Here is a 115,343-nt window from a genome sequence, read left to right as displayed (position 1 = left end):
CTATCAAATGCGTGCTCCGCATCGATAAAAGCGGCAATTCCGCCTGCTTTTTGAGCTTCTGCAATGGCGTGAAGTGTCAAAGTAGTTTTTCCAGAAGATTCTGGACCATATATTTCGATAATTCTTCCTTTAGGATATCCATTAACTCCAAGAGCTAAATCTACACCTAATGAGCCAGATGAAATCGTTTCTACTTCTACAATGGCTCTATCGCCCATTTTCATTACGGTTCCTTTTCCGTAGGTTTTGTCAAGTTTATCAAGCGTTAATTGCAGCGCTTTTAATTTGGCTTCTTTGTCTGAACTCATTTTTTCTAAAATATCTTAATTATTAGTTTTGTCTTTTCGGATAAAATTAAGAAAATTCTCTCTTAATTTTAGTTTTTACTTTTACAGTTTGTAAAATTACTTCTTTTTTAGAAGTTTGATTGTTCCAATTTGTATCAAAATGGGACTATAAAAATAAAGCTTTTAATTCTGTAGCATCTGATGGTTTTATTTTACCAGCAAGTAGTAAACTTAATTGTTTACGACGAAGTGCCGCATCAAATCGCTGGATTTCAAGTTCGGTTTCTGGTACAATTGCAGGAACTTCAACTGGTCTTCCGGTGTCGTCTACAGCGACAAAAGTATAAATGGCTTCATTAGCTTTGGTTCTGTTGCCAGATTCGCGGTCTTCTACCCAGACATCTATAAAAACTTCCATCGAACTTTTGAATGATCTTGAAACTTTTGCTTCTACGGTTACAACGCTTCCAAGCGAAATGGCTCTATTAAAAGCCACGTGATTTACAGAGGCCGTTACCACAATTCGGCGTGAATGTCTGCGGGCGGCAATACTTGCTGCACGATCCATTCTGGCTAATAACTCACCGCCAAAAAGATTGTTTAAAGGATTTGTTTCGCTAGGTAAAACTAAATCAGTTAAAATAGTTAAGGATTCTGAAGGATGTTTTGGATTCATTTTTTTGAATAATAAATTTTAATTTCTGCCACAGATTTCAAAGATTTACACGGATTTTTTAATCCTTTTAATCTGTGAAATCTGTGGCTTATTTTTTATAATTGAGGCTGATTAATTCAACCAATAAACAGCCATTACAGCTGGTATAAAATAGATGACTATGGTTCTCGCACCATCGTAATCTTTTGCAAGTCTTTGTCCGAAAAGCATCATTAATAAACTGATGCATGAAAAGATTGCTCCGTAAAAACCAAATTCTCTGCCGTTGTTTGTGAATAATTGAATTGCTCCAACAACACATAAAATCCCAGAAATTAATTCTAAAATTAATAAATGCAATAGCGCTAACGGAACTTGATTTTTTAAGGGAGTTTTGGCAAAATGTTCTTTAAGCCAAGCTACATTATCTTTCCAGTAAAAAATTTTTTCGTAACCTGATTGCAAAAAAGTTAAAGCTAGAAAAGCTAAAAGTAAAATTGAGGCAACATTGTTCATTGATGAATTATTTTTTATGAATTAAACGAGTCAATTTGATCGATAAATCGGTAAGGATTATTTTTGCATTTCCGTTTCTTTCAATATGATACATAGCATCTGAAAGTTCTTTGAATATTTCGTGAATATTATTTCCGTTAACAAACGGAGCAAAATTTTCCAGTTTAAATTTATCCACTTTCGGTTCAATATAAACCAAACTTTGAGCGTGGTAATTTAGCATTAGCGCTTGTCGGAACATTTCGATGCAATATTGAATAAATTTTTTCTGGCTTTCTCGACCCAGCGTAGCGATCTGTTCGCTCCACGAGATTAAATCCTGAATAGCGGCGGCGTTTCCTTTTGCTCTAAAAGCGGCGCGAACCCAATTGACAAACCATTGTTCAAAAGGAAGATCGTCATCGTCTTCTTTTAGTAAATGCAAGGCTTTATTAAAATTTCCTTGAGCTTGATGTGCAAGTTTCTTAGCTAAATTCGAATCTACATTTTCCTGAGCGACCAAAGCTTCGGCGATCACTTTTTCCGGAAGTCCGTTAAAATGGATTACTTGGCATCGGGAACGGATGGTCTGGATAATATCTTCTTCATTTTCAGAAATCAGAATAAATATGGTTTTGTCTGATGGTTCTTCTAAAAGTTTTAGGAGTTTGTTGGAGGCTGCAATATTCATTTTATCGGCCATCCAAATGATCATGATTTTGTAACCGCCTTCGTAAGATTTTAGCGAAAGCGATTTTAAAACTTCTTGCGCATCTTCAACACGAATTTCTCCTTGTTTGTTCTGAACGCCAAGAATTTTATACCAATCGAATAATCCGCCATACGGCATTTCTTGAATGAAACTGCGCCAATCCTGAATAAAATCTAAACTTTTAGGTTTTGTTTTTACGTCTTCTGTAGTTACAGTGGGATAAATAAAATGCAAATCGGGATGTGATATGTTATCAAACTTTAGATTGCAGGAATCGTTTCCGTTTGAATTTTCATCTCCAGTATTGCTGCACAAAATGTATTGGGCATAGGCAATGGCAGTTATTAAAGTACCGCTTCCTTCTGGACCAACGAATAATTGTGCGTGAGGAATTCTACCAGAAGCAGCACTTTTTATCAAGTGGCTTTTGATGTAATCTTGACCTAAAATTTGAGAAAATTGCATAGGGCAAAGATAGAAGAAAATGTGTAGTCTAAAATTTTCGGGAGTAAGATTATTTATGAACCCTTTTTTTGATTTTTTTTAGATCGTTTTCTACAGAATTTTGTTAATAAATATCTCCAAGTAAGTAAATATCAAGATGTTTTTGTTAATATTTTTTTTCGAAAATCGGTAAAATGAGGTTTTTTTTGATTATTTAAAGAGTTAATTTTTTATTTTTTATAGTTAATATCTTACGGTTTTAACATTAACATTTTTAACAAAAAGCGCGTTAAAACGCACATTTTCTCGACATAACGCTAGTTTTTAAGGTTTTTTTAAGGAAATTTTTTGAAAAAAAAATCTATTCGAGTTGTTAATTAAGTTAATTTATATATTTTTGTTTTTATCAACAACCAATTATAAAACAAGAATCTATGAAAGGGAAAATTATTCTATTTAGTGCTTTTTTTATCTTAACTACTGCGGCTGTATCAGCACAAGCTAAAAACGCACCGAGAAGTATTATCAGTACAACTGCTCTTATCCGTAAATACCATGATCAAAAAGAATTGAGTGGTATGCAAAAGGGAGAACTTTTGGAATTATACATCGAGCGAATTAAAGTATTAGTTAAAACTCTCCCTTACATTGCTTTGGTTACAAAACCAGGTGTTACTATGGCCGACCTTGGTATTCCAGACGACAGTGATCACAAAAAAATATTAGATGCTCAGGCAGTAGGTACGTCAACATTTTTGGATACTACGGTAGAATTCCAAAGAAAAATGATGCCTTACTCTGATAAAGGAAATCTAGTTGCTGCAATTTTGTTCTACGAAAGTACATTGAAATCATTACACGAGTTCAACGACTTGAACGAAATGTAATAAAGTTTTATTTTTTAAAACCTTTTCGATAGTGTTTACGTAAATGGATAAAATCTAATGGAACACTTTTGAAAAATATAATAAAAAAAGACTCATTCTCGAGTGTTCTGAAAAATTTCGGAAAACTCGAGAGGAGTTTTTTCATTTGCGCATACCCAAATTTATTATTAACCGTAATACCCCCTTATCATGAAAAAAATTACTCAATTAATCTGCGTTCTTTTTACGGTGGCGAGTATGAATGCTCAACAAGAGAAAGGAATTATGGGCTACACCAATTGGTTAAACAACTGGACCGAGTTTAAGCCTAATAAAGTTGACTATGGAGAAGCAAACCAAATTTTGGCAGGAAATATTTCTGTTAATACTAAATTGCTGAAAAGAAATATCTACGTTTTGCAAGGAAACGTTTATGTTACAAACAATGCTGTTTTAACTATTGAACCAGGAACTGTAATTATTGGTGATTTCGAAACTAAAGGAACATTGGTAATTACAAAAGGAGCACAATTAGTGGCTGATGGTTTAGAAACAGATCCAATTGTATTTACTTCAAACCGTAGCATGAAAAAAGCGGGAGATTGGGGTGGAATTGTAATTCTTGGAGATGCACCTATTAATAAATTCGGAAATGTAGGTTCTTATAACTTAGACCTTGATCCATCTATGACTACTTATGGTGGAGACAATGTAGCTTCTAACTCTGGAATTTTGAGATTCGTAAGAATCGAGTTTGCTGGAAAAAAAGTAAAAGGGTTAGATACTTTCAACGCTTTGACTCTTGCAGCAGTTGGAAACAAAACAATTCTTGAAAACATCATGGTTAGTTACGCTGGTGGAGATTCTTTCGGAATCTTAGGTGGTGACTTAAATGCTACAAAATTCGTTTCATATAAATCGGTAAACGACGACTTTAAATTTTCTCAAGGAGTTCAATGTCGTTTCTTCAACTCTCTAGCAGTTAGATCTTCTTACTTCTCAAGTACAAAAGACGGATCTCGTTGTATGGAAGTAAGATCTTTTGAAAAGAAAAGTGAAACAGACTTTACTAAAAAACAAACTTTAGTTGTTGCTAGTAATATTACGATGGTTAACGACAGTGAAAATATTAAAGCTGATATTCAAGCAGGTTTAGTAAAAGAGGCTGTTTATGTTGCAGAAAATGCTTCTCTTGAAATGAAAAGAAGTGTAATCTCTGGATTTAATCCGGCAGTATTATTAGACAGCAAAACAGAGATCAATGATGCCAACCTTAAGAAAATCAAATTTGAAGAAATGTACTTTAACCTATGTAATGGAAACATCTTTACAGAGTACAATTCTAATAATGAAGATTTAGAAAGCTGGTATGGAAACAGTGTTTTCTTTAATGTTTACTCTCAAAGTGATAACAAAGAAACATTCATTGATATCTTCAATCCTAAAAAACCAGATTTTAGATTACAATTAGGAAAAATCACAGCTTCAAGCGGTAATAGATAAATAGTTTCGATTTTTATTTCCCTCGCGTAAATTTTATTAATTAAGTCCCCAGACACAATTTATGTATCGTCTTACGGGCCCAAATAAAGATCAAGACATAATGGTATCTACGAAAAAATATTTTTTATATATAATATTTTTGGTTTCGCCTATTTCGTTAACTCTATATGCACAGAATACAGCAGAAAATCCTACTAAGGCTGCAGTTTCTGAGTGTGGTTTAACTTTGGCTTGTAATAACCAAAACAACAATATTGCTGTTATTGAAAACGGCACAAAAGGTAATTTAAATCAGTCTATAGTAGGGATGTCCGCCCCCAAGGATAGCCTTACTATAGCGGCTGAGCCAAATACCGTATCTAATGATTGCGAAGAGAATTCGTCATTTGCTGCAACTTCAATTATTGCAAAAGAAGTAATTGAAAACTATAAGTACGACTTCTCAGAAACATTTATAGATATTCTGTTTTTTGAGCGTATAGATCTAGCAAGAACACGCACTATATGATTCAAAAAATTACTTTATCTTTTTTTAAAGTCTTTTTATTATTTGGTATAATTCTTTTTACTGAATCGAATACCTATGCCCAAAGCATAGTGCCTGACATTTTAACTTTTGATAGAATTTGCGCTGGTGGTGCTGCTAATCCAACTTATAGGGCATCATTTACTTACACAGGCTATCAAACAGGTACTACATTTGAAGTTGAATTATCGGATAAAGCAGGTAGCTTTACTACTCCGACTTCAACAACAACTGTAAACGTAATCGATGATGCAGCTAATAAGAAAACAATAGTATTTAGTATTCCTTCTGATATAGTTGGATCAGATACTTATGCCTTGAGGATAAAGAGTTCGGGAGGCCAGCCAGCCAGCGGAACATTTTCGTCTTCGACAACAAAAAAGCTTTTCCCAATTTATTACAAAATACATGATCAGCAGTACACCATTAACAATTTTAATGGTAGTGCTGCTATTTGTTCTGGTGGTAGTTACGTATTATCAATTGATCCAGATTCTACAAATCCAGTAAATGATTCACCTACAAAATACCCATCTTTATCATACAATTGGTATAGATTTAATGGCGAAACGACGTTGCCAACTCTTGTTCAAGGCAATGGAGGACCAACTTATACAGTTACTACGCCTGGGACATATTATGTAGAAACGAATTATGGAACCTGTACTTCATTATCATATTCAAATCGTGTAGATGTTATTTCTTCAACTTCAGGATCGAGCGTAACTATTAGCTCAAGTTTAGGAAATCCTTTTTGCTCAAGTGGAACAGGAACTGTTTTAACTGCAACTTCTGGTAATAGTTATGTGTGGAAAAAAGATGGCGCTGTGATTACAGGCGCTACAAATCGTACATATTCTACAAACGAATCAGGAGTTTATACTGTAGATGTAGATTTTGGAGGTTGTAAGGCTTCAGGCAGTATTAATCTTCAAAGTAATAATAGTTTTGAAGCTAGCATTGATGCCGAAGACGGTTACCAATTAGCTGAAGGAGAAACGATCACAGTTAGTGTTACTACAGATGCAGATGCCGTTACTTATGAATGGTATTTAAATGGAAATCTAATTCCTAATGAAACATCAAGATCTTATGTTGTAGCTGTAAAAGGTAATTATACGGTAAAAGTATCTCAAGCTTCAGGCTGTATTTCTACACGAGAATTTTCATTTAGAATAAATGGAGAACCAGGAAATGCAACTGTTATTCCGAATATTATAAAATTGGGAGGATTGATTCCTTATTGGGATATTCCAGATGAATATAAAAATGCAAATACAAAAGTAATGATCATTAGTTCAAACGGAGATATGGTTTTGGACGTTGTGAATTACCAAGGCGATTGGCCTCAAAACAATATAGATTTAAAAAATGTAAATCCAGTTTATTACTATGTTATTCAAGGCGATGCAGGTGAAAAAAAAGGATCAATAACTGTTATAAAATAATATGAAGAAACTTTTACTATTCATCACTTTATTTTATGGTTTATCAAATGCACTCTATTCTCAAGAAGCTTCTGAGGATGGAGTTGTTTCGTTTTCATTACCCATTAGAAATTCTTTAAAGTTTAATAGATATTTAATTAACCCGACATTTAGTTTTGTTCGAGAATCAAATCCGTATATCAGCTTTTACAACAAAAGACAATGGACACAATTTGAAAATGCTCCTAATACCTACGTATTTGGTTATTCTGGACGTTTTAGAGAGAATGAAGCATTTGCAGTTAGTTTGTTTCAGCAGAATTATGGTTTGATGACAGTATTTGGCGGAGTTGCCAATTTCGCACATAATATTGTTCTTGAAGAGGATAGTAATTTGACTTTTGGTTTAAATGCAGGGTTTTATCAAAGTGGTATAAATAGTGGAAAAATCATATCAGATGATACCACTATTTTAAACGGAGATTTTCCAAAAAGTACGCTACTTACGATTAATCCAGGTATTAATTATGGAACAGCTTTTTTAGATTTTGGATTGTCTATTAATAATTTAGTGCTTTATAATCTAGGATCAGGAATGGTAAAAGATGATCCAGAAAGAGCAATTCAACTGCATGCGATGTACACAGGTTACATTGACAGTTATGGTTTTTTTGATAGAAGTAAATTTTCTGGAATTGTTAGAACAGAAATTAAAAAAGATAAAACAGTTATTTCGGGTCTTGGAATGCTTGCACTTCAGCAAGGAGTTTGGGCACAAGCCGGTTATAACACATTATATGGAGTATCTGCAGGACTTGGGATCAATATTTCTCCAAGCATTGCAATTGAATATAATTACGAAAGAGGAATGGGCAATTTCTCAAACTTAGGCGGTTCACACGAATTTGCCATTGCCTACAAATTCAAAAATAGAAATTACTATTACGGAGATGATGAGGAAGGATCTATTATTGATCCTGCAAAACCAAAACCAGTTCCAGCTAAACCAAAATCGCAAGCAACTCAAGTTAACAGAGCTGAAATTGCTGAAAAGAATAGGTTAGCCGCAGAAGCAAAAGCCAAAGCTGATGCTGAAGCAAAACAAGCAAGACTGGCGGCAGCAGAAAAAGTTAGAGCAGATGCAGAGGCTGCAGCCAAAGCAAAATTAGAAGCAGATAATAAAGCTAAAGCAGATGCTGAAGCTGTTAAGATAAGATTGGCTGCCGAGGCAAAAGCAAAAGCAGATGCCGCAGCAGCAGCGAGAGCACAAACAGCAACAGCAAACAGAGCTGTAGCAGCAACACAAAAAACACAGGCACAACTAGCTGCGGATAAAGCTAGAGCAGATGCGGAACAACGCAGAATAGAATTAGCTGCCGACAACAAAGCTAGAGTAGATGCCGCAGCAGCAGCGAGAGCGCAAGCAGCCGCAAACAAGACAGCAGCGGCTCCAGCTCCGCAAAAAACACAAGCGCAACTGGCTGCTGATAAAGCAAAAGCCGATGCAGAAGCAATGAAGTTAAAATTGGCTGCAGATGCAAAAGCGAAAGCAGATGCAGAAGCAGCGGCTAAAGCCAAAGCAGAAGCGGTAAATAAACCAGCTGCTCCAGCTCCGGCTCCACAGAAAACAGCAGCACAATTAGCCGCTGATAAAGCTAAAGCAGACGCTGAAGCTGCAACAAAAGCAAGATTAGCCGCTGCAGCAAAAGTAAAAGCAGATGCAGAAGCTGCAAGACAAGCAAGATTGGCAGCTGCAGAAAAAGCAAAAGCCGATGCAGAAGCCGCACGATTAAAATTAATTGCAGATAATAAAGCCAAAGCCGATGCAGCAGAAGCAAAACGTAAAGCAGATGCAAAAGCAAAAGCAGAAGCTGCAGACATGCAATCAATATTAGCAGCAGATGCAAAAGCTAAAGCTGATTCGGATGCATTACAAGCAAGATTAGCAGCAGAAGCTAAAGCCAAAACTGCAGCAGAAGCAAAAACTAAAGCTTCTATTGATGCGGCAAATAAAGCTAAAGCGGCTGCAGACTTAAAAGCAAAAGCTGCTGAAGAAGCGGCGCTTAAAGAAAAAGCAGCAGCAGAAGCAAAAGCGAAAGCAGATGAAGAAGCAAGACAAGCACTTATTGCTGCAGAAGCAAAAGCAAAAGCAGATGCAGAAGCACTGAAAATAAGACAAGCTGAAGAAGCGCGTCAAGCACAATTGGCAGCAGAGGCTAAAGCTAAAGCGGATGCAGAAGCGCTTCAAGCCAAATTGGTAGCAGATGCAAAAGCTAAAGCCGATGCAGAGGCTGCAGCAAAAGTAAAATTAGAAGCTGATGCGAAAGCAAAAGCTGATGCAGAAGCAGAAAAAGTAAGATTAGCTGCTGAAGCAAAAGCAAAAGCCGATGCAGAAGCAGAAACAGCAAGATTAGCTGCTGAAGCGAAAGCGAAAGCAGATATGGAAGCATTACAAGCTAAATTAATTGCTGACGCAAGAGTAAAAGCAGATGCTGAAGCTACGGCAAAAGCGAAAGCAGAAGCAGAAGCTAAAAAATTACAAGAAGAGGAAGAAGCACGTCAGGCAAAATTAGCAGCTGATGCAAAAGCAAAAGCGGATGCAGAGGCATTGAAAGCAAAACAAGCTGCAGAAGCAGAAACAGCAAGATTAGCTGCTGAAGCAAAAGCGAAAGCTGATGCGGAAGCTTTACAAGCGAAACAAGCGGCGGAAGAAAAAGCTAGAGTTGAAGAAGAAGCTCGCCAAGCTAAATTAGCCGCAGATGCTAAAGCTAAAGCAGATGCAGAAGCTTTACAGGCGAAACAAGCTGCTGAAGAAAAAGCTAGAGTTGAAGAAGAAGCTCGTCAAGCGAAATTGGCAGCCGATGCTAAAGCCAAAGCGGATGCTGAAGCTTTACAAGTTAAACTAGCAGCTGATGCAAAAGCGAAAGCAGATATGGAAGCCTTACAGGCAAAATTATTAGCAGATGCTAAAGTAAAAGCCGATGCAGAAGCTACTGCTAAAGCAAAAGCAGATGCAGAAGCTAAAAAATTGCAAGAAGAAGAAGATGCTCGCCAAGCTAAGTTGGCAGCCGATGCTAAAGCAAAAGCCGACGCAGAAGCATTAAAAGCAAAACAAGCTAGTGAAGAAAAAGCGAGATTAGATGCAGAAGCACTTCAGGCAAAATTAGCCGCAGATGCCAAAGCAAAAGCAGATGCAGAAGCGCTACAAGCGAAACTTGCTGCAGATGCGAAAGCAAAGGCAGATATGGAAGCGCTACAAGCTAAACTTTTAGCAGACGCTAAAGCGAAAGCGGATGCAGAAGCTACTGAAAAATTGAAAGCAGAAGAAGAGACTAGACGATTGAGAGAAGAGGAAGAGCGTCAAGCGAGACTTGCAGCTGAAAAAGCTAAGGCAGATGCTGAAGCAGCAGCTTTAGCGGCAAAAGCGCAAGATGATACTGGAAAAGCAATTGAAAACTTGACCCAGTCTGTTGAAAGCACACGTAAGCTGCAGAATGATTTATTAGATCAGTTTAAAGCAACTGTTGCCAACAAGCAAAAAGACTTGAACGATTTAAAAGAGGAGAATGATTTAAGTGAAAAAGGTATTTATAAAGAGCCAAAACCATTTAAGAGTGTAGCGGCAGAAAACAGTCTGATTGAATCATTAAAAGTTCAGATTGCGGATGCCAATAACAGCATGAAGAATGAGATTGCGAAGTTGACGAATCTTTATAACGAAAGAAGTAAAAAGTTCCCTAAAGATGATCCTTTGAATAAAGCTTATCTTGAAAAGATCAACGAATTGAAAGCGGCTCAGTTAAAAATGCAAGCAGAAGGTGCTGCTTTAATTGCCGATTTAGAGCGTATTAAAACAGAAACAGAAATTGAGCGCAAACGTAGAATTAAACGTGCCGCTTATGAAAATGATGAAGGAAGATATGCGCAGGACGTTGCCGCTCTGAAACGAATAAAAGAGACAACTAAATTGAGCAGTACGCCATTAACAGCTAGCGATTTTGATTTTGGTGAAGAGCAGTCGAATATGCAGATTATTAAGAATATTAAAAACTCTGATAGTGGCTATTATTTGATTGTTGCAGTTCATAACAGTGTAGAGAAACGCGATGATTTCTTAACAAAAGCAGTTGCTGCGGGACGTTCAGATATCAATTTCTTTTACAACGTAACAACAAGTAAGTATTACATCTACTACGAGAAGTTTGATGGTTTACAAGAAGCTACAAAAGCAATGGAGGCAAAGGGTAGCAAGCCATACAACGGTAGAATGGCTGTAGTAAAAGTTGAGAATTAATATAATTTGAATTGAGGAATGGTTTTTTCTGAACTTCAGAATGAACCGAAAATATAAATATTTTAGAATACTAATTGTTGATTTCTCTAATGCCCCTTAGAGATTAATTTGCAGGGTAAACAAAAAGATAACTATGGAAAAACCTACTATTTTTAAATCAGTTAAGACTGTTTTTAGTTTGATCAAAAACATTGTTTCTGACACACAAAAACAGTTTGAAAAATTGGTGGAATCATTTGACAGGAAGCAGATGGTACAGCCACTATTTGTGAAAATGAAAGAAAACCGAAAATCTATTTTTGCGTTTTTATTTTTTACATTATTTACTACTGGATATGCTCAGGTTGGTACAGATTTTTCGCCAAGGTTAAATGATGGTAAGGGTAATACATACGTTAGAGTTAAAGGTGATATTAAGTTAATAGGTAATACTATCTTAACTCCAAGAGGTGAAAGATTGCCTTATAATGGAACTGCAGATAATAACGGTTTGAATGCCGACTACTTAAATGTAGATCCAGATTCTGGGAGAAATACAAGTTCAAGTAGTGCCGATTTAAATATTGACAGCAATTGTAAGGAAGTTGTATTTGCAGGTTTATATTGGTCTGCGATGTACCCTACGGCATCGAGTACAAATTCTAATTGTTTTAATTGTGGTCCGACTGCAAGAAACGATTGGAATGAGGTTAGATTGAAAATACCTGGAAGAACTACTTATGAGACAATTACAGCGGATAAAAGCAATCCACGTGAAGTTATCTTTAAAGGGAATAATAGCAACAACTTTAATAATAGTGTTTATGTTTGTTTTAAAGATGTAACAGATTTAATAAAGCCTTTAAAAAATGCTGTAAATGGTACATATACCGTTGGTAACGTAAGAGCCACAACTGGAATCAGACAAGGAGGATCAGCTGGTGGATGGACATTAGTTGTTATTTATGAGGCACCAGATAAACCAAGTAAGTTTATCTCTGTTTTTGATGGTGCAAGAATGACAAACGTTGATGCGGGACCAGACAGATTATTACAAGTAGATATTCCTATAAAAGGATTTAAAACATTACCAGCGCCATTTAATGTTTATGCAAAAATTGGTGTAGCTGCTTTAGATGGGGATTTAAGTAGAAAAGGAGATGCTCTTGCTTTTAGACAAGGCCCTTATTCTGCAACAGCAACAAATTATACCACTATTTGGAATACTTCAAATCCGCAGGATAACTTCTTCAATGCTTCTATTACAGAAAACAATGCAAATGTCACCACTAGAAATCCGAGCAGTAGAAATAACTTAGGTTTTGATATTGATTACTTGGATATTCCAAATGATGGGAACGCAGTAATTAGTAATGATCAAACTGAGGGAACTTTTAGACTATTAACTACTACCGCAGGAGGTGATGGATATGCTGCCTTTTTATCAACATTTGCTGTAGATATTATTGAACCAAAAATTGTATTAACAAAAGTTGTAAAAGGAGTCCGTAGACAAGGAAATGCAGATGTCGAATATGATTTAGCAGGTCAGCCTGTTAGGCTGGGTCAGGAAATGCGTTATGAGATCGGATTTAAAAATCAAGGAAATGATAATGCTAAAGATTTTACTATTACCGATATTCTTCCTAATAATGTAATTTTCAATCCGACCACAGATATTTTTACATTACCAAATGGTATTCATTTCCAATCTTATGATCCTGCTACTCGGACACTAGTTTTTAGAGTAGACAATGCTTTGGTTGTAAAATCTGGAGGAACGTATTCTTTCAAATTTAGAGTAAGAGTTGTTAATGATTGCCATGAATTGATGGATGCATGTTCTAATATTATTAGAAATACAGCATTATCAAGATATTTTGGAGATGAAAATCCAACAAATAATGGTCAGCCATACGGCGACAGCAGTTATTCTTTTAATACAGGATGTATAATAGGTGATCCTACTTCTACAAACTTCTTAGTAGGTATTGAAGATTGTCAATATGAAAGTGAAGTGTCATTATGTGGAAGCGCTGTTTTAACGGCAGCCAATGGATATACTTCTTATTTATGGAAAGATTCTAAAGGAGTAACTGTTGGAACAACGCAATCTATTACAGTAATAAAAGCAGATAAGTATACAGTACAAACAGGAGGGACTCCAGATTGTAAAGGTATCTTACAAACTTTTAATGTAAAAGATCATTTAGCAGGAGCAAATGTTAATCCTGTTAGCAGTTATGCAAATAATATTGTAGCAAGTACAGGTAGACCAGAAACATGTACTCGAGATAATATTGAGTTTCCTAAAATCTTTTTATGTGGTTTAAATGATACGCGATTAATCAACACTAATATAACTGGTGCTACAAGTATTGTCTGGCAGGAGACCACAGATGTTCCTCCAACAGGATTCCCATCTAGCTGTCCGTATGATGAGGCACCTAACTGGACCAATATTGGAACAGGAGCTACATTTACAGCTAATAGACCAGGAGCTTTTAGAATATTAGTGACGTATGGAAACAATTGTGTGAACACATTCTATTTTAGTGTTTTCCAAAATCCACTAGATCCTAAGGCCGATCATACAGATATTACTTGTAATACTGTTGGTAGTATTACTGTTACAAACCCACCAATTAATACGGGCTATACATATAGTCTAGATAATAGTGGAGTTTACCAGCCTTCAAATGTTTTCAATAATGTAACAGAAGGAAATCATAGAGTACATATTAGACAAACTCCTGCAAATGGACAAACGTCTACTTGTCCTTTCTATGTGGATGTTACTATTTTGAAAGAAACGTTTACTGGAACTATTGAGAAAACAGATCCATTATGTCCAGGAAGTAAAGGTGCTATTCGTGCTTTTGCAAATGGTATTAATGGTGATTATAGATTTGTCTTAAAAAGAGCAGGAACTAATACAATCATTATTGATTCAGGAAATCAGACATTTCCTAATTACTTTGATTTCACTCCAGTTAATCCTGGAACTTATGATGTGGAAATCTACGGAATCAAAAATAATTGTTTTGAAAAAGTTAGAAACGTTCAGATTTTAGATTCAGAATTAAAAGCATCTGTTAGCACAAAGCCATTGGCATGTGGTGATGGAGAAATTGTAATTAGCGCAAGTGGAGGAACTCCACTTCCTGGACCAACTCCATCTTATAATTATATTGTTAATGGCGTTAACATAGGATCTGATCCTAAAATTGTAGTAACTAGAGCTAACTTGCCAGCTAATGGACAATATAATATTGTTGTAGTAGATTATGCAGGATGTAGATTTACAATTCCGACAATAACATTTAATGTACCGACAAGACCAACAGTAACAATTAATCAGAAAAATGTAAGATGTTACAATAGTAAAGAAGGAGAAATATCTTTAACTGTTACACCATCAAATTCTGGTTATGCTGTTTCGTATAATGTTAACGGAGGTGCATATACGACTTTGCCAACGACAAATTTAGATCCAGGTACTTATACAGTAATTGTAAAATATGTTTATGATGGTACAGAATGTCTAGATGAACCGAAAGATATTGTTATAACAGGTCCAACAGCTACTCTTTCAGCTTCTGGTGGTGTAGCCGAATTATCTGGTTGTGGTACAGCACCAAATCAAAATTATGGTATGGTGAGAGTTACAAACGTTCAAGGTGGTGTGCAATTTCCTGCTCCAAACCCATATAGATATAGTTTTGATGGAGGAAACACATGGATTTTACAGAACTATGCTTATGTTGCTCCAAGTACAACAGCTTATACTTTATTAGTAAAAGATGCTGCAGATTGTGTTTTCGAAATACCAGGGATTATTTTAAATGAGAAACCTGCAGATCCAACATTTGATCCTCCAGTTGCGGTTTATAGTTGTGATGGAAAAGGTACGGTAACCGTAACAGCACATACTTCTACAAGTGTAAATTATACCTATTCATACTATATAGGTAAGCCAGATCCTGCGAATCCGGGAAGTTATATCTATACATTAAATACAAATACTCCTGCAAATGTCTTTAAAGATCTTCCAGCTGGAGATTATAAACTTAAAGTAGAATACAATTTAGTAGATGCCGAAACATACAGTAATTTATTAATCGAGGATTTCGGAAATGGTCCACCTACAACAACTACTGGTATTGCAAATGCAACTACAAATCCACCTTATTTAGGATATTGCTTTAACGATCAAAGAACAAATAGCCCTTTCCCATGTGGAACACGATCTGTAGAGGATAACCAATATTCTGTGACTAGTTTCTTTTGGAGAAGTGATGGATATTCATCATGGTTCCCTTTTAAAGATCACACTACAAATCCAAATAATCTACCAAATACAGGTAGAGCAGATGGAAGATATTTATTAGTAAATATTGGAAAAGAGGCCGGCCCTTACGGTAGACTTTATATGAAGCCTATCGTTGACGTAATTCCAAACCAACCAGTAATTGTAGACCTTTATATTGGTAACTTATTGACTGCTGGAAAAACTGGTTATGCTCCTGAATTGAGATTTGAATTAGTAAATGGAGCTGGTCAGGTAGTGGCAACACAAAACACAGGAAAGATTGCCGAAGGAGAAAATGATCCAAACAGAAATAAATGGGTAAAAATTTCATTATCATTAAACCCAGGGCCATATACAAATTTAGATTTTGTTATTCGTTCAGGTAGTCAGGAATATAATGGTAACGATTTAGTTATCGATGATATCTGGGTACGTCAATTACCAAAATCTTGTTTACAAGCTAAAGTTTTAGACTTAAAAGTTGAAGATAATAAAGGATTTACATCTGTAGTTAGAGAAGTTACTGGGGTTTCATGTAATGGTGGTAATGACGGTAGTTTTAGCATTTATGCAGAAAACTTTAATACAACAGACGGATTCTATTATACTTTAAATGGAGGAGCATCATCGCCAACTTGGGTAAATTCTAAAGTTTCTCCTGTTGTAATTTCAGGGCGTGCTGCTGGTAATTATGATGTTCGTGTTCGTTATGCTAATAATGCATCAACATGTAGCGTTACAATTCCAACAGTAGTTCCGTCTAAAGATCCATTTGTTGTAAATGCGACGGCATCGGCAGCTACTTGTAAAGGTGCAACAGTTACGGCTACAGCTGTAGGTGGTACACCAGCATATACGATAACATTAAAAGACAAAAATTCTTCATACACAAGAACTTTCCCAGCTAACGGAATTTTAACTGAAGTTCCTGCGGGTACTTATATTATTTCTGGAGTAGACTCTAAGTCTTGTACAGATGCTATGGATACAGAACTGGTAATTAGTCCAGCATCTTTACCAAGAGCAGAAGTTGTTCAAAACACAGGATTATGTTTTGATAATAATGCTGCTACAATTACAGTTAATATTATTGGTGGAGTTGGTCCGTATACTTATAGAGTAAGTACAAACGGAGGAGCTTATGGATCTCCAAGTGCTACATTTAATACAACTTCATTCGATTATAAAGCAACCGCTCCTGGTACATATAGTTTCTTAATTACAGACGCTAATAGTTGTGATGCTTTAGCGGTAAGCCAAAAAATTGATGAAAAAATCTCTGCTTCCTCATCTATTACTGGTGCATTAACTTGTATTTCTGGAAATGCTACTATTACAGTTAGAATTGAAGGAGGAACTGCTCCATATCGATATGTAGTTAGAAATAAAGCTACAAATGCAACGGTATTTACAAGTGGAAACATTCCGGGTCCAACTTTTACATATACGGGAACACCTGCAACTTATGTTTTCACTATAACAGATGCAAACGGATGTACTGCAGTTGAAGAAAGAGAAATTAAACAATTAGAGCCAGTAACTGCATCTCACAAAGTAGAGCCAGTAACATGCTTTAATGCAGCAAATGGTTATATTGATATTACACCATTAACAGGTGTGGCACCATTTAAATATTTATTTAATGGTTCAACTACTGAAACGACAGCAACCCATTATGGTAATTTAGCGGGAACTGCTACAGGCAGAGATTATAGCTATATTATTATAGATGCTTTAGGTTGTAAAGAAACATATACTTTTAAAGTATTCCAACCAGAAGACATTGTACTTTCTGCTTCGATTACAACGCCATACAATTGCGACACAAACGCTGCAACCATCACTGCTTCTGCAACAAGAGGGAATGGAGGGTTTACGTATGTGTTAAGAAATACAACTACAAATACTACTGTAGGAACAAATACTACTGGTATATTCCAGAATTTGACGACTCCAGGAAGCTATTCTGTAACAGCAACAGATAGTAAATCTTGTACTAAAACAGTGGCTGTAGTAGGTCAGATTGTTGCATTGAATCCTCCGAAAGGAATGACAATCAATAATTCTGCTGTAACTTGTCCTTCAAATAGAGCTAATGTAACGATTACCAATGTTGTAAATGCAGCGGGAACAGGGGTTCCTACAGCTGGATTAGAATACAGAATTAAAGCGCCAACTGCATCTGCAACTGCATTCCAATCTAGTAATACATTTACAGGATTAGCAGCTGGTTTAACGTATACTTTTGAAGTTAGAGACGCTAATAAATGTCTTTACGAAAAAATACATGAAATAAAAGCATTACCAACTATTACTGTAACGGTTAAATCTCAAAACGATATTTCATGTGCAGGTGCTACTAATGGAAGTGCAATTTTTACGGTTTCAGGATTAGGTAACAATGTACCTTTCAGTTACGTTGTTGATACAAGAGCTGCTGTTACTGGTTCATCTCCAGGAACAGGAACATCATTTGATATTACGGTAACGGGATTAAGTGCAGGTAATCATGATTTTACCATTACAAATACAACAACATCTTGCCCTGCATCTGAAACAGTTACAATTAATGGGCCTACAGCTACTTTAGCATTAAACGCACCAACTTTAACACACGTAACTTGTGATGTTAAAGGTACAGCGACAATTAATGCAGTTGGCGGATGGGGTAATTTTACTTATGTAGTAACACCACCAACAGGATCACCTATTTCTCAAACAACTAATTTATTTACGAATTTAAATAACGGAAATTATACTTATACGGTTACCGATAGAAATGGTTGTTCTGTAAACGGAAGTTTTACAATTAATGACAAGGTTGCTCCTACAGCTTCTATAGCAACAAATACGGATTTGTGTGCTGGTGGATCTGGGGCAACAATTAGAGTTACTCCTAATACAGCGCCAAATTATATGTACAGTATTAATGGCGGAGCACAACAAAACAATGGTACTTTCTCTGGACTAATTCCTGATAGTTATGTTGTAACAGTTACTGATACTTCTACTGGATGTTCTATTGATCTACCAGCTCAAGTAGTTGCTTCACCAGTTGAAGCATCGATTGGATTAGATAAAGATTTGGATTGTGATCCTACTAATCCAAATGCTATTATTAGAGTAACCGTTAGAAATGGTTATCCAGATTATAGATATAGAGTTAGTACAAATGGAAGCGGTTTTGCAGGAGCTTATATTCCTGTAGGGGCAGGTCAGACAGTATTTACTCATACTACAACTACTGGTGCTGCTGCGGCTACATATGAATTTGAAATCTTAGACAACAATGACTGTAGAACTACAGTTACTCAAAACATTGCAGCTAAAGTTTTACCAGACTTTAATTATGAAGTTGAAGATGTTAAATGTTTTGGAGGTTCTAATGGAACTATTACAGTAACAGGTATTCCTGCGAATGGAACTTACGAGTATAGTATTGATGGAGGAACTAGTTACCAACCATCTAATGTATTTACTGGATTAAGTCAAGGAACTTACCAAATTACAATAATAGATGATAAAAAGTGTACGAGAACTAAACCAGTAACAGTTAACCAACCAGCAATTGCTTTAACGGCTAGCGCTGTTGCAACAGATTTAAAATGTGGTACAAATAATACTCCGCAAACTTCTACAATTACAGTTACAGCTGTAAACGGAACACCATTTGCTGGAGCTAACAAATACAAATATTACTATAACGGATCAACGACTTTTGTATATTCTAATACTTATACAACAAGTACTTCTGGTGTAGTAAATATTATTGTAGAAGATGCAAACGGATGTACAGTTTCAACATCTGCAACTGTTAATACGTTAAACCCGCCATCGGCTTTAGCTTTCTCAGCACCGGCGATTACTTGTAACCCAGCAAATTTAAATACAGATTTATTGGTTACAGTTACAAATGGTGTACCACCATTTAGATATGAAATTACTTATACAAATGCTGCAACTGCACCAACAACTCCAGTTATAACAGGTGTAAATTCTAATACACATACTTTTACAGATTTATACCCAGGTACTTATAACATTAAAGTTACTGATGCAAATAATTGTACTATAACTCAGACTCATGTTATTAATGATGTAGTTAAAATAACAGCATCAAACACTGTAATTAAACCAGTTTCTTGTAACAATGGAAATGATGGTGAAATTAGATATACAGTTGCTGGTAATAGAACAGGTGGTTATACTTATACTTTAACAGGAAGTGTAACAGGTGCAATTACTGGAGGAAATCAAGTTGGAGACGTTATTACGTACACAGGATTAACACCTCAGACTTATACATTTGTAGTTACTAATACAGCTACAAGATGTGAAGCTACGCAAGTAGTAACATTAGCAAATCCTACTCCAGTAACTATACTTACTGCTGCAGGTACTAAAGTATATTGCGATAAGCCAAATACTACCATAACTGTTACTGCTTCTGGCGGTACAGGAACGTTATATTATGCTGTAGTGAGAGCAGGTGCGACAGCTCCTACCTTCCCAACAGATTACAATACTACTGGAATATTTACTAGAAGTACAACAAGCCCAACTGCAGGTACAAGTTTCGTTGTTTATGTACAAGATAAAAACGGTTGTCCAGTACAAAGAAATATTAGCGTAACTAGAGATGCTGCGCCAACTATTGATCCAGCTCCAGTAACATGTTTCACTGGAAGCACAACGGTAACTATTACGGGTACTGTATATAACGGAAATGCAAATGCATTATACGGATTAAATGGAGTGTATAACAACAACCCAGTTAAAACTATTCCGGGTTCTGGTTCTTATGTTTTAAGTATTAAGGATGATAATGGTTGTGAAGCAAAAACTACATTAATTGTTAATGATCAATTAAGACTTACAGTTAGAGCAGATAAAGATGCAACTTGTTTAGCAGTTCCTCCATTTACAACTGCAGATGCACAAGTAACTTTAACTGGAGCTGGTGGAGACGGAACTTATTCTTACGGATATAGTACTATTAGCACTGGACCATTTACAACTCTTCCAGGAAATGTATTTAATACATCAACTCCGGGAACATATTATTTCAATGTTACATCTGGTGGATGTAGTACAATTGCTAGTACAAGTTTTGAAGTTACTACTCCACAAATTCCAGTGGTTTCTGCTATAGCAACTGGTACAAAATGTACATCAAGCGAAGAAGGTACAATTAGAATTTCTGTAACTTCTGGAGGTGTACCACCATTCACCTACACAATTGACGACTGGGCAACTAGTAATGATACAGGTTATTTTACAGATTTACCGGGTGCTACTGGTGCAGGTTTAGGATATACATACAAAGTTAGAGATAGTAAAGGTTGTGAAGGAACAGGAACAGCTCAAGTATTTGTAGTTTCTCCGGATCCTATTACTTTCGGAACGCATGTAGATCCTATCGAATGTGATCCTAGTGCTGTGCCACCAGGATCGACTTTAGGAGCGATCACGGTTCAAAATGCAACAGGTGGTACAGGACAATATGTTTACTATATCAGTAATAACTTCGGATTTAAGAATTCTTACACTACAACAGCAAGAGAAGATCATAAATTTGATATTATAGATTTTGGTATCTATACAATTGAAGTCAAAGATGAAAATGATTGTTCTGTAAGCTCTCAGGAAGTTATGGCATCTCCGCCAAACGACTTAGTTATAGATATTACAACAACACCGTCTACTTGTACTAGTGGTGGTACAGCAATTGTTACTGCGGTTGCAACAGTGGGTAGTGGTAATTATGAATTTGGTATCTTGGAGTTTAATACAGCTCCTTACACCAATAATTATGTAGGACCTGATACAGCAGGAGGAAATGTTAAAACATTCAATCCACTTACACCGGGTGTTACTTATACTTTTGTGGTTCACGATTTAACGACGAATTGTTATTTCTTGAAATCTGCGAGCGGACCAATTGCTCCAGCTTCAACGTTGGTTGGTACGCCGGTAGCACAGAATGTAACTTGTTTAAATGCAGCTGATGGTAGAGTAACCTTTAACGTAACAGGAATTAATGCAACTACAACTTCTGTAGAGTATCAGATTTTTAGAGATCAAAGCAATCAAGTTGTTAGTCCTGTATTAACTGAACCTGTTTCTGGAACATCTTTCACAAAAACATATCCAGATGTTGGACCAGGAACTTTGGCTCCGGGAAGATATTACATAGTTTTCACTGAAAGAGGAGGAACAATTGATGGATGTAAATCTGCATCTACAATGTTTGAAATTAAAGAATCTGCAACACAATTATTTGTAGATGCTACTTTGGTTAAAAATGCAAATTGTAATCCAAATTCAGGTATTGTTAAAGCACAAGGTAGAGGTGGAACAGGTCCATATTTATACCAAATAGTGGTGGACAATGGCCCAATTGGTTTCGACGCTTCAGACGTTCAACCAGCAAGCAGTTCATTTGTATCACCAACGCATAGCGCAAGTTCATTCAATGTTAATTCAGGAAGTTATTTAGTTTGGGTTAAAGATGCGAACGGATGTATTACTAGTGATAATATCGCAGTTCCTTTAGATCCTAGCCCACTAATTACCCTTGATGTAGTTAACTATTGTGCTGCTGAAGGTGCGTTCGAAGTTAGAGTTAATGAAGATACAGCGGGAATTGCTCCATACTACATTAGTGTAAATAATGGTAATTTCAAATTGATAACTACACCAATGCCTTATACAATAACAGGATTAAATTCAGGTCCAGTTAATGTAGTTGTTAGAGATGCTAATGGTTGCGAAACACCAGTTACATCAACAACAATTAATGCGACACCAACTGCAAATGCTGAGGTTACTACAGTTTTAGCATGTTCTGTGTCTGGTGGTACAGTTGAAAATGCTGCAATCACAGTAAAAGTGAAAAACGGAACAACTCCGTATACATATGAAGTTAGAAAAGGTACAGATCCATACAATTCAATTACTCCTGCAACAACAGTAGTAGGAGGAGAAACTACATTTGTTTATACTGTAGCTTCTGGAGACGCAGATATTTATCAATTTAGAATTACAGATGCAAACACTTGTCCTATTGAGACAAATGTTGTACGAGTTGATGCTATAGTGCCAATTTCGCCTTCTTCAAATCCAATTCAACCACTTTGTAATGGTGATAATGGAACAGTAGAATTATCCGCTACTGGTGGAAAAGCTCCATATACATTTGAGTTTAATAATTCTGGAACATTTAGCGAAGAGACTGTTTATTCAGTAGTTGCGGGACCTTATACTTACGTTGTAAGAGATGCTTTAGGTTGTGAAGTTTCTGGAAACGGAACATTAAATCAACCAACACCATTAGCAGATAATGGTCCATCAGTGTCAGGATTTACATGTACTACAGGAAATGCTCCACAATCTGCTACTGTAACATTGGCGGCGACTCCTGGTTCTGGTACTGGCCCAAATTATTTATACAGTTTTAATGGTAGTGATTTTACTTCTACTACTACTTATACCGTAGATTATAATGGTCAGGATCAAACTATTCCTTACATTATTCAAGATGAGAATGGTTGCGAAGTTCCTGGAACGGTTACTATCAACCGATTAAATCCTCCGTCGGATTTCTTAATGACTCAAGGTCCGGTAATCACGTGTACAACATTAAGTACTTCAGTTACAATTTCTGGAGTTCAAGATGGTGTTGGAGCATTAACGTACCAAATTATCTCGCCAGCGAGTGCTGCTGTAGATAATGCTGGAAACAATGTTTTCACAGGTCTTTTACCAGATGTTGATTATGTATTCCAAGTAACGGATGATAATAATTGTACGGTTCAAAAACCATTTAGAATTGATAATGTTATCAATATAAATATTATAGAGCAATCTACAACTCCAATCACATGTTTGAGTGCGACAGATGGAAGAGCTACGTTCTTTGTATCTGGATTCGGAACAAATGCAGGTACATATCATTATATATTAGACGCTCCATCGTTACCAGTTGGTGGTTTAACTTCATCAACTATCAGCTTAGCAGGATTGTCTGCAGGAAATCATACCATCACAGTTTATGATGACGTAACAGGTTGCCAAATGCCATTACCATTTACTATTGCAGCTCCAGCTTCAGCTTTAGTTTTAGATCCATTAAATGTAACTCCATTAGGATGTACAACTTTGGGAGGTGTAACTATGAGTGCAACAGGTGGATGGGAAGACTACACTTATACTGTAGAACAACCGGATGGAACTATTTTATCTAATAAAACAGGAATTTTTGCAAATCTAGTTCAAGAAGGAACTTACAATGTTCATGTAATAGATGCTAACGGATGTAGAATCGACGATACATTCGAATTGATTCCACCGGTTAATCCAACTGCAACAATTGCCGCATCATCAGATTATTGTTATGTGAATGGAGGAAATACAACTACACTTGTTGTTACTGCTGCTTCATTATCTACATTTGATGTAAGACCATTTCAATACAGTATTAATAACGGTCAGACATGGCAGATATCTGATACATTCTCTAATTTAAGTCCTGGTAATTATACTATTATCGTTAAAGATAAATTTGGATGTAAATCAGCTGTTGTTAATACAGAAATTAAAGGTCAGTTATATGCATCTGCAAAAATGGAAAAACCAATTTATTGTACTGGTGCGCTTCCAACAAATGGAACAATTAGACTTAGTGCTGTAGGAGGATACGGTCCGTATCAATATACTTTTACACACGCTGGTGTAACATCTGCATTAACTGCCTTTACAAATGCATTGTATACAGATATTACGGTAACAGATTCAGCAGATGGTGTATATGTATTCGATGTATATGACGCTAACAATTGTCATGTTACAACAAATACAGTTGACATGGTACTTCCAACTCAAGTAACATTTACTGCAGATCCAACTTCACCAAATTGTGTGGCTCCACAAGGAAACCTTACAAACGGTTCTATATTAGTTACATTAGGTGCAGGTAATAATGATAGAAATTATACGTATACAATTCAGCGTACAATTCCTGCAGGGGGTGCTTTGATTACTCAAAACACACCTTTATTTACAGGTTTAATTGCAGGAACTTATACAGTTACTGTAATTTCAGGAAAACAATGTAGTAGACAAGAAACTGTTGTTATTGATGAACCGATACCGGTTAATGCTACTGCAACACCATCGCCATTTACTTGTTCTGCTACTAATAATTTAAATACTACTGTAGTATCAGTTAGAGCTACAGGTGGTGCAGGAAGTGGTGCAATAGCAGATTACACTTATAGTAACAATGGAACAAACTGGAAAACAGAAAATACATTCAATGTTGTAGATAACGGTTTGACTCAAACTTTAACTTACTATGCTAAAGATGCAAATGGCTGTATTGATGATGTACAAATTATAATTGCTCCATTCCCTAGATTAACGGCTGCAACAGCAACTTTAGTTGATAGAGCTTCTTGTGCTAACAACGGACGTGAAACTATCCGTGTAGCGATTACAGGTGGTGCAACTCCAGCTAATTTTGAATATGAAGTTTATCAGGATGGTCAGATTTTACAAACTGCTACTTTAGTTGGTGCTGGAAATACTAGTTTCGACTATGTTGCACCAACAGCAGGTCATTTCTATCAGTTTAAAATAACAGATAGAACTACATTCTGTTCTATTACAACAGATGCTTACGAAGTGCCAGTGTATAACACAGCTAAAGTTATTGCTACTGCTTCTACATCAGTATCTTGTAATGGTTTAACAGATGGTGCAATTACAATTGATGTGATAGATTATAGAGGACCTTACACGTACCAAGTATTTAATGCTGGTTTAGCGGTAACAGGTGCTTCTGGTAATGCAAATAGCGCGACAACTAATCCATTTACAATTCCAGTTGGAATTGGTGCAGGTAGTGCATATACAGTAGTTATTACTGAGACAAATTATCCATTCTGTCCAGTGACTTCTAATACATTTGAAATCACTCAACCGCCAGTACTAAATGTAAGCGGATTGAATCCAACAGTTAAGAATCAAAATTGTAACACTGCAGGTGCGGTTATTATAATCGATGAAACACAAATTGTTGGAGGTACTCCAGGATACAAATACGTTGCGGTATTACCAACGGCAGGTATTCCAGCGGATGGATTATTTAAAAATGAAAAAGTAATCACAATTCCAACAACAGCAATTGCACCAGCATTTGATACTTGGCATGTGTATGTAATGGATACAAAAGGTTGTAAAACATTTGTACCAGTAAACATTGCTAGAGATCCGATGCCAGTAATTGACAATGTATCTGTAGCGAGTCCATGTTATGACATTGCAGGCTACAGAATTAATGTAACAGCAACAGGAGTTGGTCCATTAGAATATAGTTTAGATGGAAATGATTACCAAAGAGATAATTTCTTTATCGTAGGTGCTGCTGGCGATTACACGGTGAGAGTTAGAGATGCTAATAAATGTGTAGTAACAGCTACAACAGCATTTAACATTCCTGCACCGCTTACATTAAGAGCAGATATTACGACAGATCCAACATGTATGGATCCTGATGGTGTGGTTACATTAACCGCAGGAGGAGGAAGAACTCCTGGTAATTATGTGTACACTAGAGATAACTGGGTTACAACAAGTATAAGTAACGAATTTACTGGTTTAGCTCCAGGTGCTTATAGATTTATCGTAAGAGATGTTGCTACAAACTGTGAGAAATTTGTTGATCTAACAATCGTAACTCCAACTCTAGTAACAGGAGTTGTGGCAAGAGGAACAGATGCATCTTGTAACACTTTTGCTGATGGTAGTATCGAAGTAACTCTTGATCCATCAAACAATAACCCTGTTTACAGATATAGCCTTGCTGGACCTGTAACAAGAGCGGCTCAAGATTCTCGTTACTTCTATGATTTACCAGCAGGTAATTATGTAGTAACTGTAGTTTCTGGAAAAGGATGTCCTGCAACAGCTACAGCTGTGGTTGGAGAACCAGATGAAATTATGGTAACAGCGCCAACAGTTACACAATATGTTTGTAACACTGGTAATACAGCTATCGATGCTACTATTACTATTCCTGCAAGTACAGTAACAGGAGGTTCAGGTAACTACATTAGATATCAGTTTATGAGAAATGGTGTAGAAGTTCAAAATGACGAAAGAAATACATATACTGAATCAGATTATTTAGGTGGTAACTACGTGATCAATGTATTTGATGATAATGGTTGCCAAGGTGGATATTCTTCAGTAACAATAAATCCTTACATTGGTATTGCAGATTTAAATCTTTCTACAACTAAAATCAATTGTAGAGATGATGAGTCAGTTCAAGTAACAGCAGTTCCGACACAAGGAACGTTACCAACATTGACATATACAATTGAAGGTACAAATAGTACAGTTTACCCTGTAACAACTAGTCCAACAGGATTATTTGCAGGATTGAAACCAGGTACTTATTTAATTAAAGTTACTAATCCAGTAACAGGTTGTGGTGTAGAAAGACCATACATTGTTAATGAACCAAACACGTTCCGTTTGATCGCTTCAGATGTAATAGACGTTACATGTTTCTCAGATACAAATGGAAGCGTAACATTGACTTTAATTGATGATATTCCAACGCCAACAGATGAAGCAGGTACATTTACATATGTATTAACACATGAATCTGGAACAAGCGTAAGCGGACGTTCAAACGGAACAAAAGTTGATCTTGCTAACTTAGCAGTTGGTAAGTATACAATGGTAGCAGAATTAGAAGGACTTCCTTATTGTTCTGTTCAAACAGAGTTCACTATTCAAGGTCCAATAGCAGCATTAGAAATTACTGTTACACCTAAAGCGATTACTTGTGCAAGTAATACTGACGGCGAAATAGTAGCTACTGCAACAGGAGGATGGATTGGAGATTACCAATACAAACTTGAAGGTCCAGTGACTAAAGCTTATTCTGCTGAAAATAAATTCACAGATTTACCAGCAGGTAGATATACTGTATACGTAAAAGATGTAAATGGTTGTGAAGATTTTGAGGTAGTTGAGTTATCGATACCAACACCAATTAGTTTAGCAATTACTGCAGACAGAGCTTCATTAACATGTTATAATGACACAGATGCTGTTGTAACAGTAAATACTATCAATGGAGGCTCTGGAAACTTCACATATACTTTACATGGAACGTTACTTGATGGTTCTGAAATTACAGTAGGACCACAGCCAGAGCAAACATTTGCAGGATTAGGAGCTGGTAAATATTATGTTTCAGTTTCTGATGATTGGACTTGTACAGGCAGATCTAACGAAGTTACTATTGGTCAGCCACAAAAAGTAATAGCTACATTATCATTAACAGCAAGAGAAACTTGTGATAATGCTCCAGTAATTACACTTAGTGCAGAAGGTGGTACAGCACCATATTTCTATAGTACAGATGGTACAAATTGGAGTCCGGTTTCATTTACGTCTCCACAAGATTTTAATGTGCCAAAAACTACTGTCGAAACAAAGTATAGATATTACGTAAGAGATGCGAATGGTTGTACGGCAGAATATGCTGAGATTCCTTTATATCCAGTTCCAGAATTGGTATTTGAGAAATTTGTTCATATTGATGTTCCTTGTAGAGGCGGTGCAACAGGAAGTATTTACGTTGAAGCTACTGGAGGTTTAGGAAATTATGTATATACATTAGTTGATGCTGTTACGAATTTACCTATTACACCAGTTCCGACTCAATTAACTCCTGGAACGTTTACACAAATTCCAGTTGGACAATACCGTGTGAATGTTAATAGCGAAGATTGTGATAAACTTTCAGATTTAATTGACATTACACAACCTGATCAAGAATTGAGTGCAGTTGTAACGCCATTTAATGTTACTTGTGCTGGATACAACAACGGAAGAATTACGATAGTTCCTTCTGGTGGTACTGCCCCATATGTATATTCTATTACGCCAGTACTTGATCAAACTTTTGATACACCTCTTTTTGAGAACTTAAAGCCAGGTGATTATGTAGTGAGAGTTCAAGATGCTAATGTATGTTATGTAGACTATCCAGTGACAATAGAAGATGCTATACCATTGATTGTTACAGAATTAACAGATGAAAGAATTCCAGAGCACTGTTTTGATGATAAAGATGGAGTTGCATTTGTTCAAGTAGAAGGAGGTAGAGCACCTTATACTGCTAGTATTTCTGGAAACGGTGTAACACTAGATTTCAGAGCGCCAGACGTAACACCAGAAATCTTCAGTTTTACAGGTCTATTAGGAGGAATTGAGTACACAGTAATTGTAAAAGATGCTAACGAATGTGAGCAAGAAGTTAGAATTACGTTACCAGATCCAATCAAATTGACTCCAACGGCGGCAGTAGCTTATGATTGTGAAAATAATCTGCCAGTAAATTCAATTACTGTCACAATTGACGAGAGTATTGAGGATACAAGAAAAGCAACAATTGTTTATACATTATTTGCTGATGGAGTTCAGGTTGCACAACAAACTGGAAATCCTGTATTTAGAAATCTTCCTTCTGGTGATTATGTTGTAAGAGCATTACTTGAAGGTTGTGAAAAAGAAACCAATGAAGTTCGTCTTGATGCAGTTGCAGAACTTGGTTTAGTAAATATTACAAACCAAAGCAAAGACATCAATACAATTGTTGTACAAGCTTCTGGAGGTGTTGCACCTTACGAGTATAGCTTCAATGGTGAATCGTTTACATCATCTAATAGTTATAGAATCTATAAAACAGGCGTTTATAAAGTGATCGTAAGAGACAAAAACGGTTGTGAAGCAACAATTGATGTTGAAGGTACATTCTATGACTTCTGTATGCCAAACTACTTTACGCCAAATGGTGCTACAAACACTACAATTGGTCCAGACTGTGGCGCATTAGCATACAAAGAATTAACATTTGATATTTACGATAGATACGGTAGAGTAGTAGCGAAATACCGTGTAGGTGGAAAATGGGATGGTAGATACCATGGAAGCGAATTGCCAACAGGTGACTACTGGTACGTTCTTAAACTAAATGATCCGAAAGATCCGAGAGAATTTGTTGGACATTTCACATTATACAGATAACAAAATTATAGCCCCAATGATGTTGTCTAAAAAAATTATTACAATGAAAAAGTTTATTTTATCCTTAGTACTCATGGCTGTAACAACAAGTTACAGCCAAGAGTTAAACCTACCAGTGTTTACACAGTATTTAGCTGATAACCCTTTTATTCTTTCCCCTGCTTATGCTGGTATTGGAGATAATCTTCGTATTAGAGCCAATGGTTTAACGCAGTGGGTCGGAATTAAAGATGCGCCAGATAACCAATCATTGTATGCCGATTTCCGTGTTCTAGATCGTTCCGGGGTTGGATTGTCATTATATAATGACAGCAACGGAAATACAAGACAAACAGGAGCCAAAATTTCCTTTGCTCACCACCTGATTTTAGATTATCGTACAGAACAGTATTTATCTTTTGGTATCTCTTATAACTTTAATAGTTTCCGACTTGAAACCGGAAACTTTAATGATGGAAGTAATGGAAATCCGCCAATCGGAGGACAGCAGCCAACAGATAACCGTTATAGCGCTAATAATAACTTTGATGTTAGTGCTTTATACCGAAACAGAGGATTTTACTTTAGTTTCAATGCCAACAACGTACTGAAAAAGAATATCAGCCTTGAAAGAGTAAACGAGCCTGATCTTTTATCAAACTTTCAAGTATATTCTGGTTTCACTTTTAAAGACGGAGAAAATAGACGTATTGAATATGAACCATCGGTTTTCTTACAGTACTTTGCGAGTGACCAGCGTTCTACAACCGATTTTAACTTCAAATACAGACGTTATAACCGTTACGAAGATTATTATTGGATTGGAGTTTCATATCGTTTCCTAAATGACCAGTTCCCGAAACCTTTGGCAATGGGGCCAATGGCTGGTTTTATGAAATCTAAATTCTATTTTGCCTATTCGTACCAGCTTATGTTTAATGGTCTTGGCTCTTATAATTCAGGAACGCATTCCATCACAATCGGATTCGACTTCTTACAATCTATCAGTAACTGTCCTTGTACACAAAGTCCAGTTCACGATTAGATAATTAATTTTTATCATTTTTAAGAATTAATTTGTTTGTTTTCATAATTTACAACGTTTTCGTTTTTATTGCACGATTTTTTTTGCTTTTTTGAAATTTAGAGTACTGTAAAAGTCCTATATTTGTTATTCTTTCAAAAAATTAAAAAATTTAGCAAATGAAAACTTTAAACGATTTCGATTTTAAAAATAAAAAAGCTATTATCCGTGTTGACTTCAACGTGCCATTGGATGAAAATTTTAATGTAACAGATACTACACGTATTGAAGCAGCTAAGCCAACTATTGATGCTATTTTAGCACAAGGCGGAAGCGTAATTTTAATGTCTCACTTAGGAAGACCAAAAGGAGCAGAAGAGAAATATTCTCTAAAACATATCTTAAAAACAGCTTCTGAAATTTTAGGAGTTCAAGTAAAATTTGCTGAAAATTGCGTTGGAGAACCAGCTCAAACTGCAGCAAAAGATTTAAAACCAGGCGAAGTTCTTTTATTAGAAAATTTACGTTTTCATGCTGAAGAAGAAGCAGGAGATGTAGCTTTCGCTAAAGAATTAGCTTCTCTTGGAGATATTTATGTAAACGATGCATTTGGTACTGCACACAGAGCGCACGCATCTACTACAATTATTGCACAATTTTTTCCAAACGATAAAACGTTCGGAACCTTATTGGCAAAAGAAATTGAGAGTTTAAATAAAGTTCTTAAAAACAGTGAAAAACCTGTAACAGCAGTTCTTGGAGGATCTAAAGTTTCTTCTAAAATCACTGTTATCGAAAATATCTTAGATAAAGTAGATCACATGATTATTGGAGGAGGAATGACTTTTACTTTCATTAAAGCGCAAGGAGGAAAAATCGGTGAGTCTATCTGCGAAGATGACAAATTAGATTTAGCTCTTGAAATTTTAAGATTAGCTAAAGAGAAAAATGTTCAGGTTCATATTCCTGTTGATGTTGTTGCTGCAGACGATTTCTCAAACACAGCTAATACTCAGGTTGTAGATGTAACTGCAATTCCTGACGGATGGCAAGGTTTAGATGCAGGTCCAAAATCTTTAGAGAACTTCAAAAAAGTAATTTTAGGTTCAAAAACGATTCTTTGGAATGGTCCATTAGGAGTTTTCGAAATGGAAACTTTCTCTAAAGGAACAATCGCATTAGGAGATTATATCGCAGAAGCTACAGAAAATGGAGCATTTTCATTAGTAGGTGGTGGTGATTCTGTTGCAGCAGTAAAACAGTTCGGATTTGAAGATAAAATGAGCTACGTTTCCACTGGTGGCGGGGCAATGCTTGAAATGTTAGAAGGAAAAACTTTACCTGGAATCGCAGCGATTTTAGACTAAAAAATCACAATTAACATTTTTTTAAACACTTTTCTTCAATAAAGGGCTTAGATTTGCAAAAATAAAAAGCTTGTAATTATTTGAGTTACAGAATTTTAAAATAATGTTATATGATTGTAAAGAAAATATCCTTAGTGGTGACAGCTTTGTTCTCCATGTCGATGTTCGCGCAGGAATCTGCAGAATTTTCGAGAGAAATAAAGCAAGACATTAAGTTGTCGTATTTAGATTCTATAAAAAGCACGTTCAAAAGAGATCATCTTGCTTCTAAAGTAGATAGTTTATGGATGAATGAATTGGTTAGTCTAGATATTTATGACGACTTAACAAAAGACATTCAAACCATCAATAAGGATGTAACCGTCGACGAAGAATTGCCTACAGAACTCCTTAAAGAGCGTTTGGCTTTAATGAATCAAAAGTCACCTTTTGAAATAGAATACAATCAAGGTTTAGAAAATGTAATAAAGTCATTTCTTAAGAACCGAAAAAAATCGTTCTCTCGATTAATGTCTTTGTCAGAATATTATTTCCCAATCTTTGAGGATGCTTTTGCCAAACAAAACGTTCCTTTGGAAATAAAATATTTAGCCGTTGTAGAATCTGCTTTAAATCCTAAAGCAGTTTCTAGAATGGGCGCTACGGGTCTTTGGCAGTTTATGTACGGAACCGGAAAACAATACGCTTTGAAAATCGATTCTTATATCGACGAGAGAAGCGACCCTCTTAAAGCTACAGCCGCAGCTTCAGAATACATGAGCAAAATGTTCAATATTTTTGGCGACTGGGAGCTGGTTTTAGCTTCTTACAACTCAGGACCAGGAAATGTTACCAAAGCGATTCGTCGTTCTGGAGGAAAAACAAAGTATTGGGACATTAGAAATTATCTTCCAAAAGAAACTCAAGGTTATGTTCCTGCTTTTTTAGCAACAATGTATCTTTTTGAATATCATAAAGAACACGGAATTAACCCAGAAAGAGCAGTTGTCAAAAACTTTGAAACTGATACAGTTTGCGTAAAAAATCAAATGTCTTTTAAACAAATTGCAGATTTATTAGACATGCCGCAATCACAAATAAAACTTTTAAATCCGTCTTATAAAATGGAAGTTGTACCTTTTTATCAAGGAGAACAGCATTTTATTCGTCTTCCTAAAGATAAAGTAGCAACATTTGTTTCAAACGAAGAACAGATTTATGCTTATGTCAAGCATGATACAGAATTCAGATCTACTTCGTCTCGATTAGCAGTTAAATATGCACCGAAAGCGAGAGTAACAAAACCAGCAGTTGCAAAACCAGCAGCGGTTGATAATGGCGATTTCGAATTTTATAAAGTTAGAAAAGGAGACAATTTAGGAGCAATTGCTGCAAAATATGATGTAAGCATTAGTGAACTTAAAAAATGGAATAATCTAAAAACAAATGCTGTTGTTATAGGCAGAAGTTTGAAGATTAAATCTGATGAGCCTTCGAGTATTAAAGCAAATGCTGCAATAGACAAAAAAGAAGAAGCAATCGCATCTGCTGATGATAAAGATAAGCCAACAGCTGTCGATATAGACTATGTTGTAGTGGCTGGAGACAATTTAGGTAGCATTGCAAAGAAATTCGGTACGACTATTGCGGAGTTAAAAGAGCTTAACAATTTAACTTCAAATAACATTGGTTTAGGAAAAACACTTATCATTTCTAAAGCAGCAATAGTTATAGAAGAGCCAACTTCAACAGCAATTGCATCAAACTCGGTTGATACATTCAAGAAAAAGGCCACTTCTAAAAGCGTTAGTGAAGATTATTACGTTAAAAAAGGAGATTCTTTATACAGCATTTCTAAAAAATATCCTGGAGTAACAATTTCAGATATTAAAAAATGGAATGGCATTAAAGATGAAGATATTAAACCGGGAATGAAACTTAAAATAAACGGATAATAGAATAATCTTATTAAATTTGGGTTTTATTTCATAAATTAAAAAAATGAATAAAACCCATTTTTTATTGCTATTAGTTGCATTTTTCCTGACCTCTTGTTTCAAAAGCGAAAAGCAAAGCGAGACTGTTTCCGGAAAAACAAATGCCATTTCGGTCATTATCGACGATCAGCTTTGGTACGGAGAAGTAGGCGATAGCATCAGAAATAAATTTGCCTCACCAGTTCTTGGACTTACACAAGAAGAACCTCTTTTTACCATCAACCAGTATCCTGCCAGATTGTTGGAAGGCTTTGTTACCGATAGTCGAAGCATTATAATAGTAAAAAAAGCCGCTACAGATAAATTCGAAATCATTCGAAGCAAAACACTACCTCATAATACTTTTCGCATTTACGGAAAATCTGTAGATGATATTACTTGCAGTCTCGAACTGAATGCGCCACAAATAATAAAAATTATCCATGATGCCGAAATTCAGAAAATTCAAGAAGACAATAGTGCATCATTGCTTAATAAAGCCATCTTAAAAAACAAATTTCATATCAATATTCAGATTCCGACAGGATATGAATATATGCTGCACAAAAAGAAATTTATTTGGCTAAAAAAAGAAATTATAAGTGGCAATACTAGTTTATTAATTTACCAGATTCCGCTTCGCAATTTCAAAAAGAAAAAAGATGTGGTTAATGCCATCGTAAAAATGCGCGACTCAATCGGAAAATACATTCAAGGGCGTGAATCCAATACGCAAATGATTACCAGTGAAGCCTACGCTCCATATTTTTCTAAAGTAATGTTGGACAATAAAGAAGCATTTGAAACCAAAGGAACTTGGGAATTGAAAAACGATTTTATGTCGGGACCGTTTATCAATTACGCAATAATAGACCAAACTTTTAACCGTGTTTTAGTTATTGAAGGATTCTCTTATTCTCCTTCGCACCAAGAACGAGATTTAATGCTAAACCTCGAAGCCATCATAAAAACGGTAAAAATAGACAAGAGATAGTTTTTTTTGTTTCAAGTTTCATGTCTAACGTTTCAAGTTTGATATGCTTTATGTTTTTACCGCAGAGTTCGCTAAGATATTTTAATTGCGAGATTAAGCAGGTTCTATATATTGAGTTCGCAAAGCTTTGTGAACTTATCATTTTAATGATACCCTCAAAAAAACTTAGCGCTCTTTGCTAATAATCCTTTGCGTACTCTGCGTTAAAATACAGACAAAGCATATCAAGTTCCAAATTATTAAAAGCTCTGGGGTCAAATACATATACAGCTTTGCGAACTTCGCCTTCTCAAAAAGACTCAGCGCTCTTTGCGAATCCCCATAGCTATCGGGATTGCGACCTCTGCGTTAAAACACACAAAGCATATCAAACTTGAAACGTTAAACATGAAACCTAAAACAAACAAAAAATTTTTGTACTTTTATTCATAACAAACATTAAAACAAACAGTTATGAAAAAATTAACCACAGCATTAGTAATAATAACCCTGTGTTTTGTTTCCTGTAAGAAAGAAGTAAAAGACGAAACTTCAACAGCAACAGCAACAGATTCTATTAAAACCGAAGAAACTGTTGCGGAAGCGCCACTAGATTCTGCCGCGCAAATGAAAGCTTGGCAAGAATATGCAACTCCTGGAAACCCGCATAAATTGATGGCCGATGAGGTTGGAACTTGGAACTGCGATATGACATTTTGGTCAGAACCAAACGGAAAACCTGAAAAAGCAACTTCTACAGCAGACATCAAAATGATTTTAGGCGGACGCTATCAAGAAGCCAATTACAAAGGCACCATGATGGGACAGCCATTTGAAGGTAAAAGCACTTTAGGTTACAATAATGCCAGCAAAGAATATACCACAACATTTATAGACAATATGGGAACTGGAATGATGGTTGCCGTTGGTAAATATGATGATGCTACAAAAAGCATGGAGCTAAAAGGTGATATGGTAAATCCGATGAACGGAAAAAAAACACCTTATAGAGAAGTTTACACAATAGTAGATCCGAAAACGAGAAAGATGGAAATGTTTGATGTCAAAAACGGATCAGAATATAAAAGCATGGAAATCGTTATGACGAAAAAATAGTTCTTCTTGTAAGATACAAAGTAACAAAGTAGCAAAGGCACAAAGGTCTTTTTAAGTTTTTTATCACTAAGAAAAATGCAAAGGTGCAATCGCAATTGCACCTTTGCATTTTTTTAATAATCTTTGTGCCTTTGTGTCTTCGTGGCAAAAAAGACGTTTGTGCCTTCGTGGCAAAATTTAAAGTAGAATGGAATTAAAATGGAAAATAAAGCCTTTTGAGGCATTAACGGTGTTTGAGTTATACGATTTGCTCAGATTGAGAAGTGAGATCTTTGTAGTCGAGCAAAATTGCGTTTATTTGGATCTTGATGATAAAGACAAGAAAGCATTACACCTTATTGGTGAGTTTGAAGGCAAAATTGTAGCCTATTCGAGGTTATTTGATGCTGGAATTAGTTTTGATAACGCTTCAATTGGAAGAGTCGTTGTAGATCAAAATTACAGAGACCGAAAATTTGGACATGATTTAATGCGTGAAGCAATTGCTCAAATAAAATCCAATTTCGGAAAAGACAAAATAACCATTGGAGCTCAATTGTATTTAAAGAAATTTTACGAAAGCCATGGTTTTGTGCAAACCAGCGAAATGTATTTAGAAGACGATATTCCGCATATTGAGATGGCAAGGGAATAAAAAACTAATGAAGCATTTAACAGATTTTAGCCTTAGATCCTTAGTGCCTCAGTACCTTAAAAAAAGCTAAATCTTAGTAATTACAAACTCCACGCGACGATCATAATTATCACCTTTTCCCAGCGGATATTTGTTGCCGCATCCTAAATAAGTCATGCGGCTTTTGGATATTTTTTTAGACATTAAATAGTGAAAAACAGTTTTGGCGCGATTCCACGAAAGTCTTCTTTCTCTAGTCGCTCTGTCAATTCCGTCGCTGTAAATTTCGGGTGTGCAGCAAACATGTCCGCGAATTTCAAAATTCAGATTTCTATGGTTTTGGAGTGTTAAGGCAATTTTATCCAGTTCTTTTTTAGAAGAGCCTGTAAGTTTTGCGCTTCCAATATCAAATAATATAGATTCCATGCAAACTTTATCACCAACTTTTAAATTGTCTTTAAAAGAAGTATGAATCCCTTTTCCGAAACTATTTTTCTTAACGACGATTAAGTCAACTCGCCGATTTCGTAGACGCGTTTCGTAAAGATTTTCAACCGTATCTGGTTTTACAACAATACGCCCTTTCCCTTCCAGAATAACAATTTTACTCTGATTAAATCCTTTATTGACCAACAGGTTTTGAATCGTATTGGCTCGATTATTAGATAATCTAAAGTTATACTCATCATTTCCACGATCATCACAATAGCCGTAGATCTGTATAGACTCTATTTTAGCAGTGTCTATATTCTTTATAAAGTTCGAAACAACATTGATTTGTTTGTTCGTCAAATCATATCTGTCAAATTCAAAATAAATGGTTTCAACAGGTTTATGTTGTGCTTCTGCTGTATAAAATGAAAAAAGAAGTAAGGCTAAAGTTATCTTCATTCACTATATTTTTAAAATCGTCTTATATTCTGTCTGGTTATTTAATACACTAACTGCTCTTTTAATTTCCGAATTGTTTTTTAAATAATACTGATACAAACCTTCTTGATATTGATATCTTTTAATCAATTCTTCCAAAATCATGTTTTTGATTTCTTTTTGATTTTTATCCAGTAAAGTCGTTTCGCTTTTTTCTAAAGCGTTCAACAATTGCTGATATTCGGCAGTGATCGTCTCGTCAATTTTTTCTTTTTTAGCTGCTGCTAAAGTATTTTTCAAAGCCACTTCTGTTTCGGTATCAAAAGTGATTTTATTCGTTTTTAAATATTGTTTGAAGGCCGCGTAATCCGCATCGGTTAAAGTTGGAATCTTATCGCCCAGATTTGGGTTTTTGTAATAGTAAGTCGTTGCATAATCAAAAACGCCATCATTTTTTATCAAAGCTGTTGCTATTGCACTTGTTTTAGCTTCCTCCAATTCGATATCTGGCAAAACACCTCCGCCATCATAAACCGTTCTTCCTTTTCTAGTTTTAAAAGCGTTATAGTTTTTAGCATCCGTTTTCTGCGCCACACCATTTTTGTCTTTGTGCGCATAATCCAAAGCCTGAATACATCTTCCAGAAGGCGTATAATATCTCGAAATTGTAACTTTCAATTGCGTTCCATAAGTAAGATCAACAGAACGCTGTACCAAACCTTTTCCGAAACTTCGGCTACCTAAAACAACAGCGCGATCCAAATCTTGCAACGCACCAGAAACAATTTCTGAAGCCGAAGCACTTCTGCCGTTTACTAAAATAGCCAACGGAATTTCAGTATCAATCGGTTCTTTCTGGGTTTTATACGTATTATTATGTTTTTCAATTCGAGATTTGGTTGTTACAATCACTTCATTCTTTGGAACAAACAAATTACAGATATCAATAGCTTCGTTTAGCAGACCTCCAGGATTCCCTCTCAAATCCAGAACAATTTGTTTCGCTCCGTCGGCTTTTAATTTTTCTAACGCCTCTTTCACTTCCGCAGACGCTTTTCTGCTAAAATGCGCCAAAACAATATAACCTGTTTTATCATCAATTTTTCCATAAAAAGGAACCGATTTAATATCGACTTCATCCAAAACCAAAACTGTAGTAAAAGGTTTTCCTTGACGAAGATATTTGATGTTGATTTTCGTGTTTTTGGTTCCCTTCAATAATGACGAAGCATCATCTTTAAAATCGGCAATCAGAATGTCTCCAATCTGAATAATTTCGTCGCCCGCCTTTAGTCCGGCTTTGTCTGCAGGATAATTTTTATAAGGTTCGCGAACAATCAAGCGGTCTTTTTTTCTAGAAATTAAAGCGCCGATTCCGGTATATTCTCCCGTATTATTGATTTTAAAATTGACAACATCTTGTTCGTTAAAATAAACCGTATACGGATCTAGACTTCCCAGCATGCTTTTGATTGCTTTATCCATCAAATCTCCTGGATTGGTTTCGTCAACATAATTGGTATTTACAGCTTTAAACAAAGTGGTGAAAATCTCGATCTGTTTGGCAATTTCAAAAAAATCTTCTTTAAAACTGGTTCCAACAAACAACATTCCCGCCGCAGCGACTGGTATAATAAATTTCTTTTTGAAATACGGATACATGATTATTCTTTTTTTCTTCTTTTTAATCTTTTTCTAATAAAATAGGCTAATACAATAAATATAATAACAAACGGCCAAACGCTGATTAAGGAAATTACAAAATCAGATAAACTGAAAAATCCTGATTTAATGGCTGTCCAAAGTTTTGACCCGTATGAGATTTTAACACCTTCTTTTTCGGCTATTGTTTTGTAAAATTCGATAGTAATCGTGCTTTCAGAAACACGACTTTCTAAATATTTAAGTTGACCTTCTTTGGCTTCGATTTCTTCTCGAATCGCCGAAATCTGTTTTTCAATTTCTAATATTTCACTGACTTTGTTCGCTTTCTTTAAAATTTCAAGATAACGTTCTTCGAGTTTTTTCTTTGTTTTTAGTCTTGAAGTTAAATCAATGAATTGTTCCGTAACATCTTCGGCAGATATTTGTTTTTCATCAAAATAAGAAACGCCTTTGGAGACTTCACTGATAAAACGGTCAAAATTCTGACTCGGAACTTTTATTACTAAAATCCTGTTGACATTATCGTAGTTTTTTCCTTCTGTATCATTAAAAATATTACCATTATTTGCTTTAACTGATTTTTGAATTTGAGCAAAAGTATTTTCAAGATTATCGGTCTCAAATCGTAAATTAGCTTGTTTTATGATCTTTTGCTCAATTTCTTGTTTTTCTTTTGGAGCAGGTGGAGCTGATTGAACGGCATCTTCATTGTAATTAGCTTCTGCTTTTGCAGGAAGTTTTACAGCCGATATTTTGATGTCTCTTGAATCTGGTTCGTAAGATTTACTGCATCCCGAAAGAATCAAAAAGAAAATTGATAAAAAGAAAATATTTCGCATAAAATTTCAATTTAGAGCTAAAACTACGATTTTTTTGCCTAACTTGATTAATAATCTTACGTTTTGAAATTTACGCTTCTGTTTTTGTTTCAGAATCTAGCGGTTTATTGATCTGAGCTGTGAATTTCTCAAACAGTTGTATCATTTTGGTGTTGATTTCTTCGTAAGTTAAACGGTCTTTGGTCTGATAAAAAAGCATAATCGAATACGACTGATCCAGATTGTCCAAAAGTAAATGTTTGTTTAAACGATAGGTTTCTCTCAAAACTCTTTTGAAGTAATTTCGATCAACGGCTTTCTTAAAATATTTCTTAGAAACAGAAACGCCAACCTTGGTTTGTTCTTCTGAATTTGCTTCCGCTTGACGGTAAACCAAACGAAGCGGATATTTAGATACCGATTTCCCTTCAGAAAATAATAATCCGATGGTGGTTTTGCTTTTTAAACGCTCGTTTTTAGGGTAAGTAAAGTTCATTTAATTCAGAAAAAATTTGCAAATTTTAGTGCAAAGGTACAATTAAACCAGAAAAACGGTTATTGTTTTCAATTTTTATAAGCCTAAAAATATATTTACTACTTTTGCGCATTAATTTTTGAAGCATGGAAAAAATTATTTCTTATCCCATATCGGTAATTTACTATTTATTATTTGGTTTGTGTTTGGTTGTTTTTCACCCAATTCAGTGGATTTGCTTAAATGTTTTTGGTTACCAGGCTCACAAAAAAAGTGTTGATTATTTAAACTTCTGCCTTTTAACCTGCACAAGGCTGGTTGGAACAAGATATACCATAGAAAACGTAGACACAATTCCGAAAGGAGTGCCAATTATTTTTGTGGCAAACCATCAAAGTATGTACGATATCGTGACAATGATTTGGTACTTTAGACGTTTTCATTGTAAATTTGTAAGTAAGAAGGAGTTAGGAAGCGGAATTCCGAGTGTTTCATTTAATTTGAAACATGGAGGATCTGTCTTAATTGACCGAAAAGACCCTAAACAAGCGATACCAGTTATCAAAGGCTTGTCTGAATATATCGAAAAAAACACAAGATCTGCCGTTATTTTCCCAGAAGGAACAAGAAGCAAAACGGGTGTACCAAAAGAATTTGCGCAAAGCGGTTTAAAGATTTTATGCAAATATGCACCATCTGCATACATCGTACCCGTGAGTATCAATAATTCTTGGAAAATGGTAAAATTTGGTTTTTTTCCTGTTGGTTTAGGAAATCATCTGAAGTTTACAGCACATAAAGCTTTAGCTGTCAAAGATTACAAATTTGAAGAGCTGATGGAGATTACTGAAAAAGCAGTTAAAGAAGGAATAAACGAGTATAAATAGATTTTTGCTTTCGCGAAAGCAAAGGTCCCAAATTAGAAAAGAGTAATGTCTATAAAAAACATTAGATTAGAAGTAATGCAGTTTTTGGAAAAAAACGTGGATAGCTTCGTTGAACAGTATTTAATTCCGGTGGAAAAAATTTGGCAGCCGACAGATTTCTTACCTAATTCGCAAGGAGAAAATTTCTTTGAAGAGGTAAAAGAATTACGCGAAATTGCCAAAGAACTTCCATACGATTTCTGGGTTACGCTTGTGGGTGATACGATCACTGAGGAAGCATTGCCTACATATGAGTCTTGGTTAATGGATGTTGAAGGTGTAAACCAAGTGGAAGACGGCGGTAACGGATGGTCAAAATGGATTCGCCAATGGACGGGTGAAGAAAACCGTCATGGAGATCTTTTAAATAAATACTTGTATTTGTCTGGTCGTGTAAATATGCGTGAAATCGAAATGACAACACAGCATTTAATCAACGACGGTTTTGATATTGGAACTGGATCTGACCCATACAAAAACTTTGTATACACAAGTTTCCAGGAATTAGCAACCTACGTTTCGCACAACAGAGTAGCACAAATGGCTAAAAAGTTTGGCGATAACAAGTTGTCTAAAATGTGTAAGATGATTGCGGGCGACGAAATGCGTCACCACCATGCTTACAGTGAATTTGTTACCAGAATTTTTCAAGTTGATCCAAGCGAAATGATGTTGGCGTTTCAGTACATGATGAAACAAAAAATCGTTATGCCAGCGCACTTCTTAAGAGAATCTGGACAAAAAATTAGTACAGCTTTTGAACAGTTTTCAGATTCTGCTCAACGTATCGGTGTTTACACAGCAAACGATTATGTAGATATTATGCAGAAATTAATCAATAAATGGGAAGTTGATAAAATTACCAATTTAACTGATGAAGCAGAAAAAGCTCGTGATTACTTAATGAAATTACCAGCGCGTATGGCGAAAATCTCTGAAAGAATTGTAATTCCTAAAGAATCTCACATTTTTAAATGGGTTGAGCCTGCGAGACTTTAGAAATTTTAGAATGTAGATTTCAGATTTTGGAATTTGGAATTTGGAATTTATCCCGAGAATTCGGGATTAGAATTTCTTAAAAGCAACAAAGTTGCTTTAATATAAATTAAAAATATATTTGTTGATTGTTGAGGTTTTTCAAACTTTGGCAATCAACATTTTTTATGAACTGTAAAAACCTCTGTATGAACACTTCAGAACTAATTATTAAAACTATTACTTTTGTAAAAGAAAAACTAAACGATGCCGAAGGTGGACACGATTGGTTTCACATAGAACGTGTTTATAAAAATTCGCTTTTAATTGCAAAAGATACAGAATGTGACCTTACAGTTGTACAATTGGGAGCTTTATTACATGATATTGCCGATAGCAAATTCCATAATGGAGATGAAACGATTGGGCCAAAAACAGCAAGAGCGTTTTTAGAAGCCGAAAATGTTTCTGAGGACACAATTGCTCATGTTGTCAATATCATCGAAAATATCTCATATAAAGGCGGAAATTTCGAAAGAAAGTTCACTTCTGTAGAATTAGATATTGTGCAAGATGCAGATCGTCTTGATGCAATTGGTGCCATTGGTGTTGCAAGAGCGTTCAATTACGGCGGATTTAAGAATCGAGCATTATACAATCCAGAAATTGCTCCGGTTACCAATATGACCAAAGAGGAGTACAAAAAGAACAACGCTCCAACAATAAATCATTTCTACGAAAAGCTTTTATTGCTAAAAGACAAAATGAATACCCAAAAAGGAAAAGAAATTGCTACCGAAAGACACCGCTTTATGGAAACGTTTCTTGCTCAGTTTTATGCGGAGTGGGAAGGGCTGAAATAAAGTGTTCAGATTTCAGATTTTAGTATTCAGCCTTAATGATTATTTTTCATTATCAAATACGTAATAATTGTAGCGCAGAAAAAACCAATTGCAAACCACAATAATCGAGCGACTCTATTGTCTCGTATAATTTCCATTCTATCTTCTTGTGTCATTGTTGATGAATTTAAAAATCAAAAATAGTTTTAGAAAATATATTAAGAAGATACTTTATGTTTTTTAAATAACATATTAAGACATTTTTTATTCTTCGAAAGTAAAACAGACTTTAAGCATCGATCCAATCAAACAAAAATTCTTCTTTAAATTCAATATTATATTTGATTAAGAAATCGTGATATTCTTCTTTAAAACTTCTTTTACGATGATGCTCTTCCTGATTATCAATATAACGAATAACATTTTCTAAAGAAGAATGGCTATAAGAAAAAGCGCCATAACCTCTTGCCATTGAAACGCATATTTTGAATATTGCTTTTCCTTTACAAATGCATTGGATGATTTTTTAATTTCTCTAATCAAATCAGATAAAGCACAAGTTGGCTTCATTCCAATCAAAAAATGAATATGATCAGATGTTCCATTTATAGCTAGCATCTTTTGACCTTTGTTCTGAACAATGCCTGTTATGTATTTGTATAATTCTTCTTTCCAAGATTTTTCAATTAAAGAATTTCTATTTTTTACTGCAAATACTACTTGTATGTAGATTTGAGAAAATGTTCCTGCCATTTTATTTTGAATTGTTATGTAAGTAAAAATGTGGTTGTGTGACCCTTTCAGGGTCATTGCATCATGGAGATTATTCTTTTTCTATAAACATTTAACTCCTTCGGAGTTTGATTTCTAGAAATACATGATACTGTATTTTTTATTTATCAAAAAATCCCGAAGGGATTATATGTTTATAGAAAAAGAATGATTAGCGCGACATATTGACCCTGAAAGGGTCACACCCAAGAAAGATTATCTTTATAAGATTACCAATTCAAAAATATGAGATTGAAAACATAGATATAGGCAAGAAAAAACTTTTGAGTAATAATAAAAGACAAATTTTAAAAACAAAATTCAAGAAAAAAGCTTCACAAAGAAATTTAAAAATCTCTGTGAAGCTTTTGTGTTTATTTTGCGAATCTCCGTGAAATAAAACCCCTAACTGCAACCGCAATTTCCATCACCGCAGTCCTTTTTCTTTTTCGATTTAAAGAAATATTTTTTGACTAAAAAAGCTACTGCAATTCCTAGTATTGTAAAGGCGATTATTTCCTGAATCATAACTTTTTATTTTAATAGTTGATAAGCGATTAAAGCAGTAAAATAAGCCAATGCACTCATGAAAACTAACTGCATTGCAGGCCATTTCCACGAATTGGTTTCTTTTTTTGTAATGGCCAATGTACTGGCACATTGCATAGCAAAAGCATAAAATAACAATAAAGAAATTCCCGTCGCAAAATCAAATACTTTTTTTCCAGTATCTGGACGGACTTCTGCCTGCATTTTACTTTTTATGGTCGATTCGTTATCGGTATCTCCAACGCTGTAAATAGTCGCCAATGTTCCAACAAAAACCTCACGTGCCGCAAACGAACTGATTAAGGCAATTCCGATTTTCCAATCGTAACCTAGAGGCTGAATGGCAGGTTCAATTGCGCGTCCCATTAATCCGATATAGGAATTCTCTAGTTTTTGAGAATTCACTTCGTTTTCAAACTGCGTTTCATCTAAAGTGGTGTTGGCAAATCTTTCTTTTACAATGTTTTCAGCATCATTAAATTCTTTTCCAGGTCCGTAAGAAGCCAAGAACCATAAAATAACAGATATTGCCAAAATGATTTTACCTGCGCCAACAATAAATGCTTTTGTTTTTTCTACCACATTAATACCAACGTTTTTGAGAAGTGGCATTTTGTAGCTTGGCATTTCAACAACAAAATAGGTTTTAGATTCTAATTTTAAAACTTTATTTAAAATATAAGCTGATAGAATCGCAGCAAAAAATCCTAGTACATAAAGGGCCATCAACGTTAATCCCTGAACATTTAAAAATCCGAAAATGCGTTTGCTAGGTACTACCAAAGAGATAATAATGGCATAAACGGGTAACCTTGCAGAACAAGTTGTGAATGGCGTTACCAAAATCGTGATCAAACGTTCTTTCCAGTTTTCGATATTTCTAGTTGCCATAATAGCCGGAATTGCACAAGCTGTTCCTGAAATTAAAGGCACAACACTTTTTCCGGAGAGTCCGAATCTACGCATGATTTTGTCCATTAAAAACACAACACGACTCATATAACCGCTTTCTTCTAGAATGGAAATGAACAGAAACAAGAAAGCAATTTGCGGAATGAAAATGATAACACCTCCAATACCCGGAATAATTCCTTGCGAAAGCAAATCGGTTAAAATACCGCTTGGCAGTTCTTCTGCAACCCAGCTGCTTAAAGAAGCAAAAGTGCTGTCAATGAAATCCATCGGAATGGTTGACCAGCTGAAAATCGATTGGAAAATCAAAAATAAAATGGCAAAGAAAATAAAGTAACCCCAAACTTTATGCGTTAAAACACGGTCTAATTTGGCGCGAATATCTTTTGCCAACGAAGCGTCAACTTTTAAACCTTCTTTTAAGACATCATTTATAAACTGATATCTTTTGATGGTCTCTTTCTGCTGTAAACGCTTTAATTCTGAATGTGATTTGGTAAAAGTGCTTCGAACTTCATTTCGATCTAAATTAGAGAAATTAACGTCTTGCGTAATAACCAACCACAATTTATACATTAATTGATTCGGAAAAGCATGTTTTAACTTTTCAAAATATTCAGGATCAATAACTGAAGCATTTAAACACGGTTCGTGCGTAATGTTTTTATATGAAACAATCAGTTCCTTTAATTCTTCAATTCCTAAACCTTTTCTCGAACTTACTAAAGCAATTTTAGTTTTTAGTTTTTCTTCTAAATACGGAATATCCAAAGAAATTCCTTTGCGCTCCATACGATCTGACATATTGATGACCAAAATCGTTGGAATTTCAAGGTCTTTAATCTGTGTATAAATCAGTAAATTTCGTTTCAGATTTTCAACATCAGTTACTACTACAGCAACATCAGGATATAGTTTGTCGTTTTTATTTAACAAAAGTTCGATAACCACACTTTCGTCCATTGAACTGGCGTTCAAACTGTAGGTTCCTGGTAAATCTAATATGTTTGCTTTTATATTATTTGGTAATTTACAGAAACCGATTTTTTTCTCAACCGTAATTCCGGGATAATTCCCCACTTGCTGGTTAAGACCTGTTAACTGATTAAAAACAGAAGTTTTTCCGGTATTTGGATTTCCGATAAGGGCAACATTGATATTCTGAACACTCATTACAAATTGGTTTTGATAAGTTCAACTTCAATTTCACGAGCGGTTTCAATACGGATTGCCACATGAGAACCGTTAATATCCAAATATAACGGATCACCAAAAGGAGCAACCTGCAGTAATTCAACTAAACTGCCGGGAAGACAACCCATTTCTAATAATTTAAGTGGAATAAGATCGATATCAAAATCTTTGATAATGGCTTTTTCGCCTTTTTTCAGAGTGTGTATTGTATTTTGCAAGCTTATTTAGATTGAATTTAGATTGCAAAAGTAGGCAATTATTCTTTATTTCAAGGCATTTAACACTTCGACAAATGCTAAATGTTTCTAAAAAGAAGGCATTTTTACTCGTTTGAGAGAAATTCGATGTCTTCCAAAAGTCGTTTTACATCTTCTTTATTTGTTCCGTCATAAAAACCTCGAACACGTCGTTTTTGATCGACCAAAACAAAATTTTCTGTATGCACCATATCATAAAGCTGATCTGGTCTTCCTAGTTTAACAGCCAAATACGATTTTCTGGCCATCGTGTAGATCTCTTTTTTGTCGCCAGTAACCAGATTCCATTTGCTGTCTACAACGCCATATTTTATGGCATAAGCTTTTAAAACCGAAACACTGTCAACTTCTGGAAAAACAGTATGAGAAAGCAACATTACTTTCGGATTGTTTAAAACGGCCTTTTGAACATCTACCAAATTGGTTGACATCTTTGGGCATATCGATCCGCAGGTTGTAAAAAAGAAATCGGCAACGTAAATTTTTCCTTCGTAGTCTTTTTGGGTAATAGTATCACCATTTTGATTGATGAAAGAAAAATCGGCAATAGTGTGGTATTTACTTTTATATTGAATCGTACTGTCTACCAATTCTGGATTAACATCAGCGGGATTATAAATTGGAAGTGTCTTTTTGGGTTTTAATGCAGAATAAAACAAAGATATGGTAACAACCGAAAAAACTATTAGAACAATAAAGAATTTGCGGTATTTATATAAAAGCGATTTCATAAAAATAATTTGGCGCAAAAGTACAAAAAGCAGGTTTTAAAAGCTTTACTCAATTATTTTTTTAACAGGCTTTTGTAACATTTACTATGCAGTTATAGACCAATAGCCTACATATAAAATTTATAGCTGTGAAATTTATTCGCTTTTTTAATTTTCCAGTTAAAAATTTAACACATTTTTTGAAATAATAACAATATGTTTGTATTTTCCCTTAAACTATAATTTTTTATGAAAAAACAATTTGCTAAACCTGTGTTTGGTGTGATATCTGCAATGTTTGCAATTACCGCAGTCCAAGCTCAAAATGCTCCAAAGGAACCAGGTATCAATGTTTCGTATATGGATACGAAAGTTAGTCCAAGTCAGGATTTTTTCAAATATGTAAACGGTACTTGGTTAGATAAAACAGAAATTCCAAGTGATCGTACGACGTGGGGAAGTTTTAATGAATTAATCAAAAGAACTGACAAAGATGTAATGGCAGTTTTAAAAGAAGCTTCAGCAAACCCTAAGTACAAATCGAATACAGATCAGGGAAAAGCGGTTAATTTATTTAATACCTACCTAGATTCTGTTGGAAGAAATAAAAAAGGAATCGAACCATTAAAACCGTATTTGAAAAAAATCGACGCTATTAAAAATATTGCTGATGTTCAGAAATATTTGGTCGAAATGGAAAAAGAAGGAGGCTCTGGATTTTTCGGAATTTACATTGGTGCTGATGATAAAAACAGTTCTAAAAATTCGGTAAACTTGGTGCCAAGTGATCTTGGTCTTCCTGATAAAGATTATTACACTTCAGAGGATAAAGATTCTAAAGAAAAACGTGCCAAATACGAACAGCACATAGCAAGAATGCTACAGTTTATTGGAGAATCTCCAGAAAAAGCAAAACAAAGTGCGAAAGATATTTTGGCTTTAGAAACAGAATTATCAAAGCCAAGATTAAACCGAGTTGAAAGAAGAGACAGCCGTTTACAATACAATCCAATGACGGTAGACGCTATTCAAAAACTAACTCCGGCAATCAAATGGAATGATTATTTTACTGGTTTGGGAATTGCTAAACTGGATTCTGTGATAGTTTCTGAACCTAAATACATGACTGCTTTGCAAACTGTTTTTACAGAAAACAAAGTAGGACAATGGAAAGAATACCTAAAATGGGATTTGCTTAACGGTTCGGCAACCAAACTGACAACAGCAATCGATAATGCTAATTTTGATTTTTACAGCAAAACTTTGAGAGGAGCAATTAAACAGCTTCCATCAGACGAAAGAGCGCTTAATATGGTGAACGGAGCAATTGGCGAAGCTCTGGGGAAACTTTACGTAGAGAAAGTTTTTCCAGCTGAAGCTAAAACCAAAGCGGTAGATATGATTCATAATGTGATCACGGCGTACCAAAACCGTATTAACAATTTGACTTGGATGTCTAAAGATACAAAGTTGAAAGCGATCGAAAAATTGAATAAGATTACCATAAAAGTTGGATACCCAGATAAATGGAAAGATTATTCGGCTTTAGAAACCAAAAGTATCGCAGAAGGTGGAAGTTATTTTGAAAATACTAAAAATTTGTCAAGATGGAACTTTAAAAAAAGCGTAGATAAGTTGTCTAAACCAGTTGATAAAACAGAATGGCATATGTCTCCGCAAACCGTAAACGCATATTACAATCCGTCTTATAACGAAATTGTTTTTCCAGCTGCTATTTTACAGCCACCTTTCTATAATTACCAAGCTGACGAGGCGGTTAATTATGGTGGAATCGGTGCTGTAATCGGACACGAGATTTCTCACGGATTTGATGATTCTGGTGCTCGCTACAATGCGGAAGGAAACTTGGTTGACTGGTGGACAGAAGAAGATTTGAAACAATTTACTGCTCTTGGAACAGATTTAGCAAACCAATACAGCGCACTTGAACCATTGCCAGGAATTCACGTAGATGGACATTTTACCTTAGGTGAAAACATTGGAGATTTAGGCGGAATCAACGCTGCATATGACGGATTACAATTGTATTTGAAAGCGCACGGAAATCCAGGTTTAATCGACGGATTTACACCAGAACAGCGTTTCTTTATTTCTTGGGCTACGGTTTGGAGAACAAAAACAAGAGACGAAGCGATCAAAAATCAAGTAAAAACAGATCCGCACTCGCCTGGAATGTACAGAGCTTACGTTCCAATTCAGAATGTGGATGCTTTCTACAAAGCTTTCGATATTAAAAAAGGAGATAAAATGTATGTTGAACCAGAAAAACGAGTTAAAATCTGGTAATCAAAATGATATAATACAAAAAACGGCGCTTGATAAAAGCGCCGTTTTTTTATGGAATAAAAGTCAATTATTTTAAATGACTGTAAATGTAAGTTTCAATTGCTTTCAATTCTTCATCAGACATTGATTTTGTTATGGCAAAATTAGTCTGCATAACCGCAAACTGACTTGGGTCTACAATTGGTTCTGCGTTTCCTTTTAAAAAAGTAACCATATCGCCATTTTTGTCTTTGTAGATTTTTGCAATTTCTTTAATGCTTGGTCCAACTACTTTTTGATCTGGTTGATGGCAAGCAAAACAATTTCCAGCGCCTTCAAAAAGCTGTTTTCCTAATTCTTCTGGAGTTTGGGCTTTCGCTGATTCTCCTTCAGAAACAGATTCGGTTGCTGTATTTGCATTTTGCGAACCTTCTTTTTTACAAGAAGCAAATGCTAAAACAGCAGATAAAAACAATACTTTTTTCATTATTTATTGTTTAAAAGTATTGCTGCTTCTTTCGCAAAATAAGTAGAAATTAAACTTGCACCTGCGCGTTTAATGCACATTAACTGCTCCATCATAATTTTATCGTTGTCCAACCAGCCTCTTTCTGCGGCCGCTTTGATCATTGCATATTCTCCAGAAACGTGATAAACAGTTACAGGAACGTTTACAGCATTTTTAACTTCGCGAACAATATCAAGATACGCAATTCCTGGTTTTACCATAACCATATCGGCACCTTCTTCTACATCGTACAATGTTTCTTTAATGGCTTCTATACGGTTGGCATAATCCATTTGGTATGTTTTTTTATCTTTCGGAACCACAACATCGGCTTCTTTTGGTGCCGAATCTAACGCATCTCTAAAAGGTCCGTAAAAAGCCGAAGCATATTTTGCAGAATAACTCATAATTCCAACATTGTGAAATCCAGCAGCATCAAGACCTTCGCGAAGGCGTAACACTCTTCCGTCCATCATATCACTTGGCGCAACAAAATCGGCACCAGCTTCTGCGTGCGAAACGGCCATTTTTACTAAAGCTTCAACTGTACTGTCATTTTCAACATCGCCATTTTTTATGATTCCGTCGTGACCGTAAATAGAATATGGGTCTAAAGCAACGTCTGGCATTACAATCATTTCTGGACAAGCGGATTTAATAGCGCGAATAGCTTGCTGCATTAAACCATCTTTGTTCCAAGCTTCTTTTCCGGTATTGTCTTTTAAATTTTCGCTGACTTTTACGTAGATATTTACGGCACGAATTCCCAAAGCATAAATTTCTTTTACTTCTTCAACAGTCAAATCGATTGATCTGCGAAAGATTCCCGGCATTGAAGGAATTTCTACTTTTACATTTTCGCCTTCAGCAATAAACATCGGAAACATAAAATCGGATGGACTTAAACTGGTTTCGCGAACTAAAGAACGAATAGATTCATTTACTCTTAATCTTCTGCCTCTGTGTAATGGGAACATATAAATTTAGATTTTAGATTTTAGATTTTAGATTTCTGTCGAAATCGTAATTTCTAAAACTGTTATTGTTTTGTTTTTTTTGAAGAATAACTGTCTTTAAAACAGCGTTGCAAAGGTAAATAAAAACGACTAGAATTAAGCTTTGGGTCTTTTTCTCAAAGAGTTAATATTATCTAAAAATTGTGACTTTTTTGATTTAAATTTGTGATATGAAGAAAATTCTCGCTTTATTTTGCTGTCTGCTCTTAACGAGCTGTTTTGAAATTACAGAACGAATCAAACATCACGATGATCAAAGTGGTGAATATACGCTGATGGTCGATTTCTCAAAATCTTGGTTTAAGACCAAATCTGCTATTTGGCTTGAGGAAGTCGACGGCGTTAAAATTCCGAACGAACAGGAAATAAACGCTAAGCTAAGTGATTTTAAAGCAAAAGCTTTGAAGATTGAAGGTATTTCAAATGTATCGACAAAATCTGATTTCCAAAATTACGTCTTCATTATCAAACTCAATTACGCTAATTTGAAAGCATTAAATGCCGTTGTCAATACGATAAACAATCAGCGTGATCAGATTCACTTTAGCGGAAGCGGCAAAACTTTTGAAAGAATTGCTTCGTATCCCGTTCCAGAAAAAGTGGTAAACGATCCGAAGAAAAAGAAAGACCTCGAAGAAGCCAGCATTATTTCAATCTATACTTTTGATAAAGATATTGCTACTGCAGAGAATCCGAATAGTAAAATCTCAAAAAATAAAAAAACGGTTTTTTTGAAGCAAAGTATGTACAGCGTATTTAAAAAATCGACATTAATGAATAATACAATCCAATTAACGCCATAATTTATGAAGCATTTTTACACCTTAATTTTTTTATTCGCCACGTATTTTACTTTTGGACAAACTGTTCCAGACCAATACGACTATTTTGTACAGTTTAACGGAAAACAGCTTTCTAAAAAAGTTAGCATTGACGAAGTTTTAAATCATCCTATTTTGACGAGATACATCAGTAAAAAACCTGATTTTGATCTTCGTCAATATACTTCTGTGATTAAATTAGACGATCAGATTACCATTCATGGCAATTTCTTAGATTCTGTTCCTTTTTATCAAGTAACGATTCCTGTAAAAAGCAAGGAAGCAGTTAAACAATATTTGATTGAAAAACAAGGTGCAAATGATAAAAATGGTGCAATTGAAGATTTCGGAAAATATGCGGTTTTTACACCAAGCGGAGTAAAAAGATCTTTTGTTTGGAATGATACGCATTTGGTTATAATCGAATTGACAAAAAGACTTCCGTCTAAATTTTATGATGCAGCAGAAACTACTTTAGCAATGGATTCTGTTGCTGTGGCGGAACCTTATGAACAAGCAGTAGAAGTAGAAGCTCCTGCGGTTTATGATGTTCCAAATATGGAAAATCCGCCAAAAATAGGGGAACCGTCAATAATGCCAGATGAAAGATTGGATATTAATTCTCCGATGGAAACAGAAATGGAGGCATTATTTAATGGAAATCCGTATGAAGAGTATACTGCTGAGCAAGCCGAATTTGATAAAAACTTAGCTGAGAAACAGCGTGAAATTATAAAGTCATTATTCGAAAACGGTTTTACACCGCCAAGTTCTAACAAAATAAATGTTTCGGCAGATATTTCGTCTTGGGTAAATTATGGCGGATTTATTTCAAGTTTTTATTCGCTTTATAATTATCCACTTTCCTTATTGGGTGGGTATGACAAATATTTGCCCATGCAGAATAACTTTGGAAATTTTATAAAAGGAATCAATTTGGATTTTTATTTTGATAATGATAATGCCCGAATCGAAGAAGTGGTAGAATATTCTCCGCAGATTGCCGATGTGGTAAGCAAAATTAGTAATCGAAAAATCAACAAGAATATTTACAACTATTTCCCGGCAGAAAAACCTTTAGGATATGTTTCGTATCATGCGAATACAAAAGCGGCGCTTGAAAACTTTCCGTCGTTAATGACAGAATTATTTCAAAACCCGAAATTCTCTAAAGAAGATATTACGCTCGTGACAGATTTAATATCGACAATTGTCGATGAAGAAGCTACAGCAAAGCTTTTTGATGGAGATTTAAGTGCTTTTTTATATGATGTGAAAGAAGTTGAGGTAATGACCAAACAATATGGATACGATGAAAATTATGAAGAAAAAATAACGGAAGAGAAAGTGAAAAAAGAAATTCCGCTGTTTGGTTTTATTTTCACTTCGACACATCCAACATTTGGAGATAAATTACTGCAATTGGGCGTTCGTAAAAAAGTATTGGTTCAAAACGGAAATGTTTATACTATTGTTGGAACTCAAGAATATGATAATGTATTTATTATAAAAGACAAAGACGTAGTAATTGTTGCTAATACAAAAAATTACTTTGGCGCTGGAAAAGGATCTTTTGCTAAAGATACAAAGAAAGATTTGAGTAAAAATTACATTTCTGGAAAGCTGAACATAGCACAAACGGTGAAAACATTTGGCAAAAAAGCTAAAGATTCTGAATTGGTTCGAATGGCAAAAATTTCGGCTCAGTTTTCAGATGTTTCGATTGAGTCGCCTAAAAAGCTAATTGACAATAAACTGAAATTCGTTTTTAAACTGAACTCTTTTAAGTCTGATAAAAATATCATTTTGCAGACATTAGATTTAGCTGATGAAATGACTACGAAATAATCTAAAAAACGAAAACCCTGAAACTAATGTCTCAGGGTTTTTTTATGGTTTTATTGAATCGAAGCTTCGTAAATTTCCTTAATCGAATTTTCTAATCGAGCGTTAAATTCAGAATCAAGCTGTTGGGCGGTAAGCCCTTCTGATAATGCTCTCGAGAAACTGGCAATAAGTCCGTGATTTTCTGCCAATTTCTTATTGGCTTCTTCAAGAGAATATCCTCCAGAAAGCGCTACAACGCGCACCACGTGAGGATCTGACATTAAATCGCTATAAAAGTTATTTACTGTCGGAATAGAAAGTTTCAATATCACTTTTACATCTTCATCCAATAAATTAAGCTGTTTCTGAATTTCTTCTTTCAGTATTTCTTCAGATTTTTGTTTGTCTGGACTGTAAATATCAATCTCAGGTTCAATTATAGGAACTAATCCTTTTTGAAAAATTTGCAAGCCAACGGCAAACTGCTGTCCAACCACTTCTTGAATTCCAATTGCATTTGCCTCTTTGATAACAGAACGCATTTTGGTTCCAAAGATTTTTCGTTCTACAGCACGATCCAATAACGCATTTAGATTTTCAATAGGTTTCATTAACTGAACGCCATTCGCAAGATCGGTAAGACCTTTATCTACTTTCAGAAATGGAATAATATGTTTTTTCTCCCAAAGATATTCAGCTGTCCATTGTCCGTCTATTTTGCGGTCCATTGTATTTTCAAACAAAATAGCCCCTAGAATATATTGGCTGTCAAAAGCCGGACTTTTAATAATTCGGGTTCTCATTTCATGTACAAGCGTGTACATTTCTTCCTCATTTTTATAACTGTTTTCCAAAACGCCATATTGCGATAATGCCTTTGGAGTACTGCCACCACTTTGGTCTAATGCTGCAATAAATCCTTTTCCGGAATGCATGAGATTTAATTGTTCTATATTTTTCATACTAACGAATTTTAGTTTTTGTAAATCTCTCTAAATTAAGAATTTTTTCTCGCTTAATTCTTGTTAGCAGTAAAAAATTCTTACAATCCAATTTTATCGTTGACTTTGTCATAAACTTCTTTTACCTTTTTGGGAGGATCAAATCGGTAACCAACAGAAAGTTTGACGGTAGCAATATTGTCATTTAACCGCGGATCAACTTTGTCGTCTTGAGCAAAACTCACCGTATTAAGACTAGCAAAACCAAAGAAACGATCGTTATTATAAGCCAGTTTTAAATTAAAATCGGCTTGATATAAAGCAGAGGTATCTCCGTCAATATCATTAATTCCAGCTCCCAAAGCCAAACCAGCACCAATTAAAACCCTGTCGCTAATTACAAAGTTGTAGTAATAAGCAGGAGCCAGGGTAAACACATACAAATCTCCAGGAGAGGAATCGGGAGTGTTTAAATCCAAATTGGTGTAATAAAAAGAGAAAGACGGAATAAAACTGCCTGAACTTTTGGTCTGCCATTCGTTTTGGCTTGTCAGGGTTTTAAAAGAGAATTTATCATTGAAAATATAAGAAGTCGATCCGCCAATTTTTGTGGTTCGCATATTAGGCAATTGCGCCGTAATATTATCATCGCTAATATAAAATCCTTTTTGATTAATGAATGTAAAAGACTGCATCCATTTTTTGTAATAAAAACGGGTATGAAAATTAAAGTTTTTAGATTTTGAATCGCCAGTATTTCCGCTTAGGAATTTAGGCGCAAAACCAATCGAAATGTCAATAATTTTATAGCTTAAGCTAAAACCAATCTGTTCGCGGCGATTGGGAATAAGATCAACATAGAATTTTGGTTCCTCAATATCTGAGGTAATCTGAAAGCTATTCGAGGTGTCTAAATAATAAACACTGGCCGTAATTTTGTCATTGTACGATTTAAAATACCGATTTTGTAAGGTGTCGTTTTGAGCGAAACAGCCGAAAATGCTAGATAGGAAGGCTAGACAGGTTATTTTGGAACACATAGAGACATAGTTTTAATAGATTTTAAAAAGACGTTTCACTTGTAATAAATCACATAAGACTATGTGTGAAAATTATGATTTTCTAAAATCACCTCTAAGATATGTCTTTATATCTATGTTTCTATGTGTTTAAAAAAATTAAATAACGATTATCAAATCCACTCACGCGGATTTGCCAATACATCAATCAATTTTTCTTCCGCGCTTCCCACTTCTGGATGATGGTCGTAAACCCATTGCACATGCGGAGGCAGACTCATTAAAATACTCTCAATTCTTCCGTTGGTTTTTAAGCCGAATAAAGTTCCTTTGTCGTGAACCAAATTAAATTCGACATAACGACCGCGACGAATTTCCTGCCAAGTTCTCTGTTCTGGTGTATACGAAAGATTTTTTCTTCTTTCTACAATTGGTACATACGCTTCAAGAAAACTATTTCCAACTTCGGTTACGAAATTGTACCAATCATCCATTGACATTTCATCATTTGCTTTGCAATAATCAAAAAACAAACCGCCTAAACCTCTCGCTTCATTTCGATGCGCATTCCAGAAATACGAATCACATTGTTTCTTATATTTCGGATAGAATTCAGTATTGTGTTTATCGCAAGCTGTTTTACAAGTTTGATGAAAGTGAATGGCATCTTCTTCAAACAAATAATAAGGCGTTAAATCCTGTCCGCCACCAAACCATTGCTGAATAACATTTCCAGCTTCATCGTACATTTCGAAATATCGCCAATTGGCGTGCACAGTAGGAACCATTGGACTTTTCGGATGAATGACCAAACTTAGTCCGCAGGCAAAGAAATCGGCTTCGCCAACGCCAAACATCTTTTGCATTGTTTCAGGTAATTTTCCGTGAACAGCTGAAATGTTGACACCGCCTTTTTCGAATACTCCCGATCCTTCGGGACCGTTTTCTATAACACGTGTTCTTCCGCCGCCGCCTTCCGGGCGTTTCCATAAATCTTCACGGAATTTTGCAGTTCCGTCTACGGCTTCTAAACCAGCGACAATTTGGTCTTGTAAGTTTTGTATGTAGGCGTAAAATTGGTCTTTCATGATTATTGTTTTTTGGCTTTCGCCGAAGCAATTTTTGTATTTATTCCGAAAGAGAAAACATTGCTTTTCTGTTGAATATATTGGTAAATCGCCAAAGCTTTTTCCTGAAAGTTATATTCTTCTGCTTTAGAAAATTCCAAAAGTAAATCGGCAAATTGTTCTAAATGATCCCAGTCTAAATGGCATCGAACTAATAAATCAATAAGTTCTTCATTTGAATAATTAACTAAAGTTTCAAGATTTAATCCGAAATCTTTAAGCTGATTTTCAATATTTGTTTTTTGTAAATGGCTCAACGGATAAGGCACGAAAATAAGTGTTCGTAACGTTTTAAGAACGTTATCAATTCTGATTTTTTCTTCGTCTCTTAGGGCTTTGTTGAGCATTGTTTTATTCTTTTTCGTTCTCCTGCAAGGTTTCCAAAACCTTGTAGGTGTCTATTTTTAACGTAACCTAAATATTTCTAGCTTTGTGCATCCATACCTACAAGGTTTTGGAAACCTTGCAGGAGGAGAACTTAAAAATTATTCAAAAGTGTAAACCTCGTCTAAAAAATCATTTTTTTGATTGTGACAAAAAATGAAATTTTCAAAATCTCCAAATAAATCTAAAACTTCTTCTCGTTCAATTTTAGTTTCTTTATCAGATAAAAATGCCTGATAAGAAGAAAATCTAAAACTCTTAAAATCCTGATCTAAATGATGTTTTGGATTTAAATGAATATAAATAATTAATCGCCTTAAATAATTTTCATCTTTTAATTTGATTCTTTTGAAATGTTTTTCAAATAAACTTCCGGTTCTATTGATTTGTTTGTTAAATGCTTTTGCATAAGAATTAAACAAATTTGAAAAGGATTGGGTAACTTCTTTTTCTTCAACATTCAATCGAATTACCAAATGAAAATGATTCTTCATCAGGCAATAAGCAAATATTGAAAGCTTGTTTTCAGTGTATTTTGCTAATTGTTTTAAGAAATATATTTTGTTTTCATCATTTTCAAAGATAGTAGCGCCATTTATTCCGCGATTATAAATGTGATAATAACAATATTTTTCTAAAATCTCCAACTTCATTCTTATTCAACCTTTCATTTTTAGCGTTCCTGCAAGGTTTTCAAAACCTTGTAGGTATCTATTAAACATAATCTATAAACTTTACGCTTATTAAATACCTACAAGGTTTTGGAAACCTTGCAGGAAAGGCAAACTGATTACTAAAAAAACTGAACACTGAATACTATTGACCGTATTCCTTAACAGCATCAATAAACGCCTTAGCGTGATCTACAGGAATATTTGGTAAAATTCCGTGACCTAAGTTTACGATATATTTGTCTTTTCCGAATTCGTCGATCATTTGGTGAACCATTTTCTTAATTGTCGGAATTGGTGAAAGTAATCTTGATGGATCGAAATTTCCTTGTAATGTGATATTTCCACCAGACAAATAACGAGCATTTCTAGCCGAACAAGTCCAGTCAACACCTAAAGCAGATGCGCGGCTTTTACCCATGTCGCCAAGAGCAAACCAACATCCTTTTCCGAAAACAATAACCGGCGTAATATCGGCCAAAGCATCAACGATCTGGTTGATGTATTTCCATGAAAATTCTTGATAATCAACAGGAGAAAGCATTCCTCCCCAAGAATCAAAAATCTGAACGGCATTTACACCCGATTTTACTTTTTCTTTTAAGTATAAAATAGTAGTGTCTGTAATTTTTTGTAATAAAGTATGTGCTGCAGCAGGGTTAGAAAAACAGAAACCTTTTGCCGTGTCAAAACTTTTAGAACCTTTTCCTTCAACAGCATAACAGAAAATTGTCCAAGGCGAACCAGCGAAACCAATTAATGGCACTTCGTCGTTCAGCATTTCTTTGGTCAGTTTTACAGCGTCAAAAACGTAACCTAAAGTTTCATTTACATCTGGAACATAAACTTTATGAACATCTGCCAAAGAACGAATAGGGTTCGGAATGATTGGCCCTAAATTGTCTTTCAATTCTACATGAATTCCCATTGCGCGAGGTACAACCAAAATATCTGAAAACAAAATCGCTGCATCTGGAGCAATTCTGCGAATTGGCTGAACCGTGATTTCAGCAGCTAATTCTGGAGTTTCACAACGCGTAAAAAAATCATATTTATCACGCAGTTCTCTAAATTCTGGTAAATATCTTCCTGCCTGACGCATCATCCATACCGGCGGACGCTGAACCGTTTCTCCTTTTAAGGCTTTTAAAAATAGGTCGTTTTTTAACATGTTTTTTATTTTAGTTGCAAAGTCGCAAAGTGACAGAGTTGCAAAGGTTTTTATTTATATTCGTTAATTACATCTTCAATTACGTTTTCAACCGTTGGCTGATCTGCAATTATGATGTTTTTGGTAATTTTATGTAAAGCCTCTGCTGTGGTTTCTCCAATGCAAAAGCAGGTTTCTTTTTTAATCGTATTTTCTTTCAAATAACTTTCAACACCAGACGGACTGAAAAATAAAATCGCATCTGCCGGAGTTTTGATTTTCTGTGGCGTTAATGAAGTGTCGTAAACTTGAATTTCGTTAAACTGTATTCCCGCTTCTTTTAGAGCTTCTGGCAACGTATCTCGTCTTAAGTTTCCGCTGAAAAAAGTATAGCTTTCTTTATTGTAGATCAAAGAAATAATTTCAGCCAAATCAGAAGCGTAACCTGTGTAAGCCATAACATTAAAGCCATTATCGCTTAAAAGCGATTTGGTTTTAAGTCCAACACAAAAAACATTTTTGTCCCGAAGCTTCGGGATAAGCTTGTCAGATTCTGGGTGAGATAAAACACTGTGAACGGCATTCTGACTTGTAAAAATCAGACTTTCGTTGAGGTTTTCTAATTTAAAATATTTGTTTTCAGTTTTAATGAAGTCAGCTTCAGTTACTTCGAGACCAATTTTCACCAGCTCTTGTTTTAAAAGCGGATTTAAGATTTTTGTGGATACTATTTGAATTGGTTTTGCCATTATTTCTTCAAAGATTCTTTAATAGACGCCATTAATTCTGCACCGCCGTTATTCAATATTTCCTGAGCCGAGTTAAAACCTAATTTTTTCCACTCCGAAATATCAACCGTTTTGTCGATTTCCAATTTTTGTTTTCCGTCAACAGAAAGTAAAACGCCTTGAAAATGTAAAGTGTCTTCGTCTTCGTTGTAACGAACCAAAGCTCCAATTGGTGCCGTACAACCGCCTTCCAACGTTCTTAAAAACTGACGTTCGATGTGTGTGCAGATTTCAGTTTCAATATCATTTAACTGCGAAAGTGCATCAAGTGTATAATTGTCACTTTCCATTGCCACAACTAGCATCGCTCCTTGCGCCGGCGCTGGAATCATCCAATCTAAATTAATAACATTTTCTGGTTTTAAGTTGATGCGTTCCAAACCTGCAGCAGCAAAAACAGCTCCGTCCCAATCATTATCGTTCAATTTTTGCATACGCGTGTTTACGTTTCCGCGTAAATCAACAACCGTATGATTTGGATATTTATTTAACCATTGTGCCTGACGACGCAGACTTCCGGTTGCAATTGTACTCGGATTAGCAAAATCAGGATTTCCTTTGTGAACTAAAATGTCCAAAACATTGGCTCTTTCTAAAACCGCCGCCTGAACAATTCCTTTTGGCAAAGCAGTCGGAACATCTTTCATAGAATGAACCGCAATATCTATATCTCCATTAATCATAGCGATATCAAGCGTTTTAGTAAAAATTCCGGTAATGCCTAATTCATACAGAGGTTTGTCCAGAATAATGTCACCTTGCGATTTTACGGCCACAATTGAGGTTTTGTAACCCAAATCGTTTAATTGTTTCTCAACAGTATGTGCCTGCCAAAGCGCTAATTCGCTATCACGCGTTCCTATCCTGATTGTCTTTTCTGCCATTTTTAAAAATTTCACCATATAAGTAATATAAGTTCATTTTAGAATTGTATTGGAGCAAAACTAATCAGTAGCGCTTAAATATGAACTTATATTGCTTATATGGTTTAAATATAAAGTTTTATGTTTTTAAGATGCTTTTATTTTGAAGACTTTTTCTATCCATTCGATGCTTTCGTCAACCATCGTGTCGTCGTCTTTTAAATGGTTTGCAAAATGTGTAGTGATTTTTTGGATGATTCTATTGCTGATGATTTCGGCCTGCGCTTCGTTAAAATCAGCAATTTTTTTACTTTGAAAATCTAGTTCCGACATTTTGATCGCGTTTAATTTTTCTTTTAACGCATTAATAGTCGGAGCAAATTTTCTGCCTTTCATCCAAGTGGTGAATTCTTCCTTCACTTCTTCAATAATCGCTTCGGCTGCAGGAATGTGTAATTTTCTGTTCTCCAAAGTTTCATCTGTCAATTGAGACAAATAATCCATGTGAATTAAAGTTACGCCTTCCAATTCCTCAACATTTTCATTAACGTTTTTCGGAATAGATAAATCCAAAATCAACAAAGGTTTTTTAAGATTCAAGATTGCTTTGTCGACCGTAGGGTTTTGCGCGCCTGTTGCCACAACGACAACATCTGCTTTTTGAAGTTCTAAGTGTAATTCAGAATAATCTTTAACAATCAGATTTAGTTTTCCAGCCAATTTTTCGGCTTTGTCTTTTGTTCTGTTAATTAAAGTGATATGTTCGTTTTTAGTATGCTTTACCAGATTTTCGCAAGTATTTCTTCCAATTTTTCCAGTTCCGAAAAGTAAAATATTTTTATTGCTAATATCTTCAACATTCTTTAAGATATATTGTACCGATGCAAAAGAAACAGAAGTTGCTCCAGAGCTAATTTCGGTTTCGTTTTTAATTCTTTTACTTGCCTGAATCACTGCATTTACCAATCTTTCCATAAAATTATTGGCCAAATTCATTGATTTAGAATGGGTAAAAGAAGTTTTTATTTGTGAAATAATTTCAAAATCGCCCAAAATCTGGCTGTCTAAACCAGTTCCTACGCGAAACATATGATTGATGGCTTCCTGATTTTTATAAACGAAACCCACTTTTTGAAAAGCATCAACAGATCCGTTACTGTTATCGCAAATCAATTTTATTAATTGAAAAGGGTGTTCTGCAAAACCGTAGATTTCGGTTCTGTTGCAGGTTGAAGTGACAATTAAACTTTCTATTCCTTCTGTTTTAGCTTGTTCCAGCAAACGTGTTTTTGCAACGGCATCCAAACTAAATTGACCTCTTACCTCAGCATCTGCTTTTTTATAACTCAGACCAACTGAGTAAAAATAAAGGTGTTTCGGTACGTTATTGTTTTCCATAAATTTCACTTTCTAAAAAGTGCAACAAAATTATTACTATAGCTTTGATAAAAGTAACGCTCAAAGTACTTTTTGTGTCGCTATATGTTTTTTTAATCCTAAATGGGTGTTATTGAGTAAAAAGGACTACTTTTGTAGCAAAATCAACTCATTAGAAGAGATTAGTTTAGAGTGATTCTAAATAAGATTTGTGCTTTGTTTTGATTTTAGTTTCCAAAAAATATCGCTATGGGTTCTCAAGAAATTATAAAAATTGAAGACGACTTTACGCTGATCCGTTTTCAAAATGACAGTTCTGAAACATTTATTGCAGAGCATGAAATCGTAGGTACTGGCCTGATACAGTTTCACTTCGGGATAAAAGGCAATGCTAAATTCCTGTTTAATCAAGGCACTTATGCTTTAGAATTGAAAGAGGAGAAATCGCTGCTTTTATATAATCCGCAGAAAGAATTACCGCTTCATTTAGAATTGGCTCCAAACTCTTGGGCAATTTCGGTAATTGTATCGATTAAGAAATTTCACGCGTTGTTTTCTGCCGAAGCCGATTATATTACTTTTTTAAGTGCCGATAATAAAGACAAGAAATATTATAACGAAGGAAATATCAGTCCGTCAATGGCGATTGTGCTGAGTCAGCTTTTTCATTACAACCTTCATCCATCGATAAAAAACCTTTATTATAAAGGAAAAGGGTATGAATTACTAAGTCTGTATTTCAACAGAACCGAAGATCCAAACGCAGAACAATGTCCGTTTTTGATTGATGAAGACAATGTTTTGAAAATCAGAAAAGCCAAAGAAATCGTAATCGCTAATATGGCCGAACCACCAGGATTGCAAGAACTAGCAGACGAAATTGGTTTGAATTTGAAAAAGCTCAAAATGGGTTTCAAACAAATTTATGGCGATACGGTTTATGGTTTTCTTTTCGATTATAAAATGGATTTCGCTAGAAAACTTTTAGACAGCGGTTCTTATAATGTAAACGAAGTTGGTTTGAAAATTGGCTACAGTACGGGAAGCCACTTTATAGCCGCATTCAAAAAGAAATTCGGAACAACTCCAAAAAAATATTTGATGTCAATTAATGCGAATGTTTAATTTTTTTTGCCACTAATTCACGAATTAATCTGCACAAATCTGCTTTAATCTGTGTAATCTGCGTGAAAAAAATCTCTCGAATTATTTTAAATCAATTTTGAATATTCAACAATAACTAAAAAATAACAATTATCATATTTCCAATAAAGTACAGCGTTTACTTTTGTCGAAATTTTTAAAAACAAATAAAAAGCTTAAAGCAAGAAAAGATAATGAAAGGCGTATTATTAGTAAACTTAGGATCTCCTGACAGTCCAACACCAAAAGATGTAAAACCATATTTAGACGAATTTTTAATGGATAAATACGTGATCGATGTTCCGTATTTATTAAGAGCATTATTGGTTCGTGGTATTATTTTAAGAAAAAGACCAGAAGAATCGGCACACGCATACGCGAAAATCTGGTGGGAAGAAGGTTCGCCACTTGTTGTTCTTTCAGAAAGAATGCAGAAAAAAGTACAGCCATTAGTAACCGTTCCTGTTGCATTGGCAATGCGTTACGGAAGCATGACAATCGAAAAAGGACTTCAGGAATTACACGATAAAGGAGTTACAGATGTAATGCTTTTTCCTTTATATCCGCAATATGCAATGGCTTCAACTTTGACTATTTTGGTTAAAGCGGAGGAAATTCGAAAAAAGAAATTTCCTCACATGAAATTTACTGATGTTCCAGCGTTTTACAACAAACCAGATTACATCAAAAACTTGGCAGATTCTATCCAAAAACACTTAGTAGGATTCGATTACGACCATCTATTATTTTCATATCACGGAATCCCGGAGCGTCATATCCGCAAAACCGATGTGACAAAATCACATTGTAAAATTGACGGTTCATGCTGCAATACACCATCGCCGGCACACGAGTTTTGCTACCGTCACCAATGTTACGAAACAACAAAACAAGTCGTTAAATTATTAGGACTTCCAGAAGATAAATATAGTCTAACATTCCAATCTCGTTTAGCGGGAGACAAATGGTTAGAACCTTACACCGATGTTGAAATTGACAATATGCCGGCAAAAGGAATCAAGAAACTCGCAGTTGTAACTCCTGCTTTCGTTTCAGATTGTTTAGAGACTTTAGAGGAAATCGCTATGCGTGCCAAAGAAGATTTTGAAGCAAATGGGGGAGAAGAATTCTTAGCGATTCCGTGTTTGAATGATGATGACGAATGGTGTGAAACGGTTTCGAACTGGATTAACGACTGGGCAAAATAATATTTGGTTTCAAGTTTCAGGCTTCAAGTTGTGTTCTCAAAGTGAGAAAAACTTGAAACCTGAAACTTGAAACCTGAAACAAATAATAAATGGAATATTATAACTATTTAAAATCACTGCATTTAATTTTTGTAATCACTTGGTTTGCAGGTTTGTTTTATATTGTGCGTTTGTTTGTATACCAAATTGAAGCCAACGAAAAACCTTCACCAGAAAAAGAAATTCTTCAGGCGCAGTACAAAATAATGACATATCGTTTGTGGTATATTATCACTTGGCCGTCGGCGGTTTTGGCGAGTATTTTTGCTTTTTGGATGCTGTTTTTTACAGATGCGGGTCATGTTTGGATGAAAATGCCTTGGATGCATGTAAAACTATGTTTCGTTTTCTTGCTGTATTTATACCACGGAAAATGCCATCAGATTTTTAAGCAATTACAAAACGACGAAGTAAAATATACCAGCAACTTCATGCGTTTATGGAATGAAGGCGCAACAATTATTTTGTTTGCAGTAGTTTTTTTAGTAGTTTTAAAAAGCGCCATCAATTGGATTTTTGGCGTAATCGGAATTATTTTATTCTCGGTTTTAATCATGCTGGGATTCCGGTTTTATAAGAGAATCCGTGAAAGAAAATAGTTATAAGTTATGAGTTATGGGTTTTGAGTTGTAAGTTTATAACGCATAACAAAACTCATAACCCATAACTCAAAACTCATAACTTCAAAAAAATGCTTAACTTCAAAATGTCAATGCTTTCGCTTCGTACCAGGATTTTCCTGTCGATGATTGTATTGATTGTTGTGGCATCTTTTTTATTGGCTTCGATTTCGATTATTCAATTTAAAACTGAAGCAAAGGAATACCATCAAGAACGTCTTGAACGAAAAGAAAACGCGGTAAAAGAACACATTAATTACGTTCTGGCAACTACAACTTATCCATTAAAAACCCAGAATCTGGATTTGATTTTTAAAGATAAAATTCACGAACTGGCGCAGATTCATAAAATCGAAATCAATATTTATAGTCTTGAGGGAAAACTGCTTAAATCTTCCAAAGAAACCTTTGCAGTTGATAAAGTTGCACCACCAATTCCAGAATACATTCTAAAATTGGTTCGTTCTTCTATCGAAAAACGCTTCGTAGACATCAAAACCATCGATGGTGTCAAAAATAGATCTTCATACAGTTTAATAAAAGACGAAAAATTCAAACCGCTCGGAATCCTAAATCTTCCCTATTTAGAAGATGACGGCTATTACGATAATGAGTTGAATACTTTCCTGATTCGCTTAAGTCAAGTATATTCTTTTATGCTTATTGTAGCTTTCGCGTTAGCGTATTTCCTTTCAACTTATATTACAAAATCACTAAAAACCATTTCTGACCGTCTGGAAGAAACCAATCTGTATCAGAAAAATGAGAAAATCGTTTTAGAAGCTAATAGCAAAGAAGTCAACTTTTTGATAAAAGCGTATAACGGAATGGTGGACAAATTGGAGACCAGCGCCATCAAACTGGCCCAAAGTGAGCGTGAAGAAGCTTGGCGCGAAATGGCGAAACAAGTTGCGCACGAAATTAAAAATCCATTGACTCCGATGCGTTTGACGGTACAAAGTTTTCAACGAAAATTTGATCCGAACGATCCAAATGTGAAGCAGAAAATGAATGACTATTCAGAAACTTTAATTCAGCAAATTGACACCATGACTTCTGTAGCATCGGCGTTTTCAAACTTTGCTTCTATGCCAGCACAGCAAAATGAAACGCTGAATGTGGTTGACGTTGTCGAACTGGCTTTGGATATTTTTAACGAAGATTATATTGTTTTTGAAAGCGAAGAGCGCGAAATTATTTCCAAGATGGATCGTACACAATTAATTCGTGTCATTACCAATTTGGTGAAAAATGCAACTCAGGCTATTCCTGAAAGCCAGTTTCAAAAATCAATTGTTGTTACTGTAAAACGCCAGAAAAATAATGTCGAAATTGCGGTAAAAGACAACGGAATTGGCATACAAAAACAAGATATAGCAAGGATTTTCGAACCTAAATTTACCACTAAAACCAGTGGCATGGGACTCGGACTCGGAATTATAAAAAACATTATCGAAAATTACAAAGGAACAATTACCTTTGAATCAACTTACGGAAAAGGAACAACGTTTATAGTCTCTTTACCTATCACCAACTCATAAAAATCAGCGTCATGACTTACGAAAATATTTTAGTTTCTATTGAAGAAAGAATTGCAACTATTACCATTAACAGACCTGCAAAACTAAATGCTTTAAATAAAGAAACAATTGGCAATCTTAGCGAAGCAATTAAATCATTAAGTAAAAATGATGATGTTCGTGTTATTATTTTGACCGGAAGCGGAGAAAAAGCTTTTGTAGCTGGAGCAGATATTTCTGAATTTGCTAATTATACCGTTGTTGAAGGCGCGCAATTAGCCGCCGAGGGACAAGAAGCGTTATTTAATTTTATCGAAAATCTAAGAAAACCGGTTATTGCAGCTGTTAACGGCTTTGCTCTTGGCGGTGGACTTGAATTGGCAATGGCTTGTCATTTTAGAGTAGCTTCAGACAATGCTAAAATGGGACTTCCAGAAGTAACTTTAGGATTGATTCCAGGTTATGGCGGAACACAGCGTTTGCCACAATTGGTTGGAAAAGGCCGCGCAATGGAAATGATTATGACCGCAGCTATGATTTCTGCTGAAGAAGCGAAACAATATGGTTTGGTAAATCACGTAGTTTCCCAAGCAGAGCTTTTGTCTTTTACGAATGTAATTGCTCATAAAATAATAAAAAATGCTCCTTTTGCTATCGGAAAAGCAATAAAAGCAATCAATGCTAATTTTGAAGATGGTAAAAATGGCTTTGATACCGAAATAAAATCATTCGGAGAATGTTTTGGAACAGAAGATTTTAAAGAAGGAACTTCAGCATTCTTAGAAAAAAGAAAAGCTGAATTTACAGGGAAATAGAGTTATTGCGCAAAGTTGCACTAAGATTTCACAGAGATTCACAAAGGAATTTATAAAAAGCTTTGCGTAACTTTGCGAAAAAAAATAACACCAAAGGTTTGAAAACTTAGAACCTCACCATCTCAAAACCTTAGCACCTTTAAAAAAAATGTACGAACCAATATTTGCCCTTTTTTGTGAACGAGTAAAAGAAAGTATCCAAAGTGGGACTTTCGCAAAACTTACTTTGGCGAAAACAATGGGCGATACCGATTTAAAAAATGTTTATTTCCGCTTGGTTTTAAACGAAGACAATACCTATTCCATTTCGCTTACTTTTCGATATAAAACCGAAGAAATTGAAAGCATTCATACTTTAGATGAAGCCTTGTTGATTTTGGGGACACATATTAAAAATCCATTTCTAACCGCATTGTTATTCACAACAAACGATGATGTAACGTTTAAAGTAAATAAAAAGAATGCAGGAAGCATTATTGAGCAAGCACCGACATTTAAAAATGCATCGCCAGTAATGTTAGAAATGATTGAAAAAGGGATCGTGTAAAATATTCGCCATTCTTTCAACAGATTAAAATCTGTTGCTACTACAATATTTCAGTTTCTACGAAACTTTGCTTTGATTTATAAAAGAGCCATTGGCTCGATACAATTTTGTAGGGACGGATTTTAATCCGTCCGAAAAATTGAGGTAATTACTTTGCGGGACTTCGACTTCGCTCATTCTGACAAGAGAATAAAATTCTTCTTGAATCTCTGCGAAATAACGACTAAACCAGCTTTACAAACAAATTAGAAGCAATTTTATTCGAAATAGATAATTCCGTACCATTCACTTTAATTCGAACCGATAAATCAAAAGATTCTTTAGAAAGGAATTCGATTTTAGAACCTAAAGCGATTCCTTGTTTGTCTAAGTATTTTAGAAATTCAGAAGAAGTGTCTTTTACACCCACACAAACGCCAGTTTGATTTTCATTCAATTCTGATAAAAGCTGTTTTTCAATTTTAATAATTCGGCCGTTTGCATCTGGAATTGGGTCACCGTGTGGATCTTCAGTTGGATTTCCTAGAAAATCATCCAAACGATTAATCAATTGTTCCGATTTAATATGTTCCAATTGCTCGGCGATTTCATGAACTTCATCCCAGCTGAAATTTAGTTTTTCTACCAAAAATACTTCCCATAAGCGATGTTTACGTACAATCATTTTAGCGGCAAGCTTTCCGTTTTCCGTTAGAGAAACGCCTTGGTATTTTTTATAATTCACCAAATCCTTTTCAGAAAGCTTTTTAAGCATATCTGTTACCGATGAAGCTTTAGTCTCCATCATTTCCGCAATCGCATTGGTACTCACTTCCGAATCAGCCACAGCCGTCAGATGATATATAGATTTTAAGTAGTTTTCTTCTGAAAAGGTCATTTTTTTAAGCTTCTGAGGTTCTAAGCTTCTGAGGTTCTAAGTTTTCTTCTAGGCTTGAAAAAGACCTTAGAACCTTAGCAACTCAGAAGCTTAGAAGCTATCATTTAACAATTAACAAAGGTATCGAAATTTTATGTCTCAATTTGTCTACTGTTGTGCCAAAAAGAATATCTTTCAATCCAGTGTGGCCGTGTGTTCCCATGACGAGGATATCAAAACTGCCTTCGTTTATGATTTTCGGAATTACCTTATTTGGTTTCCCGAAACCGAGTTCTGTTTCAATTTTAAACCCTTTTTCGGTGAGCATTTCTTTATACTTTAATAAAAGTTTTTCATCAATAGTTGTTTCATGGTCATGTACATGAACGCCATACATTAATGCGCCGACGGTTTCTACTATATGAATTAAGGTATATTGAGCTTCAAAACCGCCCAATTCAAAAGCTTTATTTAATGCAACTTCATCTGCACTCGAAAAGTCGACAGATATTGCTATGTTTTTGACACTTTGGCTTTCTTTTGGAGAAAACTTCAGTTTTAAATTGTGCGGAGAATGATTTACCATTTTGTTTTTCGCTTTGGCGATAAATGGTTTAAAGATGATATAAAGCAATAAACCTGAAAGTCCTATTGCCAAAGGTACTACGGTTAACCACAAGACGATCGGATTATCTGAAGTTTCTAGCCAGGACGTGATTTCATCATAAACTAATTTGGCATTTAATGAAACAATTATTGAGGCAATGATCCAAGAAACAACCTGTGTGGTTTTAGAAATATGAAATCCGTTCATTTTTGATTTATCGCTCACAAAATGAATCAGCGGGATAATAGCAAAACCGAGCTGCAAACTTAAAATAACCTGACTCAGAATCAATAATTTTCCTGTGACGCTTTCGCCATAAATTAAAATTACAATAACAGCAGGAATAATAGCAATCAAACGCGTAATAATTCGGCGAACCCAAGGCTGAATTCTAAAATGCAAATAGCCTTCCATTACAATTTGACCAGCCAATGTTCCTGTTACGGTCGAGCTTTGTCCTGCGGCAATAAGCGCAATTGCGAATAAAGCCGGTGCCCATTTGGTTCCTAAAAGCGGTTCGAGAAATTTATGCGCATCCTGAATTTCGGCAACTTCGTACATTCCGTTTTTGTGAAAAGTTGCTGCCGCCAGAATCAATATAGCCGCATTTACAAAAAAGGCTAGATTTAAAGCGATTGTCGAATCAATGAAATTATATTTTAAGGCTTGTTTGATTCCGGCTGGAGTTCTGTCAAATTTTCTGGTTTGAACCAAAGAAGAATGCAGATATAAGTTATGTGGCATTACGGTCGCACCAATGATACCAATGGCAATATACAAAGCCGCCGAATTTGGAATAGAAGGGATAAGACCTTCCAGTACCTTATGTATTTCTGGTTCGGCAAAGATCATCTCAAAAATAAAAGAAAAGCCTATTATGGCTACTAAAGCAATAATGAAGGCTTCCATCTTGCGAATTCCTTTGTTGATTAGGAAAAGCAATAAAAAGGTGTCTAAAACGGTAATTAAAACTGCTTCGAGTAACGGAATTCCAAAAAGAAGATTAATTCCAATCGCCATTCCGAGAACTTCTGCCAAGTCGCAGGCCGCAATTGCGATCTCTGCCAGAAAGTATAAAACGTAGTTAATGTATTTGGGATAGGTTTCTCTCGAAGCTTGGGCTAAATCACGTTGTGTGACAATTCCGAGACGGGCGCTTAAATTCTGCAAGAGCAAAGCCATTAAGTTACTCATCAATAAAACCCAGACTAGCGTATACCCAAACTGACTTCCGCCGGCGATATCTGTCGCCCAGTTTCCTGGATCCATATAACCAACGCTGACTAAATATGCGGGGCCTAAAAAGGCTAAAATTTTTCTGAAACCTGTTTTTTTATGTTCTGTAGAGACAGATTCGTGTACCTCTTCTAAAGATTTACCCATTATAAAAGTATTGTTTTCACAAATATAGATAAAAATTATATTCGCGAAAGAATATTTTTAGACGAGTCTAAATATTAAATGTTAGAATTTAAACATTTTGGACATAAACCAGAAAGGGTAAAGTTGATTTCGTTTACTTTGTAATTGTGTGGCATAATGTAACTTGGTTTTACACTTTCCAGACATGTAATTTCATGACAGTTTTCGCAACTAAAGTGAGCATGATTATGAATGTGTACGCGCTGATGCGAATGATTGCACTTGGCATATTTTACCGTTCCGTCAAGATTGGATATTTTATGAATAATATCTTCATTAATTAATCGGTCCAATATTCTATAAATAGTAACGCGATCGCATAAGTCGTTTAATTGTTTATGGATTTCGGTGTGCGAAAGCGCAGTTTTAGATTTTTCAAACACTTCTAAAACAGCGGTCTTTGCGGCGGTATTTCGTGTCGTTTTCATTTGTACAGCATTAAAAATTAAACGCAACAATGTTGCAATTGATAAAAATTTGTATATTTGCAACAAAATTGCATTAAAGCAAATGTACACAGAATGAAGAAAATAAGCACATCTTTTTACGATATTTTAGGAATTTCAACCGCAACCATTTGTTTGGTTCACTGTTTGATTTTTCCTCTTTTAACGATTCTTCCTTTAGGGCTGAGTCATAATCCCTTTATAGATTTGCTATTTGCTTCGATAGGCTTATTTGCAATTCTCAAAATTATAAAAAAATCGGCTCTTTTGGTGTCGTCTATTTTAGTTGTTTCGATGGCTCTGATTTGGATCAGTGTTTTAGCTGATCTTTTTTTCGAAATTCATTTGGATTTGATTTATTTCGGAGGAATTGGAATGGTCATCGGACATTTAATTAATTACAGATTACATAAAAAGCAAAATCATTAAAATAACCCATTGGGTGAAAGCAACTTAATTTCTTTTTAAGAGTACAGAAAAAGCAGGCTTTAACACATAGTTCTATGTCTAATTATTCTAAGTGAAACGCCTTTTACAAAAACCTAAAAGCTATGTTTCTATGTGTTAAAAATAATTTCACCCAATAGAAGATTAAAAATTAGGAATATGGAAAAGAAAAATTTTGAAGTGATTATCATTGGCGGCAGCTACAGCGGATTATCAGCTGCAATGAGTTTAGGACGTGCTTTACGTCAGGTTTTGGTTATAGACAGCGGATTGCCTTGCAACAGACAGACACCGCATTCTCATAATTTTATAACGCAGGATGGAGAAAAGCCTGCTGTTATTTCGGCGAAAGCCAAACTACAGGTCGAGTTTTACAAAACAGTTCAATTTTATAACGGACTTGCGGTGAAAGCTTCTAAAATTGAAAACGGTTTTGAAATAGTAACAGCATCTGGAGATGTTTTTACAGCTAGAAAAGTATTGTTTGCCACTGGCGTTAAAGATCTGCTCCCAGAAATTGACGGCTTTGCTGAATGCTGGGGAATTTCGGTTTTACATTGCCCGTATTGTCATGGCTACGAAGTCAAAAATGAAAAAACTGCGATTATTGCTAATGGCGAAATGGGTTTTGAATTTGCTAAATTGATTTCAAACTGGACAAAAGATCTTCGTTTATGCACAAACGGAAAATCAGAATTGACTTTGGAACAAACGGAAATCTTGAAGAACAAAGATGTTTTAATTTTAGAAGAAGAAATAGTTTCTCTACAACATAATGCAGGATATATTTCGAATATTGTTTTTAAAGATGGAGAAAAAGTTGAGGTAAAAGCAATTTACGCCAGAGTTCCGTTTGAGCAGCATTGTGCTTTGCCAAAAGATTTAGGCTGTGAAATTAATGAAATGGGATACCTAAAAGTTGATTTTATGCAAAAAACCAACATTGCAGGAATTTACGCTAGCGGAGACGCGACAACTCAAATGCGTTCTGTGGCTTTGGCGGTTTCTACCGGATCTTTCGCTGGAGCGGTAATCAACAAAGAACTTATCGACGAGGACTTTTTGTAGTTGTTTTTAAACCATATAAGTGATATGAGAAAATACAAAATTTCTCTCAAATGAACTTATATCACTTATATGGTTTAAACATTTTTTAACGGATTGAAATTGAAATGTTTTAAAAATTTCATTCAAGATTAATTGTTTGTCAAATTTAATTTTTAGATTTGTCTAAATTTAATTTTAAAAGAATGAAATATTTATTTTTGACAATATTAATACTCGCCACCAAAAGCATTTATTCTCAAAACATTTCCGGAAAAGTAGAATCTGTAACTCCTATTATTCAAGAAATTAAAGTCTCTTTGTTAAATACAAACTTTAAAACTCAAACCGATTCTCTAGGATTTTATAATCTTGAAAATATTCCAAGAGGAAACTATAGAATTATGGTTTCTTCAACAGGTTTTAAAATAATAAACCAAAAAATTTCAGTTCTTGAAAATGAAAATTTAAACTTGAATTTCGAATTAGAAGAAGATCAAAACGAACTGAACGAAGTTGTGGTTTCAGGAACTTTAAAACCTGTAAAACGATTAGAAAGTGCAGTTCCAGTTGAGGTTTATTCGCCTACTTTTTTCAAGAAAAACCCAACACCAAGTATTTACGATGCGCTTCAAAATATAAATGGCGTTCGTCCACAGCTCAATTGTGGTGTCTGCAATACGGGAGATATTCATATAAACGGATTAGAAGGTCCCTACACTTTGGTAATGATTGACGGAATGCCAATTGTGAGCAGCCTTTCTACAGTTTATGGATTATCTGGAATTCCGAATTCTCTGGTTGAAAGAATCGAAATTGTAAAAGGCCCAGCTTCGTCGCTTTACGGAAGTGAAGCTGTTGGTGGTCTGATTAATATTATCACTAAAAACCCAACCAATGCCCCGACTTTTTCTGCTGATTATTTTACGACTTCTTATTTTGAAAGTAATCTAGATTTGGGTGCTAAGTTTAATGTCGGTAAAAAAGCTACTTCGATTGTTGGTGTAAATTACTTTAATTATGATCAGGTAATTGATAAAGACCACGATAATTTTACCGATGTCACACTTTCTGAACGAATTTCGGTTTTTAATAAATGGAGTTTTAAACGAAATTATAATCGCCTTTTTACGATTGCAGCGCGCGGAATGTACGAAGACCGCTGGGGTGGAGATGTTCGCTGGGAAAAGAAATACCGTGGCGGCGACGAAATTTACGGCGAAAGTATTTATACCAAAAGAGCAGAATTAATTGGTAGTTATCAATTGCCATTTGAAGAAAAACTGATGCTTTCTTTCTCTGGAAATGTGCATTATCAGGACAGCCGATACGGAACAACGTCGTATATCGCCAATCAGAAAATTGGTTTTTTGCAATTGACTTGGGATAAAAAGGTCGGAAGAAACGATCTTTTGGCAGGAATTGCAAGTCGATATACCTATTACGATGATAATACGCCTGCAACTAGAGAAGCCGAAAATACTTGGCTTCCAGGAATTTTTGTTCAGGACGAAATTACGTTTTCTCCTAAAAGTCAGGTTTTGTTGGGAATGCGATATGATTATAACTCGATTCACGGATCGATTTTTACGCCACGATTTGCGTATCGATTTAAAGCTAATGAAAATACAATTTTCCGCTTAAACGCTGGAACAGGGTTTCGTGTGGTGAATTTATTTACCGAAGATCATGCCGCGTTGACAGGTTCACGAGATGTTGTAATTGCTAATGATTTGAATCCTGAGAAATCTGTAAATGTCAATTTGAATTATATCCAGAAAATCAATTTCGGAAACGGGACTTTTATGGGAATTGAAACAACGGCTTTTTATACCCGTTTTAGCAATAAAATTGTAACAGATTATGAAACAAATCCAAACGAAATCATTTATGATAATATTGATGGCTATGCAATAAGCCAGGGAATCAGCACGAATGTCGATTTGAATTTTCCGTCGGGATTAAAATTTATTGTTGGAGCAACGGTTTTAGACAATAAAAATGTTCAGGACAAAATTTCTGAAAGACCTTATTTAACGGAGAATTTTACTGGAACTTGGAGTATTTCGTATAAAATCCAGCCTTGGGACTTATCATTAGATTATACTGGAAATGTTTACAGTCCGATGAAATTGCCATTGTTAAGCGAAACCGATCCGAGAAGTCCAAAGTCGCCTTGGTACAGCATTCAGAACATCCAATTTACGTATTCGGGTTGGAAAGATTTTGAAATATATGGCGGAGTTAAAAATCTGCTTAACTTTAGACCAAAACAAAATAATCCGTTTTTGATTTCGAGAACAAATGATCCTTTTGATAAAAATGTGCAATACGATTCGGCTGGAAAAGTTTTGGTTACGCCCGACAATCCATACGGATTGACATTTGATACGACTTATGTTTATGGACAGAATCAAACTATCCGCGGATTTTTGGGATTGCGATATACGTTTAGGTAAATTTTTTGTTCGCCACGACTCGAGCGATAGCGAACTGGCGAAGCAATTCACGAATTTGCACTATTTTTTTAGCCACAGATTTAAAGAATTAAAAGGATTTTGTTTTTTATGTCAGACTGAGCGTTTCGAGACTTCGGGAGAAGCCCACGCCCAATTGGATCGCCCTCTCCCGAAGTCTCGAAACGCTCAGGTAGACACAGTAGAAAGCATTTATAATTTGTGAAAATTTGTGCAATTTGTGGCAAAAAAAAAATCATTTTTAATCTTTTTAATCTGTGGCTAACAAAAAATAAAAACAATGAAAAAGCTTTATCTACTTATTATATTCTTCGGAATAACTTCAATGGGATTCTGCCAGTTAAAAAGCAATTCTTTTGAAGAAGTAGACAGCTTGCAACAAATTCAAAAACGAAAAACTGTCATTTTCATTCATACCGATTGGTGTCAGTTTTGCCAGAGAATGAAAGCCACGACTTTTAAAAATCCCGAAATTATTGCAAAACTAAACGCAGATTTTTACTTTATTGATTTCAATGCCGAAGAAAAACGAGATATTCATTTTCAAAACCAAACATTTAAATTTCAGCCAACAGGAAACAATGTTGGGGTTCACGAACTGGCTTTGCAGTTGGGAACGATCAATAACCAAATTACGTATCCAATTTTATGTGTTTTGAATGAGAAGAACGAGATTATCTTTCAATACAATTATTATCTCAGCCAAAAAGACTTTAAACAGCTTTTGGAAAAATTGAAAGAATAAATTTTCTTATTTTTGAGAATGAATTCTTCGCAAATCCCACATTTCGACTACATTTTTACTGGAACAGGACTCGCATCTCTGATGACGGTTTACAAAATGATTTTATCTGAAAAATTCATAGATAAATCGATTTTGCTTTTAGATCAGGATTCAAAAAAGAGCAACGACCGAACCTGGTGTTTTTGGGAAAAAGAAGAAAACATCTGGAATTCGATTGTTTCAAAAAAATGGGATTCTGCATTGTTTGCTAGTAAAGATTTTAATCGCCATTTGGCGTTAAAACCTTATCAATACAATAAAATTAATGGTTTAGATTTTTATAATCTTGTTTTTGATGAAATATCGAAACATCAAAATATTACTTTCTTAAATGCCAAAGTAACCGACATTAACGAACTCGAAACGCATGTTTTTGTTGGAACAGAAGAATACAGATTTACTTGCCATTATTTATTCAACAGTATTTATAGTAAGGCTTTCGCCGAAAGGCAAAATAAATATCCCGTTTTGCAACAGCATTTTGTGGGTTGGTTTGTAAAAACGGAAAACGAAATTTTCAATCCAGAAGAAGTAACTTTCATGGATTTTTCGGTAGAACAGAGAGGAAATACAAGATTTATGTATGTTTTGCCGACATCAAAAACCGAAGCTTTGGTAGAATATACTTTGTTTTCGGAAAAACTCCTTCCGAAAGAAGAATATGAAAAAGAGATTGAATTTTATCTGAAAAAATTAGGTGCAGAAAACTACGAAATTATCGAAAAAGAGCAGGGAAGTATACCTATGACTTGCTATCCTTTTTGGGAAAAGAACACAAAACGTGTTTTGAATATTGGTACAGTGGGCGGATGGACAAAAGCTAGTACAGGTTATACTTTTAAAAACTCAGATAAAAAATCTTCAGAATTGGTTAAATTTCTTCAGAATGATAATCAAGGTTCAATTAGTATGCGGTCGTTTCAGAAAAAATCTAAGTTTTGGTTTTACGATTTACTGCTTTTGGATATTCTGTATCGTCATAATGAGTTGGGAAGCTCTATTTTTTCTTCTTTGTTTAAAAAAGGAAATCCGAAGCTGATTTTTAAGTTTTTAGATGAAGAAACGAGTTTGTCTGAAGATGTTAAAGTAATCATTAAATGTCCAAAATTGCCTTTCATAAAGGCTTTGTTTCGTGTTTTGTTTTAATTTTGTTACTCGCAGATTTTGGAGATTTAATAGACATCAGAATGTTAGTTTGGAGTAAAAGCTACTTTATCTGCAAAATTGCGAGAAAAAATAGATTCAAATTTATCAATCAAACTATAACAAAACTTTATACTTCAAATTAACTAGTTGCGAGTAATCTTTGTAACTTTGCAAATCAAAAGTAATATTAAAAACAAAAGAATATGTATCCACTAGATATGGTAAAACCAATGGAGGCTGAATTAACAGCTGCTGGTTTTCAAGATTTACATAGTGCTGAAGCTGTAGATAATGCTATCAAAGCGGAAGGTACCACTTTAGTTGTTGTAAACTCAGTTTGCGGGTGCGCTGCAAGAAATGCACGTCCTGGAGCAAAAATGAGTTTAGAAGGTGCTAAAAAGCCAGATCATTTAATTACTGTTTTTGCAGGAGTTGATAAAGAAGCTGTAGATGCTGCAAGACAGCACATGTTTCCTTTTCCTCCATCTTCGCCATCTATGGCTTTGTTTAAAAACGGAGAATTGGTTCACATGTTAGAGCGTCACCACATTGAAGGACGCCCAGCTGAATTAATTGCTGAAAATTTACAAGACGCGTTCAACGAATTCTGCTAATTTGATAAGGTTCTAAGATGCTGAGATTCTAAGCTACTAAGGTTTTAGAAACAAAGTTTCAAAGTAACATAGCGACAAAGATTTGAAAAGCACCTAATTTTAGGTGCTTTTTTTATGGATTAAAAGTAAGAAGCTTAGTAGCTTAGAACCTCAATATCTCAGAATCTTTTAAAAACTCCATCCCCCGCCTAAGGCTCTATACAATTCGACCATTGAGCTTAATTGTCTTTCAGATAATTGCGCTAGGCTTAATTGGGCATTAAAAAGATTGGTTTCTACATCTAAAACTTCTAAATAAGAAACGTAGCCACTATCATATCTTTCGCGTGATAGTTTGAAATTGATTAAAGCTGCCTGAACTTGTCTACTGCGTGCTTTCCATTCTTCTTGATACGTTCTTACGTTTTGTATGGATTGTTCTACTTCTGAAACGGCACCAATATAGGTTTTTTGATACATGAATTTGAACTGTTCTGCCTCTTGTCTGTTTATTTCGACTCTTCTTTTGTTTTTTCCGAATGCGAAAATAGGACCTGCAATTCCGCCAGAAGCATTTTGCATATAAGAACTTCCTAAAAAGAGATTGCTTAAGTCAGCACTGGCAAATCCGGCAAGGGCAGCCAGATTGATGGAAGGAAAACGCATGGCTTGAGCAACACCAATTCTTTCATTTGCTGCCGCATATCTTAATTCGGCAGCTTTTACATCTGGTCTGTTTTCTAATAACGCAGATGGAATTGATAATGGAATTGTACTGACAATCTGTAGTTCGGTATTGCTTTTGCCTCTCTGAATTTCGGTAGGAAGCTGACCAGTTAGTAAGGCTATTGTATTTTCGTAATAGGTTATTTGTCTTTGAATGTTAGGAATCGCGGCTTCGGCAATAGCAACTTGCTGTTCGATCTGCACTTTGTCGACTTCAGAGATGTAGCCTTTTTCAAATCTCTCGCTTATAATTTGAAAGTATTTTTGTCTTGTTTCAAGGGTATGTTGAGTAATTTCAAGCTGATCATCAAAATTTCGCATCTGAAAATAGGCAGTCGCAATATTGGAAACAATGTCAGACAATATGACTTTGCGAGCTTCATCGGTTGCAAGAAGTTCATTTTTGACGGCGTTATTTTCATGGCGAAATTTTCCCCAGAAATCAAGTTCCCAAGACATAGTAGCTGCAGCAGTAGAAGGAGAGATATATTTTTCGTTGCTGTTGATTGTAGCTCCATACTGAAAAGAAGGAAATAAATCTGCTTTGGTGTAGCCCAACTGTGCGCGAAGCTGTTCAATTCTTGAAACGGCAATTTTGAGATCATAATTATTTTCCAGACCTTTTGTTATAAGTCCCTTTAGTACATCATCATTAAACAAATCAAACCACTTTACATTGGTTACCGAGGCAAGACTGTCTAAATTTCTTTCGTTTATGTAAGAATCCGATTTTAGCTGATCAGGTCTTTTATATTTTGGCCCTACCATACATCCTGCAGGAAATAGGCAAAGAATCAATATAATAACGATTATTTTATATTTCTTACTCATGGTCTGTAGTATTTGGTTCTACATTATTTTCTGCTGTTGTGATTGTATCGTCTTTCTTTTTACCGATGTTTTCAATCATAACAAATAGACCAGGCACGATTAATACACCTAATACCGTGGCGATTAACATTCCACTAAATACTGCCATTCCCATTACAATACGTGCTTGCGAACCAGCGCCAGTAGCGGTTAATAGCGGAACAACTCCAAGAATGAAAGCAAAAGCAGTCATCAAAATCGGACGAAAACGAAGTCTTGCCGCATACATAGCCGATTCGTAAAGCGGTTTTCCTTTTTCATATTCTTCTTTAGCAAATTCGACAATCAGAATGGCATTTTTCGCTACTAATCCGATGAGAAGAACGAGTCCGATTTGTGCAAAAACATTATTGACATACGCATCACTTCCAAATCTTGCCAAAAGAAGTCCTAAAAATGCTCCAAATACGGCAAAGGGAGCTCCGAGAAGCACACTAAACGGTAATTTCCAGCTTTCGTACTGTGCGGCAAGAATCAGGAATACAAAGACCAATGCCATAATAAAAACAGAAGAACCTCCTGGCGAATGTTTTTCTTGATACGATAGGTTGATGTAGTCGTAACTCATATCTGCAGGTAAGGTCTGCTTGGCAACTTCTTCTAATGCTGTTAAAGCCTGAGCACTACTGTAGCCGTCATTTGGGCTTCCGCCAATTTCGGCAGATCGGTATAAGTTTAGACGATTTGTAAAATCAGGACCAGATACTTTGGTTGCTGTAACCAATGTAGAGATCGGAAGCATGTCTCCTTTATTATTTTTTACATAGATGAGATTTAAATCTTCTGGTCTTACACGATTAACAGCTTCTCCTTGCACATAAACTTTATATTGGCGTCCGAAACGGTTAAAATCATTTACATAGCTTCCTCCCAAAAAGGCTCCCAGTGCTTCGGTGACTTTAGAAACTGGTATTCCTAATTTCATGGCTTTATCATTGTCGATATCCAGCTTAATTTGCGGTGTACCGGAATTAAAAGTGGTGTAAATTCGTTTTATTTCTGGACGCTGTTGTGCTGCAGCAATAAAGTTCTGAGTTTGTTCTGCTAAATATTGCGGTGTGTTTCCTCCGCGATCTTGTAGCATTAAACTAAAACCAGCAGAAGCACCTAGACCTTGAATTGCAGGCGGACCGAATGAAAAACAAGTTGCCGTTGTAATTTGAGTTGCCAGTTTTTTATTGAATCTGTCCACAAACTGTTTGGCGGTTTCTGCTCTTTCTTCCCAAGGTTTTAAAGAGATGAATACAAAAGCATTATTAGGCTGATAGGAGCTGGTAAGCATACTAAATCCGTTTATGGTAGTGTAAGACAGAATAGATTTTTCTTCTTTAAGGAAACTGTCTACTTTTTTAGATATTTCATCGGTACGCTGTAATGATGATGCGGGTGGCAAGGCGATATTTACTAATACATAACCTTGATCTTCTTCTGGAATAAATCCTAACGGAATCTTTTTGCCTAAAAGAACAATTGAAACTAGTATAACAGCAAGTAAAACAACTATACGGATGGCTTTTTTTGCAAAGAATGTGGCTCCGCCAATATATTTACCTGTAACTTTTTCAAAAATTCTATTAAACCCAGAAAAGAATTTAGCTAGCCATCCTTTTTGCTGATCAAGAGGTTTAGTGGGTTTTAAGAGCATGGCACAAAGTGCGGGACTTAAAGATAAGGCACTAAATGCCGAGAATGCGACCGAGACGGCAATGGTTATGGCAAACTGCTGATAAAAACGCCCGGTAATTCCGGGAGTCATCGCAACGGGGATAAAAACGGCACATAGAATTAAGGCAATGGCAATTACAGGTCCAGAAACTTCCTTCATTGCCTGAACGGTTGCTTCTCGCGGATTTTTCCCATGTTCGATATGGTGTATTACGGCTTCTACCACCACAATTGCATCATCGACTACAATTCCAATTGCTAGAACTAATCCGAGAAGTGAAAGGGTATTGATAGAAAATCCTAACATTGGGAAAACGGCTATGGTACCAATTAGCGAAACGGGAACAGTAATTAAAGGAATTAACGTAGCGCGCCAGTTTTGCAGAAATATAAAAACTACTAAAATAACTAATAAAATAGCTTCGAAAAGAGTATGAACAATATCATCGACCCCAGCGGTGATAGCAAGTGTTGTATCTAAAGATTCTTGATATACGATGTCTTGCGGAAACTTTTCAGACATTTGTTTCATGGTGGCTTTGGCAGTTTCTGCAACATCAAGAGCGTTACTTCCTGGCATCTGGTATATAGCTATAACGGCACTTGGAGAACTGTTTCTGCGGGCAGTTGAACTGTAATTCTCTGTTCCTAATTCGATACGGGCAATATCGGTTAATAAAATGTGAGCTCCATCTTCTTTGCTTCGAACGACGATATTCCCAAATTCTTTTTCCGTTACTAATCGGTCTTGAAGCGTTACTCCATAAGTAAATTCAGTGTTTGGAGGTGCCGGTTCTGCGCCAAATTTTCCTCCTGGGCTAATCATATTCTGAGCGTTCAATGCATTTTTTACATCTTCGACAGTAACGCCAAGTTTGTTCATGACATCTGCTTTTAGCCAAATACGCATTGCATAGTCACTTCCTCCAAAAAGAGTCACTTCTCCGACTCCTTTTATACGTGCTAGCTGATCAACAACATTAATGCTTGCATAGTTATTTAAAAACTTAGCATCATATTTCGGATTGTTAGATGTAATTGTAAATAACATCATCGGAAACGATAAGGACTTTTTTACCACTACACCTTGCTGCTTTACACTCGAGGGCATAAACGGAGCAGACTGGTTTTGTCTGTTTTGGGTAAGCATATTGGCATTATCCAGATTTGTTCCCACATCGAAAGTAACTTCAATAGTACAAGCGCCGTCAGATGTGTTGACAGATTTCATGTATAGCATGTTTTCAACTCCATTCACCTTTTGTTCAATAGGAGTGGCAACGGCTTGTTCTACATTCAGTGCATTTGCTCCTGTAAAAGAGGTAGTAATTTTTACAACAGGCGGATTAATATCTGGATATTGAGAAATTGGTGTTTTTTGAAGTGCCAGTAATCCAAGTATCACAATAATAATACTAATTACAATGGCAACAATCGGTCTTCGGACGAAAAATTCTCCCATAATAGTATGTGATTTAGATTACTTTACAGCTGCGGTTTCTGTATCGCCCAATTGCCATTGAACGATTTTTGGAGTAATGACACTTCCATTTTTTAATAAAGAAGTACCTCCCATGGCTATCTTATCTCCAGGTTTTAGTCCTTCTTCAATAATATAACCGTTTTTAACGGCAGGACCTGGTTTTACAATTTGCATTTGCACTTTATTATCGTTGCCTACTACGTAGACCTGATAAATACCCTGAACCTCTATTACAGCACGTTGTGGAATTACAAGGGCTTCTTTACGAATGTCGGTAAGCAGTGCCACTTTTACATACTGGCCTGGGCGTAATAATTTATCTGGATTAGGAAAAGCAGCCTCAAAAGTAATTGCGCCGGTAGAAGGATCGATTTGTCTGTCAGCAAAACTCACTTTTCCTGTCTGCGGATAGAGAGAGCCATCTGATAGTTTTATGGTAACACTTGCGCCAGAACCTTTTAAAGTAGAATTTGGCTTGTTGAACTCTCTATAAAGACGTAAAAATTCCTGTTCGCTTATCGTAAATCGAACCCTGACATCTCCTAAATCTGAAATAGTATTTAAAATCGATACAGCACCTGGTCTTACATAATCGCCTACACGAACTTTTGAAATACCAATTAATCCTGAAATTGGCGCTATGATCTGACAATAACCCAGTTCGATTTTGGCATTTTGAACCGAAGCATCAGATGCTTTAATTTGTGCTAATGATGCATTATATGAGGCTTTTGCCGAAACCAATTCTCTCTGGCTCACGGCATTTATTTTGGCTAATGGAGTAATCATATCCAAATCGGATTTGGTTTTAGACAGTCGTGCCTGCGATTCTGCTGCAACTCCTTGTGCTTCATTAAGTTTTGCTTTATATGGTAAAGGATCGATAGTATAAAGTATTTGGCCTTTTTTAACAAAACTTCCTTCTTTGAAATTCATACTTTCAATAATACCATCAACTCGCGGATTAATCTGTATATCAGATTGGCCAAAAGTCTGTCCAGTATATTCAGATTCTAATTTTACATCTTGCTGTAAAACCGTGGTGACCGAAATTTCTAAAGGTTTGGGACTCGGTGGGGTTTCTTTTTTGCAAGAAAAAAATAAAATACTTAATAAAATTGCTGAGGAGTAGATTTTGTTCATTGTTAAAATTCTTTTAGGTGAAATTTATTTAATACAACTAATTAAAAACCAGTAAAGTGCAATAGCTAAGTTAACATTTTTTTGATTATAAGGATATATATTGTTTAGATTTTGTTAATTACAGTTTAAATTTTATTTATCTGATTATCAGTTATTAATGTAAAGTAGGTAAAATGTCATTTAAGATCGATGAACTGCATTTTTTGTAAGAATAATTTATTTCGAATATACTTATTTGATAATTCAAAAATTTTGCAAATCTTTCAGAAAATCAAAAAAATAAAGAAAACTATGTTTTATGAAATTAATAGGCATTATCAAAAAAGAAAGATTTATAAGATGTTAAAAAAACAGATAATTGAACTAGAATCATTTTTAATCTCAAAATAAACCCTAAATTTGCCCCAGATTTTAAATAAAATCTACAAAACTTATATATTCTTAACTTAAAACTGTTTATAGCATGCAACTGTACAACACTTTAAGCGCAGAAGAAAGAGCCATCATGATCGATGATGCAGGTAAACAACGACTTACGTTGTCTTTCTATGCGTATGCCAAAATTCAAGATCCACAAAAATTTCGTAATGATTTATTCCTAGCCTGGAATGCCCTTGATGCATTAGGCCGAATTTACGTTGCAAACGAAGGAATAAATGCTCAAATGAGTGTTCCTGCCGAAAATTTTGAAGCTTTTAGAGAAACTCTTGAAGCTTACGATTTCATGAAAGGTATACGATTGAATGTTGCGGTAGAACAAGACGATCACTCCTTTTTAAAACTGACTATCAAAGTGCGTCACAAAATCGTTGCCGATGGTTTAAACGATGATACTTTTGATGTAACCAATATTGGCGTTCACTTAAAAGCCAAGGAATTCAACGAAATTCTTGATGATCCAAATACAATTGTAGTAGATTTTAGAAATCACTATGAAAGCGAAGTTGGACATTTTAAAGGAGCCATTACTCCAGATGTTGAGACTTTTAGAGAAAGTTTGCCAATTATCAACGAACAACTGAAAGATCATAAAGACGATAAAAACCTTGTAATGTATTGTACAGGTGGAATTCGTTGCGAAAAGGCCAGTGCTTACTTCAAACACCAAGGTTTTAAAAACGTTTACCAATTAGAAGGCGGAATTATTAATTATGCTAAACAGCTGAAAGAAGAAGGTTTAGAAAGCAAATTTATTGGTAAAAACTTTGTATTCGATAATCGTCTAGGCGAAAGAATTACAGACGACATTATTTCGCAATGCCATCAATGTGGAAAACCTTGTGATAACCACACGAACTGTGAAAATGACGGATGCCATTTGTTGTTCATTCAATGTGATGATTGTAAAGCAGCAATGGAAAACTGCTGTTCTACAGAATGTCTGGAAATTATCCACATGCCTTTGGTTGATCAAGTTCGTTTAAGAACTGGAAAACAGGTTGGAAATAAAGTCTTTAGAAAAGGAAAATCAGAAAACCTGAAATTCAAGCATTCAGGAGAACTGCCAGAAACTGCTTTGGCGACCGCTCAAAAACCAGCTGATATCCGTCAGAAAATAAAAATCAAAAAAGTGTTACTTGGAAAAGCAGAACATTACTATGTTAAAGCTCAAGTAGCACAATTTACTATAGAAAACCACGAACTTAATGTTGGAGATAAAATCTTAATTTCTGGTCCAACAACTGGAGAACAGGAAATGGTTTTAGAAAAATTCATTGTAAACGGAGCAGAAACCACTACTGCGAAAATTGGTGATAAAGTTACTTTTGAAGTTCCTTTCCGTGTTCGTTTGTCAGATAAGTTGTATAAAATTGTAAATTAGCGTTTTTAAAAACGTTAATTTACAATGTCTCATTCTTTTTCTAAAATATGGGTTCATGCGATATGGGCTGCCAAACATCGTCAAGAATTAATTGATTTCTCAATTGAGAAAAGAGTGCATGATTATATTCGAGATGAATTAATAGATTTAGGTTGCCCAGTTAGAATTATTAACGGAATGCCAGATCATGTGCATATTTTATTTTTATTAAATGCACAAAAATCTATTGCAGATGTAATTCGTCAGGCAAAAGGAGGTTCTTCTCATTCTATAAATGGAGAAAATCTAATTCTAGGAAAATTTTCCTGGCAAACAGGTTATGCCGCTTTTGCTGTAAGTGAATCCCAGCTGGATGTTGTTTATAATTATATCAAAAATCAAAAAAAGCACCATCTTAAAATAGATGGGCAAAAGGAATTTGACGAATTTGTAAAACTGCATGGTTTTGAGAATAAAACCAATCTTTAAACTAAATACCACACTCTAATAAGCATTGCCTACGGTTTCAACTGTGGGTGTATAATGTAAATCCTCAACGGTATGTAATGCTTCGTACCCACGGTTGAAACCGTGGGCAATGTTTGAAAACCTATATGCAGAGAATTTATCATAAATAATTATCATGCGGTTAGTTTATCTAAAAAACAAAGACAAAGAATATAAAAACCATTGCCCACGGTTTCAACCGTGGGTACACAACGCAAATCCTCAACGGTATGTAATGCTTCGTACCCACGGTTGAAACCGTGGGCTATGTTTGAAGATCTATTGTAGTAAATTAAACATAATTAATTATCCGGTTAGTTCATCTAAAAAACAAAGACAAAGAATATAAAACCATTGCCCACGGTTTCAACCGTGGGTACACAATGCAAATCCTCAACAGCATGTAACGCAGCGTACTCCCAGTTAAAACCATGGGCAATATTCAAAAAACTATTATTACAAATAGTTTTTAAACATAAACTATGATTTTAATCATAGAAATGTAACGCCTCTCCATATTATTTTTGCCAATTGTTAAGGCTAGATGCGAAAAACGAAGAGAACCAGTGGTTTAGCTATTGGAAACACAATACAAATCAAAATGACAAATACTAACAAAATCGAACTCATGGCTCCAGCAGGAAGCTTTGACTCACTGCAAGCAGCACTTGATAATGGCTGTGATTCTGTATATTTTGGCGTAGAACAATTGAACATGCGTGCAAGATCGACAGTCAATTTTACTATCGAAGATTTAAAAGAAATTGCCAATCGCTGCGAAGCCAAAAATGTTCGAAGTTATTTGACTTTAAACACGATTATTTACGACCACGATTTATCTGTCGTAAAAATGTTGTTGAACAAAGCCAAAGAAGCCAATATTACGGCAGTAATTGCATCAGATCAAGCTGTAATTGCGATGGCGAGGTCGATTGGAATGGAAGTGCATATTTCAACCCAATTGAATGTTACCAATATCGAAACCATTAAATTTTATAGTCTGTTTGCCGATACTATGGTTTTAAGCCGTGAATTAAGTTTGCGTCAAGTCAAGAAAATTACGGAACAAATTGAGAAAGAACAAATTAAAGGTCCAAACGGGAATTTAGTAGAAATCGAAATCTTCGGACATGGCGCTTTATGTATGGCCGTTTCGGGGAAATGTTATTTGAGTCTGCATTCGCATAATTCATCTGCAAATCGTGGCGCGTGCAAACAAAATTGCCGAAAAAAATATACCGTTATTGATCAGGAAACAGGTTTTGAAATAGAATTAGATAACGAATACATGATGTCGCCAAAAGACTTATGTACGCTCGATTTCTTAGATCAGGTAATTGATTCTGGAATTCAGGTTTTAAAACTTGAAGGGCGCGGACGCGCTCCAGAATATGTGGCAACAGTTACAAAAACCTATCGTGAAGCTATTGATGCTTATTATGAAGGTACTTTCTCAAAAGAAAAAACAGCAATTTGGATGGAAGCTTTAAACACCGTTTACAATCGTGGTTTTTGGTCAGGATATTATTTAGGACAAGAACTAGGCGAGTGGAGTGACATTCCTGGATCTGCTGCAACTCAGAAAAAAGTTTATGTGGGAAAAGGAATGCATTATTTCCCAAAAGCTGAGGTTGGGCAATTCAAAATAGAAGCTTACGATATTAAAATCGGAGATAAAATTCTTGTTACGGGTCCGAGTACTGGAGCGCAGGAAATGATTATCGACGAAATGTTTGTAAATGATATTGCAGGAGAAAAAGCAACAAAAGGAGACGATTGCAGTTTAAAACTTCCTTTTAGAATTAGAATGTCAGACAAACTATATAAAATTGTGGAGGCGTAATGGTTATCATCACTTTACAAAGAGACAAATGCATTGGCTGTAATTACTGTGTCGAGATGGATCCGATACATTTTCAAATGTCAAAAAAAGACGGAAAATCGGTATTGCTTCATTCTCAGAATGCCAAAGGATTTTTTACTTTAAAATCTCCCAATCATGGTATTGCAGAAAGCTGTGAATTGGCAGCAAAAGCTTGTCCAGTTAAGATCATTACGGTTAAGGAAACATAGCGTATAATAGAAAAGAGCCGTATAATTACGGCTCTCTTAGTTAAATTTAGTTTTATTCTTTTGCTAAATCGAGTGCGTCAAAATCTTTAATTTCAGCTAATTTCATCAGTTTTGTCCGTTGGATTTTACTTTCCGTTTTCTCAAAAATTTCATCATCATCATAAGTGTTTTCATTTACATTTTGATTGACAATTTTTTTTCGAGTTAAAAAATTGATGCTAGTTTCTGTTAGTACAATAGGTCCTCGATTGCTACTTTCGTCATAACCAATAAGTTCAAAATCATTATTTTGATATCTAAAAGTGTACGACCAATATCCATATCTTCCATGAGCGTAACTTATATATAATTTCTGGTCTTTTATCTCGACAGACAATTCAGGAGCATAATAAACGCCACCATCTTCATTTTCAGACGAAAAACAATCTAAATTTTTTGATGCCAGTTCGTATCCCTGTTTGGTATTAAGCAGAACAAGTAAGCCTCTTCTATTTCGATCTAATTGACCTCTATATTCATGTGTTATCACTTTACTTTTATCAGTTCCTTTAATGATTAAAGCGCAGTCTTCTAAACCATCTTTATTGACATCACCATAAATAGTGTCAAAAGAAACAAAGCCTTTTGGTATAAAATCTGTTGGTTCTTTTTTTACTATAACTGGTTGTTCCTCAACTTCTGGAATTTCTTTAAGATCGACTATTTCTGTGTTCTGAGTCTTTGCATCTGTTTTAGAATCTTTACAGCCAGATGCGATTATAATCAAGAAAAATAAAGGCAACGAAAGTTTTAGAGTTTTAAGCATTTAGTTATTTAATTTAAATTTTGTTTTAGATTAAAATTCGCTTTTAATCTTTAAATCCCAATCTTGGCATTAATATTATGCTTTTCAACATAGATTTTAGCCACGTTCATTAGTTTTGTGAATTTTGCGTCAATTTCGCTTTGAGTTGAGGCATCAAAATCTGTGATCGCTTTTTCTATTTGTTCAGGCGAAGCTTTTTCGTCTTTCAACTTAGCGATTGGCAAATAACCTTCTTTTTGTTTGGCAATTGCATAAGAGAATAAATCTTTTGATGCCTGAAGAAGTTCTTTATTATCATCATCTTCAGCAATATCTTTGATCGTTTGAAATCGTGTTTCTAAATTGGTTATATCATATTTAAAAGCATCATAGTAAGAAGAAGGAACCATCTTTTTTTGGCTTTCATCATAAACCTGTGCTTCTGATTGCAGTTTTTCATTGATTTCTTTGCTTCCAAAACGCGATAATAAATTAGAATTTAAAGCTGCAATTTCAAAGGTTTTTTCTGGCGAAAGGTTGTTGCAAGATGTAGCAAGTAAACTTCCTACAATTAATACTAAAAATAGAGTTGTGGTATTTAAGATTTTTTTCATTTTAAGTCTGTTTATTATTTATCCTTTTAAAATTTTGCTTTTCTCACTTTCAAATTCTTCCGAAGTTAAAATTCCAGCATCAAGAAGTTCTTTTAAGTCTAATAGTGCTTTTTTCTTGGCTTCCATAGAATTTCCTGAATCGGTTGGTTGAGGTTCACTTTTCTGAATTGGCGTTACAACTGTTCCCGAAGGAGCATATTTTAGAATTAACTCGGTAATTTCGTTGAAACCTTTTACATTCGAATAATCAATTGCTTTTTGTTCTTTCACGTTTACAATCGATGCATCTGCTTTGTTGTCTAATAAATATTTAACTACATCTTTTTTGCCGTTTGCAGCACTGTAATGTAAAGGTGTATTTCCAGATTCGTCTTGAATATTGATGTTTGCTCCAGCTTCTATCAATAGTTTTACCATACTTAAGTTCCCTTTTTTTGTGGCAACGTGCAAAAGACTTTCTCCGCCGTAGTTATAAGAACTGTTTAGCGTAAAACTAGATTCGTTCGAAATATTAGAGGCACTTACAATCCAATCTAAATAATCATTCATCGAAGATGTATTGCCAGCAACCGGTTTGCTGTAATTAACATCAACTCCATTTTCTAAAAATAAGGAGACAATTTCCTTTTGATTATTCGCGCAAGCGTACCAAATAGGAGAATATCCATTATTGTTAGACGTGAATACATTTGCCCCTCTTTCGACTAATAATTTGGCAAGCATTCGGTTGGTTTCGTAACAGGCAATCAAAAGTGCATTTTCGCCAGAATGATTTACATGATTTACATCTGCTCCATTATCGAGAAGTAATGTCACCATCGGAATCGATTTGGTGTAGCAAGCATAAATTAACGGTGTATTTCCCTGTTTATCGCTTGTGTTAATATCGGCTCCGTTATCTAAAAGTAGCTGTATAATTTCTCGATTTAATTTAGCTGATGCCAATAAAAGCGGTGTTTCTCCATTGTTATTCAGTAAATTAACATCAATTCCGCCTTGAAGCAACTTTGTTGCAATTTCAGTTTGAGCCGTCTGAACGACCAAATGAAGGAGACTATTTCCGTATTTGTCGTTTTTAGAGATTTCAGCATTATTGTCTAAAATATATAAAGCAGTTTGTTTTTGTTTTTGAAGACAAGCAAAGTATAAAGGTGTTTCTCCCTGGTGATCTTCATAGTTAATATCGGCTCCGTCTTCAATTAATATTTTTACAATATCGAGATAACCTCTATGAGCCGCATAATGAAGTGCTGTTCTTCCTTTCTCGTCTGTATATTTAGAATCTACTTCTTTGTTTTGAAGCAGTAATTCGGCTATTTTTCTATTTCCGTTTTCACAGGCAACTATAAATGACATTGACATAAATATCTGATTTTATTGTTTCATTAAAAGTTCTACAGTTTTAATTTTAAGGTTGTCCCCAGACGCAAGCATAAGAGCCGTTTCATCTTTATCATTGGTAATTGAAATATCGGCATCCTGATCTAAAAGCAATTTTACTTTTCGATAGGTTTCTTTTGCCATTTCTGCATCATAATTAACATTGTAGGCACAGACTTTATGCAAAATGGTATTTCCTTGATTGTCTTGTTCGTTAACATCCAAAGAAACATTCTCCAGAACAGATTTCAAGATATCCGATTTCTTTTCGACAATATAATCAATTCCCGATTTTGGCTGACCGTAATATTGCGCACAAAAACTAACATCGGCGCCATCAGCTAATAATCTTTCTAGGAAAGTAATGTCTGAAGGAGAGCCAGAAATTGAACTAATAAAATTAGTCAATAAAGTACGTCCTTCTTTGTTCACAATATTAAAGTCAGGTGAAGAAACCGTTGCTAAAGCATCGTACATATCAAAAGAAAATTGTTCAGCTACTGCGTAGTAATATGCAGTATTGTTAGAATTGTCTGTTTCGTTAGGATCGGCACCGTTTTCTAGTAAAAAGGGTAAAAGTTCTTTCCTGTTTCTTTTCACAGCACACATTAGTGGAGTAGTTCCGACAATGTTTTTCTCGTTGATGTCGACTCCATTATTGATCAAAAGAGTAATATATTCTTTAACTTTTTCAGGATCTAAGCCATAAGTATTCAAAACGGTATAGATAAAATTTTCTCCTGCATTGTTCTTATACTGTGTATTAGCCCCAAAATCTTCAACTAAAACTTGAACTATTTTTGGCGAAATTCCTTTTTCAAGAAAATAGCCAAGTAATGTTTTATCGCTAATTTCGTCATTAATGTTATCCATCTTCGACATCAATTCTTTGAAGAAAGAAATCGATTCATCATCATCTTTCAAATACAAAGTCAGCGATTTAAAAATCGATTGATCAAAACTATCCAATTCGTAAATATCGGTTTCAATAAATCCAGCTTTTATCAATTTTTCAATAAAATCAATTTCTTTGGCTTCGATAATTTTGGCGGCGATTTGAGAAAAATTATTTTTAAGATACTGATCGTTAAATTTTTCTCCGTTATTTAGGCATTCTCTGGCCTCGTCAAATTTTCCCTGAAAAAGGAAATTTTCAATCTGGTTTTGTGTTTGCATTTGAATTTATTTAAAAGTGATACTATATTTTAATAACAAGTTTGTTTCGTAATTATTGGCTTCACAAACGATGCTGTAAGATAAAACATAAAAACCACAAATAAATTTTAGGATTAAAAATTAACAACTGTTTAAAAATTGAGTGATAGATTGTTTTTATAAGAGAGTTCTTTTTAAAATTGAATCTATTTTTTTATTTAACAACCCTTTAGAATTAATCAATAAAAGCAAAATAAAAAAAATACTATCTTTACCGATCAAACGTTTATGAACTTAAGCTGCATTCTGGCAGCACTACATATATAATTATGGCATGTACAAGTTGTTCAACCTCAGATGGTGGCGCACCAAAAGGTTGTAAAAATAATGGGACTTGCGGCACCGATAGCTGCAATAAATTGACGGTTTTTGACTGGCTTTCGAACATGAGTCCGTCTAATGGAGAGCCGGTTTTTGATTGTGTTGAGGTTCGTTTTAAAAACGGACGTAAGGAATTTTTTAGAAATTCTGATAAATTGACTCTAAGCATTGGCGATATTGTGGCAACTGTTGCTTCGCCAGGACATGATATTGGAATTGTTACACTTACAGGAGAATTGGTAAAGATTCAAATGAAGAAAAAAGGAGCAAATCCAGATAGTAACGACGTTCCAAAAATTTATAGAAAAGCATCTCAAAAGGATATCGATATCTGGTCTGTGGCTCGTGATCGTGAGGAACCAATGAAAGTTCGTGCACGTGAATTAGCAATTCAGCATAAATTGGAAATGAAAATTTCTGATATCGAATTTCAAGGTGACGGATCTAAAGCAACTTTTTACTACACGGCAAATGATCGTGTCGACTTTAGAATGCTGATTAAGGATTTTGCTAAAGAATTTAGTACCAGAGTCGAAATGAAACAAGTAGGCTTCCGTCAGGAAGCAGCTCGTTTAGGCGGGGTTGGTTCTTGCGGACGTGAACTTTGCTGTTCGACTTGGCTAACCGATTTTAGAAGTGTTAATACATCAGCGGCACGTTATCAGCAATTATCATTGAATCCGCAAAAATTAGCGGGACAATGCGGAAAATTAAAATGTTGTCTGAACTATGAGTTAGACACTTACATGGACGCTTTAAAAGATTTTCCAGATTATGATACCAAACTGATTACTGAAAAAGGAGATGCAGTTTGCCAAAAACAAGATATTTTTAAAGGATTAATGTGGTTTGCTTACACGAATAATTTTGCAAACTGGCATGTTTTAAAAATTGATCAAGTAAAAGAAATTATTGCCGAAAATAAACAGAAAAACAAAGTCTCTTCTTTAGAAGATTTTGCTGTTGAGGTTGTTGCAGAACCAGAAAAAGACTTCAATAATGCAATGGGTCAAGAAAGTTTAACTCGTTTTGACCAGCCAAAGAGAAAGAAAAAACCAAATCGCAAGCGTAAGCCAAATGCAGAGGCAGCTGGTGTAGCGGCTCCGGTAAAACCGCAACAGGAGAAAAATACAAACACCATTAAACCAGCAGGAAATAATAGTCCGAACAATGGTAATGCAAATAATGGCAATCCAAATAAGGCAAATAATCAAAACAATCCAAACAAGCAAAATCATAAGAAAAAGCATAATTCGAATAAAAACAATCCGAATAAGCAAAATTCAAATGAAAATAAAGCTGCTGAACCTAGAAAACCAATAACGAATACTAAAAATGAGAATAAAAAATAGCGGAATTCTTCTTTTGGCCGCAATACTTCTTTTTTCTTGCGATAAAAAAAGAGTATTTGACGAGTATAAATCTGTTGGAAGTGCCTGGCACAAAGACAGCATTATAAGCTTTGATCTGCCGGTTTTAGATTCTACAAAAAAATACAATCTATTTGTAAACATACGAGACAATGACAATTATCCGTTTAATAATTTGTTTTTGATTGTTGCTATTGAAACGCCAAGCGGATTTACAAAAGTGGATACCTTAGAATACCAAATGGCAGAGCCAGACGGAACATTGTTAGGAAACGGATTTTCTGATATAAAAGAGAGCAAACTTTATTACAAAGAAGATGTAAAGTTTACAGGAAAATATAAAGTTCACATTAAACAAGCTGTGAGACAATCAGGTAAGATTCCTGGCGTTGAAGCTTTGCAAGGAATTACAGACGTTGGTTTTAGAATAGAACAAAAAGATTAGATAAATAATTATGGCTGCTAAAAAAAACAATCAATCCAATAGCGTTAAGGATATTAATTATTACAAAAAGAAATTCTGGAGATTATTTGCCTATTTTCTAGTAGGAATTTTGGCTTTCTTTTTATTTGCTTCATGGGGCCTATTTGGTTCAATGCCTTCATTTGAAGATTTAGAAAATCCAGATTCAAATCTCGCTACAGAAATTATTTCTTCTGATGGAGTTGTAATTGGTAAGTATTTCAAAACCAATAGATCTCAGCTTAAGTATTCTGATTTGCCTAAAAATTTAGTTGAAGCGCTTGTTGCAACTGAAGATGCCCGTTTTTATGAACATTCAGGAATTGACGGACGTGGAACTTTAAGAGCTGTTTTTACTCTTGGAACAAATGGTGGAGCCAGTACATTAACACAACAATTAGCTAAACAATTATTTCATGGTGAAGGGTCTAAGTTTTTGCCTTTCAGGATTGTACAGAAAATAAAAGAATGGATTATCGCGATTCGTCTAGAAAGACAATATACCAAAAATGAAATCTTAGCCATGTATTGCAATGTTTATGATTTCGGAAATTACTCCGTTGGTGTAAGTTCTGCGGCACAAACGTATTTTTCTAAAGAACCAAAAGACTTAACAGTTGACGAATCTGCTATTTTGGTCGGAATGTTTAAAAACTCAGGACTATACAACCCAGTTAGAAATCCAGAAGGGGTAAAAAACCGTCGTAATGTGGTTTTGTCTCAAATGGCAAAAGCTAAAATGATTTCTGAAGCTGAAAAAGAAAGACTTCAGCAATTACCAATTACATTGAAGTTTAAGCTGGAAAGCCACCGTGAAGGTATGGCAACTTATTTTAGAGAGTATCTTCGTGATTATATGAAAAAATGGGTAGCAGATAACAAAAAACCAGACGGTTCTGATTACGATATTTACAAAGACGGTCTAAAAATCTATACTACAATTGATTCCAGAATGCAGGGTTATGCTGAAGAAGCAGTTTCTGCGCACATGAAAAATTTGCAAGAACAGTTTTTTATTGAAATGAAAACCAATAAAAATGCGCCTTTCTTAAACATCACTCAAGCTGAAACAGAGAGAATCATGATGCAAGCGATGAAAAATTCTGTTCGCTGGGCTCAGATGAAAGAAATGGATAAAAGCGAGGAAGATATCATTGCTTCATTCAAAGTAAAAACAAAAATGCGCGTCTTTACTTGGAAAGGTGAGCGCGATACGGTAATGACTCCTATGGATTCTATTCGTTATTACAAACACTTTTTGCAATCTGGTTTAATGGCAATGGAGCCTCAGACTGGAGCAATTAAAGCTTGGGTTGGAGGAATCAATTACAAATATTTTCAATACGATCACGTAGGACAAGGAGCCAGACAAGTAGGTTCTACTTTTAAACCTTTCGTTTACGCGACAGCGATTGAGGAGTTAAATATGTCTCCTTGCGATTCTATTCTAGATGGTCCATTTATGATTCGTAAAGGACGTCATCACGTTACAGAGGATTGGGAGCCAAGAAACTCTAATCATACTTACCGTGGAATGGTAACTTTAAAACAAGCTTTAGCTGGTTCAATCAATACGGTTTCGGCTAAATTGATTGACAGAACAGGCCCAGAAGCTGTAGTTGAACTGACTAAGAAATTGGGAGTAAAAACAGAAATTCCAGTTCAGCCTTCTATTGCTCTCGGAGCCGTAGATATTACAGTTGAAGACATGGTTGCCGCATACAGCACCTTTGCTAACCAAGGAGTTTATGTAAAACCACAGTTTTTAAGCAGAATTGAGAACAAAAGCGGAGAGGTTATCTATGAGCCTATTCCAGAGTCTCACGACGTTTTAAATAAAGATATTGCGTTTGCAGTAATCAAATTGCTTCAAGGGGTAACAGAAAGTGGTTCAGGATCTCGTTTACGTACCGAAGGCGGTGGAAGCGGAGATAAACGTTGGACAGGATATCCATATATGTTTAGAAACCCGATTGCGGGTAAAACAGGAACAACACAAAACCAGTCAGACGGTTGGTTCATGGGGATGGTTCCAAATTTAGTAACTGGAGTTTGGGTTGGATGTGAAGATCGTTCGGCTCGTTTCAAAAGTTTGACTTACGGACAAGGAGCAACAGCTGCACTTCCAGTTTGGGGGTATTTCATGAAACTATGTTATGCAGATAAAGATCTTCAGGTTTCGAAAGCAGAATTTGAGCGTCCAGCAAACCTTTCGATTAAAGTAGATTGTTACGCTAGGCCAGTAATAGTAAAAGATACTACGCAAACCGAACAAAATACAGATGAATTTGAATTGTAATATTGTTGCAATAAAGCGTATCTAATTATATTTCAATCCCTTTGCAAGTCTTTTAGAAGATTGTAAAGGGATTTTTATTTGGGTTTTATTTTTTACGAAATCGTTATAATTTAATCTAAAAACCTTATTTTTATCAAAAAATATTCAGCAATAAAGATAGTTTGTTATGATAACAAAAAAAGTAAATAACGTTCAGGAAGCCATAAGTGGAATTGAAAGCAATATGACCATTATGTTTGGAGGTTTCGGATTATGTGGTATTCCTGAAAACACCATTGCAGCTTTGGTAAACACATCAATTTCAGATTTAACTTGCATTTCTAACAATGCAGGAGTAGATGATTTTGGTTTGGGATTATTACTTCAGAAAAAACAAATTAAGAAAATGATTTCTTCTTATGTGGGAGAAAATGCCGAATTCGAGCGTCAGATGCTTTCTGGAGAATTGGAAGTGGAATTAACGCCTCAAGGAACTTTAGCAGAACGCTGTCGTGCGGCGCAGGCTGGAATTCCGGCTTTCTTTACGCCAGCAGGTTACGGAACTGAAGTTGCAGAAGGAAAAGAAGCACGCGAATTCAACGGAAAAATGCATATTATGGAAGAAGCCTTTAAAGCTGACTTTGCCATTGTTAAAGCTTGGAAAGGTGATGAAGCGGGAAATCTTATTTTCAAAGGAACAGCCAGAAACTTCAATGCGTGTATGGCAGGAGCGGGAAAAATCACCATTGCTGAAGTTGAAGAATTGGTGCAAGTTGGAACTTTAGATCCTAATCAGATTCATATTCCAGGAATTATGGTGCAACGCATTTTTCAGGGAGAAAAGTTTGAAAAACGAATTGAGCAACGCACTGTACGTCAGAGGTAATTAGATAATGAGATAATTTTCCGCTTAGATAATTCTTTAGATATCTACGAAATTATCTAATTATCAAATTGACTAATTGCCACATTAACAAATTGATACATTAAAAACTATGGCACTGAATAAAGAAGATATAGCAAAACGAATTGCAAAAGAGGTTAAAGACCGATATTTCGTAAACTTAGGAATCGGGATTCCGACTTTGGTTGCGAATTATGTGCGTGAAGATATTGCTGTTGAATTTCAAAGTGAAAATGGCGTTCTCGGAATGGGGCCTTTTCCGTTTGCAGGAGAAGAAGATGCCGATATTATTAACGCAGGTAAACAAACTATCACGACACTTCCTGGAGCAAGTTTCTTTGATTCGGCTTTTAGTTTTGGAATGATTCGCAGTCAAAAAGTTGATTTAACGATTTTGGGTGCAATGGAAGTTTCAGAAAACGGAGACATTGCCAATTGGAAGATTCCAGGTAAAATGGTAAAAGGAATGGGAGGCGCAATGGATTTGGTAGCTTCCGCCGAAAATATCATCGTTGCCATGATGCACGTGAACAAAGCAGGAGAATCAAAAATCTTAAAAAGATGTACTTTGCCGCTTACAGGCGTAGGATGCGTTAAAAAGGTCGTAACAGAGCTTGCAGTGCTCGAAGTAGCGGAAAAAGGTTTTAAGCTCTTAGAACGAGCGCCAGGCGTATCAGTCGAGCACATCATCGCTTCAACAGAAGCTGATTTGATTATTGAAGGTGAAATTCCTGAAATGATTATTTAAAAAAGGGACAAAGTTGCAAAGGCTCAAAGGGACAAAGTTTTGGATTGTGTATAAAAACAAAAACCGCCTTTTCGGCGGTTTTTGTTTTTTGAGGACGAATTATAAGTAATCTTTTATTTACATTTGAAACTTAAAAATATGAGATTTGGAAAAGTTTGAAATAGATGTTAAATGGGGAAGTTATTTGTTTATAGCAAATATTATTGCCTCCATTTTTATTGCTCTTTTAATGCTTTTAATTGATAGAGATAGTATAAAGTATGTTATTGTGTTGGTTGCATTGTTTCAATTGGTTTATTTTACCAATAAGGCAATTAGAGAAAACAAAAAATATGGTTTAAGTCGAGGTTATCGAAAGTTTTTTGTTTTTATAAGGCTTTTGACTTTCTTTTTTCTTTTAGGATCATTTTTAAATGGAAACGCAATTACAAGTACAAGTAGTTGGTATTTATCACTGTTTGTGCCCTACAGAGAAAAAGATATTTCAGAATTATTAGTAGAGGATGGTCCTGATAAAGGAATCACGTTAAACGAATTTATTATTTCGATAAAAAGAAAATTCGCTAGAAAATAATCAAACAAAAAACCGCCGAAAAAATTTGGCGGTTTTTTTTATGTTGTGCAGCAAGCTCTTTGTAATTCTGTCACTTTGAACCTTTATCACTTAAAATTATTGTAAATTGAACGAAGCTCCTAAACTGAAAGTAGCTTGATTATTTAAATGATAGAATGGATCATTGTTTGAACCGTATTTTGCAATAGGAAATCCGATTTCTGTGAAAACACCGAATCCGTCAGTAAAGAAATAACGACCACCAACGTGACCTCCGAAATTATGTAAACCTAAGCTTAATCCAGGATAAACGTCTAATTGCTGAACACCAATTACACTTGATAAATTCGCATTGATTCTTGCTTTTGCATCAAAACGATCGCCAAAATCTGGTGTTGCGTCGTTGTAAGCAGAAGTGCTTCCGTGGTAAAATCCTGTAAAATTATCAACTCCTAATAAATAATTGGCAACAAATCCGAAAGAGAAATTTTCTCCTAAACCAAAATCAATAGAACCTTGAATTCCAGATCCTCCATCTTGTAAATTTGCACCAACGTTTACTCTCATGTCGCCTTTTCCTGTAAAGGCACTTTGCGCATTAATAAATCCGAATGATACTAAAAACAAGAGTGTAATAACCTTTTTCATAAAATTTAATATTAATTATTTTGCGTTTGCAAATTTAGAATTAAATAAATTAATTCCTACCTTTTTCATTAAAATACAATTCGTTTAACGGCTCACTTTGCCAGTATTCCTTGGTATCGACGTCTAAAATCGTAAGCGGACCCCTAAATGCAGCTCCAGTATCGACATTCCAGACGCAAGCTTTATTTACAGGAACCGTTTCGCCGATTCGGGTAACCGGAGTGTGGCCAATGTAAACTTCTTTATAAACGGTAAATCTTTTAGGATAGTGTAAGTCGTCTTCCTTTAATTTTGGGTCTAAAGAAAGAGCGGTTTCCCAAAGTGTTCTATCCCAATAAAATAACTTCGAAAAATATTCCCATTTTACACCATTTAAATTAGTGAAACCAGCGTGAACAAACAAACGATTTTGATCGTCAAGATAATAATCCTGAAGATTTTCTAGAAATTCGATATGAGCTCTTTTTTTGTCTTCAGAAATTTTGGCGTAACCTTCAACAGTAGCTTTTCCGCCATGTTTGTACCACATTTCTTCATCAAAATCATCATGTCTCTCTTCTAGCCAATCCAACGCAAGCTGGTCATGGTTTCCTCTTATACAGATGCAGTTTTGTTTGCTCTTTAAATCAATCAAAAAGTCAATTACTTCAACAGGCTGACTCCAGCCATCGACATAATCGCCCAAAAAAATTAGAGTATCTTCAGTAGTAACTTTGGCTCTGTTTAAAACTTGCTCAAGGGCAAGTAATCCGCCGTGTATGTCACCTATAACAAATGTTCGCATTATTTAATTTTTCGAGTAGAAGAACAAAAATAAAAAGAATAATTGGTTTGAACTCATCGAATTCATATTCATTTAAATTTGATATGATTTATAACTATGTGCAAGGCTTTTTTATTGTTTTTCCTCTGTAAATTTGCAATATGTCTGAAACACCAACATATCGTAAAATTATTCATATTGATATGGATGCATTTTATGCGTCGGTAGAACAGATGGACAATCCAGAATTGAGAGGAAAACCTGTTGCTGTTGGCGGTTCAGAGAATCGGGGCGTGGTTTCGGCAGCAAGTTACGAAGCCAGAAAGTTTGGCGTTCGAAGTGCTCTCAGCGGAGTTTTAGCCAAAAAATACTGTCCTGAAATTATCTTCGTTCGGCCAAGATTTGACCGTTATAAAGAGATTTCATCCAAAATTCATAAAATTTTTCACGATTATACCGATTTGGTTGAGCCACTTTCGCTTGACGAAGCCTATTTGGATGTTACTCAGAATAAAAAAGGAAATCCAAGCGCAAGTCTTCTCGCGCAGGAAATTCGAGCAAGAATCTTGAATGAAGTAGGATTAACGGCTTCAGCTGGAATTTCAATTAACAAATTTGTGGCCAAAATTGCCAGCGATTATAATAAACCGAATGGACAGAAAACGGTAAATCCTGATGAAGTAGAATCTTTTTTAGAAGATCTTCCGATTCGTAAGTTTTATGGGGTTGGAAAAGTGACAACAGAGAAAATGTATCAGCTCGGAATTTTTACTGGAACCGATTTAAAGAGTAAGTCCCTGGAGTTTTTGGAGAAACATTTCGGAAAATCGGGAGCCTTTTATTATAGCGTTGTGCGAGGAATCCATAATAGCGAAGTGAAATCTTCTCGAATTGCAAAATCGGTGGCGGCAGAACATACTTTTGATGTGAATTTGTCATCAGAAATTTTTATGATGGAACAATTGGAGCGTATTGCAACTTCGTTAGAAAAACGGCTCCAAAGGCATAATATCTCTGGAAAAACAATTACACTGAAGATTAAATACAGCGATTTTTCGCAACAGACAAGAAGTAAAACACTGCCTTATTTTATTTCAGATAAAAGTTTGATTATGGAAAATGTGGAGGAATTATTGTATCAGGAAAAAATGAAAGATTCGGTTAGATTGCTCGGAATTTCATTGAGTAATTTGAATACCGAAGTGAAGAAGGCAGTTGTCGTGCAGTTAAAATTTACGTTTTGATAACAATTTTTAAAAATTCAAAATAAGATAGGGGTTATGAATAGCAAGATTTTTCTGCTATCTTTGAGTAAAAAAGATTTAAATATCGGATTGTTGGTATGAAAAATAAAAATTCGGATGATTTACAGCAACGAAATTCAGTTCCAATTCTGGCTTGGGATTTTCATTATGAATATCTAAATGAGCTAAAAGCCTTAAATTCAGATTTAAAAAGAGTAAGCAAAATCTCAGATGAATTTACTTGGGATGAAAAAAAGCTTAACATTCAGGAAAGAATTAAAAACGAAGTAGTTGTAGTAACCGACTTAGATTTGAAAATAGTTTTCGCGTCAAGCGGAATAAAAAAAATGACGGGCTATAAAGAGGAAGAAATCTTAGGAAAAACTCCTAAAATGTTTCAAGGGCCAGCAACTTCACAAAAGGATTTAAAAGAAATTAGAGAAGCAGTAAAAATGAAGATTCCTTTTGAAAAAACACTCGAAAATTATAGAAAAAACGGAAATACATACAAATGTAAAATTGATGCCTCTCCCGTTTATAACCTCAAAGGAGAAATATCACATTTTATAGCTTTCGAAAAACAAGATATGAGCGCGTAAAGATTGGCCACTAAGGCACAAAGACGCAAAGATTTTTTTTAAGATATTTTATATAAAAGCAAAAACCGCCTTTTGGGCGGTTTTTGCTTTTATATAAACTTTGTGTCTTTGCGTCTTTGTGGCAAATACCTTAAAGATTGGCAAAGAAATCATTTCCTTTGTCGTCTGTGATAATGAAAGCAGGGAAATCTTTAACGGTGATTTTACGAACCGCTTCCATGCCTAATTCTTCAAAATCAACAACTTCTACTTTTAGAATGTTGTCTTGCGCTAGGATTGCAGCAGGACCTCCGATAGAACCTAAGTAGAATCCGCCGTATTTGTTGCAGGCATCAGTAACTTGTTTGGTACGGTTTCCTTTTGCAAGCATAATCATACTTCCGCCATTTTTCTGGAATTCATCTACATAAACATCCATACGTCCAGCAGTTGTAGGTCCAAAACTTCCAGAAGCCATTCCGTCTGGAGTTTTTGCAGGACCAGCGTAATAAACAGGGTGATTTTTGAAATACTCTGGCATTGGTTTTCCTGCATCTAACATTTCTTTAATTTTTGCGTGAGCAATATCTCTCGCAACAATTACAGTTCCGTTTAGTTTTAGACGCGTTTTAACTGGATATTTAGAAAGTTGAGCCAACATGTCTGCCATTGGCTGATTCAAATCAATTTCTACTGGAGCCTCTAAATGTGGCGCTGTTTCTGGTAAAAATTGTTTAGGATTTACCTCTAATTGCTCAACAAAGATTCCGTCTTTTGTAATTTTTCCTTTAATGTTTCTATCTGCAGAGCAAGAAACTCCTAATCCAACTGGACAAGAAGCCGCGTGACGAGGCAGACGGATTACACGAACGTCGTGCGTAAAATATTTTCCTCCAAACTGAGCTCCAATCGCACTTTCCTGACAGATTTTCTGAACTCTTTCTTCCCATTCGTGATCACGAAATGCTTGACCAGCCATGTTTCCAGTTGTTGGAAGATTATCATAATATCCAGCAGAAGCTTTTTTGACAGCGCTTAAGTTTGCTTCAGCAGAAGTTCCACCAATTACCAAAGCTAAGTGGTACGGAGGACAAGCAGAAGTTCCTAAATCTTTAATTTTTGTTCTAATGAATTCATCCAGAGATTTTTCATTCAACAAAGATTTAGTTTGCTGATATAAGTAAGTTTTATTAGCAGAACCACCACCTTTTGCCATGAACAAAAAGTCGTAAGAAGTTCCTTTTTTAGCATAAATATCAATTTGCGCCGGAAGATTTGATCCTGAATTTTTCTCTTCAAACATCGAAATCGGAACAATCTGCGAATAACGTAAGTTTCTTTTTTGATAAGTATTAAAAATTCCGCGGCTCAACCATTCTGCATCGTCAGCACCAGTAAAAATGCTTTCGCCTTTTTTAGCCATTACAATTGCAGTTCCTGTATCCTGGCAGCTTGGTAACTGACCTTCAGCAGCAACAGATGCATTTTGAAGTAAATTGTAAGCTACAAAACGATCATTGTCTGTCGCTTCTGGATCATCTAGAATTTTTCTTAGTTTTTGCAAATGCGTCGTTCTCAACATAAACGAAACATCTGTCAAAGCTTCTTCAGCCAATAATTCTAAACCCTTTGGGTCAACCGTTAAAACTTCACGTTCTCCAAACTGCTCCACTTTTACAAAATCTGAGGTGATTTTGCGGTACTGCGTATCATCCTTTAAGATCGGATAAGGATCCTGGTATATAAAATCAATCATTACTTTGTTTTTTACAAAGTTAGAAATTATTTATTTTAGAAAGATTTTGAATAAGGGTCTTCTGATGCTTTTATTCTATCGTATTGAATTGGTCAAACGTCATCTTTTTTTCGAAATAAGGTTTATCCTTTGCAGAAAGAAGCATTTTTTTCCATTTATTGTCTTTTAATTCGAAAGCAATAGAATCTGAATACGTTAGAATTCCCATGTCTTGGTTTTCATTTTCATCATCTGGAACAAATGCAACAGTTTTGCAATAAAAAGATTTTGGTTCAGAATTCTTTTCTGGATTAATGATTTCCAGCCAATTACCCCAACCGCTGTCGGACAGCGTATTCCATTGATGCACTAATTGCAGGCTGTTATTTTTTAGATAATATAAATAATTTTCATGTGAATATCCGCATGCTGGATACCCAACAGAAATTTGTAAAAAAGGAGAATTTTTGAAATTTTCAGAAGCTAGTCCATAAGATGCCGTCCATTCAGAACCTTTTTCAAAACCTTTAATTGCAATCTTTGAAGAAGCCGTTTTAGCTTTGTTTTGATAAAAGTCTAATCGGTATTTTACAGAAACGATGCTGTCTTTATCTGCCTGCTGCTCTACCAAATGAGCCAGAATATAATCTGTTGGAGATTCTGTTCCGTCCATATAAATGGCTACCGTATCAGTTTTAATGATTTTTTCATCATTTGTAACTGGCAATGTCTCGTGGTTTTCCAGTATTTCTGCAATTGGCGGTGCAGCGTCTGTAGGTTTTGTTTTTTGACATCCGATTAAGAGCAATACGAAGAAGAGGGGGGCTATTTTCATAATGTTTATGTTAGATTTTCAAATATATATTTTTCATCGTAATCAACCTTAAATTTATTTAGAAAATTCAGATATTCATCATTAAAACTTTGCTTTTTATGATGCTCTTTTTGATTTTGAATGTATTTGTAAACAGAATCTATTTGAGATTGACTATAAGAGAAAACACCGTAACCAACCTGCCACGAAAATTGAGATTTCGTTAGTTTATTGTCATTGATATATTTTGAAGATTTTGCTTTGACATTTTTCATGAGATCAGATATGGTAATTGTTGGTTTTATTGCTAGCAAACAATGTACATGATCTTCAACGCCATTTACAATAATGTTTTTACACCCATTTTCATTGATTAAATTGCCAATTACACCGAGTAATTCTGATCTCCAGCTTTCTTCAATTAAAGCATTTCTATATTTAACTGCAAAAACTACTTGAATGTAGACTTGATGATAGGTATTTGCCATATTTTTTTTCTGGCAAAAATAAATGCAATAAATATTTTTTTGTAATATTTAACTTTCTTTTTTTAAATATGATGTTTGATAATTATCCACGGATTAAAATCCGTGGCTACAATATGGTACGTTCCTATGGAACTCTTGAATTGTTGCCTTTAAGATCAACGGATTAAAATCCGTTGCTACAATATTAAACGTTCCTAAGGAACTTTCAAAATCTGTTACATGAAGAAAGAGCCATCGGCTCGAACAATTTTGTAGCCCCGGATTTTAATCCGGGGAATCGTTCCAAAAAATCTTGTAATTTGGATTTTAATTCGCGGATGAAAACGCGTTATTAAATGCAGAATTTAATTGTGACGGAATTAGATTAAAAAAACCAAGTAGCCACAAAAATCGCTGTAATAACACAGATCAAATCTACCAAAAGCATTGTGCCTAACGCATAGCGTGTGTTTTTAATATTTACAGAACCAAAATAAACCGCAATTACATAAAAAGTGCTTTCGGCGCTACATTGAAAAATACTACTCAATCTAGCAGTTAAAGAATCGGCTCCAAAAGTATTCATTGAATCGATTAGAAATCCTCTTGAACCCGCCGAACTAAATGGACGCAGCATCGCAACAGGAAGCGCATTGGTAATGTCTTTACTTACGCCTAAATTTGAAAAGATAAACCCGATGGCGTCGCTGATAATTTCGAATAAACCGCTATTTCTGAATAATGAAATAGCAACCAACATTCCTAAAACATAAGGAAAAATAGTAACTCCGGTTTTAACTCCGTTATTAGCGCCGACAACAAAAGTGTCAAAAACAGTTGTTTCTGCCTCTTTGAATTTTTTCTCGTGTCGGAATGAGAAAATCAACGTAAATGCAATAATGGCAATTAAGATTAATCCAGAAAGGTTAGAAGTAAAGTAATTTTTTCCGATTAAATCCAAATGATTTACATACATCAACAGACTTACGATAGCCGCAATTAAAACCATTAAACCAATAAGCAACGAAGCACTTTTGAAATTGATCTTTTGTTTGATTCCAACAATCAAAAATGCCGCGATAGTTCCGATAAACGAAGTAATGATACAAGGTAGCATCACATCGGCCGGATTACTTGCGTTTGCCGCCGCGCGATAACCAATAATAGAAGTCGCAATTAAAGTCAATCCAGAAGCGTGAAGACACATAAACATAATTTGTGCATCGCTCGCTTTGTCTTTTTCGGGGTTTATTTCCTGTAAACTTTCCATGGCTTTCAGTCCAAATGGAGTTGCAGCCGAATCCAATCCCAAGAAATTGGCAGCAAAGTTCAAGGTCATGTAAGATATTGAAGGGTGATTTTTAGGAATACTTGGAAACACTTTCACAAATACTGGACTTAAACCTTTTGCTAGTTTTCCTGAAGCCCCAGAAACAATTAAAAGTTCCATTAATCCGCAGAAAAAGGCTAAATAGGCAATAAGAGGCAGAATTAAATCGACCAATGTGCTTTTACAAGTTGGCAATAAACCGTCAGATTTTTGAAGTCCGCTATAGATTTTTACCGTTTTGTTTTTGTAAACGTAAGTTGTGTCGGCATTTAGCGTGTCACGATTGATAATCATGGTCTGATCTGGCGCTTTTTTGATACTATCTTTTAAGAAAGCAGGAAGTTCTTCCACGTATTTTTCAGAAACTAAAATAGGATCGTCTTTCTTTCCATTTAAAATAGAATCAATAGTATACGTATTAGCAGTAAACAAACTGACTACAATAAAAACAATCGAAGAAATGAAAATCGCTAACCAAAATCTGCTTAATACCATAATTGTAATTTTTTGTAAATGTAATTATTTAGCAATAATAAGCATAAAGATTCTGTTTCAGAAGAATATTTTGATGCTTAGGATTTGAAATAATTTATTTCAAATGTAGAAAATTGATGTCGCCCCTCTGGGGCTTATGTTGTATAAATCGATAACTAGCTATAAATATGTCGCTCTTCCAGAGCTATCTATTCTTTGATACTAAGCTCTGGAAGAGCGATATATTTATAGAAAAAGTCACAGAAGAAAAAGCTCCAGCGGAGCGGCACAATTAGCCATCACTTTTCAAAAAAAACTATTCAATAACAGTTTTGGTTTCCAAATACGTTTCAAAATATTTAATTCCTTCCAAAATAACCTGTTTTTTATCCATTTCTATTTCATTGAAAAACTCCGTTTCTATTTTGACGTAATCTTTTTTAATGGTTCTTTTCCAAATGCCAATTACCTTTCCGTTTTCTAAAATAATAGGTTTGAAAATTCCATTATTAGTAAAAACTTTCGATTGATGTTCTGTATTAAATGAAGCTTCTCGACTTTTATACGAAATTAATATCTCATCAAAAGAGGGAAGGAAATGTACGCTTTCGCGAAAGTTGTCTTCGTCTGAAAATCCTTTTTTAAACCAAAACTGCTGATTATCAATAGTGATTTGGTTTAGTTGCAACTCTATTGCGTTAACTGCTTTTTGGCAAATTGTAGGCGGAAAACCTGACCACCACGAAAAATCAAGTACTGTTGCTGGACCGTGACTTTCAAAATAGCGTTGAGCGAGTTTTACTAAGGCTTCTTCTTTATTCAATTTAATTTTTGGTTTCGGAACTCTTTCTTCGAGCAAAGCATACGTGATTTGTTTGCCTTTCATTTTGCCATTGCAGACCAAACCGTCCAGTTCGGCATTCATCATTACAATTACAGGAGATAAATCGCCGGCTTTTTTTTGAATATTAAGTTCCTGCATGATTTCCTCTCGGGTTAAATGATTATTGCCCGCCAGAAGTTTTTCTATTGCTGAATTAACCTGACCGAATTTCTTTTCGTCAAAGCCATGTTGTTTGGCCATTGTAGTAAAGAGACGTTTTACTTGTGGCGCTGAAAGTTCTAGCATCCAATAAATGTCATCTGGAGAAACAAAATGCCAAGTCGGACGCAGAATATGGGTTCGAATAATTTTAGCAGAATCTATAGCTTCTTGAATCTCTTTTTCTGAGGAATCACAACGCGAACCAATTGCCCATTTCGCCATGGCATAGTCCTGCGCCTGCATAGCACCAAAATGCTTTACAATTTCCTGTGGCAAACAAGAACTTGTTTTATAAAGTTTCTGTGAAACCATTCTATAATGCGAAATTTCTGAATGCGTCATTTTTTTTTAAACCATATAAGTTATATAAGTCAATTTAAGCAATTAATCACAAATTAGGAGCTTTGATCCTCTGAAGCTTTGAAACTTTTCCCTAAAAAAACTTAGCATCTCAGAACCTTTGAACCTTTGCCCCTCAAAAAAACCTATACATGAATAATTTCTTCCTCAATCAATAAATCTTCCCGGCGTAAGCGTAAGAAAATTTGAGCCACAGCAATCGTATCTTTTTCGCAATATGTAATAATTCGGTCGATATCTTTTTCGACATAATAAACGTGTGCAACCTGACTTCCGTCGATATCGCCTTTTGGCGATGGCACGCCTAAAATCTTGGTGAGCAGTTTTAAAGAAGTATAATGCTTGTAATCTCCAAACTTCCATAATTCTAAAGTATCCAAATGCGGAATTTCCCAAGGTTTTTTACCGAATAAATTCAGTTTGTCTGGAATTGGCAATTGATTGATAATCATTCTACGGGCAATAAACGGTATATCAAATTCTTTCGAATTATGTCCGCATAGCAAATGCTGTGGCTGATTGAAATGATTATTAACCAAATTACTGAAATCTTTCAAGATTTTCTTTTCTTCACCAAAAAACGAAGTCACTCTAAAGTTTCTAACATCTCCTTTGATCGTAAAAAAGCCGACCGAAATGCAGATTATCTTTCCAAATTCGGCCCAAATTCCGGCGCGTTCGTAAAATTCTTCTGGAGAAAACTCGTCTTTACGCTGATATTGCGTTTTTAAATCCCAAAGCGATTGCATTTCCGCGTCAAGCGAATTGAAATTTTCTTCTTCGGGAACGGTTTCTATATCAAGAAATAAAATGTTATTGAGGTTTACTTTTTCAATCATATATTACTGTGGTTTTTGCCACGACCCGAGCGATAGCGAACAGGCGAAGCAATTCACGAATTTCCGCGAATTCTATTTTTATGAATTTAAAGCATTCACACAAAACAAAAGAATTATCTTACTTTTGGTTTGCTCAGAAAGAATTTAAAATTAGTGTAAATTACTGAAATTTGTGGCGAAAAACTAAAATAAACTTTGTTGCAGTGAAGGGCTTTCGTGTTCTAAAAGCCATTTTTTGCGCGACAATCCGCCAGCGTAACCCGTTAATGATCCGTTTGTGCCAATAACTCGATGGCAAGGAACCACAATCCAAAGCGGATTTTTACCATTTGCCGATGCTACGGCACGAATGGCTTTTACGTCGCCCAGTTTTTTGGTCTGATCCATATAACTTACTGTTTTTCCGAATGGAATTTCTAATAGCGATTTCCAGACTTTCTGCTGAAATTCAGTTCCCTGCGGATTCAGTTTGAGATCAAAATCGGTTCTTTTGCCTTCAAAATATTCATTTAATTGAAAAACAGTATCTTGTAAAACTTCAGGAATAGTTTCTGAAATTTCATTCGTGCCAACGTCAGAAACGGAAATTACAGCAATACCATTTTCATCTCCAACAATTTTGGTGATTCCTAAAGGCGAGTTGATGTACGCTGTTTCCATAAATTTTGGGTTTTAAACCATATAAGTTATATAAGCAAATTTAAGTTTTTCTAAACTCTTTTGATGAACTTATATGACTTATATGTTTTAATATTGATCAGTCGTAAATTGATAATTTAAAATGGTTTCAATTTTTTCACTTGAAATAACTTTTTTAATGTTTGATTTTTGAGAACTGAATTTTGGTTCTGGAAAATTCATTATAATCGCCTTTTGGGAATAATACTCCTCTCTTGTTGGATGAAAAGGCGCTACGGCATTAAAAATCTCATTCCATTTGGATTGATTTATAATTTCTTCTATGATTCTGATGCAGTCATTTTGATGAATCAAATTTATTGGGGCATCTGGATTTTCGAGGTTTTCTTTACCGGCGAGAAATTTTACAGGATGACGATCTTCGCCAATTAATCCTCCGAAACGAAGAATTGTAGTTTCAAAGTTTTGGTTTTGCTGAAGAAGCTTTTCAGCTAAAAGCAATTGTTTTCCGCTTTCTGTCTCTGGATTCGGAATGGTTTCTTCCGTAATTAAACAGTTATCATCGCCATAAACCGAAGTTGAACTTACAAAAAGCACTTTCTTAACAGCTGATTTTTCTATAAAAGGAATTAGATTTTGGATCTTTTCTACAAAAGCCTTTTTCTCAGTATTAGGATCGACCGCTCTCAATTTTGGCGGAATGTCGATAATTAGAATTTCGCTTTCCGCTAAAAAAGTGTTGATGTTTTCAGAAATGGAATCACTTTCAAATGCTCCTTCTCCCGAAGTTTCGGGATCGTTCAGGATAACAATAAACGGATTTATTCCAGCGTTTTTTAAGATTGAAAGTTTGTTTTCTGAAGTGGTTGATCCGTTTATTGAATGTCCTTTTTCGATTAGTTTTTTCGCTAAAGGCAATCCAAGCCAGCCACAACCTAATATGCTTATTTGTTTCATTTTTTTGTTTTGAGGTGCAAAGATACAAAGGTGCAGAGGTTCAAAGTCTTTTTTATCGAGAGCTTGAAACAAAATCCTTTTTAATCTCTTTAATCTATGGCAAAAAAAAAGCTTTGTGTCTTAGCGACTTTGTGAGATTTATTTTTCACAAAGTTAAAATAAATTGCACCTTGTAGTTTCTTTTTATGCCCTAATTGAGGAATCTAGTGGTGGAAATTTGATGGTTATGCAACTGAAGGAACAAAGGGAAAGACAGAAGGTTTAAAATTTGAATGCGCTTGTTAAATTGAAAAAGGCAAACTTATATTTAAGTTTGCCTTTATTTTAGAATTTAAAACGATTGTAGAAGCCTTAATTACCAGTGTTTATTCTAGTTTAATGTTGTTTTTCTCTGCAATTTTTTTAAATAAATCTTCTTTATTTTCCGATTTCATTTTCTGATAAAGAGCGCCGATGAGTTTTTCAGAATCTTTTGCATAATCTGAATTTTCATTGGTGTAAATAATATGTGCTATAAAAAGATTGTCCAATGCTTTTTCATCGTCTTTCAGCATGAAATAGTTTTTTCCAGCACCAAAATAGCCTTCAGCATTATCTGGATGAAATTGAATTAGCTTTTCGTAATAGCTTATTGCGGTTTTATAATCAGATTTAAAAGTATAAACAACGCCAATATTCATTAAAGCAAAATTGCCTTCAGGATAAATTTCCAGTGATTTGTTGTAATATTTAATGGCATTATCGTAATCGTTTAACTGTCTGTACGAAACTGCCATGTCATCAAGGGCGAGAACAAAATTTGGATCTTCTTTTAAAGCTAGCTGAAAACTTTCAATAGCCATTTTATAGTTGTTCTGGCGCATAAAATCTTTGGCAATGACATAAGAATTCTGTGCGTTTTTGTTTTTTGATTCGCTATAGAAAACATTGTCTTTGTTTTCAATTAATTCTGGAATCAAGTTTGGACATTTTTTGGCAATCACACCTTGAACTCTCAGAACCATACCTTGAATGCCTTCAACAGTATTCATCGATTCTCTAACTTTTGGATCTTTATCCGTTAAAATCAGCTCACCCATTGGCTGAGTTAAACAGTCTCTGAAAACATCTTCGGTAATTTTTGAATTCTTTTCTAAACATTCACATGCTTTTGCAGCTATTTTTTCTTCAACCGTTTGTGCATTAAGTGCCAAAAAGTTGCTAAAAGTCAAAAACAACAAGAAGTTTTTTTTCATTTTAAATCATTTAAAGGTTAGAAAGATCTATTCTGGAAGGGGTGCAGGTTTTACGCTGTCTTTGGCAACAGCCAAACTATCTTTTACCACAACTGGCTCAAGCGGTTTTATTGGCGGCGTATATCTCTTAATTTTCTGCTGTATTAAAATGGCATCATTTAAAACAAAAGGTGTCGGCATCATCCAATTGCTTCTTGGTTTGACGTTTAATAACGGATTTGTCATTAAATCGAATGAACTTTCGATTAAATCCATATCAAAAATAGACGATTTGTTGATGTAAAATTCCATTTCAAGCGGTTCATTTCCTACCACATAGTAACATAAAATTTTGCTGTCATCTCTTTGCAGGCGATTTCCTTTTTCGCCAGAAGTTGCCACTCCGTTTGCTTTAAAGTTAAAAAATGCCATTTTTGGATTAGCATAGATGTCGTAACGGTTTACTTTTCTGTTTGGCGTGATTTTAATTTTCAAATATCTATTGTTCCCAATTACGCTGTCTCTTAAAAACTGAATTGTTGGTTTTGGCACATCAACAACCGGAGCTATAGCGCTGTAAGTAAATGTTGTGTTGTATTTGCTTGCCAATGGCAAAGTGTTTAAACCAACCGCTTTTTGATTGCTTTCTCCCAAATACGATTTGGTCCATTCATCCAAATTAGTGTCATAAGTTGCCCAAACAGCAGAATTGTTGTCGGCATTATAAACATATAATAAACTATTAGATTTGGCTTTTCCGTATTCGTAACCAGAATGATATCCTGCGTAAATGAAAAACGAAATAGAAGCAAGGAAGAAAACGATGATCCAAGCCCCTTTTTTTGCAAAGGCTCCAAATATTGGCAATAGCAATCCGAATAATAAAACAGTTAGAATAGCGCTTCCAAAAAGTATTTTAAGTCCTAATCCGATTGGGAACATCACGATAAATGGTGCGACAATTGCTAGAGCAGGAATGCTGAAAAGTAAATTCATTCCTAAACTGTAATGCTGTGTGAAGACAAAAATTCCAAATAATAAAATTCCGAAATAAACAGGAATAATTAAGAAACCAGCTCCTGTTAAGCTGTTGGCTAAAAATGCGTTTATGATAATCCAAAGCAATAAAGGAGCAACAAAATGGTTCATTGTAATTTTAGCTTCAGAAAAATGATGATAGAACGCAAAACAAATAGCAATGCTCAGTGTAACAAATGCGCCAATATACGCATGTCCATTATAAGTAAATCCGTTTAAAAGATCAGAATACTGCGGATAAATTTCTAGAATAAGTTTCCATCCTAAAAAGGTTACCAATCCTGCAATTATTATTGATCCTAAAAGAGGAATAAAACCTTTGAAAATTTCTGTGAAAGTGATGATTCTTTTTACTTTTCCAACAAAAATGAAGATGAATAATAAACCGAAAGCAATTAGTGTCATTGGCATTACCCAAGTAAACGGATAACTGATGAATGAAAAAGGAGCGCTGAAGTAAACATCGTCTTCTGTAGACTCGGTTTGGTTTAAATCAATGTTGGAGAAGTATTTCATCAAAGGCATAATATAAGTGCCCTGATGTGCTAATGTGGTTTTGTTTAAATGCTGAATGTCGTCCTGCTGTGTGTGATAGTTAAAATGACCATCGATAAAAGCGAAATTGAATCCCTGAATATTGGCTTGTTCTCTAAAAACCGTCAAATCGGTATCATTAGGAAGCATTTTGTAGATGCTGTACATCAAGGAATTGGAAACTGGATGAGAAGGTTTTGATTTTGTAAATTCCTTAACCAAGGCTTGGTTTCCTTTATTAGTTTCCATCAGCATGTAGCTTGGTCCAGAAGTTCCTCTTGCTTCAAAGTTTAAAACCAAACCAACGTCTTTTGCCCAAGGATGTTGATTGACGAATAAAGCAGCGCCGTTTAATCCTAATTCTTCTGCATCAGAAAATAAGATAATAATATCATTTTTTTGAGGATGTTTGGAATATAAAAAGGCACGAACGCCTTCTAAAATTGTAGCAATGCCCGAAGCATCGTCGCTTGCACCTTTTGAGAAAGAATGTGGTGCACTGTCATAATGAGAAAGAAGTAAAAGTGCTTTTGTATTATTGGTTCCTTTAATTCGGGCTAAAATATTCTTTGACTTTACTAAAAGACCTTTATCATTTAGAGTAAAACCTTCCTGAACACTCGTTTCTAAACCAATTCTGTTTAATTCTAGTTTTAAATAATTGGCCACAAGCTCATGATTGGTCGATCCGACGTAGTGCGGTTTCTGCGCAATTATTTCAACTTGATGAAAGGCTCTGTCGGTTGAGAATTCAGCAAGCGCTTCGTCGTCTTTAGAGATTCCTTGCGGCATCATCGTGGCGTATATAATGCCAAGTAAAAATAAAACGCAGGTTATGGCTAGAATTGAGGTTTGGTTTTTTCTCATGGTAAAAATGCTAACTATATTTCTTTTTTAACAAGCATAAAATAATCATTGTCCAAGGAACGATAGCCTTGATCATACAAGAAATAATATGTATTTCCTGTCTTGGTTTGCAAAATGTTTGTAAAGAATTCAAAATCAAAGCCTTTTGTTAAGAGTTTGTCTCTAGAAGCTTTCGATTTTCCTTCTACATTTAGCTCTGCCAAAATACGGTAATTTTTGCGTAACTTGTTGTTTATATTTCGCATGAAATTCGTACTATCTTTATTTATTTTGTTATTATAGGCATTTCGACAACCGTCTGAGCAAAATTTTTTGTCTTCACGTCCGGAAATTTTAGCTGAGCATTCGAGGCATGTTTTCATTTCACAATTTTTTAATTTGCCGAAAAGTAAGAATTTTAACGCTGTTTTTTTATAATTGCCTGATTAATTTCGTATACAAATAATTCTACTTTCTCTATATTGCAATTTGTTAGCACAATATCTTTAAAGCCATTTTCCATATTAATTCTTAGTTCGTTCGATCTGGCAGGAACATTAAATCCAAATGTGACTTCAATAATTTTGTTAAAATAAGATAAATTTCTTAATAGCTCAACACTTTCTAGAGATTCAATTTCAAATGTTCCGTTATCTTTGATAAAATCAGTATTGTTAATTACAAGATATTCATCAGTAATATCAATTTCAAACAATGGATTTTTTCTAATTACGAACATTTGAAGGCGTTAATTTTTAGTGCTAATCTTCTTAACCTCATAAAGATCGGCTCTACGGTCTTTTAGCGTTTTTACACTTCCATGTTCGT

General features: G+C 35.1%; 90 protein-coding genes and 1 pseudogene (2 of these 91 running past the window's edge). 42 read left to right on the top strand and 49 right to left on the bottom strand.

Going from position 1 to position 115,343, the window contains the following annotated elements:
- From recA to EG814_RS02145, 4 genes are all read right to left on the bottom strand, one after another.
- Window positions 1-308, bottom strand: the beginning of a protein-coding gene (gene recA / locus EG814_RS02160) for a recombinase RecA (protein WP_125718440.1). The gene continues 700 nt to the left of window position 1, outside the view; 308 of the gene's 1,008 nt are visible here — the first part of the coding sequence; it begins with the start codon at window positions 306-308; the stop codon falls past the left edge of the window.
- 145 nt (window positions 309-453) lie between these two features.
- A complete protein-coding gene (locus tag EG814_RS02155) occupies window positions 454-963 on the bottom strand; it encodes an acyl-CoA thioesterase (RefSeq protein WP_111284243.1) in 510 nt (169 codons plus the stop codon).
- A 111-nt stretch (window positions 964-1,074) separates the two neighbouring features.
- On the bottom strand, window positions 1,075-1,458 hold the full coding sequence (locus tag EG814_RS02150; protein ID WP_125718438.1) for a DoxX family protein: 384 nt from the start codon (window positions 1,456-1,458) through the stop codon (window positions 1,075-1,077).
- 7 nt (window positions 1,459-1,465) lie between these two features.
- Window positions 1,466-2,614, bottom strand: a complete 1,149-nt coding sequence (locus tag EG814_RS02145) for a DNA polymerase III subunit (RefSeq protein WP_125718436.1) — start codon at window positions 2,612-2,614, stop codon at window positions 1,466-1,468.
- 413 nt (window positions 2,615-3,027) lie between these two features.
- Between EG814_RS02145 and EG814_RS02140 the strand changes: the two genes are divergently transcribed.
- From EG814_RS02140 to EG814_RS02085, 12 genes are all read left to right on the top strand, one after another.
- Entirely contained in the window at window positions 3,028-3,480 is a 453-nt protein-coding gene (locus EG814_RS02140; protein WP_125718434.1) for a hypothetical protein, read from the top strand.
- A gap of 189 nt (window positions 3,481-3,669) precedes the next feature.
- A complete protein-coding gene (locus EG814_RS02135) occupies window positions 3,670-4,962 on the top strand; it encodes a hypothetical protein (RefSeq protein WP_125718432.1) in 1,293 nt (430 codons plus the stop codon).
- 100 nt (window positions 4,963-5,062) lie between these two features.
- Window positions 5,063-5,470 (top strand): hypothetical protein, encoded by a 408-nt coding sequence (locus tag EG814_RS02130; RefSeq protein WP_235830891.1) that lies wholly within the window; start codon window positions 5,063-5,065, stop codon window positions 5,468-5,470.
- Window positions 5,467-6,936: a gliding motility protein SprC gene (sprC, locus tag EG814_RS02125; RefSeq protein WP_125718428.1), complete on the top strand. Its 1,470-nt coding sequence runs from the start codon at window positions 5,467-5,469 to the stop codon at window positions 6,934-6,936. The genes EG814_RS02130 and sprC overlap by 4 nt, the downstream gene beginning before the upstream one ends.
- A gap of 1 nt (window position 6,937) precedes the next feature.
- Window positions 6,938-11,209 carry a PorP/SprF family type IX secretion system membrane protein gene (locus EG814_RS02120; RefSeq protein WP_125718426.1) on the top strand — a complete coding sequence of 1,424 codons (4,272 nt, stop codon included), beginning with the start codon at window positions 6,938-6,940 and terminating at the stop codon, window positions 11,207-11,209.
- A 133-nt stretch (window positions 11,210-11,342) separates the two neighbouring features.
- Window positions 11,343-29,609 carry a T9SS type B sorting domain-containing protein gene (locus EG814_RS02115; protein ID WP_125718424.1) on the top strand — a complete coding sequence of 6,089 codons (18,267 nt, stop codon included), beginning with the start codon at window positions 11,343-11,345 and terminating at the stop codon, window positions 29,607-29,609.
- A gap of 43 nt (window positions 29,610-29,652) precedes the next feature.
- Window positions 29,653-30,633, top strand: coding sequence for a PorP/SprF family type IX secretion system membrane protein (locus EG814_RS02110; protein WP_235830890.1), 981 nt, complete (start codon window positions 29,653-29,655; stop codon window positions 30,631-30,633).
- Window positions 30,634-30,791: 158 nt separating this feature from the next.
- Entirely contained in the window at window positions 30,792-31,979 is a 1,188-nt protein-coding gene (locus EG814_RS02105; protein ID WP_125718422.1) for a phosphoglycerate kinase, read from the top strand.
- A gap of 110 nt (window positions 31,980-32,089) precedes the next feature.
- Window positions 32,090-33,913: a LysM peptidoglycan-binding domain-containing protein gene (locus EG814_RS02100; protein ID WP_125718420.1), complete on the top strand. Its 1,824-nt coding sequence runs from the start codon at window positions 32,090-32,092 to the stop codon at window positions 33,911-33,913.
- A gap of 46 nt (window positions 33,914-33,959) precedes the next feature.
- Window positions 33,960-34,928, top strand: coding sequence for a DUF4837 family protein (locus tag EG814_RS02095; RefSeq protein WP_125718418.1), 969 nt, complete (start codon window positions 33,960-33,962; stop codon window positions 34,926-34,928).
- A 453-nt stretch (window positions 34,929-35,381) separates the two neighbouring features.
- Complete coding sequence (locus tag EG814_RS02090; protein WP_125718416.1) at window positions 35,382-36,023, top strand: DUF1579 domain-containing protein; 642 nt, start codon at window positions 35,382-35,384, stop codon at window positions 36,021-36,023.
- Between the two features lie 187 nt (window positions 36,024-36,210).
- Window positions 36,211-36,657, top strand: a complete 447-nt coding sequence (locus EG814_RS02085) for a GNAT family N-acetyltransferase (protein WP_125718414.1) — start codon at window positions 36,211-36,213, stop codon at window positions 36,655-36,657.
- A gap of 66 nt (window positions 36,658-36,723) precedes the next feature.
- Here the strand turns inward: EG814_RS02085 and EG814_RS02080 are convergent, their stop codons facing one another.
- The 4 genes from EG814_RS02080 to rnpA form a co-directional block, all read right to left on the bottom strand.
- Entirely contained in the window at window positions 36,724-37,527 is an 804-nt protein-coding gene (locus EG814_RS02080) for an OmpA family protein (protein WP_125718412.1), read from the bottom strand.
- A gap of 3 nt (window positions 37,528-37,530) precedes the next feature.
- Window positions 37,531-39,168, bottom strand: a complete 1,638-nt coding sequence (locus EG814_RS02075; RefSeq protein WP_125718410.1) for a S41 family peptidase — start codon at window positions 39,166-39,168, stop codon at window positions 37,531-37,533.
- 2 nt (window positions 39,169-39,170) lie between these two features.
- Window positions 39,171-40,010, bottom strand: coding sequence for a DUF4349 domain-containing protein (locus tag EG814_RS02070; RefSeq protein ID WP_125718408.1), 840 nt, complete (start codon window positions 40,008-40,010; stop codon window positions 39,171-39,173).
- A 70-nt stretch (window positions 40,011-40,080) separates the two neighbouring features.
- A complete protein-coding gene (rnpA, locus tag EG814_RS02065; RefSeq protein WP_125718406.1) occupies window positions 40,081-40,485 on the bottom strand; it encodes a ribonuclease P protein component in 405 nt (134 codons plus the stop codon).
- Window positions 40,486-40,610: 125 nt separating this feature from the next.
- Here rnpA and EG814_RS02060 point away from each other — a divergent pair, with 125 nt between their 5' ends.
- The 3 genes from EG814_RS02060 to EG814_RS02050 all read left to right on the top strand — a co-directional run bounded on the left by EG814_RS02060 (window position 40,611) and on the right by EG814_RS02050 (window position 43,228).
- Entirely contained in the window at window positions 40,611-41,351 is a 741-nt protein-coding gene (locus EG814_RS02060) for a lysophospholipid acyltransferase family protein (RefSeq protein ID WP_125718404.1), read from the top strand.
- A gap of 45 nt (window positions 41,352-41,396) precedes the next feature.
- A complete protein-coding gene (locus tag EG814_RS02055; RefSeq protein WP_125718402.1) occupies window positions 41,397-42,389 on the top strand; it encodes an acyl-ACP desaturase in 993 nt (330 codons plus the stop codon).
- A gap of 185 nt (window positions 42,390-42,574) precedes the next feature.
- Window positions 42,575-43,228 carry an HD domain-containing protein gene (locus EG814_RS02050; RefSeq protein WP_125718400.1) on the top strand — a complete coding sequence of 218 codons (654 nt, stop codon included), beginning with the start codon at window positions 42,575-42,577 and terminating at the stop codon, window positions 43,226-43,228.
- A 32-nt stretch (window positions 43,229-43,260) separates the two neighbouring features.
- On the opposite strand, the gene EG814_RS21245 is transcribed toward EG814_RS02050, so the two are convergent.
- From EG814_RS21245 to EG814_RS02025, 5 genes and pseudogenes are all read right to left on the bottom strand, one after another.
- Complete coding sequence (locus EG814_RS21245; protein ID WP_262699312.1) at window positions 43,261-43,383, bottom strand: hypothetical protein; 123 nt, start codon at window positions 43,381-43,383, stop codon at window positions 43,261-43,263.
- A 113-nt stretch (window positions 43,384-43,496) separates the two neighbouring features.
- Window positions 43,497-43,960, bottom strand: a pseudogene (gene tnpA, locus EG814_RS02045) (IS200/IS605 family transposase).
- A gap of 552 nt (window positions 43,961-44,512) precedes the next feature.
- The gene (feoB, locus tag EG814_RS02035) at window positions 44,513-46,612 is read right to left on the bottom strand and encodes a ferrous iron transport protein B (protein ID WP_125718397.1); all 2,100 of its coding nucleotides are present in this window, start codon (window positions 46,610-46,612) and stop codon (window positions 44,513-44,515) included.
- Entirely contained in the window at window positions 46,612-46,851 is a 240-nt protein-coding gene (locus EG814_RS02030; protein ID WP_008465698.1) for a FeoA family protein, read from the bottom strand. Before EG814_RS02030 ends, feoB begins: the two co-directional genes overlap by 1 nt.
- Window positions 46,852-46,955: 104 nt before the next feature.
- Complete coding sequence (locus tag EG814_RS02025) at window positions 46,956-47,621, bottom strand: SCO family protein (RefSeq protein WP_125718395.1); 666 nt, start codon at window positions 47,619-47,621, stop codon at window positions 46,956-46,958.
- Window positions 47,622-47,849: 228 nt separating this feature from the next.
- Here EG814_RS02025 and EG814_RS02020 point away from each other — a divergent pair, with 228 nt between their 5' ends.
- Window positions 47,850-49,907, top strand: coding sequence for a M13 family metallopeptidase (locus EG814_RS02020; protein WP_125718393.1), 2,058 nt, complete (start codon window positions 47,850-47,852; stop codon window positions 49,905-49,907).
- A gap of 67 nt (window positions 49,908-49,974) precedes the next feature.
- On the opposite strand, the gene EG814_RS02015 is transcribed toward EG814_RS02020, so the two are convergent.
- Window positions 49,975-50,373 (bottom strand): c-type cytochrome, encoded by a 399-nt coding sequence (locus EG814_RS02015; protein WP_125718390.1) that lies wholly within the window; start codon window positions 50,371-50,373, stop codon window positions 49,975-49,977.
- Window positions 50,373-51,371, bottom strand: a complete 999-nt coding sequence (gene hemB / locus EG814_RS02010) for a porphobilinogen synthase (RefSeq protein WP_125718388.1) — start codon at window positions 51,369-51,371, stop codon at window positions 50,373-50,375. The genes EG814_RS02015 and hemB overlap by 1 nt, the downstream gene beginning before the upstream one ends.
- A 209-nt stretch (window positions 51,372-51,580) precedes the next feature.
- On the opposite strand from hemB, the gene EG814_RS02005 reads away from it, so the two are divergent.
- Together EG814_RS02005 and EG814_RS02000 are read left to right on the top strand one after the other, a co-directional pair.
- Window positions 51,581-52,213 (top strand): hypothetical protein, encoded by a 633-nt coding sequence (locus EG814_RS02005; protein ID WP_125718387.1) that lies wholly within the window; start codon window positions 51,581-51,583, stop codon window positions 52,211-52,213.
- A gap of 3 nt (window positions 52,214-52,216) precedes the next feature.
- The gene (locus tag EG814_RS02000; protein WP_125718385.1) at window positions 52,217-54,079 is read left to right on the top strand and encodes a hypothetical protein; all 1,863 of its coding nucleotides are present in this window, start codon (window positions 52,217-52,219) and stop codon (window positions 54,077-54,079) included.
- Between the two features lie 50 nt (window positions 54,080-54,129).
- Here EG814_RS02000 and EG814_RS01995 read toward each other — a convergent pair whose 3' ends face one another.
- The 9 genes from EG814_RS01995 to hemA all read right to left on the bottom strand — a co-directional run bounded on the left by EG814_RS01995 (window position 54,130) and on the right by hemA (window position 62,399).
- A complete protein-coding gene (locus tag EG814_RS01995; protein WP_125718383.1) occupies window positions 54,130-55,020 on the bottom strand; it encodes a fructose bisphosphate aldolase in 891 nt (296 codons plus the stop codon).
- An 80-nt stretch (window positions 55,021-55,100) separates the two neighbouring features.
- Window positions 55,101-56,039, bottom strand: coding sequence for a DUF4421 family protein (locus EG814_RS01990; protein ID WP_125718381.1), 939 nt, complete (start codon window positions 56,037-56,039; stop codon window positions 55,101-55,103).
- 152 nt (window positions 56,040-56,191) lie between these two features.
- Entirely contained in the window at window positions 56,192-57,106 is a 915-nt protein-coding gene (gene hemF, locus EG814_RS01985; RefSeq protein ID WP_125718379.1) for an oxygen-dependent coproporphyrinogen oxidase, read from the bottom strand.
- 2 nt (window positions 57,107-57,108) lie between these two features.
- Complete coding sequence (locus EG814_RS01980; RefSeq protein WP_125718377.1) at window positions 57,109-57,492, bottom strand: hypothetical protein; 384 nt, start codon at window positions 57,490-57,492, stop codon at window positions 57,109-57,111.
- Window positions 57,493-57,630: 138 nt separating this feature from the next.
- Window positions 57,631-58,182 (bottom strand): transposase, encoded by a 552-nt coding sequence (locus EG814_RS01975; protein WP_125718375.1) that lies wholly within the window; start codon window positions 58,180-58,182, stop codon window positions 57,631-57,633.
- A 163-nt stretch (window positions 58,183-58,345) separates the two neighbouring features.
- On the bottom strand, window positions 58,346-59,371 hold the full coding sequence (gene hemE / locus EG814_RS01970) for a uroporphyrinogen decarboxylase (RefSeq protein WP_125718373.1): 1,026 nt from the start codon (window positions 59,369-59,371) through the stop codon (window positions 58,346-58,348).
- A gap of 50 nt (window positions 59,372-59,421) precedes the next feature.
- Window positions 59,422-60,099 carry a uroporphyrinogen-III synthase gene (locus tag EG814_RS01965; RefSeq protein ID WP_125718371.1) on the bottom strand — a complete coding sequence of 226 codons (678 nt, stop codon included), beginning with the start codon at window positions 60,097-60,099 and terminating at the stop codon, window positions 59,422-59,424.
- Window positions 60,099-61,022 carry a hydroxymethylbilane synthase gene (hemC, locus tag EG814_RS01960; RefSeq protein WP_125718369.1) on the bottom strand — a complete coding sequence of 308 codons (924 nt, stop codon included), beginning with the start codon at window positions 61,020-61,022 and terminating at the stop codon, window positions 60,099-60,101. Before hemC ends, EG814_RS01965 begins: the two co-directional genes overlap by 1 nt.
- A gap of 126 nt (window positions 61,023-61,148) precedes the next feature.
- Window positions 61,149-62,399 carry a glutamyl-tRNA reductase gene (hemA, locus tag EG814_RS01955; protein WP_125718367.1) on the bottom strand — a complete coding sequence of 417 codons (1,251 nt, stop codon included), beginning with the start codon at window positions 62,397-62,399 and terminating at the stop codon, window positions 61,149-61,151.
- A 228-nt stretch (window positions 62,400-62,627) separates the two neighbouring features.
- Between hemA and EG814_RS01950 the strand changes: the two genes are divergently transcribed.
- From EG814_RS01950 to EG814_RS01925, 6 genes are all read left to right on the top strand, one after another.
- Entirely contained in the window at window positions 62,628-63,503 is an 876-nt protein-coding gene (locus EG814_RS01950; protein ID WP_125718365.1) for an AraC family transcriptional regulator, read from the top strand.
- 212 nt (window positions 63,504-63,715) lie between these two features.
- The gene (gene hemH, locus EG814_RS01945) at window positions 63,716-64,729 is read left to right on the top strand and encodes a ferrochelatase (protein ID WP_125718363.1); all 1,014 of its coding nucleotides are present in this window, start codon (window positions 63,716-63,718) and stop codon (window positions 64,727-64,729) included.
- Between the two features lie 89 nt (window positions 64,730-64,818).
- Entirely contained in the window at window positions 64,819-65,367 is a 549-nt protein-coding gene (locus tag EG814_RS01940; RefSeq protein WP_125718361.1) for a CopD family protein, read from the top strand.
- A 146-nt stretch (window positions 65,368-65,513) separates the two neighbouring features.
- Window positions 65,514-66,929, top strand: a complete 1,416-nt coding sequence (locus EG814_RS01935) for a sensor histidine kinase (RefSeq protein WP_125719083.1) — start codon at window positions 65,514-65,516, stop codon at window positions 66,927-66,929.
- A gap of 11 nt (window positions 66,930-66,940) precedes the next feature.
- A complete protein-coding gene (locus tag EG814_RS01930) occupies window positions 66,941-67,723 on the top strand; it encodes an enoyl-CoA hydratase/isomerase family protein (protein WP_125718359.1) in 783 nt (260 codons plus the stop codon).
- A 148-nt stretch (window positions 67,724-67,871) separates the two neighbouring features.
- Window positions 67,872-68,270, top strand: coding sequence for a hypothetical protein (locus tag EG814_RS01925; protein ID WP_125718357.1), 399 nt, complete (start codon window positions 67,872-67,874; stop codon window positions 68,268-68,270).
- 223 nt (window positions 68,271-68,493) lie between these two features.
- On the opposite strand, the gene EG814_RS01920 is transcribed toward EG814_RS01925, so the two are convergent.
- The 3 genes from EG814_RS01920 to EG814_RS01910 all read right to left on the bottom strand — a co-directional run bounded on the left by EG814_RS01920 (window position 68,494) and on the right by EG814_RS01910 (window position 71,583).
- Entirely contained in the window at window positions 68,494-69,147 is a 654-nt protein-coding gene (locus tag EG814_RS01920; RefSeq protein ID WP_125718355.1) for a metal-dependent transcriptional regulator, read from the bottom strand.
- Between the two features lie 100 nt (window positions 69,148-69,247).
- Entirely contained in the window at window positions 69,248-71,116 is a 1,869-nt protein-coding gene (locus EG814_RS01915) for an Nramp family divalent metal transporter (RefSeq protein ID WP_125718353.1), read from the bottom strand.
- Between the two features lie 74 nt (window positions 71,117-71,190).
- A complete protein-coding gene (locus EG814_RS01910) occupies window positions 71,191-71,583 on the bottom strand; it encodes a Fur family transcriptional regulator (protein ID WP_125718351.1) in 393 nt (130 codons plus the stop codon).
- A gap of 93 nt (window positions 71,584-71,676) precedes the next feature.
- Here EG814_RS01910 and EG814_RS01905 point away from each other — a divergent pair, with 93 nt between their 5' ends.
- The 6 genes from EG814_RS01905 (at window position 71,677) to EG814_RS01880 (ending at window position 78,113) form a co-directional block, all read left to right on the top strand.
- Window positions 71,677-72,030, top strand: coding sequence for a MerC domain-containing protein (locus EG814_RS01905; protein ID WP_125718349.1), 354 nt, complete (start codon window positions 71,677-71,679; stop codon window positions 72,028-72,030).
- Window positions 72,031-72,207: 177 nt separating this feature from the next.
- Complete coding sequence (locus EG814_RS01900; RefSeq protein ID WP_125718347.1) at window positions 72,208-73,116, top strand: NAD(P)/FAD-dependent oxidoreductase; 909 nt, start codon at window positions 72,208-72,210, stop codon at window positions 73,114-73,116.
- A gap of 182 nt (window positions 73,117-73,298) precedes the next feature.
- Window positions 73,299-75,551 (top strand): TonB-dependent receptor, encoded by a 2,253-nt coding sequence (locus EG814_RS01895; protein ID WP_125718345.1) that lies wholly within the window; start codon window positions 73,299-73,301, stop codon window positions 75,549-75,551.
- A gap of 298 nt (window positions 75,552-75,849) precedes the next feature.
- The gene (locus EG814_RS01890) at window positions 75,850-76,314 is read left to right on the top strand and encodes a thioredoxin family protein (RefSeq protein WP_125718343.1); all 465 of its coding nucleotides are present in this window, start codon (window positions 75,850-75,852) and stop codon (window positions 76,312-76,314) included.
- An 18-nt stretch (window positions 76,315-76,332) separates the two neighbouring features.
- Complete coding sequence (locus EG814_RS01885; protein WP_125718341.1) at window positions 76,333-77,499, top strand: lycopene cyclase family protein; 1,167 nt, start codon at window positions 76,333-76,335, stop codon at window positions 77,497-77,499.
- 203 nt (window positions 77,500-77,702) lie between these two features.
- A complete protein-coding gene (locus EG814_RS01880) occupies window positions 77,703-78,113 on the top strand; it encodes a BrxA/BrxB family bacilliredoxin (protein WP_125718339.1) in 411 nt (136 codons plus the stop codon).
- 168 nt (window positions 78,114-78,281) lie between these two features.
- Here EG814_RS01880 and EG814_RS01875 read toward each other — a convergent pair whose 3' ends face one another.
- From EG814_RS01875 to EG814_RS01865, 3 genes are read right to left on the bottom strand one after another with little or no spacing between them, the layout of a single operon-like run.
- A complete protein-coding gene (locus EG814_RS01875) occupies window positions 78,282-79,649 on the bottom strand; it encodes an efflux transporter outer membrane subunit (RefSeq protein WP_125718337.1) in 1,368 nt (455 codons plus the stop codon).
- A complete protein-coding gene (locus EG814_RS01870; protein WP_125718335.1) occupies window positions 79,642-82,815 on the bottom strand; it encodes an efflux RND transporter permease subunit in 3,174 nt (1,057 codons plus the stop codon). The genes EG814_RS01875 and EG814_RS01870 overlap by 8 nt, the downstream gene beginning before the upstream one ends.
- A gap of 18 nt (window positions 82,816-82,833) precedes the next feature.
- Window positions 82,834-83,979, bottom strand: a complete 1,146-nt coding sequence (locus EG814_RS01865; protein ID WP_125718333.1) for an efflux RND transporter periplasmic adaptor subunit — start codon at window positions 83,977-83,979, stop codon at window positions 82,834-82,836.
- Between the two features lie 463 nt (window positions 83,980-84,442).
- Between EG814_RS01865 and trhO the strand changes: the two genes are divergently transcribed.
- The 4 genes from trhO (at window position 84,443) to EG814_RS01845 (ending at window position 88,360) form a co-directional block, all read left to right on the top strand.
- The gene (gene trhO, locus EG814_RS01860) at window positions 84,443-85,801 is read left to right on the top strand and encodes an oxygen-dependent tRNA uridine(34) hydroxylase TrhO (protein ID WP_125718331.1); all 1,359 of its coding nucleotides are present in this window, start codon (window positions 84,443-84,445) and stop codon (window positions 85,799-85,801) included.
- A 24-nt stretch (window positions 85,802-85,825) separates the two neighbouring features.
- The gene (gene tnpA, locus EG814_RS01855; RefSeq protein WP_125718329.1) at window positions 85,826-86,269 is read left to right on the top strand and encodes an IS200/IS605 family transposase; all 444 of its coding nucleotides are present in this window, start codon (window positions 85,826-85,828) and stop codon (window positions 86,267-86,269) included.
- Between the two features lie 619 nt (window positions 86,270-86,888).
- On the top strand, window positions 86,889-88,130 hold the full coding sequence (locus EG814_RS01850; protein WP_125718327.1) for a peptidase U32 family protein: 1,242 nt from the start codon (window positions 86,889-86,891) through the stop codon (window positions 88,128-88,130).
- Complete coding sequence (locus EG814_RS01845) at window positions 88,130-88,360, top strand: ferredoxin (RefSeq protein WP_125718325.1); 231 nt, start codon at window positions 88,130-88,132, stop codon at window positions 88,358-88,360. The genes EG814_RS01850 and EG814_RS01845 overlap by 1 nt, the downstream gene beginning before the upstream one ends.
- Before the next feature lie 52 nt (window positions 88,361-88,412).
- On the opposite strand, the gene EG814_RS01840 is transcribed toward EG814_RS01845, so the two are convergent.
- Genes EG814_RS01840 through EG814_RS01825 form a run of 4 tightly spaced genes read right to left on the bottom strand, consistent with a single transcriptional unit; the run spans window position 88,413 to window position 92,314 of the window.
- Complete coding sequence (locus EG814_RS01840; protein WP_125718323.1) at window positions 88,413-89,165, bottom strand: hypothetical protein; 753 nt, start codon at window positions 89,163-89,165, stop codon at window positions 88,413-88,415.
- 50 nt (window positions 89,166-89,215) lie between these two features.
- Window positions 89,216-89,758: a hypothetical protein gene (locus tag EG814_RS01835; protein ID WP_125718321.1), complete on the bottom strand. Its 543-nt coding sequence runs from the start codon at window positions 89,756-89,758 to the stop codon at window positions 89,216-89,218.
- 18 nt (window positions 89,759-89,776) lie between these two features.
- A complete protein-coding gene (locus tag EG814_RS01830; protein WP_235830889.1) occupies window positions 89,777-91,114 on the bottom strand; it encodes an ankyrin repeat domain-containing protein in 1,338 nt (445 codons plus the stop codon).
- Window positions 91,115-91,132: 18 nt separating this feature from the next.
- The gene (locus EG814_RS01825) at window positions 91,133-92,314 is read right to left on the bottom strand and encodes an ankyrin repeat domain-containing protein (RefSeq protein WP_125718317.1); all 1,182 of its coding nucleotides are present in this window, start codon (window positions 92,312-92,314) and stop codon (window positions 91,133-91,135) included.
- A 308-nt stretch (window positions 92,315-92,622) separates the two neighbouring features.
- On the opposite strand from EG814_RS01825, the gene EG814_RS01820 reads away from it, so the two are divergent.
- The 6 genes from EG814_RS01820 to EG814_RS01795 all read left to right on the top strand — a co-directional run bounded on the left by EG814_RS01820 (window position 92,623) and on the right by EG814_RS01795 (window position 99,011).
- Window positions 92,623-94,026 carry a PSP1 domain-containing protein gene (locus EG814_RS01820; RefSeq protein ID WP_125718315.1) on the top strand — a complete coding sequence of 468 codons (1,404 nt, stop codon included), beginning with the start codon at window positions 92,623-92,625 and terminating at the stop codon, window positions 94,024-94,026.
- Window positions 94,010-94,489: a gliding motility lipoprotein GldH gene (locus tag EG814_RS01815; protein WP_125718313.1), complete on the top strand. Its 480-nt coding sequence runs from the start codon at window positions 94,010-94,012 to the stop codon at window positions 94,487-94,489. The genes EG814_RS01820 and EG814_RS01815 overlap by 17 nt, the downstream gene beginning before the upstream one ends.
- A 10-nt stretch (window positions 94,490-94,499) precedes the next feature.
- Entirely contained in the window at window positions 94,500-96,806 is a 2,307-nt protein-coding gene (locus EG814_RS01810; protein WP_125718311.1) for a penicillin-binding protein 1A, read from the top strand.
- Between the two features lie 166 nt (window positions 96,807-96,972).
- Window positions 96,973-97,671 carry a CoA transferase subunit A gene (locus EG814_RS01805; protein ID WP_125718309.1) on the top strand — a complete coding sequence of 233 codons (699 nt, stop codon included), beginning with the start codon at window positions 96,973-96,975 and terminating at the stop codon, window positions 97,669-97,671.
- 109 nt (window positions 97,672-97,780) lie between these two features.
- Complete coding sequence (locus tag EG814_RS01800; RefSeq protein WP_125718307.1) at window positions 97,781-98,437, top strand: 3-oxoacid CoA-transferase subunit B; 657 nt, start codon at window positions 97,781-97,783, stop codon at window positions 98,435-98,437.
- 145 nt (window positions 98,438-98,582) lie between these two features.
- Window positions 98,583-99,011: a hypothetical protein gene (locus EG814_RS01795; RefSeq protein WP_125718306.1), complete on the top strand. Its 429-nt coding sequence runs from the start codon at window positions 98,583-98,585 to the stop codon at window positions 99,009-99,011.
- A 96-nt stretch (window positions 99,012-99,107) separates the two neighbouring features.
- Here the strand turns inward: EG814_RS01795 and EG814_RS01790 are convergent, their stop codons facing one another.
- Both EG814_RS01790 and EG814_RS01785 read right to left on the bottom strand, forming a co-directional pair.
- Window positions 99,108-99,638, bottom strand: a complete 531-nt coding sequence (locus EG814_RS01790) for a DUF6646 family protein (RefSeq protein ID WP_125718304.1) — start codon at window positions 99,636-99,638, stop codon at window positions 99,108-99,110.
- A 49-nt stretch (window positions 99,639-99,687) separates the two neighbouring features.
- On the bottom strand, window positions 99,688-100,422 hold the full coding sequence (locus tag EG814_RS01785; RefSeq protein ID WP_125718302.1) for a metallophosphoesterase family protein: 735 nt from the start codon (window positions 100,420-100,422) through the stop codon (window positions 99,688-99,690).
- A 140-nt stretch (window positions 100,423-100,562) separates the two neighbouring features.
- Between EG814_RS01785 and dinB the strand changes: the two genes are divergently transcribed.
- Together dinB and EG814_RS01775 are read left to right on the top strand one after the other, a co-directional pair.
- Window positions 100,563-101,645 (top strand): DNA polymerase IV, encoded by a 1,083-nt coding sequence (dinB, locus tag EG814_RS01780; RefSeq protein ID WP_125718300.1) that lies wholly within the window; start codon window positions 100,563-100,565, stop codon window positions 101,643-101,645.
- 98 nt (window positions 101,646-101,743) lie between these two features.
- On the top strand, window positions 101,744-102,244 hold the full coding sequence (locus EG814_RS01775; protein ID WP_125718298.1) for a PAS domain-containing protein: 501 nt from the start codon (window positions 101,744-101,746) through the stop codon (window positions 102,242-102,244).
- A gap of 130 nt (window positions 102,245-102,374) precedes the next feature.
- On the opposite strand, the gene EG814_RS01770 is transcribed toward EG814_RS01775, so the two are convergent.
- The 13 genes from EG814_RS01770 to EG814_RS01705 all read right to left on the bottom strand — a co-directional run.
- Complete coding sequence (locus EG814_RS01770) at window positions 102,375-103,979, bottom strand: fumarate hydratase (protein ID WP_125718296.1); 1,605 nt, start codon at window positions 103,977-103,979, stop codon at window positions 102,375-102,377.
- A 70-nt stretch (window positions 103,980-104,049) separates the two neighbouring features.
- Window positions 104,050-104,793: a hypothetical protein gene (locus EG814_RS01765; RefSeq protein ID WP_125718295.1), complete on the bottom strand. Its 744-nt coding sequence runs from the start codon at window positions 104,791-104,793 to the stop codon at window positions 104,050-104,052.
- Between the two features lie 5 nt (window positions 104,794-104,798).
- Window positions 104,799-105,260, bottom strand: coding sequence for an IS200/IS605 family transposase (gene tnpA / locus EG814_RS01760; RefSeq protein ID WP_125718293.1), 462 nt, complete (start codon window positions 105,258-105,260; stop codon window positions 104,799-104,801).
- A 364-nt stretch (window positions 105,261-105,624) separates the two neighbouring features.
- Entirely contained in the window at window positions 105,625-107,064 is a 1,440-nt protein-coding gene (locus tag EG814_RS01755; protein ID WP_125718291.1) for a nucleoside recognition domain-containing protein, read from the bottom strand.
- 295 nt (window positions 107,065-107,359) lie between these two features.
- Window positions 107,360-108,430, bottom strand: coding sequence for a winged helix DNA-binding domain-containing protein (locus tag EG814_RS01750; protein ID WP_125718289.1), 1,071 nt, complete (start codon window positions 108,428-108,430; stop codon window positions 107,360-107,362).
- Window positions 108,431-108,573: 143 nt separating this feature from the next.
- Window positions 108,574-109,287, bottom strand: a complete 714-nt coding sequence (locus EG814_RS01745; RefSeq protein ID WP_125718287.1) for a 3'-5' exonuclease — start codon at window positions 109,285-109,287, stop codon at window positions 108,574-108,576.
- Between the two features lie 183 nt (window positions 109,288-109,470).
- Complete coding sequence (locus EG814_RS01740; protein WP_125718285.1) at window positions 109,471-109,947, bottom strand: methylated-DNA--[protein]-cysteine S-methyltransferase; 477 nt, start codon at window positions 109,945-109,947, stop codon at window positions 109,471-109,473.
- A gap of 87 nt (window positions 109,948-110,034) precedes the next feature.
- Complete coding sequence (locus tag EG814_RS01735; RefSeq protein ID WP_125718283.1) at window positions 110,035-110,883, bottom strand: NAD-dependent epimerase/dehydratase family protein; 849 nt, start codon at window positions 110,881-110,883, stop codon at window positions 110,035-110,037.
- Window positions 110,884-111,248: 365 nt separating this feature from the next.
- A complete protein-coding gene (locus tag EG814_RS01725; protein ID WP_125718281.1) occupies window positions 111,249-112,118 on the bottom strand; it encodes a tetratricopeptide repeat protein in 870 nt (289 codons plus the stop codon).
- Between the two features lie 27 nt (window positions 112,119-112,145).
- Complete coding sequence (locus EG814_RS01720) at window positions 112,146-114,536, bottom strand: M28 family peptidase (RefSeq protein ID WP_235830888.1); 2,391 nt, start codon at window positions 114,534-114,536, stop codon at window positions 112,146-112,148.
- Between the two features lie 14 nt (window positions 114,537-114,550).
- Window positions 114,551-114,898 (bottom strand): hypothetical protein, encoded by a 348-nt coding sequence (locus EG814_RS01715; protein WP_125718279.1) that lies wholly within the window; start codon window positions 114,896-114,898, stop codon window positions 114,551-114,553.
- A 35-nt stretch (window positions 114,899-114,933) separates the two neighbouring features.
- Window positions 114,934-115,254 carry a hypothetical protein gene (locus EG814_RS01710; RefSeq protein WP_125718277.1) on the bottom strand — a complete coding sequence of 107 codons (321 nt, stop codon included), beginning with the start codon at window positions 115,252-115,254 and terminating at the stop codon, window positions 114,934-114,936.
- 9 nt (window positions 115,255-115,263) lie between these two features.
- Window positions 115,264-115,343, bottom strand: the 3' portion of a protein-coding gene (locus EG814_RS01705) for a bifunctional GNAT family N-acetyltransferase/carbon-nitrogen hydrolase family protein (RefSeq protein WP_125718275.1). Its footprint extends 1,456 nt past the window's final position; the window shows 80 of its 1,536 coding nt (coding positions 1,457-1,536); its start codon lies beyond the right edge, outside the window; the stop codon is at window positions 115,264-115,266.

The organism is Flavobacterium ustbae, assembly GCF_003946915.1.
Classification (GTDB): domain Bacteria; phylum Bacteroidota; class Bacteroidia; order Flavobacteriales; family Flavobacteriaceae; genus Flavobacterium; species Flavobacterium ustbae.
Note: the sequence above shows the minus strand (reverse complement) of the source record. Positions and strands in the feature narration are given on the sequence as shown.

What these genes read in the sequence shown, in the direction of transcription:
- EG814_RS02155 (WP_111284243.1), bottom strand. Translation starts at nt 963, where the DNA reads ATGAATCCAAAACATCCTTCAGAATCCTTAACTATTTTAACTGATTTA.
- EG814_RS02150 (WP_125718438.1), bottom strand. Translation starts at nt 1,458, where the DNA reads ATGAACAATGTTGCCTCAATTTTACTTTTAGCTTTTCTAGCTTTAACT.
- EG814_RS02145 (WP_125718436.1), bottom strand. Translation starts at nt 2,614, where the DNA reads ATGCAATTTTCTCAAATTTTAGGTCAAGATTACATCAAAAGCCACTTG.
- EG814_RS02140 (WP_125718434.1), top strand. Translation starts at nt 3,028, where the DNA reads ATGAAAGGGAAAATTATTCTATTTAGTGCTTTTTTTATCTTAACTACT.
- EG814_RS02135 (WP_125718432.1), top strand. Translation starts at nt 3,670, where the DNA reads ATGAAAAAAATTACTCAATTAATCTGCGTTCTTTTTACGGTGGCGAGT.
- EG814_RS02130 (WP_235830891.1), top strand. Translation starts at nt 5,063, where the DNA reads ATGGTATCTACGAAAAAATATTTTTTATATATAATATTTTTGGTTTCG.
- sprC (WP_125718428.1), top strand. Translation starts at nt 5,467, where the DNA reads ATGATTCAAAAAATTACTTTATCTTTTTTTAAAGTCTTTTTATTATTT.
- EG814_RS02120 (WP_125718426.1), top strand. Translation starts at nt 6,938, where the DNA reads ATGAAGAAACTTTTACTATTCATCACTTTATTTTATGGTTTATCAAAT.
- EG814_RS02115 (WP_125718424.1), top strand. Translation starts at nt 11,343, where the DNA reads ATGGAAAAACCTACTATTTTTAAATCAGTTAAGACTGTTTTTAGTTTG.
- EG814_RS02110 (WP_235830890.1), top strand. Translation starts at nt 29,653, where the DNA reads ATGAAAAAGTTTATTTTATCCTTAGTACTCATGGCTGTAACAACAAGT.
- EG814_RS02105 (WP_125718422.1), top strand. Translation starts at nt 30,792, where the DNA reads ATGAAAACTTTAAACGATTTCGATTTTAAAAATAAAAAAGCTATTATC.
- EG814_RS02100 (WP_125718420.1), top strand. Translation starts at nt 32,090, where the DNA reads ATGATTGTAAAGAAAATATCCTTAGTGGTGACAGCTTTGTTCTCCATG.
- EG814_RS02095 (WP_125718418.1), top strand. Translation starts at nt 33,960, where the DNA reads ATGAATAAAACCCATTTTTTATTGCTATTAGTTGCATTTTTCCTGACC.
- EG814_RS02090 (WP_125718416.1), top strand. Translation starts at nt 35,382, where the DNA reads ATGAAAAAATTAACCACAGCATTAGTAATAATAACCCTGTGTTTTGTT.
- EG814_RS02085 (WP_125718414.1), top strand. Translation starts at nt 36,211, where the DNA reads ATGGAATTAAAATGGAAAATAAAGCCTTTTGAGGCATTAACGGTGTTT.
- EG814_RS02080 (WP_125718412.1), bottom strand. Translation starts at nt 37,527, where the DNA reads ATGAAGATAACTTTAGCCTTACTTCTTTTTTCATTTTATACAGCAGAA.
- EG814_RS02075 (WP_125718410.1), bottom strand. Translation starts at nt 39,168, where the DNA reads ATGTATCCGTATTTCAAAAAGAAATTTATTATACCAGTCGCTGCGGCG.
- EG814_RS02070 (WP_125718408.1), bottom strand. Translation starts at nt 40,010, where the DNA reads ATGCGAAATATTTTCTTTTTATCAATTTTCTTTTTGATTCTTTCGGGA.
- rnpA (WP_125718406.1), bottom strand. Translation starts at nt 40,485, where the DNA reads ATGAACTTTACTTACCCTAAAAACGAGCGTTTAAAAAGCAAAACCACC.
- EG814_RS02060 (WP_125718404.1), top strand. Translation starts at nt 40,611, where the DNA reads ATGGAAAAAATTATTTCTTATCCCATATCGGTAATTTACTATTTATTA.
- EG814_RS02055 (WP_125718402.1), top strand. Translation starts at nt 41,397, where the DNA reads ATGTCTATAAAAAACATTAGATTAGAAGTAATGCAGTTTTTGGAAAAA.
- EG814_RS02050 (WP_125718400.1), top strand. Translation starts at nt 42,575, where the DNA reads ATGAACACTTCAGAACTAATTATTAAAACTATTACTTTTGTAAAAGAA.
- EG814_RS21245 (WP_262699312.1), bottom strand. Translation starts at nt 43,383, where the DNA reads ATGACACAAGAAGATAGAATGGAAATTATACGAGACAATAGAGTCGCT.
- feoB (WP_125718397.1), bottom strand. Translation starts at nt 46,612, where the DNA reads ATGAGTGTTCAGAATATCAATGTTGCCCTTATCGGAAATCCAAATACC.
- EG814_RS02025 (WP_125718395.1), bottom strand. Translation starts at nt 47,621, where the DNA reads ATGAAATCGCTTTTATATAAATACCGCAAATTCTTTATTGTTCTAATA.
- EG814_RS02020 (WP_125718393.1), top strand. Translation starts at nt 47,850, where the DNA reads ATGAAAAAACAATTTGCTAAACCTGTGTTTGGTGTGATATCTGCAATG.
- EG814_RS02015 (WP_125718390.1), bottom strand. Translation starts at nt 50,373, where the DNA reads ATGAAAAAAGTATTGTTTTTATCTGCTGTTTTAGCATTTGCTTCTTGT.
- hemB (WP_125718388.1), bottom strand. Translation starts at nt 51,371, where the DNA reads ATGTTCCCATTACACAGAGGCAGAAGATTAAGAGTAAATGAATCTATT.
- EG814_RS02005 (WP_125718387.1), top strand. Translation starts at nt 51,581, where the DNA reads ATGAAGAAAATTCTCGCTTTATTTTGCTGTCTGCTCTTAACGAGCTGT.
- EG814_RS02000 (WP_125718385.1), top strand. Translation starts at nt 52,217, where the DNA reads ATGAAGCATTTTTACACCTTAATTTTTTTATTCGCCACGTATTTTACT.
- EG814_RS01995 (WP_125718383.1), bottom strand. Translation starts at nt 55,020, where the DNA reads ATGAAAAATATAGAACAATTAAATCTCATGCATTCCGGAAAAGGATTT.
- EG814_RS01990 (WP_125718381.1), bottom strand. Translation starts at nt 56,039, where the DNA reads ATGTGTTCCAAAATAACCTGTCTAGCCTTCCTATCTAGCATTTTCGGC.
- hemF (WP_125718379.1), bottom strand. Translation starts at nt 57,106, where the DNA reads ATGAAAGACCAATTTTACGCCTACATACAAAACTTACAAGACCAAATT.
- EG814_RS01980 (WP_125718377.1), bottom strand. Translation starts at nt 57,492, where the DNA reads ATGCTCAACAAAGCCCTAAGAGACGAAGAAAAAATCAGAATTGATAAC.
- EG814_RS01975 (WP_125718375.1), bottom strand. Translation starts at nt 58,182, where the DNA reads ATGAAGTTGGAGATTTTAGAAAAATATTGTTATTATCACATTTATAAT.
- hemE (WP_125718373.1), bottom strand. Translation starts at nt 59,371, where the DNA reads ATGTTAAAAAACGACCTATTTTTAAAAGCCTTAAAAGGAGAAACGGTT.
- EG814_RS01965 (WP_125718371.1), bottom strand. Translation starts at nt 60,099, where the DNA reads ATGGCAAAACCAATTCAAATAGTATCCACAAAAATCTTAAATCCGCTT.
- hemC (WP_125718369.1), bottom strand. Translation starts at nt 61,022, where the DNA reads ATGGCAGAAAAGACAATCAGGATAGGAACGCGTGATAGCGAATTAGCG.
- hemA (WP_125718367.1), bottom strand. Translation starts at nt 62,399, where the DNA reads ATGGAAAACAATAACGTACCGAAACACCTTTATTTTTACTCAGTTGGT.
- EG814_RS01950 (WP_125718365.1), top strand. Translation starts at nt 62,628, where the DNA reads ATGGGTTCTCAAGAAATTATAAAAATTGAAGACGACTTTACGCTGATC.
- hemH (WP_125718363.1), top strand. Translation starts at nt 63,716, where the DNA reads ATGAAAGGCGTATTATTAGTAAACTTAGGATCTCCTGACAGTCCAACA.
- EG814_RS01940 (WP_125718361.1), top strand. Translation starts at nt 64,819, where the DNA reads ATGGAATATTATAACTATTTAAAATCACTGCATTTAATTTTTGTAATC.
- EG814_RS01935 (WP_125719083.1), top strand. Translation starts at nt 65,514, where the DNA reads ATGATTGTATTGATTGTTGTGGCATCTTTTTTATTGGCTTCGATTTCG.
- EG814_RS01930 (WP_125718359.1), top strand. Translation starts at nt 66,941, where the DNA reads ATGACTTACGAAAATATTTTAGTTTCTATTGAAGAAAGAATTGCAACT.
- EG814_RS01925 (WP_125718357.1), top strand. Translation starts at nt 67,872, where the DNA reads ATGTACGAACCAATATTTGCCCTTTTTTGTGAACGAGTAAAAGAAAGT.
- EG814_RS01920 (WP_125718355.1), bottom strand. Translation starts at nt 69,147, where the DNA reads ATGACCTTTTCAGAAGAAAACTACTTAAAATCTATATATCATCTGACG.
- EG814_RS01915 (WP_125718353.1), bottom strand. Translation starts at nt 71,116, where the DNA reads ATGGGTAAATCTTTAGAAGAGGTACACGAATCTGTCTCTACAGAACAT.
- EG814_RS01910 (WP_125718351.1), bottom strand. Translation starts at nt 71,583, where the DNA reads ATGAAAACGACACGAAATACCGCCGCAAAGACCGCTGTTTTAGAAGTG.
- EG814_RS01905 (WP_125718349.1), top strand. Translation starts at nt 71,677, where the DNA reads ATGAAGAAAATAAGCACATCTTTTTACGATATTTTAGGAATTTCAACC.
- EG814_RS01900 (WP_125718347.1), top strand. Translation starts at nt 72,208, where the DNA reads ATGGAAAAGAAAAATTTTGAAGTGATTATCATTGGCGGCAGCTACAGC.
- EG814_RS01895 (WP_125718345.1), top strand. Translation starts at nt 73,299, where the DNA reads ATGAAATATTTATTTTTGACAATATTAATACTCGCCACCAAAAGCATT.
- EG814_RS01890 (WP_125718343.1), top strand. Translation starts at nt 75,850, where the DNA reads ATGAAAAAGCTTTATCTACTTATTATATTCTTCGGAATAACTTCAATG.
- EG814_RS01885 (WP_125718341.1), top strand. Translation starts at nt 76,333, where the DNA reads ATGAATTCTTCGCAAATCCCACATTTCGACTACATTTTTACTGGAACA.
- EG814_RS01880 (WP_125718339.1), top strand. Translation starts at nt 77,703, where the DNA reads ATGTATCCACTAGATATGGTAAAACCAATGGAGGCTGAATTAACAGCT.
- EG814_RS01875 (WP_125718337.1), bottom strand. Translation starts at nt 79,649, where the DNA reads ATGAGTAAGAAATATAAAATAATCGTTATTATATTGATTCTTTGCCTA.
- EG814_RS01870 (WP_125718335.1), bottom strand. Translation starts at nt 82,815, where the DNA reads ATGGGAGAATTTTTCGTCCGAAGACCGATTGTTGCCATTGTAATTAGT.
- EG814_RS01865 (WP_125718333.1), bottom strand. Translation starts at nt 83,979, where the DNA reads ATGAACAAAATCTACTCCTCAGCAATTTTATTAAGTATTTTATTTTTT.
- trhO (WP_125718331.1), top strand. Translation starts at nt 84,443, where the DNA reads ATGCAACTGTACAACACTTTAAGCGCAGAAGAAAGAGCCATCATGATC.
- tnpA (WP_125718329.1), top strand. Translation starts at nt 85,826, where the DNA reads ATGTCTCATTCTTTTTCTAAAATATGGGTTCATGCGATATGGGCTGCC.
- EG814_RS01850 (WP_125718327.1), top strand. Translation starts at nt 86,889, where the DNA reads ATGACAAATACTAACAAAATCGAACTCATGGCTCCAGCAGGAAGCTTT.
- EG814_RS01845 (WP_125718325.1), top strand. Translation starts at nt 88,130, where the DNA reads ATGGTTATCATCACTTTACAAAGAGACAAATGCATTGGCTGTAATTAC.
- EG814_RS01840 (WP_125718323.1), bottom strand. Translation starts at nt 89,165, where the DNA reads ATGCTTAAAACTCTAAAACTTTCGTTGCCTTTATTTTTCTTGATTATA.
- EG814_RS01835 (WP_125718321.1), bottom strand. Translation starts at nt 89,758, where the DNA reads ATGAAAAAAATCTTAAATACCACAACTCTATTTTTAGTATTAATTGTA.
- EG814_RS01830 (WP_235830889.1), bottom strand. Translation starts at nt 91,114, where the DNA reads ATGTCATTTATAGTTGCCTGTGAAAACGGAAATAGAAAAATAGCCGAA.
- EG814_RS01825 (WP_125718317.1), bottom strand. Translation starts at nt 92,314, where the DNA reads ATGCAAACACAAAACCAGATTGAAAATTTCCTTTTTCAGGGAAAATTT.
- EG814_RS01820 (WP_125718315.1), top strand. Translation starts at nt 92,623, where the DNA reads ATGGCATGTACAAGTTGTTCAACCTCAGATGGTGGCGCACCAAAAGGT.
- EG814_RS01815 (WP_125718313.1), top strand. Translation starts at nt 94,010, where the DNA reads ATGAGAATAAAAAATAGCGGAATTCTTCTTTTGGCCGCAATACTTCTT.
- EG814_RS01810 (WP_125718311.1), top strand. Translation starts at nt 94,500, where the DNA reads ATGGCTGCTAAAAAAAACAATCAATCCAATAGCGTTAAGGATATTAAT.
- EG814_RS01805 (WP_125718309.1), top strand. Translation starts at nt 96,973, where the DNA reads ATGATAACAAAAAAAGTAAATAACGTTCAGGAAGCCATAAGTGGAATT.
- EG814_RS01800 (WP_125718307.1), top strand. Translation starts at nt 97,781, where the DNA reads ATGGCACTGAATAAAGAAGATATAGCAAAACGAATTGCAAAAGAGGTT.
- EG814_RS01790 (WP_125718304.1), bottom strand. Translation starts at nt 99,638, where the DNA reads ATGAAAAAGGTTATTACACTCTTGTTTTTAGTATCATTCGGATTTATT.
- EG814_RS01785 (WP_125718302.1), bottom strand. Translation starts at nt 100,422, where the DNA reads ATGCGAACATTTGTTATAGGTGACATACACGGCGGATTACTTGCCCTT.
- dinB (WP_125718300.1), top strand. Translation starts at nt 100,563, where the DNA reads ATGTCTGAAACACCAACATATCGTAAAATTATTCATATTGATATGGAT.
- EG814_RS01775 (WP_125718298.1), top strand. Translation starts at nt 101,744, where the DNA reads ATGAAAAATAAAAATTCGGATGATTTACAGCAACGAAATTCAGTTCCA.
- EG814_RS01770 (WP_125718296.1), bottom strand. Translation starts at nt 103,979, where the DNA reads ATGATTGATTTTATATACCAGGATCCTTATCCGATCTTAAAGGATGAT.
- EG814_RS01765 (WP_125718295.1), bottom strand. Translation starts at nt 104,793, where the DNA reads ATGAAAATAGCCCCCCTCTTCTTCGTATTGCTCTTAATCGGATGTCAA.
- tnpA (WP_125718293.1), bottom strand. Translation starts at nt 105,260, where the DNA reads ATGGCAAATACCTATCATCAAGTCTACATTCAAGTAGTTTTTGCAGTT.
- EG814_RS01755 (WP_125718291.1), bottom strand. Translation starts at nt 107,064, where the DNA reads ATGGTATTAAGCAGATTTTGGTTAGCGATTTTCATTTCTTCGATTGTT.
- EG814_RS01750 (WP_125718289.1), bottom strand. Translation starts at nt 108,430, where the DNA reads ATGACGCATTCAGAAATTTCGCATTATAGAATGGTTTCACAGAAACTT.
- EG814_RS01745 (WP_125718287.1), bottom strand. Translation starts at nt 109,287, where the DNA reads ATGATTGAAAAAGTAAACCTCAATAACATTTTATTTCTTGATATAGAA.
- EG814_RS01740 (WP_125718285.1), bottom strand. Translation starts at nt 109,947, where the DNA reads ATGGAAACAGCGTACATCAACTCGCCTTTAGGAATCACCAAAATTGTT.
- EG814_RS01735 (WP_125718283.1), bottom strand. Translation starts at nt 110,883, where the DNA reads ATGAAACAAATAAGCATATTAGGTTGTGGCTGGCTTGGATTGCCTTTA.
- EG814_RS01725 (WP_125718281.1), bottom strand. Translation starts at nt 112,118, where the DNA reads ATGAAAAAAAACTTCTTGTTGTTTTTGACTTTTAGCAACTTTTTGGCA.
- EG814_RS01720 (WP_235830888.1), bottom strand. Translation starts at nt 114,536, where the DNA reads ATGAGAAAAAACCAAACCTCAATTCTAGCCATAACCTGCGTTTTATTT.
- EG814_RS01715 (WP_125718279.1), bottom strand. Translation starts at nt 114,898, where the DNA reads ATGAAAACATGCCTCGAATGCTCAGCTAAAATTTCCGGACGTGAAGAC.
- EG814_RS01710 (WP_125718277.1), bottom strand. Translation starts at nt 115,254, where the DNA reads ATGTTCGTAATTAGAAAAAATCCATTGTTTGAAATTGATATTACTGAT.